Below are 115004 nucleotides of genomic sequence, written 5' to 3' on the forward strand. Positions count from 1 at the left end.
GCCGTAGACGGCCCAGGGCTGCCGGCCCGTCTCGGTGAAGATCCACCCCCACGAGTTGGCGATGAGCGGGAATCCGAGGGTGACGAAGGCCAGCGACCAGTACCACTTGCTCAGGCGGGCGCCGAGCTTCCTGTTCTTGGTCAGCGCGAGATGGGGAGTTTCCTCGTCCCCCGTACGCAGCTCCGGGGACAGCCAGAACTTCTTCCGGGTGAGCCAGAGCCCGGCCAGCCCGATGGCGAACGACGTCATGCCGAAGCCGATCATCCACCGGAAGCCCCAGTAGGCGACGGGGATGTTGGGCCGGTAGTCGCCGGGCCCGAACTTCTGCTGCTCGGACCTGTTGACGTCGTTGATGCCGGGGACCGGCGAGCTGAAGTCGTCGTGCGCGAGGAAGGAGAGCAGGCCCGGGATCTCGATGGCGACCGTGTTGTGGCCCTTCTCGACGTCTCCGTAGGCGAAGACCGAGAACGGGGCCGGCTGTTCCTTGTCCCACAGCGCCTCGGCCGCGGCCATCTTCATCGGCTGCTGCCGGAACATGACCTTGCCGAGCTGGTCACCGCTGATCGCGGTGAGGGCACCGGCGATGACCAGGGTGATCAGGCCGAGGCGCAGCGACGTCCGCATGACCTTGATGTGCTTCTTGCGCATCAGGTGGAAGGCGGAGATGCCGACCATGAACGCGGCGCCGGTCAGGAAGGCCGCGGTCAGCGTGTGGAAGACGACGACCAGGGTGGTGTCCTGGGTCAGCACCTTCCAGAAGTCGGTGAGTTCGGCGCGCCCGTTGGCGGCGTTGTACTTGAAGCCGACCGGGTGCTGCATCCAGGAGTTGGCCGCCAGGATGAAGTAGGCGGACAGGATCGTCCCGATCGAGACCATCCACATGCAGAAGCAGTGGATCTTCTTGGGCAGCTTGTCCCAGCCGAAGATCCACAGCCCGATGAAGGTGGACTCGAAGAAGAACGCGATGAGTGCCTCGAAGGCCAGCGGGGCACCGAAGACGTCGCCGACGAACCGCGAGTAGTCGGACCAGTTCATGCCGAACTGGAACTCCTGGACGATGCCGGTGACGACACCCATCGCGATGTTGATCAGAAACAGCTTGCCCCAGAACTTGGTGGCCTTGAGGTACTTCTGCTTGGCCGTTCGCACCCATGCGGTCTCAAGCCCTGCCACCAGAGCGGCGAGGGAGATCGTCAGGGGGACGAACAGGAAGTGGTAGACGGTCGTGATGCCGAATTGCCACCGCGCCAGAGTCTCTGGCGCCAACGCCAGTTCCACGTCGCTCTCTCCTTACGTCGCCGCTGCACTACGGCAGTTTGTCCCCTTTGCGCAGAACAAAGCACAACAAAGCGGGGACGCTTGTGAACGCGTTCACATTCACAAGCAATTATCGCGCATAGCCTCCCCACCTTTCCTATGGGGGGTACGTGACTGCCGTCACGCAGGAATCCATGGCGCGCGACCCCTTCCGCAAACCTTCAACATATTGTTGAATTCGGCGCCATGAAGATACGGATCTCATGGCCCGCAGGGCAGCTGACCGCCACACTCGACCACACGCCCACCAGCGAGGCGCTGATCGCCGCACTGCCGATCGGGGCCACCGCCCAGACCTGGGGCGAAGAGGTCTACTTCGACACCGGGATCACTCCCGCACTGGAGGCGGGCGCCCGCCAGGTCGTCGAGCCCGGCACCGTCGCCTTCTGGACGGAGGGCGACGCCCTCGCGCTGCCGTACGGCCCCACGCCCATCTCCCTGGGCGACGAGCCGCGCCTGGCCTCCCCCTGCAACGTGCTCGGCCGCGTCGACGGCGACCCCCGCGTGCTGGCCACCGTCCGCAACGGCGATCCGATCCACGTCAGCACGGCATGAGGCCGCGGGTCACCCGACCCGCGGCCTCATGCCCCTGCCCGTCGCCACCGCCCAGGCGCGCTACAACGCCTTGCGGAACTCCTCGGCGGCCTGCAGGAACAGGTCCATCGCCGGGCTCTCGCCGATCGTGATCCGCACGCCGTCGCCGGCGTACGGCCGCACGACCACCCCGGCACGCTCACACGCCGCGGCGAAGTCGGCGGTACGGTCCCCCAGCCGCAGCCACACGAAGTTGGCCTGCGACTCGGGGACCGTCCAGCCCTGCCCGACCAGCCCGTCGAACACCCGGGCCCGCTCGGCGACCAGCGCGTCGACCCGCTCCAGCAGCGCCGCTTCGCTGCGCAGCGAGGCCACCGCCGCCTCCTGCGCGACCTGGCTCACACCGAACGGCACCGCCGTCTTGCGCAGCGCGGCGGCCACCGGCTCGTGCGCCACCGCGAAGCCGACCCGCAGCCCCGCCAGCCCGTACGCCTTGGAGAAGGTGCGCAGCACGCACACATTCGGCCGGTCACGGTAGAGCTCGATGCCGTCCGGCACCTCGGCGTCGCTGACGAATTCGCAGTACGCCTCGTCGAGCACCACGAGCACATCGCTCGGGACCCGGTCCAGGAACGACTCCAGCTCGGCGCGGCGTACGACGGTGCCGGTGGGGTTGTTGGGGTTGCAGACGAAGATCAGCCGGGTCCGGTCGGTGATCGCGGCGAGCATCGCGTCCAGGTCGTGCACCTCACCCGAGGTCAGCGGCACCTGCACGGACGTGGCCCCGGAGATCTGCGCCACGATCGGGTACGCCTCGAATGACCGCCAGGCGTAGATCACTTCATCGCCGGGTCCGGCCGTCGCCTGCACCAGCTGCTGGGCCACGCCCACCGAGCCGGTGCCCGTCGCCAGATGCTCGACCGGCACCGAGAAGCGCTCCGCCAGCTCCGCCATCAGGCCCGTACAGGCCAGGTCGGGGTAGCGGTTCAGCGACCCGGCCGCGGCCACCGCGCTCTCCAGGACACCCGGCAGCGGCGGATAGGGGTTCTCGTTGGAGGACAGCTTGTACGCGGCGGGGCCGTCGGCCGCCGCGGGCCGGCCCGGCTTATAGGTGGGGATGCCGTCCAGCGCAGCACGCAGCTTCGGGGTCTTCTCGCTCACCGCAGGTCCTCCTCGACCGTCCCGCTCGACTCCAATACTGCACACCTTATGAGGATTACCCCGTTCGGCGTCAGCCCCTGCCGATATCGCCGCCCCGCGTGATCTCTGCGGGGCGCGCTTCACGGAACACTGCGCGCCGGTGGCTCACGCCGTGGCGCGCATCACCCGTGAAGGTGACTTGAGACCTCTTCGATATCTGAGCCGATCGACAGGCAAGGACCCGGAATCACGCCCATAATGATCTTCGTATGCCTCAACCACCTTCGCATTCATGCGATTTGACGTCTAATCACCTTGCAGAAACGTGCCTGCTCATGGCTGCCTGTCGACACCCGCGAATGGCCCTGTCGAGCCCTACTATCGGCTCGCCATGACAGCAGCAGGGAAGCACCAGGTGAGCCGGTCCACCGGTCGCCGGCTGGGGCGGGCGGGCATCCGGGATGTGGCCGCCGCAGCCGGTGTATCGATCACGACCGTCTCCGACGCGCTCAACGGCAAGGGGCGGCTTCCGGATGCCACCCGTAGCCACGTCCGCGAGGTGGCCGACCGGCTGGGCTACCGCCCGTCCGCAGCCGCCCGCACCCTCCGTACCGGCAAATCAGGGCTCATCGGCCTGACCGTGACCACGTACGGGGATGAACCTTTCACCTTCACGGAATTCGCGTACTTCGCCGAGATGGCCAGAGCCGCCACCTCGGCCGCGCTGGCCCGCGGCTACGCCCTGGTCATCCTCCCCGCGACGTCCCGCCACGACGTGTGGTCCAACGTCGCCCTGGACGGCACCGTCGTCATCGACCCCGCGGACGGCGACCCCGTCGTCACCGAACTCGTCCGGCACGGCATCCCCGTCGTCTCGGACGGGCGCCCCGGCGGCACCCTCCCCGTCACCGGCTGGGTCGACAACGACCACGAAGCGGCCGTTCTCGGGTTGCTCGACCACCTCGCCGACGCCGGCGCCCGCCGCATCGGCCTGCTCACGGGCAACACCACCGACACCTACACACGGCTGTCGACCACCGCCTACCTGCGCTGGTGCGAACGCGTCGGCCAGGACCCGGTCTACGAGTCCTACCCGGCACACGACCCGTGTGCGGGTGCCGTGGCCGCCGACCGGCTGCTGGCGCGCCCGGACCGCCCGGACGCCGTCTACGGACTCTTCGACCCCAACGGCACCGACCTGCTCGCGGCGGCCCGGCGCTACGGCCTGCGCGTACCCGAGGACCTGTTATTGGTCTGCTGCAGCGAGTCCACCGTTTACGCCACCACCGAGCCACCCATCACCACGCTCTCGCTCAAGCCCCGCCGCATCGGCACCGCGGTCGTCCAGATCCTGATCGACGCCATCGAAGGACTCGACAACGGCCGGCCCGTCGAGCAGGTGATACCGACCGATCTGATCGTCCGGACCTCGTCCCAGCGGCGCTCTCCACGGACGACCGTCAGCCCCCCGAGAGGACCGGCCGGCGACTGACAGCCTGCCGCGCGCGCTGCCACGAACGAAGGACCAGGCGCGTCGGCGGCTGCCGGGAGCCCACTTCGGTGAGGAAAAAACCGGGTGATCACGGGATAAATCATCCGTGAACGCCGGGCTCCGGCCGATTGACCACCCCCGGGTGCGTCACAACCCGCGAGCGGCATTCCTATGATGGGCGCACGACACCGCGGACCGCCGTCGACCAGGCAAAGGTCCCAGAGGTGCACGGCGGCGCGATGGTGGAGGGGTCGATGACTCAGGGGGCCGGTCAGGGACCCATGGTGTGGACCATGGCGGGACAGACATCGGCGTCAGCCATGCCACCCGAGCCACCCCCCGGCGCGCCCGCCGGGACACCCCACGTGCCACCTGCCGGACCGCCCCTCCATCTCCCCGCAGGCCCGCCGGTCGCGCCGCCCGCCGCACCCGTCGTGCCGTCTGCCGCCCCTCCGGTCGAGCTGCCGGCGGAGTACACCCCCACCGCACGCGACCTCCCGGTCATCGGCACGGGTGGGCAGCAGACCGACACCCTCATCGACCGCCCGGCGGTCGTCCCCGCGCAGGAGACGGCGCCCGCCGAGGACATCGAGGGGATGGGCCCGCTGTACGTCGTCGGCGACGTCCACGGCTACTACGACGAGCTGCGCGAGGCACTCGCCCGCGAGGGCCTGATCGACGCCGACGGGAACTGGGCGGCCGGCAACGCCCGGCTGTGGTTCCTGGGCGACTTCACCGACCGCGGCCCCGACGGCATCGGCGTCATCGACCTCGTCATGCAGCTCTCCGCCGAGGCCGCGGCGTCCGGCGGCTACTGCAAGGCCCTGATGGGCAATCACGAACTGCTGCTGCTCGGCGCGAAGCGGTTCGGTGACACCCCCGTGCAGTCCGGCGCGGGCACCGCCTCCTTCCAGGCCGCCTGGCTCCTCAACGGCGGCCAGAAGACCGACATGGACCGCCTGGAGGACCACCACCTCCAGTGGATGGCCCGGCTGGACGCCGTGATGGAGGAGGACGGGCATCTGCTCGTGCACTCCGACACCACCGCCTACCTCGAGTACGGCGACTCCATCGAGGCCGTCAACGACACCGTCCACGACGTGCTCACGCGCAGCGAGGCCGACGAAGTCTGGGACCTGTTCCGCAAGTTCACCAAGCGCTTCGCCTTCCGCGACGAATCGGGCTCGCAGGCCGTACGCCAACTCCTGGACGCCTACGGCGGCGAGCGTGTCGTACACGGCCACAGCCCGATCCCGTATCTGCTGGGCGAGGTCGGCACGGAGGAGGGCGAGAGCGACGGCATCGCCGTCGACGGTCCGCATGTCTACGCCGAAGGCCTCGCGATCGCGATGGACGGCGGCGTCACCATGGCCGGGAAGCTGCTCGTGGTGCAACTTCCCCTGACTGACTGAGCGTTATCCGGGCAGACGTACGCCAGGTCGGCAGGCGGTCGGCAGGTCGCTCACGGGCGATGGCGAAGCAGGGTCCAGCCGTGGAAGGACTCAATTTTCGCAAACTTACTGTCACCCCGTGCGGAAGGCGCTCTACCATCGGGCTTATCCGTAGCAGGCTCTCCTCCGTTTCCGCCCACCGCCCGGCCGGTTTGCCGGGCCGTACGGCCCTACGGAGCATCGGGGGATGCACATGAACAGCGCTCCGCACCTGCTGAACGAGGATCGCGAGGAGTTCGCGCGCATCCTCGATGAGGCGCTGCGTACCGCCGAAGACCGCCCGGACGACCCCATGCCCGGCGCGGGAAAACACCTCAACACCGAGCAGTTGCGCACCATGGCACTCGGCGCCTCCGCCGCCATCGCCGCCTGCGCGACGGCCGAATACCAACACTACGTACAGCTCCGCGCCGAACTCCGCGCGCCGGCCACCGCCCCGCCCGGCGGTCCGGCGGCCCACGGCGAGGAGCACGACGACCCACCCGGCGGCGACCTGGATCCGGCCACCGCCTCCACCACGGGCGGGGCCACCGAAACCACCGGCGCCGGACTCGCGGCGATGATCGCCGTCCTGGTCCCGCTCCTGGCCGGCATCGCCGCTCTCCTCTTTCTCCTCATCGGCTACGTCCTGCGCACCGTCAGCCCCGAAAAGACCGCCGCACAGCCGCTGATCAGCGTCGGCTGGATCTTCGCGGCCCTGACCGCTGCCGGCTCCCTCGTCGCGATGGGCGGCCTGGTCATCACGGCGCTGCGCAACGGCGCCTCGTCCCCGCATGCCACCGCGGCAGGTGAACTCGACGAGGCCCTCGCGCTCGCCCGCGACGCCTGGCGGCACGCCCTCCTGGAACGCGGCCTGCTGCCCTTCCTCAGCGAAGCGCTCGCCGGCCCCGCCCCCGGACCGGACCGCAGTCCGGAGCGCTACGTCCCCCGCCACACCTCCGACTCCGACAGCCGCATTCCCACCCTCGGCTACTCCCGCCCCGACTTCACCAGCCCCGACCACGGCTCCCACACCTCCCGCCCCCGCTACTCCAGCCCGGACTTCACCAGCCCGGACTACGGGGGCCCGGAGGCCGGACGGGAGTAGCGGGCTCAACACCGGCGGGGCCGGAGCCGAGGCCCGCGGAAGAGCAGAGCGGCCCGAAGTCGCACGCACACGGTGCGACTTCGGGCCGGCTCCTGCCGTAGTGCCGTTCCAGGTGGGTCAGTCCGCGATCGGCAGATAGACGCGGTTTCCGGCCTCCGCGAACTCCTTCGACTTCTCGGCCATCCCCGCTTCCGCGTCGATCGCCAGGTCCCCGCCGTGTTCGCGACGGATGTCCTGGGAGATCTTCATCGAGCAGAACTTCGGGCCGCACATGGAGCAGAAGTGGGCCGTCTTCGCCGGCTCGGCCGGCAGGGTCTGGTCGTGGAAGGAGCGGGCGGTGTCCGGGTCGAGGGCCAGGTTGAACTGGTCTTCCCAGCGGAACTCGAAGCGGGCGTCGGAGAGCGCGTCGTCCCAGTCCTGGGCGCCGGGGTGGCCCTTGGCGAGGTCCGCCGCATGCGCCGCGATCTTGTACGTGATGACGCCGGTCTTGACGTCGTCACGGTCCGGCAGGCCCAGGTGTTCCTTGGGCGTGACGTAGCAGAGCATCGCGGTGCCCCACCAAGCGATCATCGCGGCGCCGATACCGGAGGTGATGTGGTCGTAGGCGGGCGCGATGTCGGTGGTGAGCGGGCCGAGCGTGTAGAACGGGGCCTCTTCGCAGATCTCCTGCTGGAGGTCGATGTTCTCCTTGATCTTGTGCATCGGGACGTGCCCCGGGCCCTCGATCATGGTCTGGACGCCGTGCCGCTTGGCGATGGTGTTCAGCTCGCCCAGGGTCCGCAGCTCCGCGAACTGCGCCTCGTCGTTGGCGTCCGCGATGGAGCCGGGGCGAAGGCCGTCGCCGAGCGAGTACGTGACGTCGTGCGAGGCCAGGATCTCGCTGAGTTCTTCGAAGTGCGTGTAGAGGAAGGACTCTTGGTGGTGCGCGAGGCACCAGGCCGCCATGATCGAGCCACCGCGCGAGACGATGCCGGTCTTGCGGCGGGCGGTGAGCGGGACATAGCGGAGCAGCACCCCGGCATGCACCGTCATGTAGTCGACGCCCTGTTCGGCCTGCTCGATGACCGTGTCCTTGTAGATCTCCCAGGTCAGCTCCTCGGCCTTGCCGTCGACCTTCTCCAGAGCCTGGTAGAGGGGGACGGTGCCGATGGGGACGGGGGAGTTGCGCAGCACCCACTCGCGGGTGGTGTGGATGTTGCGGCCGGTGGACAGATCCATGACCGTGTCGGCGCCCCACTTGGTCGCCCAGGTCATCTTGTCCACCTCCTCCTCGATGGAGGAGGTGACGGCGGAGTTGCCGATGTTGGCGTTCACCTTCACCAGGAAGTTCTTGCCGATGATCATCGGCTCGATCTCCGGGTGGTTGATGTTGGCCGGCAGCACCGCGCGCCCGGCCGCGATCTCGTCGCGTACGAACGCGGGCGTGACGTTCTCGCGGACGGCGACGTACTCCATCTCCGCGGTGATCTCGCCGCGCTGCGCGTACGCGAGCTGGCTGACGGCCGCGCCGCTGCGGCCGCGGCGCGGCTGGCGGGGGCGGCCGGGGAAGACCGCGTCGAGGTTCTTGAGGCCGCCGCGCGGTGAGGTGTGCTTGAGCCCGTCGTCCTCCGGGCGCAGTGGACGGCCCGCGTACTCCTCGGTGTCGCCCCGGGCGATGATCCAGTTCTCCCGCAGCGGCGCCAGGCCGCGGCGGACGTCGGTGTCGATATGAGGATCGGTGTATGGCCCTGACGTGTCATAGAGCGTCACGTCCTTGCCGTTGGTGAGGTGCACTCGCCGGACCGGAACCCGCAGATCGGGGCGCGATCCGCCGATGTAGCCCTTGTGCCAGCCGATCTCCTTGGCGGAGGCGTCCTGGCCGGACTCGCCGTTTTCGGGCGTGCGTGCATCCTGCAGAGTCATGAAGACCCAACTCCCTACGCCGGCATTACCCGGTAACAGGTTCGGCGGTCGACGCAGCGGCTTCCGTCCGTGGCGTTTCACGTGAAACGCCGTGGGGACGAAGGTCAGCGCCCTCTCAGCCCGGTGCTCCGAGCTCCCGCGATTGCAAAGGTGGCACCACGGTAGCGGCCGATGTGGCGCGGTGAACAGGGGGCCCCTGGAGTTCTTGCGATGATCGTGCGGTGAGCAGCCCCGAGCCCCATACGCACTCCCATGGCCATTCGCACGGGCACGGCCATGCACCGGCCGCGCCCGTCTCCCGTCATTTGCGCAAGGTCATCGCGGCGGTCCTGATCCCGTTCGCGGCTGCCGTGGTGGTCGGCCTGGTCGTGCTGTGGCCGGGTGGCGCACCGTCGCACAAGCCGTCCGGGGTCGGCTTCGACCAGCCCACGGAGCGGGCCCGGGTGGTCAAGGTCGAGGAGGTGAACTGCGCGGACGTCAACGCCGAGCAGCAGCCGCAGCCGACCTCGCCGCAGGGGCAGCCGCCGCCCGGGGGAGCGGCGAAGGGCAAGGAGTGCGAGCAGGTCACGATCAAGGTGACGACCGGCGACAACGCGGGCCGGACCTTCCAGACGGTGGTGACGCCGGAGGCCACGCGGCACTACACGACCGGCCAGGAAGTGGTGGTCGCCTACTCCCCCAAGGCGCCGAAGGATCTGCAGTATTCGGTCAGCGATGTCGACCGGACCTTCCCGATGTGGGTGCTCGCCGCGATCTTCGCGTTCGCCGTCGTGCTCGTCGGCCGGCTGCGCGGGGTGCTGGCGCTGGTCGCGCTGGCGGCGAGCTTCGGGGTGCTGACGCTGTTCATCCTCCCGGCTATCCTGCAGGGCTCGAATCCGCTGGTGGTGGCGGTGGTCGGCGGCAGCGCGATCATGCTGATCGCGCTCTACATGTGCCACGGCCTGACGGCCAGAACCTCGGTTGCGGTGCTCGGCACGCTCGCCTCGCTGCTGCTGATCGGGCTGCTCGGCTCAGTGTTCATCGGCTGGGCGCTGCTGACCGGCAATACGGATGACACGACGGGGTTGGTGCACGGGCTGTTCCCGAACATCGAGATCCGCGGTCTGCTGCTGGCGGGGATCATCATCGGGTCGCTGGGTGTGCTCGACGATGTGACGGTGACCCAGACCGCGGCGGTGTGGGAGCTGAAGGAGGCCGATCCGTCGGCGAGTTGGCGCAAGCTCTACGGCGCGGCGATGCGGATCGGGCGCGATCACATCGCCTCCGTCGTGAACACCCTTGTGCTGGCGTACGCGGGCGCCGCACTGCCTTTGCTTTTGCTGTTCTCGATCGCACAGAGCAGCGTCGGCACCGTCGCCACGAGCGAAGTGGTCGCCGAGGAGATCGTGCGCACGCTCGTCGGCAGCATCGGCTTGGTCGCCTCGGTGCCGCTGACGACGCTGCTCGCGGCGCTGGTCGTCTCGGCGGACCGCAAGGAACAGGGCGCCTCCGGTGCGGCGGGCAGGGGGACCGCGCCGGGGCATGGCGGAGACGGTTCCGGCACCGGGACGGTACCGGGGCAGGCGGGCGCCACAGCCGGCGCCGGCGGCAGGTCCGGGCGCCGTGGAGCACGCGGCAAGCGCCGTAAGCGATGAGGTGAGTGCCGGGCGGTCAGCCGGCCGGTGCCTCCGCGAGGATCCGGTCCAACACGGCCTCCAGGGTGTCGCACACCTCTTCCTTGCCGAGCGGGACCAGCCGGTCCGTGCGGTCCAGGAAGGCGACCAGCGGCGGTGCGCTCACCCGGAACAGGGCACGCTCCGGGCCGACTTGGAGGCTGATGAAGACATCACTGAGGTGCTCGGGGGAGGACGGCTCGATACGCACATCACCCTCACCGGACGGCCGGCTCAGTCCGTCCAGCAGGAGTTCGCGGCTGAACGCCCAGGTCACCGGAACGTCGCCGGGAAGGTCGAAGGTGAGACGGACGGCGTATGGGTCGGCACTGTCGAAGTCCAGCTCCACGGGGATCCGGAACGCGAGCTCCTCCGAGACGAGGAAGCTCATGATCACTTCTGCCTGAACTGTGTCGGTCATCAACCACTGCCCCGCACTTGAGATCGGAGATGGCCGGGAATCGTCCCCCGAAGCCCTATTGACGCCATCGTCTGTCACGTGCAAGCAGATCACAAGGAGTGAGTTTTCAGATACTGATAGAGAAGGCGAGTGTCGTTAGCGTCGCCTCCGCCATTTTCCGTAGTCGATCCGTAACGGTACGCAATCGGCACAGCTCGCCTGCGGGGAGGGAAATCGCCAGAGTTGCGGCAGCCGCACCGACTTGGATGGGAATGGCGGAACATACCGTGCCCAAGGCATATTCCTGATGTTCGTAAGCGACATGACCGCGACGCACCGTATCCAAACGGTGCAGCAGATCGTCCTCTGATCGCACGGAAAATGGCGTTATCGACTGCACGGGATAACGCGACAGATGTTCCTTTCTGGATGCGTCATCGAGTTGAGCGAGCAGACACTTCCCGATCGCGTGGGCGTGTGCGGTCGTACGGAAGTCCACCCATTCCTCCACCGGCGGCCTGGCCGGATCGTCGGTCACGGCCACCACCTCCACCTCACCCTCGCGGTAGACGGCGAAGTAGACGGCGGCACCCAGCTCCCGGCCCGCGACGGCCAACGCCTCGGAGATATGGGCACGCTGCCGGCGCCGGGCGCCGGCCTGCCCGATGGACTCGGCCGCGGCGCCGAAGACGAACACACCGTTCTCGCGGCGCAGATAGCCCTCGTGGGTCAGCGTCCGCAAGAGGTGGTACGTCGTCGGGAGGGGCAGCCCGGTCTCTCTGGCAAGCTGCTTGGCCGGTGCGCCGTCCGCATGGGCGCCGACCGCCTCCAGCAGGCGGAGCGCGCGCTGCACCGACCCGATCAGGGTGGGATGAGATCCGGATTCACCGTTCACGATCGCCAACGCCAACCCCCAGGTCCGGTTCGCACTGGGGCGTCAGGCCCCGGTCGCGGGACCCGCTCCCGCGCCGCGCGCGTCTCCCGGGGCACCGGCGACGACGTCCGGCCCGACCCACCCGACTCGGTATTTTCCGGAACCCCGAACTCCGGAAGACGCCTGCGATCCGCACTCTAGCCGGGCGGGTCGAGGCGGCAGGGGGAAAGCCTGATGAGTTAACTCCCCTGGCGGACTTCTTGACCGTATTGCCCTGACATGCCTTCCGGGGAGTTCCCACCGCCGCCGGCGAGAGCTCGGCGGCCGCTCAGGACCTCCCCAACCCGTCCTATGAGGAGGGCGATCACGCGGTCACGGAAGTGCGATGCCCCGCTCCGGGGCGGAGCGGGGCATCGTCGGACGGCATGGGCCGTGCGGGACGGGATGAACCGCCGGTTCGGCGATTACCACTCGCCCTTCGACGAGGAGGACGAGGAGCCGGTGAACCGTCGGACGAGGTAGATGACTCCGGCGATCAGCGCTGCCGCGATCAGGACCTTGAACAGCACAGCGATCAGGAAGCCGACCGCGCTGGCGATCAGTCCGCCGAAAACAACGATCAGGATGACGGGCACCACGACCCAGGTGACCCACCACGGGAGCCCTGCGAATATCCCCTTACCAGCCACTGCTCTGCCCTGCTTTCATTTCGCTGTCGCGTCGATGGCACCGTCCGCGCCCTGCGCGTCTCCGCGTCGCGTCTCCGGTTCCCCCTTCACCCACGATGCTAGGACGCCGGGAGACGTTACGGGGGCCTCGGATCCCCGGCCCTCCCCTGACCCTTCCCCTACGGGTCGCGGGGCCGGCCCTCAGCTCTCAGGTGGAGAGAAGACCACCATCACCCGGAGGTCCTCGCTGATGTGATGGAACTTATGGGTCACCCCGGCCGGCACATAGACCACGCTGCCGCGCGCCACCGACTGCGTCTCCATCCCCACGGTGATCGCCGCCCGGCCGCTGACCACGAGATACACCTCGTCCTGGGCGTGCGGCTGCTGCGGATCGGTGGTCCCGGCGTCCAGCGCGTACAGCCCGACCGACATGTTGCGCTCCCGGAGGAACTGCAGATACGCCCCATCGTTCGCGGCGCGCTCCGCCTCCAGGTCATCCAGTCTGAAAGCCTTCATGCCGTTCGCACCCCTCAATGATTCAGACTCGTCTGCGACGATCTCACCATGAAGAATTTTGTGGTCAAGACGCTCGCCAACGCCGCGGCACTTGCCGTGGCCATCTGGCTGCTCAAGGACATAACACTGACCGGCGACAACACCGGTCGCCAGGTGCTGACCCTGGTCCTCGTCGCGCTGATCTTCGGGTTGGTCAACTTCGTCGTCAAGCCCGTCGTGAAGCTGCTGTCCTTCCCCCTGTTCATCCTCACGCTCGGTCTGATCACCCTCGTCGTCAACGCGCTCATGCTGCTGCTGACGTCCTGGCTCGCGGGCCAGGCCGACCTCGCCTTCCATGTGAACGGCTTCTGGACGGCGGTGCTCGGCGGCCTGATCGTCTCCGTCGTGTCCTGGGCGCTGCACGTGATCATGCCCGACGAGGACTGATCAGTGACCGCCCTCACAGAGCACCCGCCGACAGCGGACGACCCGGCTGCCCGGACACCCCTGCGCGTCTGCTTCGTCTGCACCGGCAACATCTGCCGCTCGCCGATGGCCGAGTCCGTCTTCCGCTCGCGTATCGCGGAGGACGGGCTCGACGGCCTCGTCGAGGTCGACAGCGCGGGCACCGACGGCTGGCACGAGGGCGACGGCGCCGACCCGCGCACGGTCGCCGTACTGGGCGCGGCCGGCTATCCGCACACGCACCGGGCACGCCGGTTCCAGGCCTCCTGGTTCGACCACCTCGACCTGGTCATCGCCCTCGACTCCGGCCATCTGCGCGCACTGCGCAGGCTGGCTCCCACCGCACACGACGCCGCCAAGGTCCGCCTGCTGCGCTCGTACGCGGCCGAGGCGGACACGGGCACGCGGGCGGCGGACGCCCTCGACGTCCCGGACCCCTACTACGGCGGGTTCGAGGGCTTCGAAGAGTGCCTGGACATGGTCGAGGCGGCGAGCGACGGCCTGCTGAAGGCAGTGCGCGCCGCCGTCACCACGGCCCCGCCCGCGGCTGCCGACCCTCACCCCCAGCACCCGTAGCCACGGGATCACCAGCACGAAGGAACGCGCATGACCGGCGAAGAGCAGGAGACCGCATGACCGGCGACGGCACCCGCGTCGTGAGGGCCGGGCTCCCCGAGCCCGCGGCCTACGAACCCACCCTCCCCGGGCCGGTCTTCGCGGCCCACTTCCACCTCCCCGGTGACGCCGTCGGCCCGTATACGTACGGCCGCGAGTCCAACCCCACCTGGACCCTGCTGGAGCAGGCCATCGGCGCGCTCGAGTCGCCCGACGAGCCCGTGCAGACGGTCGCCTTCGCCTCCGGGATGGCGGCGATCTCCGCCGTTCTCTTCTCCCAACTGCGTTCCGGAGACGCGGTCGTGCTCCCCAATGACGGCTACCAGCTGCTGCCGGCCGTCCGCACCCGCCTGGAGAGCTTCGGTATCGAGGTCCGTACCGCGCCGACCGCGCACGACGCACAACTCGATGTGCTGGACGGCGCCCGGCTGCTGTGGATCGAGACGCCCTCCAACCCCGGACTGGATGTCTGCGACATCCGGCGGCTGGCCGACGCCGCACACGAGCGCGGGGCGCTGGTCGCCGTCGACAACACCCTCGCCACCCCGCTCGGCCAGCGCCCCCTCGACCTGGGCGCCGATTTCTCGGTCGCCAGCGGCACCAAGGCACTGACCGGCCATGGCGACGTCCTGCTGGGCTATGCCAGCACCCGGGACAGCACGCTGGCCGACTCCGTACGCCTGTGGCGCAAGACGGTGGGCGCGATCCCGGGCCCCATGGAGAGCTGGCTCGCGCACCGCTCACTCGCCACCCTCTCGCTGCGCGTCCGGCAGCAGGCTGCCGGTGCGCTGGCGCTCGCCGAGGCGCTGGGCGAGCGGCCCGAGGTGACCGGCCTGCGCCACCCCGGCCTGCCCTCCGACCCGTCCCATGACCTCGCCGTGCGCCAGATGCGCCCCGGTCGCTTCGGCTGCGTGGTGTCCTTCACGCTGCCCGACAAGGCGCACGCGGAGCGGTTCCTGAGCGCGCTGACCTTGGTGGACGACGCGACGAGCTTCGGCAGTGTCCGGTCCACCGCCGAGCGGCGGGCCCGGTGGGGCGGCGACGCCGTTCCCGAGGGCTTCATCCGCTTCTCGGTCGGCGTCGAGGAGCCGGAGGACCTGATCGCGGACGTCCTGAAGGCACTGGACGCGGCGCAGCGGGCTGTCTGAGGCGGCTGACGGACGGACCGGCGGGGGCGTGGGTCGGCGGCCGACTGCTGCCCCTGCGCCCCCGTGATCGGCAGCGTTTCACGTGAAACAGGCTTTCGATCAGAGGGAGTTGACTCGGATTCCCTACCGCAGGACCGCCGACCGGTGACGGCAGGCCGCCCCGCGTCGTACAGGGGTGCAGGACAGGGTGCGGGTTTCGCGAGGCCGTGACTGCGGCATCTGTCCCCTATGAACGTACGGCCTGTCGTGAAACGCACCGCCCGCGCGATTCTGCTCGACGGCGCGGACCTCGTTCTGATCAAGCGCACCAAGCCGGGCCGGGCACCGTACTGGATCACTCCGGGCGGCGGCGTGGAGCCCGAGGACGCCACCGTCATCGACGCCCTCCACCGCGAGCTGGACGAAGAGCTGGGCGCGAAGATCACGGACGTGGTGCCGGTCTTCGTCGACACCGTCGAGCACTTCAGTGACGGGGGCATCGACGGTGTGAAGGTGCAGCACTTCTTCGTCTGCCACCTGGACTCGATGGACCCCACCCGCCGGCACGGCCCCGAGGTCGAGGAGCCGTGCGGGGAGTACGAGATCGTGCGGGTGCCGTTCACCCGCGTCGGGATCGCCTCCGTCGAGGTCGTGCCGCTGTCACTGCGGCACTACCTGGACGGCAACATCGAGGGCGTCCGGGCCATGCACGCCCCCGACCTGGGCTGATCGGGAAGGAACACCGGCACGGCCTCAGCCGAACCAGCCGCGGAACTCCGAGTCGTCCTCCGCCGAGCGGCGGGGCTGGGCACGCGCGAGCACCCGCTCGACCCGGTCGAGGAACTCCGCGTTCAGTTCGTCCACGAAGTCTGCCCTGACGGGTGTCTGCCGACCGGGCACCGGGGGCCGTGGAATCCGCGCTGCCGGGGGCGCCGATTCCGGGACCTGGAATCCGGGCCCGCCGGGCGTCAGCGCGTGCCGCCCGCCGCCGTACGCCGCGGCATCCCCCTGGCTCCCGGCGTCCCCGTCCGCGTCCTCGTGGAGCCCGCCTCGCAGATGCTCGTTCTTGCGCTCCGGACGGCGGAAGGCCGGCCGCTCGGCAGCCTCGGCCGCCGACCCGAAGAAGTCGCCGCCTTTGCGCTTCTGATCGTCCGTGCCCCAGGCCCGCGCACCGCGCGCCTGCACCGGCACCTTCTGCAGATGCGGGATGTGCTTGGCGCAGTGGATGTACGCCTCCTCGACCTCGACCATCACCCACAGCTGGGCCCGCCGTCCGGGGATGGGGTCGATCGGCAGACCGGCGTAGGCGGCCCGCATGTCCTCATCCATCACCACCCGCGCCCGGCCGTTGATGTGCAGCCCGATGCGGTCGCGGGTGAAGTCGATCAGCATCAGGCCGAGCCGCGGGTTCTCGGAGATATTGCCGATCGACGCCATGACGCCGTTGCCCCGGTATTCCGGGTAGGCCACCGTCCGCTCGTCCAGTACCTGGATGAACCCCGGCGGCCCGGCCCGGAAGGTCGAGTCGCAGTCACCGTGCCGGTCGGCCGTGGCCAGGAAGAACATCTCCTGACGGGTCACGAACTCCTGCATGCGGGCGTTGAGGTGGTCCAGAACCTGGTCCGCGTAGAACCGATCGGCGCGCTCGGTCGTACCGAGCCTCTGCTGCACCAGGTGCTCGCCATCGCTCCCGGGGCGTTCCTGTCGCCACATGCCCCGCCCCTCCCGTGCCCGACCGTGTTCACCCTGTGCTGCCAAGATCTCAATCTCCTGCCGAGACCAGCTCTTCAATGGAATCGTGACGTATGCGGTCAGAGGGGATCCCGACGCCCACCAACGCGTCCACCCCGCTCCGGATCAATCCGGGCGGCCCGGAGAGGTAGGCGTCGTACTCTCTCCACGGCCCGTATTGACGCACCGCGTCCGGAAGTTGACCGCTGACGCTGTTCGTCCCGCCGCGAGCGGAGCCTCCGGCGACGACGGGGCGGACCGAGAGCCAGGGGTGGGTCTGCTCCAGGCGGAGCATCGTGTCGATGTCGTAGAGGTCGTGGTCGCTGCGGGCGCCGTAGAAGACCTCGACGGGACGCCGGGTGCCGTGTTCCGCCACGTCTTCGACCAGCGCCTTGATCGGCGCGATACCGGTGCCGCCGCCGACGCACAGGAGGCCGTTGCGGGTGTTGTGGTCAACGGTCATCGAACCGGCCGGGGCACCGAGACGGATGACGTCGCCGGGACGGGCGCGGTGCACCATCGCGTTGGAGACCCAGCCGGCCGGGACGGCCTTCACGTGGAACGCGAGCAGCCCGTCCGAACGAGGCGCCGAGGCGAACGAGTAGTGCCGCCAGATCCGCGGCCACCAGGGTGTTTCCAGGCTCGTGTACTGGCCGGCGCGGAACGGGTACGGCTGGTCCGGTCGAACCGTCACCACGGCGATCTCCGGGGTCCGCAGCTCGTGCGAGACCACCTCGGCCTGCCACCAAGCCGGGGCGACCGCCTCGTTCTCGGCGGCCGCGTCGATCATGGTCTGCGAGATCGCGGTGTACGCCCGCACCCACGCGGCCTCGGCCTCCGGGCTCCAGGTGGACGTCGCATAGCGCGAGAGCGCGCCGAGCAGGCACTCGCCGACCGCGGGGTAGTGGTCGGGCTGCGTGCCGTACTTGCGGTGCCCGCGGCCGAGATGCGAGAGGTAGTCGGTGAGCACGGCGGTGTCATCGGCGTACTTGACGGCGGTCAGCAGGGCCTTGAACAACCGGTCACGCTGGGTGTCCATCGACGCGGGGAACAGCGCCCGCAGATCGGGGTGCTGGACGAAGAGCAGCGCGTAGAAGTACGAGGTCACCTTGTCGGCGACGGGCTCGATTTCCTCCATGGTGCGCCGGATGAGAATCGCGTCGGGAGAGGCGGGCGCGACGGAAGAGGCCGAGGCCTCCAGCGCGCCCAGGGAGGGCTCCCGCGCGCCGGGACGCCCCGCGGCGGCCGGGCGCTCCACCGGGGTGAACACGGAGGAGGCGGGCGCGGGCGGTGCGCTCTGCGGCGGTGCTGCTTGGGCAGGTGGTGTGGCTTGCGCGGGCGGTGCGGCCTGGGCGGGCGCGGGCTCGTGCACCGGCTCCGGTTCGTACGCGGGCGCGGCGTACGGGGACGCGGCGGGCGCGGCACCGGTGGGCCGGTCGGCATACGGGCGGGCGGACCGCGGAGCGGCTGCCTCCTGGGCGGCCTGACGTCCGGTCTCGCCCTGTGCGGGCACCTGCGGCTGGGGCTGGTGCTGCCGCGTCGGCTGGTACTGCTGCTGTTCCTGGTGCGGCTCGTTGGCCAGCGGCGGCCGCTGCTGCGCTTCCGGACGCGCCTGCTGCCAGGCCTCCTGTGGCCCCGGCTCCGGCTCGCGCTCCCGGTCGGCCGCGGTGCCTACGGGCCTGATGGGGTTGACCGGCCGGCTGGGTATGCGTTCCCGGCCGCCCCGCTCGCCGCGCTGCTGCGCGTCGCCGTGGTGGCCCCCGCTGTCAACGTTGTCGCGGTGATGGGGCGCCTTGCGGCCCTCGGGGTCGTGCCGGTCGTCGTGTTCACTCCGGCCGTCATGGTCCTGCCGGCCGTCCTGGCCGGCTTGTCGCTCCGACTGTTCTTCGGAGGACTTCTTCGACGGAGGAGTGAACCAACCCCAATCGCCACTGCTCCCGCCAGAAGAGCCGTTATCGGCCGACGTGGTGGTCGGAGCGTCCATGGTCTGCCTCGCCTCGAACGTCTTTCGGTTGTCTTCGCACTTCCGTGGATCGGAACTGCCCGGAATTCCCCCGCCCCGCTCCGGAATTCTTCATCGGCTCAAGCCATTCCGGCAACACCGCTCAAAGCGGACAAATCTCAATCATCTATATCAACAGGAGCGGGTCACGCCTCAGCAGCCTGCACCCCCAGGGCATCACAACGGACAAATAGTCGAAAGTCCGGGTGTCACGGGCTGCTTCGCCGCTAGGCTGGCGGGCTTTGCTTGCCCCTCGCGCGCCCACGGAAGCCCTCACCCCCGCCGAACCGGACTCGACCATACCGGCAGTAGTTGAAACCACAAGCCCTGATCTGGGAACACTCCGCGCGGCCTCGCCAATATCAGTGATCCTCCCCACAGAGTGCATTTTCCGTACAGAGAGCGGACGAATCCGCCGTAGAAAGATCCGAAATACCGGCCAGTAACTACCGGGATTAGCGGACCTCCCGCACCAGGTCGTATGCCTCGCGCAGATCGCGCCCCGCGTAGGCGAAAGTGGCCAGGTCACTGACGTGGTGATCCGCGTTGACGGCCACCGACGCCGGAACCGCCGCGAACAGATCGGTGTCCGACATCGAGTCGCCATAGGCCACGCAGTCGGCCCGCGTCAGCCCGTACTTCGCACAGAGTTCATCGGTGATCCGCACCTTCGCCGCCGACGAGAGGATCCCGGCCGGCCGCACCCGTTCCCGGATCGGGACGGCGGGCCAAAGGGACCCGCGCGCGGCGTCGGCGCCCCAGGCCAGCAGCCGTTCGACGAAGAAGCCGGGCGAGAGCGAGATCACCGCACAGCGTTCGCCGCGGGCCCGGATATCGGCCCAGACCTCCTGGATCCCCGTCAGCCAGGGCGCGCCCTCGAACGCCGCCGCGACCTGCCGTTCGGTCAGTTCGGCCGCCCACAGATCACATGCGAGCTGCGCGAACCGCGGCGGCGTCAGCTCACCCGCAGCGAACCCGCGCTCCAGCTCCGCGATCTCCCGGTCCAGGCCGAGCTGCCGGGAGATCTCCATGGCGGCCGCGGACCCGTAGAGCAGGGTCCCGTCCATATCGAACAGATGCAGCTTCCCCATATCCCGGAGCCTAGGGCTCACGGTCGCGGAACGTGCGGGCGGGCCCGCGTCGGACGGCAGCGGCTCAGCGGGACGGCGGCGTACTCGCCCCCGCGTACGCGCAGATACTCCCTCCGTCAGATGTGCCGCCGGGCGTCGCGCGCCACCGTGGACCGCATGAAGCAGCTCAGCCGCCCCGCCCGCCGGGCCACCCTCGTCGTCCATGTCGCCGTGTCCGTCGGCTGGCTCGGGCTCACGCTCGGGCTGCTCACCCTCGGCGTTGCGGGCTACACGACCGGCTCCCCCGAAACAGCGGCCGTCGCCTACCGCGCGATGAAGATCTTCGGGGACTGGCTGGTCCTTCCCGTGGCCCTGTTGACCCTGCTCAGCGGCCTGGTGCTGTCGCTCCGCACCTCGTGGGGGCTCGCCAGGTACCGCTGGGTCCTCACCAAGTTCTGGCTCACCCTCATCACCACCCTGCTCTCGGTCTTCTCGCTCCGACCGGGCATCAACCACCTGGCGGCCGAGGCGGCATCGGGCATCCCGACGCCCGACATCAACCTGGTCATCGCACCGTCGGTCGCCACCGCCACCTATCTCTTCATGACCGCGATCTCCGTCCTCAAGCCCTGGGGGCCAACCACACGCGGTAGCCGGCTGCGCGCGGCACAGGCGGCCGAGGCCCGCGAAAGCCGGGCCCGCGTGGGGAGGGCGACAGGGGGAGCCGGGGGTGCGGAGTGAATCGTGGGGTGGGGGTCACGCCGGGGGTGGGGGGTGCGTCGTGGGCGGGGGTCGAGCCGCTTAGGGGGCCCGGTTCGGCCGCCGTTCGGCGCCACGGCGTGGGCCCGTACGGCGTCATATGGGCGCGACATAGGGTCGCGCCATGAGCGATATCGAGATACGCCGCGCGACCGAAGCCGACCTGCCCGAGATCGTCGCGATGCTGGCCGACGACGCGCTGGGCGCCACCCGCGAGTCGCCGGACGATCTGACCCCGTACCGCGCGGCGTACGAGATGCTGGCCGCCGACCCTCAGCAGCACCTGATCGTCGCGGTCCGCGAGGGTCGTACGGTCGGCACCCTCCAGCTCACGGTCGTTCCCGGGCTCTCGCGGCGCGGCGCCACCCGCTCGATCATCGAGAGCGTCCGTATCCATGCCGACGAGCGCGGCAGCGGCCTCGGCACCCAGCTGATCGAATGGGCCGTCGCCACATCCCGCACGCTGGGCTGCCAGTTGGTGCAGCTCACCACGGACGCGACCCGCATCGACGCGCACCGTTTCTACGAGCGGCTGGGCTTCGAGGCCTCCCACCTGGGGTTCAAGCTGCAGCTCTGAGCGGGACGGCGCGTCCGGTCACGGGCCCGCCCTTTCTTATGCGCCCGGCACTCCGCACCTGCTGCGCGCGGGTTCGGGTCGCGCCCGGTCCAGGTGTCCCTGCCCGCCGCCGTGGCCTGCTTCATTCCCGTGCCGTGTCCGTGGGGCGTCGCCGCGCCTGTGTCCGTGCCCTGTGGGCCTTCTGCCGGCAGGCGCCGCCGCAGTACCGCGCGGGGCGGCCGGTTCGCGCGGCGGCGACCGGGCGTCCGCACACCGCGCACCCTGTTTCGTTACGGTTTTCGGCACCTCTGGGCGCCAGTTTCGTCACGGGTGCCGTGGGGGTGCGGCTCACCGCGCGGTCCGCCCGCAGCCCGTCGCACATCAGGGCCGTCATCCGGCCCGGAGCCGTCGCCGAGCTGCCCGAGCCCGAGCGCTGCCGCTCCATCGACATGCACCCGACCAGCAGCGCATGGACGTCCCCCAGCTCGACGTCTTCCCGTACGGCGCCTGCCTCTTGGGCCCGCACCAACAACACGTGCAGCGCCGCCAGGAAGTCCTCCTCCGGCCTCGGCGGCACGACAGCACGTGCCCGCCCCAGGGCCTCTTCGGTCCCCTTGCCCGACCTCTCGGCGCCCCTCTTCCCTCCGGATGGCGCACCGGTTGCGCCGACCCGGCCCGCCTCCGCCGCACGGGACTCGCCGGCCTCACCAGCTGCTGCCAATGCGTCGCACAACGCCTTGTTACGTGCGGACAGCCGCACCACCGACGTCAGGAAGCGAAAGAACACCCCGCCCGGGTCCTCGGCATCGGCCAAGTCCGTTGCCGTATCGGCGAAAAGCCGCATCCGGTCCGCGACCGATGCCCTGAACAGGGCTTCCTTGGACGGGAAATGGCGGTACACGGTCCCCGCACCCACTCCGGCGCGACGCGCGATCTCGCCGAGCGGAGCCGCCAACCCCCGCTCCTCGAAGGCGGATCGGGCCGCTTGCAGCACCAGCGCGCGATTGCGCCGGGCGTCCGCGCGCGAGGGCGCCAGCCCCCTGTCGACCATGGTGCACGCCTCCTGAAACCGATCGGCTCCACCGCGGAGCGCATCCAGAATTTAAGCGGGTCGGCCATTCCGATTCTATCGGAGGGCAAAAAGTGGCCGCCGACCCCACGCCGGACGAGGAACGAACGCGGACCGGCCGCCGCCGCCCTCGCCTCGCCGCCTTGCCTCACCGCTCGCAGCCCGCCGCGCACACGGGGGCTTCCACGCGGGCGCGCACAGACGGTCCGTCGCAACCGTCCCGTCGCAGCGGACCGCCGCACCGAAGCGCCGCACCCGGTCATCGGAGGAGGCGGTGATCGGAGGATGCTGTCGCTGCGGAGCAGCCCTGGCAGGACGTCACAGTTACCTCGCACCGGGTCGCGTTCCCCCGGCCCGCCATACTCACGATGCCACTCAACTCGCGTACGGGCCAGGGGAGTTGGGCTGTCCGTGAACGGCGGGAAATCGGGCCGGGAGCCACCGCCAAGCTCGCGGGGCGAGGACGAAGGAGAGCAGGAACCGCCCGTTCGTCGACCACGACACACGCAAAAGGGTGGGGTCGCGTTTCACGTGAAACGCGACCCCACCCGGGCCCTGCTGCGCCAGCGCCGCCAGGCGCGGCGGCTACCTCAGTGCGCGGCGATGACCTCATCCCACGCCCGGCCGGCCGCTCCGGCCGCCGCTTCCTCGTCCACGGCCGCACCCAACGCCCGCAGCCCCGCTGCCAGCGCCGCCAGCGAGGCCAGCACCACGCCCCGGTCCGCGGCACGGCCGTAGTGGTTCACCCGGATCATTTCCTTGGCCAGCGCGCCCCCGCCCGCCTGTACGGGCACGGACCCGTCGGCGGAGAGCGCGGCGGACACCACCTCACGGGCGTCCAGGCTCGCGGGTGCGCGAAGCGTCGTGGCGGCCGGCGCCGCGTCCTCGTCCCGGATCACGTACGGCACCGGCCCGCCGAGCACCTGCACACCGGCGCGGATCGCCGCCGCGGCCGCACGGTGCCGGGCGATGGCGGCGTCCAGTCCCTCGGCCTCGATACGGTCCACGGCCTGCTCCAGAGCGAGCATCTCCAGCTGTGCGGGAGCGTGCGGCAGCGCGGCACGGCCACCGTCGATCCAGCGCTCCTTCCAGTCCAGCAAGGAGAGGTACGAGCGTCGCGGCGCCTGCTCATTGGCGGCAATGCGCTCCCAGGCGCGGGCGCTGACCGAGGCGACGGAGACCCCGGCCGGGCCGGCCAGCGCCTTCTGTCCGCCGATCACGCAGAGGTCCACGCCCCACTCGTCGGTGAGCAACGGCTCCGCGCCCACCGAGGCGACCGCGTCGAGCATCAGCAGGGCTCCGCGTTCCCGCACCACCGCGCCGATCTCGGCGACCGGGTTGGTGTTGCCGGTGGCCGCCTCGGCATGCACCAGGCTCACAAAGTCGATCTCGGGGCGTGCGCGCAGCGCTTCGGCGACCTGCTGCGGCTCGACCGCGCCCGTGAAGGGTGCGCTGATCGTGACGACCTCGGCACCGCAGGACCGCAGCCAGCCGCCGAACGTCTCGCCGTACGGGCCGGTGATGATGTTGAGCGCGGTGCTCCCGGGCCGGACGGCCGAGCGGATGCAGGCCTCCAGCGGCAGCAGCGCCTCACCCTGCATCGCGACGACATCGCTGCGGGTGCGCATCAGCGCGGCGACCTTGTCCTCGATCCGTGCGAAGTGGGCTGCGTCGAGCGGCGGCAGGTCGAGCAGAACCGGTGCATCGGAGTTCGCAGTCACGGCAGTCACAATGGCCTTCCAGCGGTTGCGAGCCGCACGCTGAGGCGGCTCCTGACATCTGGCTCGACTGTACGTCCGCCCACAACGCCCCCGCCGTACGGGCCCGCCCCACCCGGAGCCGCACCCACGCTCCTGGTCGCGCCTGGCACACGGCACTCCGGCGCCCGCGCCTGCCCTGGACGGGACCGGTCCGTCCGTCACCCAGGCATGGGCCGCAGCCCGCTCAGACGCGCCAGCCGTCCACGTCCACTCCGCCCGGTACCGGCCCCGCGGGCTCGTACGGGCCGCGGGTGAAGATGAAGGTCCCGAGATCCAGGTGGCTGACCGCACCGTCGTCGGTGCGCACCACCCGCAGCGTCTCCCCCACGTAGTAGCCGTCGAGACCGGTCCAGGTGCCGTCCGGCTCCGCCCGGAAGCGCGAGGCCCGGCCGGTCCCGGTCAACGGCGCCAACTCCAGCGCGCGCTCGGCCTTCAGCCGCACGGCGAACGGATGCGCGCCCCAATACCAGGGCCCGGTCAGCGCCAGCAGCTCCTGGTCGAGCGGTCCGGACAACGGGCGCCACGGCTCCGGAATCCGTGGCTCATGGACGGCCACGATCTCCAGCAGGTCGGCGGCCACCGAGCTGATCGCCGGTCCCGAGGTGCAGTTAGCCAGCGCGATACCGGCGACGTCCTCCTTGGCATCGACCCACAGAGCCGCCAGGAACCCGGGCATCGACCCCGTGTGCCCGGCCAGCTGCCGCCCGCCCCCGGCCGCGCCGCCACCGCTCGTCCCCCCGCCGCTGCTGCGTGCGAGCTGCACGCCCAGGCCGTAGCCCGCATCCCAGGAATCGTGCTCCGGGGCCACCGCGGGGTTCCGCATCTCGGCCACGCTCGCCCCGCTCAGCACCCGGTCGTCGCCTCGCAGCAGGAACGCCGCCCAGCGGCACAGGTCATCCAACGTGGACCACAGCTGCCCCGCCGGGCCCATCAGCCCGGTGTCCTGCGCCGGTTCCGGCAACAGCGCGTCGGCCCACGGGTGTACCGCCCAGCCCCCCGCGTACGGCATCTCCGGCCGCAACGCCGTACGCCCCATGCCCAGTGGCTCCAGCACCTCGCGCCGCAGCACGTCGCCCCAGGCCTTGCCGTCCCGAAGCCGTTCGACGAGCGCGCCCAGCAGCGCGTAGCCGGGGTTGGAGTAGTGGTGCCGCCGACCGGCCGGGAGGCGCTGCGGCCGGTCCCCGAAGAGGTCGGCCCGCTCGGGACGCAGCTCACCCGCCGTCCGCTCCCACCAGGGGCCACGCGCCTCCGCCGCCAACCCCGAGCTGTGCGAGAGCAGTTGGGCGATCGTCGCGTCCGGTACCGGAGTCCCGTCCAGGTGCGTACCGACGGGATCCGACAGGCGCAGCAGCCCTTCGTCGCGCAGCCTCATCACCATCACCGCCACGAAGGTCTTGGTGAGCGAACCGATCCGGTACTGCACATCGCCGTGCGGCGCCTCCCCCGGCACCGACGTCCGGGCGCCGGTCCACACCGCGCGCCCGCCGCGGACGACCGCCCCCATCATCGAAGGTGCCCGCCCGTCGGCCTGCCCGACCGCCAGCCTGCGGAGCAGCTCCCGGCGGGTCTGCGGCAGCAGTTCTCCGTACGCGCCGGGGGCGCCGGGAGCATCGGGCGCAGATCCCACCGTGCGTTCCGGCCCGGCCTGCCCGGCCGGTTCGGGTTCCTGCGACTCCGCGGGCGGTGCGATGGTCATCGTGCTCCTCAGCGGCCGATCCAGCTCTACGGCAGGCGGCTGCCCACCGCGGCTCAGCCTCTCCCGGTCACCGCCCCGGACGCCAGAGCCATCCGGACGCAGCCGACCGTCTGCGCGCGTGATCACCCACTGGGCGCTGGTCGCCATCCTGCTGCGCATCAGCGACACCACCCGCCGGCCCGCTCCGGCGTCCGCCCCCGGCACCCGTGCGCCGGATGCTCACGCAGTCAGAGCAGCGCTGCGGAACGTCCTCCGGTACGCCAGCGGCGACACCCCCAGGACGCTGTGGAGGTGCTGGCGCAGGGATGTGCCGGTGCCGAACCCTGCATGGTGGGCGACGAGGTCGATGGACCAGTCAGTGGTCTCCAGCAGATGGCGGGCGCGTTCGATGCGCTGTCCGGCCAGCCACTGCCCCGGGCTCATCCCGACCTCGTCGCGGAAGCGCCGGCTGAGAGTGCGCACGCTGACGCTGGCGTGGTGGGCGAGCGAGGCCAGTGTCAACGGCTCGCCGAGACGCTCCAGGGCCCACGCCCGGGTGGCAGCGGTGCCGCCGGCCGCCGGCGCCGGAACCGGCTGCTGGATGAACTGCGCCTGGCCGCCGTCTCGCCACGGCGGCACCACACACGATCGGGCCACCTCGTTCGCGACGGCACTGCCGTGGTCACGGCGCACGATATGGACGCAGAGGTCCACTCCGGCGGCCGCGCCTGCCGAGGTCAGCACATCGCCGTCATCGACGAACAGGACGTTCGGGTCGACGCGGGCCGTGGTGAACAGCCGCTGCAGATGGTCGGCCTCCTGCCAGTGCGTGGTGACCGGGCGGCGATCGAGCAGGCCTGCGGCGGCCAGGACGAAGGCGCCGTTGCAAATGGCCACCATGCGTGTGCCGGGCCGGATACGGGACAGCGCCGCCCGCAGCTCGTCGGGGAGCCGCCCTTCCGTGCGGATCGCGCCCAGCGCATGCGAGGGCGGAATGACCACGGTGTCCATGCTCGCGAGGACCGAGGCATCCGCGGTGACGGCGATGTCGTAGTCGGCCTCGGCCCGTACCTGGCGGCCGTCCAGGCTGCAGGTGGTGACGGAGTAGAGCGGCTCTCCCGTGTCGCTGAACGCGGCGCCGAAGATCCGCGCCGGGATCCCCAACTCGAAAGGGATCACGCCGTCGAGGGCCAGCACGCCAACACGATGCATGCCTCGATTCTGCCCGACCGGGCACGACGCCGGGTTGCCCGCTCACCCCGCACGCCCGCCGGAAGGGCCCGGCCCTGCACCTGGCCACCCGCTCACGGGCTTCCCCACCTGTCCGAGCTGCCCGACCCGGCCCTTCTTCCTGGCCTGCCCCCCTTCCTGGCCTGATTCTTTCGAACGGTGGCCATCTGGACACGACTGTCCGGCCGCAGGAGGCGAAAACATGGCCATACGCCGGAACGCGCCGCGCATTTCCCCTGCGCACAGCCGTACCGCCGCATTCCACCGACGCACAGCCGTACCAAGGAGATGTCATGTCCGACGACGCCACCACCACCCCGGGCGCCCCCGCCGCCCCGGCCGTCCCGCAGATGCGCGCCATCAGCCAGGACGCCGCCGGTGGCCCGGAAGTCCTCAAGGTGATCACGACCGACCGGCCGGTGCCGGGACCGACGGAGATCCTGGTCCGGGTGCATGCCGCAGGCGTCAACCCGACCGACTGGAAGACCCGCACCAACGGCGCGTTCATGACCGGAGCCGAGCCGCCGTTCACCCTGGGCTTCGACGTTTCCGGCGTGGTCGAGGCGACCGGCCTCGGCGTCACCCTCTTCGCGCCCGGTGACCGGGTCTTCGGCATGCCCCGTTTCCCCCACCCCGCCGGTGCCTACGCCGAATACGTCACCGGCCCGGCCCGCCACTTCGCCCACCTGCCCGCGAGCCTGGACCACATCCAGGGCGCAGCCGTCCCGCTCGCGGCACTGACCGCCCGGCAGGCGCTCGTCGACACCGCCGACGTACAGCCGGGCCAGCGGGTGCTGATCCACGCGGCGGCCGGCGGCGTCGGACATCTGGCCGTACAGATCGCCAAATCCCTTGGCGCGTACGTCATCGGCACCGCCAGCGAGCCCAAGCACGCGTTCCTGCGCGACCTGGGCGCCGACGAGCTCGTCGACTACACGCAGCAGGACTTCGCGGAAACGGTGCAGGACGTCGATGTCGTCCTCAACACCATCGGGGGCGACTACTGGGCACGGTCACTGCGCACGCTGCGCCCCGGCGGCACCCTCGTCTCCATCCTGCCGCCGGACGACTCCGTCCCCACCCCGCGGGCCGAGGCGGCCGGGGTGCGCGCGCAGTTCCTGCTCGTCGAGCCCGACCGGGCCGGTCTGCGTGCCATCGCCGACCTGATGGACAGCGGCCGGCTCCGGGCTGCCGTCGATGCGGTGATCCCGCTGGAGGAGGCCGCCAAGGCCCACACGCTGGGCGAAACCGGCCGCACCACAGGCAAGATCGTCCTGACGGCGGCCCCGTAGACGCGTGAGGGGGGCGCCCGCCGCCCCCCTTCCGCAGACCGCCGAACCTCGTCACCGGCCCTCGTCACCGGCGTCGGTAGGGTCCAACTCATGACCAAAGAAAGCCAGTCGGTGACCGCCTCGGACTCGTCCGTCACCTTCATCAACGTCTTCGAGATCGCCGCCGACCGCGTCGAGGCGTTCATGGCCCAGTGGCAGGAACGCGCCGCCCTCATGAGCACCAAGCCCGGCTTCATCGACACCCGGCTGCACCGCGCACGGTCCTCGGACGACCGGTTCCAGCTCGTCAATGTGGCCCACTGGGAGAGCCAGGAGGCATGGGAAGCGGCCACGGCGGACCCCGAATTCACCGCACGCACCCGCGCCGCACGCGAGGGCCATGAGGCACCGATCACGGTGAATCCGTCGCTCTACGACGTGGCCGTCGAGTTCACCGCTCCGACGTCCTGACGGCCTCCGCCGCACAGCATCCGCGGCCCGATCCGGGCCGCACAAGGGCCGGCCGCTATGGCCCGCCGGTGTGGGTCTCAGCTTCGCTGTCAGATGGCAGCGCCGTGACCTGCGGTTCTTCTGGTTGTCTCAGGTCGTGTCGCTGAGGTGCTGTCTCAGGGACGTGTCTGTTCCTCAGTGGGGGGCGGGGTCGTGCCAGTGGGAGGGGTCGGGCAAAGCAAGGGCTCCAGCCAGCTTGTGATAGCCCCGTAACAAAGGATCTTGAGCCCTTGAAGCGTCTTTCGAACGTGTGGTGGGGTTCAGGTGTCCGAAAAGATCTTGGAGCGCGACGCGGCGCTTCGCCGCGGCCGGACACGACTCCGGCCGACCGCGGGGCGGGTTCACCAGCCGCGCTCCGCGAGGAGCGGGCCTGTGCGCCGCAGAGGCGCACGCACCACTTCACGTAGGCACGTAAAGGAGAGAAACATGCGCAAGTTCAAGCGCGCAGCAGTCGCCGCCGCCAGCATCCTGGCCTTCTCCGGCATCGGCATCGGAGCCGCCCAGGCCGCCGACCTCCCCTATGTTGAAACGCAGGGCGACCCCGCGACGGACTGCTTCACGAAGGCGACCCAGCGGGAGATGGACATGGGAGCGGGCCACCACGTCACCATCGTCCACTGCGAACGCGACCCCCAGGACCCGGGCACCATGTTTGTCTTCTACCGGGGCTGAGTCACGGGGCGGGTCACCTCCGGCCCTCTCCACCGAGGCCACGGTCTCCTCGGCCGCGCGCACGTCGGAGACCGGACGCCGCACCCGCACCGGAGTTCCGTCGACGTGACGGACGAAGGCGGCCCCTCCCCCCTTGAACGGGGGTGGAGGGGCCGCCTTCGTGCTGCTCGGTGACAGCGATGGTCGGATGGTGGGCGACGGCCACGGCACCTACGCCGAGAGCCTGAACACCGCGCTCCCGTGGAAAGGTCACCCCTCACACCAACCGGAAGAGTGAACGCTCCGAGCTGTGAGTCTCCATGCCGTGGCGTATCGGACTCTGACCCGACATCAGCCCTGAGATTCCGACATGAAATCTGAGACCCCACACCCGCCCACTCAGGTCTGCGCCATGTCCACGAAGCGTGAGTAGTGGCCCTGGAACGCCACGGTGATCGTCGCCGTCGGGCCGTTACGGTGCTTCGCCACGATCAGGTCCGCCTCGCCCGCGCGCGGGGACTCCTTCTCGTAGGCGTCCTCGCGGTGCAGCAGGATCACCATGTCGGCGTCCTGCTCGATCGAACCGGATTCACGCAGGTCGGAGACCATCGGCTTCTTGTCCGTACGCTGCTCGGGGCCACGGTTCAGCTGGGACAGCGCGATGACCGGGAGCTCCAGCTCCTTCGCCAGCAGCTTGAGGTTTCGGGACATGTCCGAGACCTCCTGCTGGCGGCTCTCGGCGCGCTTCGAACCGCCGGACTGCATCAGCTGGAGGTAGTCGATGACCACCAGCTTCAACTCGTTGCGCTGCTTGAGGCGGCGGCACTTCGCGCGGATCTCCATCATCGAGAGGTTCGGCGAATCGTCGATGAAGAGGGGGGCGGCGGAGACGTCCGGCATCCGGCGGGCCAGCCTGGTCCAGTCCTCGTCCGTCATGCTCCCGGAACGCATGTGGTGCAGGGCGACCCGGGCCTCGGCGGACAGCAGACGCATGGCGATCTCGTTGCGTCCCATTTCGAGGGAGAAGATCACGCTGGGGAGGTTGCTCTTGATCGAACAGGCGCGGGCGAAGTCCAGTGCGAGGGTGGACTTACCCATGGCGGGACGTGCCGCGATGACGATCATCTGGCCCGGGTGCAGGCCGTTCGTCAGGGAGTCGAGGTCGGTGAAGCCGGTGGGCACGCCGGTCATCTGGCCCTGGCGTGAGCCGATGGCCTCGATCTCGTCGAGGGCGCCTTCCATGATGTCGCCGAGCGGCAGATAGTCCTCGCTGGTCCGCTGCTCGGTGACGGCGTAGATCTCCGCCTGGGCGCTGTTGACGATCTCGTCGACATCGCCGTCGGCGGCGTATCCCATCTGCGTGATCCGGGTGCCGGCCTCGACGAGGCGGCGCAGCACGGCGCGTTCGTGGACGATCTCGGCGTAGTACTCGGCGTTCGCAGCCGTGGGGACGGACTGGACGAGGGTGTGCAGATACGACGCGCCGCCGACCCGCGCGATCTCGCCCCGCTTGGTCAGCTCCGCCGCGATGGTGATCGGGTCGGCCGGCTCGCCCTTGGCGTAGAGGTCGAGGATCGCCTGATAGACCAGCTCATGGGCGGGCCGGTAGAAATCGTCGCCCTTGAGCACCTCGACGACGTCCGCGATGGCGTCCTTGGACAGCAGCATGCCGCCGAGCACCGATTGCTCGGCATCCAGGTCCTGCGGGGGCACGCGCTCGAAGGCGCCGCCCCAGGAGCCGCCCGATCCGTCGTCCTCGCCGCGGTCCTGGCGGTCGCCGCCGCGGCCCCGGCCCTTTCCGTCGCCCCGGCGGGGGGAGCGGGCGGCCGGCAGCCGGTCGCTCGGACCGGAGTCCACCCAGGGGTCCTCCATGGGCTCGGGCATGCTCACCCCGGCACCTCCTCCCGTCCGCGACGCGGACCTTGCTGTGCTCTTCTTTCTTACGGCACAGCTCTGACAATCGATACGCCCGACTCCGGTTACGGCGCGTCGAGTTCGGACGTTTTCTCAGGTCGGAACAGGCGGCGGGTGCCGGACCACGTTAGGCCCGCCGGGACCGTCCGCCAATCTGGTTATCCACAGGCCGTGTGGATGACGGGCCTCCAGCTGTGGAGAACCCCCCGGATCCTGTGCACGGGCCGGGGGAAACTTCTGTGGACAAGCACACAATCAGCCCGACACCACCTCTCTGACCTGGGGTTTTCTCATCCATAGGCTGTGGGGGAGAAAAACTTCGCCAACCTGTTCAAGATCGCGACAAACGGCGCGGAGAAGGCAACTCCGCACAGCGGAAAGTAAGGACTGCAAGGCAGTTGCGTCTGTTACCTGTGGAAGATTAGATTGAGCGCATGACCCAGGCTCCCGCGACGCCACGGCGCACCGACCGCCGCCACGACCGCGAGATCATCGCACTCGCCCTGCCGGCCTTCGGCGCGCTCGTCGCGGAACCGCTCTTCGTCATGGTCGACAGCGCCGTCATCGGCCACCTCGGCACACCCCAGCTCGCCGGCCTGGGCGTCGCCGCGGCACTGCTGACCACCGCCGTCTCCGTCTTCGTCTTCCTCGCCTACGCCACCACCGCGGCAGTCGCCCGCAGGGTCGGCGCAGGCGACCTCTCCGCCGCCATCCGCCAGGGCATGGACGGCATCTGGCTCGCCCTGCTCCTCGGCGCGGCCGTCATAGCCGTCGTGCTCCCCACCGCACCCTGGCTCGTCGACATCTTCGGCGCATCGGGCACCGCCGCACCGTACGCCACCACCTACCTTCGCATCAGCGCGCTCGGCATCCCCGCGATGCTGGTCGTGCTGGCCGCCACCGGCGTGCTCCGCGGGCTCCAGGACACCAGGACCCCGCTGTACGTCGCCATCGGAGGATTCTCCGCCAACGCCGTACTCAACGTCGCCCTGGTCTACGGCGCCGGCCTCGGCATCGCCGGCTCGGCCTGGGGCACCGTCCTCGCCCAGTGCGCCATGGCCGCCGTCTACCTCGTCGTCGTGATCCGCGGAGCCCGACGGCACGGCGCCTCACTACGGCCCGACGCCGCGGGAATCCGCGCCTCCGCCCAGGCGGGCGTTCCGCTCCTGGTCCGCACCCTGTCGCTGCGGGCCGTGCTGATGATCGCCACCGCGGTGGCCGCCCGGCTCGGTGACGCCGACGTCGCCGCCCACCAGATCGTGCTGACCCTCTGGTCCCTGCTGGCCTTCGCCCTCGACGCCATAGCCATCGCCGGCCAGGCAATCATCGGACGCTACCTCGGCGCGGGGGACCGGGACGGCGCCAGGGCCGCCTGCCGCCGCATGGTGCAGTGGGGCATCGCCTCCGGCCTGGTCCTCGGCGTGCTCGTCGCACTCGCCCGCCCGCTGTTCATCCCCCTGTTCACCTCCGACCCCGCCGTGAAGGGCCCGCTGATGACCACGCTGCTGGTCGTGGCCCTCACCCAACCGGTCTCCGGCATCGTCTTCATCCTCGACGGGGTCCTGATGGGGGCGGGCGACGGCCCGTATCTCGCCTGGGCCATGGTGATCACGCTGGCCCTGTTCGCGCCCGTCGCGCTGGCCGTCCCCGCTCTGGGCGGCGGGCTCACCGCCCTGTGGTGGGCGATGGCCCTGATGATGACCGTCCGCATGCTGACGCTGTGGCTGCGCACCCGCTCCGGCGCATGGATTGTGATCGGGGCCTCGCGCTGAGCCTTCCCGTAACGCCGCGCGCCCGCAGATAATGACCGGGTGCGCGCGCTTGCCAGGAATTCGGTACTGCCCCTGACCCTGGTGGTCATCGGGGCAGCAGCAGTGGTGGGCTACGGCACGGAGGAAACCGACACCAACGACGCCGGGCACAGCAGTTACGGCAAGTCGGGCGAGGCCGGACAGCCGCCCCAGGACCAGGACCCCGCCGCGACGGCCCCCGCCGATGACGGCAGCGCCTACACCCCCCGTCACACCGAGCAGAACGCCCGGATCGGCGCGGTCTTCGAGAAGAGCGATCCCAGCGAGCACTTCTGCACGGCGAGCGTGGTGCAGAGCCAGGGCCGCAACATGCTCATCACCGCCGCACACTGCGCCTACGACAGCGATGCCGGAGCCCCCGTGGACGATCTCGTCTTCGCCCCCGACTACCGCGACGGCGACGGACCCACCGGCCGGTGGAAGGTCAAGAAGGTCGTCGTCGACGACCGCTGGGCCAAGTCGAACGACGAGAACTTCGATGTCGCCTTCCTCGTGCTCGACAAGAAGGACGGCAAGCAGATCCAGGACGAGCTGGGCGGCAACACCCTCGGCATCGACCGCGGCTTCGACGACGAGGTCAAGATCACCGGCTATCCCAGCAGCCGCGACACCCCCATCTCCTGCCGGAACCGCACGACGAAGTTCAGCGACACCCAGCTGCGGATACAGTGCACCGATTTTGAAGGCGGCACGAGCGGCAGCCCCTGGCTCGCCGACTACGACCCCAAGAGCCAGACGGGCACGGTCATCGGCGTCCTCGGCGGCCATGAGGGCGGCGGCGACGAGGACGACATCTCCTACGCGGCGTACTTCAACGACGACATCGCCACGCTCTACCGGCGCGCCCAGGAGAAGGACTGAGGCCGCCGGAGCCGATGGGAACGCGCCGCCTTCAGTGTGCGGAGCACGGCGAAGGGCCGCACCCCGTTCCCGGGGTACGGCCCTTCGGCGTGTACAGCGAAGCTGCGATTACGCGGCGATGACCTCGATGCCGAGCTTCGCAACGACCTCGGCGTGCAGACGCACGGAGACCTGGTGCGCGCCCAGCGTCTTGATCGGCGTACCGAGCTCGACACGGCGCTTGTCGACGTCCGGACCACCGGCAGCCTTGATCGCCGAGGCGACGTCGGCCGGGGTGACGGAGCCGAACAGACGACCCGCTTCGCCGGCACGAACGGCCAGCTTCACGTCGACGCCCTCGAGCTTGCCCTTGATCTCAGTGGCCTGCTCGATCGTGGCGATCTCGCGGATCTTGCGACCCCGACGGATCTGCTCGACGTCCTTCTCGCCACCCTTGGTCCAACGGATCGCGAAACCACGCGGGACCAGGTAGTTACGGGCGTAACCGTCCTTGACGTCAACGACGTCGCCGGCGGTGCCGAGGCCGGAGACCTCGTGGGTGAGGATGATCTTCATTTGTCGGTCACCCTTCCCTTATCGCGCGGTGGACGTGTAGGGCAGCAGCGCCATCTCACGGCTGTTCTTCACGGCCGTGGCGACGTCACGCTGGTGCTGAGTGCAGTTGCCGGTGACTCGGCGGGCACGGATCTTGCCGCGGTCGGAAATGAACTTCCGCAGCAGGTTCGTGTCCTTGTAGTCAACGTAGGAGATCTTCTCCTTGCAGAACACGCAAACCTTCTTCTTAGGCTTGCGAGCAGGCGGCTTCGCCATTATCTCTCTCCAGTGAGTTCAAGAAGTTCATGCTGACGCCCTCAAGGCCCCGGCCGTTGCTCGCGCGGTTTCACGTGAAACCGCGCGGACACGAGCCGCTGTGGGACCTAGAAAGGCGGCTCGTCCGAGTAACCGCCGCCGGAGTTTCCGCCACCCCAGCCACCGCCACCGCCGCCACCCTGCTGGCCACCGCCGGCAGGAGCGTTGGTCGCCCACGGGTCGTCGGCGGGAGCACCGCCGCCGCCCTGCTGGCCGCCGCCACCGGGGCCGCCGCCCCAGCCGCCGCCACCCTGGCCGCCACCGCCCTGCTGACCGCCGCCGAAGCCGCCGCCCTGACCACCGCGACCAGTGGTCTTGGTGATCTTGGCCGTGGCGTTCTTCAAGCTCGCGCCCACTTCCTCGACGTCGAGCTCGTAGACCGTGCGCTTCACGCCCTCGCGGTCCTCGTACGACCGCTGCTTGAGGCGGCCCTGCACGACCACGCGGGTACCCCGCGTGAGGGACTCGGCGACGTTCTCCGCCGCCTGACGCCACACCGAGCAGGTCAGGAACAGGCTCTCGCCGTCCTTCCACTCATTGGTCTGACGGTCGAAGGTGCGGGGAGTCGACGCGACGCGGAACTTCGCGACCGCCGCACCGGACGGGGTGAAGCGCAGCTCGGGGTCGTCGACAAGATTGCCGACGACCGTGATGACGGTCTCGCCTGCCATTAGGGGAACCTCTCGGCGGGTGTGCTGCTGGCTGCTGGTGTTGCTGCTACTCGGACCCGGTTACCGCTGAACGCTTGACGCGGTCAGTGGGTCTCGGGACGGAGGACCTTGGTCCGGAGGACCGACTCATTCAGGTTCATCTGACGGTCGAGCTCCTTGACGACCGCAGGCTCGGCCTGCAGGTCGATGACCGAGTAGATGCCCTCGGGCTTCTTGTTGATCTCGTACGAGAGACGACGACGGCCCCAAGTGTCGACCTTCTCGACCTTTCCGTTGCCCTCACGGACGACGGAGAGGAAGTTCTCGATCAGCGGGGAGACAGCGCGCTCCTCGAGATCGGGGTCGAGGATGACCATCACCTCGTAGTGACGCATGTAGAACCCACCTCCTTTGGACTCAGCGGCCACGGTCGTTCCGTGGCAGGAGGGTCTTGATGCGTTCCGCACCGAGCCCGGCCGGATCATCCGGACAGACATGGGCGCAGACCGTACAGAGTACCTGCCTCAGGGCTTCCGGTTGAAATCCGACCGCTGCACCCCCCAATCTGGAACACAACGGGTGTGAGCGGCGTTACAGTGCGCCGCCCTGTCATCGGAGGTGCCGCATGGCACAGGCAGTACGGACCCAGCGCAGTCTGCTCTCGCTTCTCAACAGCGACGGCAAGGCCCATCCCGTCGAGAACACCATCGTCGCCGTGACGGTCGTACTCGGCGCGATCGCCATCTTCACGACGTTCTCCCCGAGCCTGCACCTGATCAGTTCCTGGGCGGGACTGGTCGGAATCTGCACCGGCGCCTGGGGCCAGTTCATCTCCTCGACGACAGGTGAACGCTTCCTGTTGATCATCGGGCTCGGGGCTTCGGCCGTGGGCTTCTTCCTCGGTATGGCGCACGGCGGACTGTTCGGAGGCCTGATCGGTTAGCGGCCGTACGCGCACGGGCCCGGCGCCCGTACGCCCTCATGGGGCGCTCCCCAGTAGGCTTCGGCGCGAGAGCCGGAGCCCCGACCCTGGGGACACACCTGCCGAGGAGCGCCCCGCATGAGCCTGACCCTGAGGACCATCAGCCGAGAGCAGCATCTGGCATACATCCAGAGCCTGCCCGCGGCTAGCCACATGCAGGTCCCGGCCTGGGCTGACGTCAAGTCCGAATGGCGCGCGGAAAGCCTGGGCTGGTTCGACAAGACCGGCGAGCTGGTCGGCGCCGGCCTGGTCCTCTACCGCCAGGTCCCCAAGGTGAAGCGCTATCTCGCTTACCTTCCCGAGGGCCCGGTCATCAACTGGTTCGCGCCGAATCTGGAGGACTGGCTGCAGCCGATGCTCAGCCACCTCAAGCAGCAGGGCGCGTTCACCGTGAAGATGGGCCCGCCGGTCATCATTCGCCGCTGGGACTCCCCGGCGATCAAAGCCGGCATCCAGGACCCCGACGTCAAGCGCCTGCGCGACGTCGAGGCCACCCACATCGAGCCGCGCGCCTTCGAGGTGGCCGACCAGCTGCGCCGAATGGGCTGGCAGCAGGGCGAGGACGGCGGCGCGGGCTTCGCCGACGTGCAGCCGCGCTACGTCTTCCAGGTGCCGCTGGCCAACCGCTCGCTGGAGGACGTCCACAAGGGCTTCAACCAGCTGTGGCGCCGCAACATCAAGAAGGCCGAGAAGGCCGGCGTCGAGGTCGTCCAGGGCAGCTACGAAGAGCTGGCCGAATGGCAGCGGCTCTACGAGATCACCGCGGAGCGCGACCACTTCCGGCCGCGTCCGCTCAGCTACTTCCAGCGCATGTGGACGTCCCTCAACTCCGAGGACCCCAACCGCATGCGGCTCTACTTCGCGCGCCACGAGGGCGAGAACGTCGCGGCCGCCACGATGCTGATCGTCGGTGGGCACGTCTGGTACTCCTACGGCGCTTCCGCCAACCACAAGCGCGAGGTCCGGCCCTCCAACGCCATGCAGTGGCGGATGCTGCGGGATGCCTACGCGCTCGGCGCCTCGGTCTACGACCTCCGCGGCATCAGCGACTCGCTCGACGAGAACGACCATCTCTTCGGCCTGATCCAGTTCAAGGTCGGCACGGGTGGGCAGGCAGCGGAGTACCTCGGGGAGTGGGACTTCCCGCTCAACAAGCTTCTGCAGAAGGCGTTCGACATGTATATGGCGCGCCGCTGACCGCTTCACCGCACAGTTCGTCCTCTGACACACCCCAGCCACGAGAAAGGTTCCGGGCCCGGCCATGGCGCTCACCCTCTACGTCGACACCGCGCGCTGGCGGGCGCATCACCAGAGCGTTCTCCAGCAGTTCCCCGGGCTGGTCCCGGTCTGCAAGGGCAACGGCTACGGCTTCGGCCACGAGCGTCTCGCCGATGAGGCCACCCGCCTCGGTTCCGACATCCTCGCGGTCGGTACCACCTATGAAGCAGCCAGCATCAAGGACTACTTCAGCGGCGATCTGCTCGTCCTGACGCCGTTCCGACACGGCGAGGAGCCGGTGCCGCTGCCCGACCGCGCGATCCGTTCGGTCTCCTCGGTCGAGGGCGTGGGCGGCCTGGTCGGCGCCCGGGTCGTCATCGAGGTCATGAGCAGCATGAAGCGGCACGGCGTCAAGCCGGAGGACCTGCCGAAGCTGGCCACCGCCATCGAGGATGTGCGCCTCGAAGGCTTCGCCATCCACCTGCCGCTGGACCGCACCGATGGCTCCGACGCGGTCGAGGAAGTCATCGGCTGGATGGACCAACTCCGCGCCGCCCGCCTTCCGTTGCACACGATGTTCGTCAGCCATCTCAAGGCCAATGAACTCGCCCGCCTCCAGCAGCAGTTCCCGCAGACCCGCTTCCGCGCGCGGATCGGTACGCGGCTGTGGCTGGGCGATCACGACGCCACCGAGTACCGCGGCTCGGTGCTCGACGTCACGCGTGTCGCCAAGGGCGACCGCTTCGGCTACCGCCAGCAAAAGGTGGCCTCCGACGGCTACTTGGTCGTGGTGGCCGGCGGTACCTCGCACGGCGTCGGCCTGGAGTCACCCAAGGCCCTGCACGGCGTGATGCCGCGCGCCAAGGGTGTGGCCCGCGCCGGTCTGGCAACGGTCAACCGCAACCTCGCCCCCTATGTGTGGGCCGGCAAGCAGCGCTGGTTCGCGGAGCCCCCGCACATGCAGGTGTCGATCCTGTTCGTTCCCGCGGACGCACCGGAACCGCAGGTGGGCGAGGAGTTGGTGGCCCATCTGCGGCACACCACCACACAGTTCGACCGCATCGTGGACCGCTGAGCGAACGCTCGGGTTCCGCAAGCAAGCGAAAGGGCCCGGGGCCGCAGACATGTTCTGCGGCCCCGGGCCCTTGCCCATGCGGTGGTTCAGTCCCGGGCCACTCCCCAACGCACCTGTGGCTCGGCCTGAAAGTGCATCGCGTGCCGGGGTTCGTGGTGTCCGCGGCCGAGCACGAATACATCCGGTGCCCGGTCCAGGACGCCGCCCGACGGATCGTCGTCACCGTCCCTGCGGACCACATCCCGCTCCGGCATCAAGATGTCCCGTACGACCACCGCGCACAGGTAGAGCGTGCCCAACAGGTGCAGGACGATGGCCAGTTGATAGCCCTCCAGGGGGAGGCCCTGATGCTTGTCCTCGTTGCCCGTATAGGCCAAGTACAGCCAGATCCCCAGGAAGTACATGACCTCGCAGGCCTGCCAGATCAGGAAGTCCCGCCAGCGTGGCCTTGCCAGCGCCGCGAGCGGCACCAACCACAGCACGTACTGCGGCGAGTAGACCTTGTTGGTGAGGATGAACAGCGCTACGACCAGGAAAGCCAGCTGCGCGAAGCGCGGCCGACGCGGCGCGTACAGAGTCAGCATCGCCAGAGCCCCGCAGCCCACGATCATCAGCAGCGTGGCCCAGGTGTTGGCGGTGTCCTTGTCGAGGGGAACATCGAAGCGCTGGGAGATCAGCAGCCAGATCGACCCGAAGTCGATCGGTCGCTCCTGGCTGAAGGTGTAGAACTTCGCCCAGCCCTCACGGATGTGCAGCCCCGCCCGGTCGTCGTACGCGATCATCACCGGCAGGTTGACCACGAGCCAGGACCCCACCGCACCGGCCAGGGACTTCAGGAACGGGCGCCACGTTCCCGCACGCCAGCACAGCAGCAGCAGCGGGCCCAGAAGCAGCGCCGGATAGAGCTTGGCCGCGGTCGCCAGCCCGATCAGGATGCCGGCAGCCACCGGGCGGCTGCGGGACCACATCAGCATCCCGGCGGCCGTCAGAGCGATCGCCAGCAGATCCCAGTTGATGGTGGCGGTGAGGGCGGCGGCGGGCGCCAGCGCGACGAGGAGACCGTCCCAGGGCCGCCGCCGGTGCGTACGCGCCACACACACCGCGACGATGACGGCGCAGACCATCAGCATGCCGGAGTTGACCAGCCAGTAGACCTGTTCAGGGGCGTGGTCCTGGGACCCTCCCCGGTGAGGCGTCAGCCAGGAGGCGGCCTCCATGAAGAGGCCGGTCAGCACGGGGTATTCGAGATACTCCATGTCGCCCGGCAGCCGGTCGAAGTACGGGATCAGCCCGTCGGCGAAGCCTCGGCCGCCATACAGATGGGGGATATCGGAGTAGCAGGCATGGGTGTATTGGCTCGTGGCGCCGAAGAACCAGCCGCCGTTGTAGCAAGGCAGCTTCTGCACCATGCCGAGCGCGAACATCCCGATGGCGACGAGCGCGATCAGCCGCACCGGCGTCAGCCAGCTCGTCCCGAGCAGCGCACGCCTGCCGATCGGCCCTCCGATGAGCTCGCTGCCGGCCGCCGCCACCTCATCCCGCCGCGTCGGCCGTACGCGCTCGTCCTGTCCCACGCTCTTCATGAGCCCATCCTGCCGTACTGCACCTGACCGAACGCGGCGAAGCCCCCGCCCGGTCAAGCCGGGCGGGGGCTTCGCCTCTCTACGTTTCACGTGAAACGACGTACGTGTTTCACGTGAAACGGTCGGCGATCTTTGGCGTCAGCCGCTGGGGCCGCCGAACAGGCCTCCGCCGGAATCTCCACCGCTGGTACCCGGGTCAGGCGGAGGAGTCGTGTTCCCTCCGGTATCGCCACCCGGTCCGCCGGTGCCACCAGTGGTCGTCCCACCGTTGTTCTGGCAGTTGATGTCCCAGTCGGCGCACGTCTCGGTCGGAGTGGGACTCGGACTGTTCGACGGGGAAGAGGAACCGCTGGGCTTCCCGGACGGCGTCTCACTCGGCTTCTGCGTCGGCGAGGGAGTCGGCTTGGGCGTCGGCATGCCGGCCTCGTTCGCCACCTGGCCGAGGGGCAGGGCAGGCTCGAACTGTGCGTACGGAACGTTCGCCTTCAGCATGTACTCGGTCCACACCTCCGTCGGAAGTGCTCCACCGTGGATGGAGTCGAAGCCACCGACGCCGTTCATCGAGAGCTGGCGGGGATTCTTCGGGTCCTCACGGAACATCGTGACGGACGTCGAGAGCTTCGGGGTGTAGCCCACAAACCAGGCCGACTTGTTCTCGTCGGTGGTTCCGGTCTTGCCCGCAGCCGGCTTCCCCAGCCGCTTCGCGTCCTTCGCCGTGCCGTTCTGAATGACGTTCTGCAGCACCTTGGTCACGTTGTTGGCGATGTTGCGGTCCATCGCCGTTTCCTGCTTCGGCGGATCAAACCCCTGCTCGACCTCGCCCCCGCGCTTGACCTCGGTCACCGAATACGGTTCGACCTTCGTCCCCGAATCGGCGAACGTCGCGTAGGCGTTGGCCATCCGGATCGCACTCGGGGTGGACGTGCCCAGGGCGAAGGACGGGTTGAGGTTCTTGTCGAAGCTCTCTTCCGAGATCCCCGCGGCGTGCGCCATGTCCCGCACCTTGTCCATCCCGACATCCATGCCGAGCTGCACGAACGGGGTGTTGACGGACTGCTCCATCGCCTTGGTCAACGAGATGTAGCCCCAGGGATGGTTACTCTCGTTCTCCTGGTAGAAGGGCGAGTTGTCTCGCTTCCGGACGTAGTCGCCGTCCGCGCTCTTCACCTTGAGATGGTCGTTGCCGTTGTACTTGCTGTCCACGGAGAGCGGCTGATGCTGGCTCGCCGGCGTTCCGTCCTTCATCGCCGCAGCGAGGACGAACGGCTTCCAGGTCGAGCCGACAGGCACACCGAACGTATCGGCGTTGTTGCTGAAGTGGCCCTTGTCATAGCCCTCACCGCCGTACAGGGCGACGATCTTCCCGTCCCCCGGCACCACGGAAGCCGCGCCGAACTGCACATACTTGTCCTTCGCGCGCTCGTCAGGATCGATGTAGCGCTTGTTGACCTTCTTCACCGAATCTTCGAGCTTGCTGACCTTCGACTCGTCGAAGGTCGTCCGGATCTGGAAGCCGCCCCTGTCGAACTCCGGCTCAGTGATGCTGGAGTTCTTCAGGACGTACTTCTTGGCGGTGTCCATCAGATAGCCGATCTGACCGCTCTTGCTGGCCACCGGCTTCGGCTCATCCGGCGTCGGGAACTTCCCCCGGTAGGAGTCCCGCTTCGCCTTCGACAGAAGACCGTTCTCCACCTCACGGTCGAGGATCCAGGACCAACGCGCCTTGGCGCGCTTGGTGTTCGCCGCCTTGGAGGAGTTCGGCCCGGTACCACCGGACGGGTCGTAGAGGTCCGCGCCCTTGAGGACGGTCGCCAGCATGGCGCTCTCGTCCGGCTTCAGGTCGAAGGCGTCCTTGCCGTAGTACGCCTGCGCAGCCGCCTGGAGCCCGTAGGCGCCGCGACCGTAGTAGCTGGTGTTGAGGTAACCCTGGAGGATTTTCTCCTTCGGCTCGTCCGCGCCCACCTTTATCGAGATGAACAGTTCCTTGAACTTGCGGTCGAGCGTCTGGTTCTGGTTCAGCATCGCGTTCTTGACGTACTGCTGCGTGATGGTCGAACCGCCCTGGGTGTCTCCGCCCTTGGCCATGTTGAACAGCGCACGCGCGATGCCCATGGGGTCAACACCCGAGTCGTCCCAGAACGTGGCGTTCTCTGCCGCGATCGCCGCGTTCTGCATCGAAACGGGAATCTGGGCGAAGTCGAGGTTCTGCCGGTTCGCCTTGCCGTCCCGCGCCATGACCTTGCCGTTGGACCAGAGGTAGACGTTGTTCTGCTGCTTGGCTGCCAAGCTCTCGTCGGGCACGTGCACGAGCGCCAACGCCACGCCGGACGCCCCGACGATCAGCCCGACGAACCCGATGGCCAGGCTCGTGACCTGCTTCCAGGACGGCACAAAGCGACGCCACCCGGAGCGATTGGCCCTCGGGTAGTCGATGAGGCGCTTCTTGGCCGGCTTCCCGCTGCCGCGCCCACGCCCCCGGCCTCCTTCGGAACCGCTTCCGCCACCACCGGTGCGCCGGCCCCCACCACCGTGGCCGCCTGCGCCGCCTCCGGATGACATCTCAGCGGCGTCGGGCGCCCGTCGGCGGCTGCCACGCTGTGCCGCCCGGCGGGCCTCGGCCCGCCCTCCTGACGGCCGCTCCTGCCCATAAGGCTCGGAGTTGGGCGGAGGGCCGGCAGCGGAGCCGCGGGAAGGCGCCGCGCGGCGCCCTTGTGGCTGCTGCGCGGCGCGTCGGGCCGCGGCGCGTCCGCCACCCTGCGGTGGTGGCGGTTTGCGACGGTGCTCGCTCATGGAACGGATACTCCTCGGGCAGGCGCGCTATCTCGTCGCCTGAAGGCGGCAGTTGTCTTCAGGTCCCCCCGATGCACGACCCGCTCCTGACGCGCGAGCCGCACTACACCGAGGACAGGGACGCCACATATTGGCCCACGGTTCCCGGCAGTCTGCATGCGGCACAGACTACGCACGGCCAAAACCTCCCCAGTGTTGAAATTCACTCCAAATCAGTCAGGTTGGGTAGGACGAATCAGTGATGTGACGCCGTTCACCGTCCGACTGCTTGTCCCACCCGGTCCGCCGTTCTATCGTCTGGATGTATCGAGTCGATACATCAGCACGAGATAAAGAACGCACGAGGCCAAGGAGGCAGAGGATGAGCCGACGCTCAGGCATCCTCGAATTCGCCGTCCTCGGCCTGCTGCGCGAGTCCCCGATGCACGGCTATGAGCTGCGAAAACGGCTCAACACCTCACTCGGGGTATTCCGTGCGTTCAGCTACGGCACCCTCTACCCCTGCCTCAAGGCGCTGGTCGCAAGCGGCTGGCTCATCGAGGAGACGGGTGGTCCCCCGGAGGGCGCACCCGCTGCTGCGCTGACAGGGCGCCGAGCGAAGATCGTCTACCGATTGACCACTGCGGGCAAAGAACACTTCGAGGAGCTGCTCGCCCACTCCGGGCCGGATGCGTGGGAGGACGAGCACTTCGGCGTCCGCTTCGCATTCTTCGGCCAGACGTCGCGAGACGTACGGATGCGCGTGCTGGAAGGCCGCCGCACCCGGCTGGAGGAACGCCTCGAAAAGATGCGTACCTCTCTGGCCCGGAGCCGTGAGCGGCTCGACGACTACACCCTCGAACTGCAGCGCCACGGCATGGAATCCGTGGAGCGCGAAGTCCGTTGGTTGAACGAGCTCATCGAGAGTGAACGCGCCGGGCGCGATCAGCGCGCTCCGGAACCCGCAGAGCAGGACACGAAGGACCAGTCAGGAGATACGGGCGGCCTGCCCCGGCACCGGGGTGGTACCCGGCCGGATCCGTCCGATGACACCACCACATGAGGTTCTGCTGTGCAGATCCTCATCGAGAACACAGGGAGCAACCGGAATGGGTTCGGTTCGCGTAGCCATCGTAGGCGTGGGCAACTGCGCCGCCTCGCTGGTACAGGGCGTCGAGTTTTACAAGGATGCCGACCCGGACAGTCGTGTGCCCGGCCTCATGCATGTGCAGTTCGGCGACTACCACGTGCGTGACGTCGAGTTCGTGGCTGCCTTCGATGTCGACGCCAAGAAGGTCGGCCTCGACCTCTCGGACGCCATCGGCGCCAGCGAGAACAACACCATCAAGATCTGCGACGTGCCGAACGCCGGCGTGACGGTCCAGCGCGGCCACACCCTCGACGGTCTGGGCAAGTACTACCGGATGACGATCGAGGAGTCCGAGGAGACCCCGGTCGACATCGTCCAGGTCCTCAAGGACAGGGAGGTGGACGTTCTCGTCTGCTACCTGCCCGTCGGCTCCGAGGACGCCGCGAAGTACTACGCGCAGTGCGCCATCGACGCCAAGGTCGCGTTCGTCAACGCCCTCCCGGTCTTCATCGCCGGCACCAAGGAGTGGGCGGACAAGTTCACCGAGGCCGGCGTCCCGATCGTCGGTGACGACATCAAGTCCCAGGTCGGCGCCACGATCACGCACCGCGTGATGGCCAAGCTCTTCGAGGACCGGGGCGTCATCCTGGACCGCACGATGCAGCTGAACGTCGGCGGCAACATGGACTTCAAGAACATGCTCGAACGCGAGCGCCTGGAGTCCAAGAAGATCTCCAAGACGCAGGCCGTCACCTCCCAGATCCGCGACCGCGAAATGGGCGAGGACAACGTCCACATCGGCCCGTCGGACTTCGTGGCCTGGCTCGACGACCGCAAGTGGGCCTACGTCCGCCTTGAGGGCCGCGCCTTCGGCGACGTCCCGCTGAACCTCGAGTACAAGCTGGAGGTCTGGGACTCCCCGAACTCGGCAGGCGTCATCATCGACGCACTGCGCGCCGCGAAGATCGCCAAGGACCGGGGCATCGGCGGCCCGATCCTCTCCGCCTCCTCGTACTTCATGAAGTCGCCGCCGGTGCAGTACTTCGACGACGAGGCGCACGAGAACGTCGAGAAGTTCATCCGGGGCGACGTCGAGCGCTGAGGCACCCGACGCACCTCCCTTCGCAGGCCTCCGGGTATCTCGCCCGGAGGCCTGCGGGCTGTGTGAGGCTGGGCCCATGCATGCTGTGAGCGATCTCCGCGTATTACTTCACCTACGCGACTTCCGTTCACTGCTGGCCGCGCGGCTGCTCTCCCAAGCGGCCGACGGTGTCTTCCAGGTCGCGCTCGCCACCTTCGTCGTCTTCTCACCGGAGAAGCAGTCCTCACCTGCGGCCATCGCCTCCGCCATGGCGATCCTGCTGCTCCCGTACTCCCTTCTCGGCCCCTTCACCGGTGTGCTGCTCGACCGCTGGCGCCGTCGCCAGGTCCTCCTGCACGGCAATCTGCTGCGCACCGTGCTGGCCATGGTCACCGCGGCGCTGATCGTCGCCGACGTTCCTGAGGGGCTCTTCTACGCGTCGGCGCTCTCCGTGACAGCCGTCAACCGCTTTGTGCTGGCCGGGCTTTCGGCCGCGCTCCCCCGAGTCGTCGACAATGACCAGCAGCTCGTCATGGCCAACTCCGTTGCGCCGACGGCCGGAACGCTCGCCGCGACGGCCGGCGGCGGCCTCGCCTTCGCTGTCCGGCTCGTCGGCTCGGACGTCGACGCGGTCGTCGTGCTGCTCGCCGCTGCCCTCTACCTCTGCTCCGCCCTCACCGCCCTACGGATGACACCCGGCCTGCTCGGACCGGACCCCGCACGACTCCAACCGCGCCTGAAAGAAGCACTGTTGAGCACAGTGCGGGGGCTCGTCGCCGGGCTTCGCCACCTCGCGGAACGCCGTACCCCGGCCCGCGCCCTGGCGGCCATGACCGTGATCCGCTTCTGCTACGGAGCTCTGACGGTCATGGTGCTGATGCTGTGCCGGTACGCCTGGGCCGACGACGAATCCGACGGACTGGCCCTGCTCGGCATCACGGTCGCGGTGTCGGGCGCCGGGTTCCTCGTGGCTGCCCTGGTCACCCCCTGGGCCGTCGAGCGGCTCAGCGCATTCGGCTGGATCGCCTGCTGCGCCGCCCTGGGCGCGGTGTTGGCGCCGGCGCTGGGCCTGTTCTTCCAGCCGGGACCGATGCTGACAGCGGCGTTCGTGCTCGGCCTCAGCACCCAGGGCACCAAGATCTCCACGGACACCGTGGTGCAGTCGTCGGTCGACGATTCCTTCCGCGGCCGGATCTTCGCCATCTACGACGTGCTGTTCAATGTCGCCTTCGTCGGCGCCGCCGCAGTCGCGGCCCTCATGCTGCCGCCGGACGGAAGGTCCGCCGCACTCCTGGCAGTTGTGGCCGGCCTTTACGCGGTGGTCGCCGCGGCAATGGTCCGCTTTTGGCGCCGTTAGGCGTCGTTGCTCCGCGCCGGCAGGGGACCCAGCCGCTGCAACGCCACCACCGGACCAGATACCTTACGGGCGTCATACACGCGCCGAAAAACATCAAAAAAACAGGGGGACTCCCATGACCATGCCGCCACCGCCACAGGGGCAAAACCCGTATGGCCAGCAGCCGTACGGACAGAACCCGTACCCGCAGGCTCCGCAAGCGCCCTACGGTCAGCCTCGGGGTGGTTATGGGTACCCGCAGCAGCAGGCGCCGTACGGGCAGCAGCCGCCGCCGGGATACCCCCAGGCTCCGCAGCAGCCCTACATGCAGGGCGGAGCGCCGGTTCCCCCGCAGCGCTCGGGTGGCGGCCGTTCCCCCAAGACGATCCTCAAGGGCATCGGCGTGGGCATCTGCGTGATCATCGCGGCGGTCTTCTGGGTGAGCAGCTGGAACGACGCGGACACCGCCGAGGCCGGCGACTGCATGAAGAACAACGGCAACCAGATCGACCCGGATCTCGAGGTGGTCGACTGCGGCACCTCGGAGGCCAAGTACAAGGTGAAGGAAGTCCACACGGACACCACCGACGCCACGCTGTGCCCCGCGGGCACGATCCCTTACACCGAGAGCCAGCACCGCCGGCGGGGTTCCGACACCCGCTTCGTGCTCTGCCTGACGAACGAGAAGTAGGGCCCGACGAAGGCCCTGCCTCCGAGGGAAGCGGTGTTTCACGTGAAACACGGCGATGCAGCAGCCGCCGGTTTCACGTGAAACAACCGCACGGGTCCGCCCGGGGCCGGATCAGCCCTGCGCGGCCCACCACTCCTTGAGAACCGCCACCGCGGCCTCCCGCCCCATCGGGCCATGCTCGAGACGCATTTCCAGCAGGTGTTTGTACGCCTTGCCGACCTCCGGCCCCGGGGCGATGTCGAGAATCTGCATGATGTCGTTGCCGTCCAGGTCCGGACGGATCGCATCCAGCTCTTCCTGCTCCTGAAGCTGCGCGATCCGGTCCTCCAGCCCGTCATAGGCCCGCGACAGCGCATTGGCCTTGCGCTTGTTGCGGGTGGTGCAGTCCGAGCGGGTCAGCTTGTGCAGCCGTCCGAGCTGCGGACCGGCATCCCGCACATAGCGACGGACCGCCGAGTCGGTCCACTCCCCGGTCCCATAGCCGTGGAAGCGCAGATGCAGCTCCACCAGCAGCGTGACGTCCTTGACCATGTCGTTGGAGTACTTCAGCGCGGTCATCCGCTTCTTGGTCATCTTCGCGCCCACCACCTCGTGGTGATGGAAGGAGACCCGACCGTCCTTCTCGAAGCGACGCGTCTTGGGCTTGCCGATGTCATGCAGGAGGGCCGCCAGCCGCAGCACAAGGTCGGGGCCGTCCTCCTCCAGGTCGATCGCCTGCTCCAGAACCGTCAGCGAGTGCTCGTAGACATCCTTGTGACGGTGATGCTCGTCACGTTCCAGGCGCAGCGCCGGCAGCTCAGGCAGCACCCGCTCGGCGAGCCCGGAATCGACGAGAAGGCTCAGCCCCTTGCGTGGATGGGGCGCCAGGACCAACTTGTTCAGCTCATCCCGCACCCGCTCGGCAGAGACGATGTCGATGCGCTCGGCCATCTCCTTCATCGCGGCGACGACCTCGGGGGCGACCTCGAAGTCCAGCTGAGCGGCGAAACGGGCGGCCCGCATCATCCGCAGCGGATCGTCGGAGAAGGACTCCTCCGGCGTCCCAGGGGTCCGCAGCACCTGGGCTGCCAGATCCTCGAGACCCCCGTGCGGGTCCACGAACTCCTTCTGCGGCAGCAGTACGGCCATCGCGTTCACCGTGAAGTCACGACGGACCAGGTCATCCTCGATCGAGTCGCCGTAGGAGACCTCCGGCTTCCGCGAGGTGCGGTCGTACGCCTCCGAGCGGTAGGTCGTGACCTCGATGTCGAACGAGCTCTTCTTGCAGCCGACGGTGCCGAAGGCGATACCGACCTCCCACACGGCGTCCGCCCAGGGCCGGACGATCTTCAGGACGTCCTCGGGACGGGCATCGGTGGTGAAATCCAGGTCATTGCCGAGCCGGCCGAGCAGCGCGTCACGCACCGAACCGCCGACCAGGGCAAGCGTGAACCCGGCCTCCTGGAAGCGGCTGGCCAGGTCGTCCGCGACGGGAGACACCCGCAGCAGCTCACTCACGGCGCGGCGCTGTGCGTGGCTCAGCGTGTTCGTGGACTGCGGAGTCCACTCGGGCTGCGGGGCGGCGATGTCATTGTTGGCGTTCGGCACAACAGAACAGGGTACGTGGCCCAGCCGTTCGAAGCGTCACGTTAAACAGGGGGCAGCTGTCCGGCCGCCGTTCCCACGATCATGTGGAGCAGTCCCCGGCACCACGCCACAGCGGGCCTCGTTACCATGCGTGGACGCACATTCCGACGACCACACACGACGACGAGGGACGGGCGAGCGCGTGGCCGAGGCGGCAGGGTTCCAGGGGACTGAACGGCCGCGTGGTCGATGGCTGCGAAGGACCGTGGCGCTGCTCACAGGAGTGCCCCTCCTCGTGGTGCTGATGCAGGTCCCGCACACCTCCTCCGCGCAGGCGGCCCCCACGGGCTCGCGCACCGTCGACGTGAGCATCGAGTCGATGTCCCCGTCCGCCCCCGCGAAAGCCGACACCGTCAAGCTCTCCGGCACGCTGACCAACGACGGCAGCAGCACGGTCACCGGCGCGCATGTCGGGATGAACCTCGGCCCGTCGCTCAGCGGCCGCAGCTCCATCGACACCGTGTCCCGGCGCACCGGGTATCTGCCCGGTACGGACGGTGAAGAGGTCGACGGGCACAGGGAGAAGATCGCCCCCCTGAAGCCGGGCGCCAGCCGCTCCTTCAGCATCAGCGTGCCGGTCAAGGACCTCGACCTCGATGACGACGGGGTGTACCAGCTCGGCGTCTCCCTCTCCGGGCGCACCCAGTCCGCCCCCTACAACCAGGTCCTCGGCTTCGACCGGACCTTCCTGCCCTGGCAGGAAGCGGACGCGGACAAGAAGACGCAGCTCACCTACATGTGGCCGCTGATCTCCGCCACCCATCTCACCGCCGAGACCGCCGCCGACACCGACGCCGAGCAGACCCCGGTCTTCCGCAACGACGACCTCGCCGCGGAACTCGCCCCGGGAGGCCGGCTGCATCAGATGGTCGCGCTGGGCAAGGACCTGCCGGTGACTTTCGTCATCGATCCCGACCTGCTGGCCACCGTCGACGCGATGACCAGGACCTACAAGGTCGGCAGCCCGGACGGCCCCGCGGGCAAGAACCAGGCAGTCGCCAAGCAGTGGCTGAACGACCTCGAAGAAGCGGTGAAGACGCACGAGGTGGTCGCGCTGCCGTTCGCCGACCCCGACCTGGCCTCGCTCGCTCACCACGGCAAGACGGTCCCGGGCTCGCTCAGCCACCTCGGCCCCGCCACAGAACTGGCCTCGAAGACCGTGGACACGATCCTTGGGGTCAAACCGCGTACGGACTTCGCCTGGCCCGTCGACGGAGCCATCGACTCCTCGATCGTTGATGTCGCCACGTCGGCCGGTGCACACAACGTCATCACCCGCAGTGACAGCCTGCGGGAGGCCGGCGGCCTGCCGTACACCCCGACGGCCGCCCGGCCCATCGGCGGCGGCAACAGGGCGATCGTCGCCGACGAGCGGCTCTCCCAGGCCTTCGACGGGGATATGTCGAAGAGCGGGCAGGCCACCCACGCGGTCCAGAAGTTCCTCGCCCAGACCCACATGCTCAGTCTCCAGGACCCGGAGAAGCAGCGCAGCATCGTCGTGGCGCCGCAGCGCATGCCGTCCGCGAGCCAGGCGCGCGCCATGGCGACCGCCCTGCGGAGCCTGGAGGGCGGTCGCTGGACACAGCCGCTGAACCTCAGCGGCGCCGCCAAGGCCGAGCCGGACTCCGCAGCCACCCGCCGTGTGCCGAGTGCCGCGTCCTACCCGGCCTCGCTGCGCAGGCAGGAACTCCCCGTCGAAGCCTTCCGGCAGATCCAGGACACCCAGTCCGCGCTGGACGAATTCCGGGTCATCCTGGCTCAGCCGGAGCGCGTGGTGACCCCCTTCGGCAACGCCATAATGCGTGAGATGTCGACGGAATGGCGTGGTGACGCCGCCGGCGCGGCCTCGTTCCGGAAGTCCGTACGCAACTACCTCGACAGCCTCACCAAGAAGGTCCGCCTGATCCAGAAGTCGGACGCGACGCTCTCCGGTCGTAGCGCGACGATTCCGGTGACGGTCCAGAACAACCTCCTCCAAGGCGTCGAGGGCATGACGCTGAGGCTGACCTCCTCGCAGCCCAACCGTCTGGACGCGGGGAAGCCTCAGCAGATCAAGGTGGAAGGCGGCCACAGCCAGTCGTTCAAGTTCGACACCACGGCGAACGCCAACGGCCGGGCATATGTGACCGCCCAGCTCTACACAGCGGACGGCAAGCCCTACGGTGGCCCGATGACGTTCAAGGTGAACGTCACCGAGATCACCGTGACCGTCATGCTCGTCATCGCGGGCGGTGTCCTGCTGCTGGTTCTCGCCGGACTGCGGATCTACCTCAAGCGCAAGCGGGGGACCGACGAGGGCGGCGAGGACGGTACCGACGGCGACGACGGCGACGGTTCCGATGGCGAGGAAGGCTCGGACGGCGACAACGGCGGCACGGACGGCGACGCACCCGAGCAGCCGAGTGACCCCCCGCCGGACACCGGTTCGGAAAGCTCGGACCCCTCCGGCTCAGGTGAGAAAGTGGACCGTTGATACATGGTGGGGCCGGATGGCCGGCGACGGATGAGGTGGGGCAGCGATGAATGCGCCGTACGACGGTGACCGCGGCCGGGACGCCGGTGGCGAACCGGCAGGGCCGGTCCCTCCCACGCCCCAGGCGCCCGCGCACGAGGCCCCCTACCCCCCGGAACCGCACGGTCAGGACCCTTACGTCCAGGATCCGTATCTCCAGGACGCGTACCGAAACGACCCGCACCGCGCCCAGGACCCGGCGGCCCAGGACCCGGTGACCGAGGCGCTCTACGACCGGGCCGCACACCCCCCGCCGCCTCCCGGACAGGTCGCGCACCCGCTCTACCACCAGCCTCCCGCAGCGCAGCACACCCCCGACCCGCAGTTGTGGGCCGCTCCGCCGGCACCCGAGCCGCAGGGCCCGACGCGCAATCTCCCGTACGGCGATGCCGCCGCCACGACCCAGTTCGTGGGCGTCGACGACCTGATCACTCAGGCCGCGGAGGAGCGTCCTGAGCCCGACGCGTTCGCGCATCTCTTCCGGGATCAGCAGCCGTACGAGCCACAGCGCCCCGCGACGCCTCCCGTCGGCCCGCCCGTGCCCGCCGACGGGGGCACTGAGGCCGTACCCACGCAGCCGGCCGGGACGCCGGAGCCCTCCCCTGTGGCGGCCGCCGGCAAGCCGTCCGGTGGCCGGGCCTCCAGCCTGCTCAAGTCCAGCGCGGTGATGGCCGCGGGCACGATGGTCTCCCGTCTCACCGGCTTCATCCGCTCGGCGCTGATCGTCGCGGCGCTGGGCGGCGCGGTGCTCGGCGACTCCTGGCAGGTCGCCTACCAGCTTCCGACGATGATCTTCATTCTGACCATCGGCGGCGGCCTGAACTCCGTGTTCGTCCCGCAGCTCGTGCGCGCGATGAAGGAGGACGACGACGGCGGCGAGGCCTACGCCAACCGGCTGCTCACGCTGGTCATCGTGATCCTCGGTGCGCTCACGGTCCTGGCGGTGTTTGCCGCACCGCTCCTGGTGAAGCTGGTCTCCTTCGACATCTCCCGTGACCCGGCGGCCAACGAAGTCGCGGTCGCCTTCACTCGCTACTGCGTGCCCACGATCTTCTTCATGGGCCTGCATGTCGTGATGGGCCAGATCCTCAACGCCCGCGGCCGCTTCGGCGCGATGATGTGGACCCCGGTCCTCAACAACATCGTCATGATCGCCACCTTCGGCCTGTTCATCGTGGTCTACGGCACCGCGAAGACCTCGGACATCGGCGTCACCACCATCCCCGCCGACGGCATCCGGCTCCTCGGGCTCGGCACCCTCCTCGGTCTCGTCGTCCAGGCCCTGGCGATGATCCCGTACCTGCGGGACGCCGACTTCAAGCTCCGGCTGCGCTTCGACTGGCGCGGCCACGGCCTGGGCAAGGCGGCCAGGCTCGCCAAGTGGACCGTTCTGTTCGTCCTCGCCAACCAGGCGGGCGTCCTCGTCGTCACCCAGCTCTCCACCTGGGCGGGCAACACCGCCGCCCAGCAGGGCCACCCGGGCACCGGTTTCATCTCCTACGCCAGTGCACAGCTGATCTGGAACATGCCGCAGGCGATCATCACCGTCTCCGTGATGGCGGCGCTGCTACCACGCCTGGCGCGATCCGCCCACGACGGTGACACCGGAGCGGTCCGGGACGACATGTCCCAGGGGCTACGTACCTCCGCGGTCGCCATCGTCCCGATCTCGTTCGGCTTCCTCGCCCTCGGTATCCCGCTCTGCACCCTGGTCTACGGCTCGTCCGGCGCCGGCGTCGTGATGGGCTACATGCTGATGGCCTTCGGGATCGGCCTGATCCCGTTCTCGGTGCAGTACGTCGTCCTGCGCGCCTTCTACGCGTACGAGGACACCCGCACCCCCTTCTACAACACGGTGATCGTTGCCGCCGTCAACGCCGTCGCCTCGGCACTGTGCTTCCTGGTCCTGCCCGCGCGCTGGGCCGTGGTCGGCATGGCGGCCTCCTACGGCCTCGCTTACATCATCGGCGTCGGTGTGGCCTGGCGCAGGCTGAGCAAGCGGATGGGCGGCGATCTCGACACCGCGCACATCGTCCGGACGTACGCACGGCTGGCCGGCGCCAGCATCCCGGCCACGATCATTGCCGGGGCCGCGGTGTTCGGCATCATGCACGGCCTCGGCAGCGGATTCCTCGGGTCGCTCGCGGCCCTCATCGGCGGCAGTGCCGCACTTCTGGCGGTCTTCTACATTGCCGCTCGGAAGATGCGCATTCAGGAGCTCAACGCCCTGGTGGGCATGGTTCGCGCCAAGCTTGGGCGCTGACCGAGCACAACCATCGGCCTCCACCGTGTGTCGTGCATAGTGGCGGTCTGTGGGCACAATTGTCTTGGCTCATTGAGCCTGCAACGGATGGGGAGGCAGGAACGACGGTGGCGGAACGGAGCACGGCTGCCGTCGACGTGGCCGACACGAGCGGTGAGGAACCGCTGACCGCCAAGGCGGGTAAGGCCACGGACGACGGTGCGAAGGCCGAAGAGGAATCCGGCGGTGAACAGGACGCGGCACGCGCCGACGAGCAGCGTGCCGAGACATCCGACACCCGGCCGCCGGAGCTGCACAGCGGCCACAAACTCGCCAGACGCTACCGCCTCGAGGAGTGCGTCACTCGACTGGACGGATTCAGCAGCTGGCGCGCGGTCGACGAAAAGTTGCGCCGGGCCGTCGGCGTGCACATCCTGCCCGCCGATCACCCGCGGGCCCGCCCCGTGCTCTCTGCCGCCCGTTCCTCGGCGCTCCTCGGCGATCCCCGGTTCGTCCAGGTCCTCGACGCGGTCGAGGAAAACGATCTCGTCTACGTCGTCCACGAATGGCTGCCGGACGCCACCGAGCTCTCCACCGTGCTCGCGAGCGGCCCCCTCGAACCGCACGACGCCTACCAGCTCGTGAGCCAGGTGTCCCAGGCCATGGCTGCGGCCCACCGCGAAGGCCTGGCCCATCTGCGGATCACCCCGGGATCGGTGCTGCGCACGGAGTCCGGGCAGTACCGCATCCGCGGGCTGGCCGTCATGGCCGCGCTGCGCGGCATCACCTGCGAGCACCCCCAGCGCACGGACACCGAGGCGATCGGCGCACTGCTGTACGCCGCCCTCACCCAGCGCTGGCCGTACGAGAACGACGCATACGGCCTCACCGGCCTGCCCAAGGGCGTCGGCCTGATCGCGCCCGACCAGGTCCGCGCGGGGATCCACCGCGGGCTCTCGGAACTCGCGATGCGCGCCGTGATCAACGACGGCGCCACGGCATCCCGCCAGGAGCAGCCGTGCACCACTCCCGAGGAGCTGGCCAAGGCCGTCGCGGCGATGCCACGCATCCGGCCTCCGGAGACCGCCTTCTCCTCCCCGCCGCCCTACCAGCGCACCGGCTTCCAGCAGGGCACGCTGGGGCAGCCGGCGCCCCGTAACGGCGGTCCGGCGACGCGGGCCGCACGGCCCGTCCCCCCGCCGCCGCCCCCGCTGCAGAGCCGCACCGGGCGCGCCCTCAAGTGGTGCGTCTCCGGGCTGCTGATCGCCGCTCTGGGCCTGGGAAGCTGGCAGCTCGCGGACGCCCTCCTGAAGAACGAGAACGATCAGGGCGATCCCCGCCCTCCGCAGTCGCAGAACGGCACGAATCAGAAGTCCTCGAAGCCGCTCGCGGTCCAGAGCGCCACGGAGTTCTCGCCGCTCGCCGCCCCGTTCTCCGGGGAAAAGGCCTCCTTCTCCACCGACGGCAACCCGAAAACCGCCTGGGTGACCGGAGGTTTCCTGGGGTGGGCGAACTTCGGCAATCTGCCGAGCCGCAAGGAGGGCAGCGGGATCATCGTAGACCTCGGGAGCGTGAAACAGCTCTCCGGCGTCAAGGTCACCATGTACCGGCGGGGCCAGACCGCGGAAGTTCTTGCCGCGCCGTCGTCCACGTCGAATCCGTCGTCGCTCAGCGACTTCTCGCAGCGTCTCTCCAAACTGGAGAAATCCGGCAACAACCTGACGGTGAAGCTCGATAAGCCGGTGAAGGCGCGGTACGTACTGGTCCATGTCACCGAGCTCCCGAGCGACGGGACGGGGCGGTATCGCGGCGGAATTTCCGACATCACGGTGACCGGCTGACGGCTGAGGGCCGGCCGGTCCTGCGACCGGCCGACGGGGCGGCGTGGCAGCGTGTGCCGCGCACCGCCCCCGCCTGGGCAAGGCGGCCGCCAAGCCTGGATCCAAGCCGACCGAGCGTTGAATTCGGACAGCTGTCCTCAGCGATGCAGGACCGAGGCAGACGAAATGCCCCGCGCACACCGTTTCCTCGCCTTTCCGTGGTCGGTGAACATTACGGAATTGCCCCGAAACGCCGCCTGGCGCCCGAAAAGGAGTCGCAAAACGAGGGGGTCCCTAATTGCCGGTCGTGTCATAGGGTGGTCCACCACACAGGCGGAATGACCGATCTTGGTGCCACGAAGGCAGCATGAAGGGGAGGGGGCCCATACGTGAGCTCGCTGGACGGCTGCAGCGACCAAGACCTTCTCGACCGTCATGTCGCAGGCGACCCCGATGCGTTCGGGGAGATTGTCCGCCGCCATCGCGACCGGCTCTGGGCCGTGGCCCTGCGCACCCTCGGTGACCGCGAGGAAGCCGCCGACGCCGTGCAGGACGCTCTGGTATCCGCCTACCGCGCGGCCCACACCTTCCGAGGCCAGTCCGCCGTCACGACCTGGCTGCACCGCATCACGGTCAATGCCTGCCTGGACCGGGCCCGCAAAACCGCTTCCCGGCGCACCTCACCCATCGCCGAGACCGAGCGCCTGGAACAGCTTCTCGAGCCGCATGAGTCCGCTGCTGTCCCGGCCGAGCGTCAGGATCTGCACCGCGAGCTCCTCAGCGCCCTGCGCACACTCCCCGAGGAACAGCGCGCCGCTCTCGTCCTCGTGGACATGCAGGGCTACCCGGTCGCCGAGGCCGCCGAGATCCTCGAAGTCCCCACCGGAACGGTGAAAAGCCGCTGCTCGCGAGGGCGAGCCCGGCTCCTCCCCTTGGTCACCCATCTGCGCGCGGACGGCGGGGATAGCAGACCGGCGAGCCGGGAAAGGAACCGGGCGCAGGGGACATCCGTCCCACCGACGGCAGAGCCGAAGGACACAGGTGCCGTGAAGGGCGGAGGTGGGCGAGCGTGACGTCGGCAACCAGCACGGACGGACACCCGGAGGTCTCGGAGATCTCCGATCTCACAGAGGGACTGCTTTCGCCGTCCCGCTCCGCGGAAGTGCGCGGCCATCTTGCCGCCTGCGCACTCTGCGAAGACGTCTATGCGTCCTTGGAGGAGATCCGAGGGTTGCTCGGCACACTTCCGGGCCCCTCGCGGATGCCGGCTGATGTCGCCGGTCGTATCGATGCGGCTCTCGCCGCCGAGGCGCTGCTCGACGCCACGACTCCAAGCGGGGCAACGCTGGTTTCACGTGAAACCAGAACCACTCCCACTCCCGCTTCCGTTTCACGTGAAACGGAAGGAACCGTGGCCACCCGTGGTGCCACCGCGACCCGGCCGGCCGGTCGGCCGCACGGTACGTCCGGGCCTGGCAGGCAGTCGCCGGGCAGCCGGACCGTCCGGTCGCGGCGCTGGCCCCGCATTCTGCTGGGCACCGCAGCGGCCGCAGCGGTGTTCAGCTTCGGCGGCTTCCTCATCCAGAACTCCGCCACCGACGGAAATCAGGGAAGCAGCCAGGACCAGCACACCGCGTCCGCCCCGGGGAGCCCGAGCGGCTCGACCGATCTCACCGCCTCGAACCTCGGGGCGCATGTCCAGGAGCTGCTCGCGTCCAAGGGGACGCACAAGTCCCCGGAGATCGGCACCCGCAGTTCCCCCGAGACGCCCCTGCGCGGTGGGGCCGACACCGTCCCGTCGTGCGTGCGACAGGGCATCGGCCGTACCGAGACGCCACTCGCCGCCAGCCAGCGCACCTACGAAGGCAAGGCCGCCTATCTCGTCGTGCTGCCGGCGCCCTCCGACCCGTCGCGCGTCTCGGCGTATGTCGTAGCCTCCTCGTGCGTCTCCGCCACTCCGCCCGCTGCGGGAGAGGTTCTGCTGACCCACTCGTACAGGCGAGACTGAGCGACGAGCTGTGCGCTGTGGCACTCCGGGAATGCTCGACCCGTAGGATCCGTTGGGTGGGGTGAGAGTTCCGAGAGAGCCCCAGCAAGCAGTCGGCAGAGACAAGGAAGACACCCGTGAGCGACGTCCGCAACGTGATCATCATCGGCTCCGGGCCCGCGGGCTACACCGCAGCGCTCTACACCGCCCGCGCGTCCCTGAAGCCGCTGGTCTTCGAAGGTGCCGTCACCGCCGGCGGCGCGCTGATGAACACCACCGACGTGGAGAACTTCCCCGGGTTCCGCGACGGCATCATGGGTCCGGACCTGATGGACAACATGCGCGCCCAGGCCGAGCGCTTCGGTGCCGAGCTCGTGCCGGACGACATCGTCTCGGTCGACCTCTCCGAAGAGATCAAGACCGTCACCGACACCGCGGGCACGGTGCACCGCGCGAAGGCCGTCATCGTCAGCACCGGCTCCCAGCACCGCAAGCTCGGACTGCCGCGTGAGGACGAGCTGTCCGGGCGCGGCGTGTCCTGGTGCGCCACCTGCGACGGCTTCTTCTTCAAGGACCAGGACATCGCCGTCATCGGTGGTGGTGACACCGCGATGGAGGAGGCCACCTTCCTCTCCCGCTTCGCCAAGTCCGTGACGGTCGTCCACCGCCGCGACGCCCTGCGGGCGAGCAAGGCCATGCAGGATCGTGCCTTCGCCGACCCGAAGATCAAGTTCGTGTGGGACAGCGAGATCGCCGAGATCCAGGGTGAGAACAAGCTCTCCGGTCTGACGCTGCGCAACCTCAAGACCGACGAGACCTCCGAACTCCCGGTGACCGGCCTGTTCATCGCGATCGGCCACGACCCGCGGACCGAGCTGTTCAAGGGTCAGCTGAATCTGGACGACGAGGGCTACCTCAAGGTCGAGGCGCCCAGCACGCGTACGAACCTGGCGGGCGTGTTCGCCGCCGGTGACGTCGTCGACCACACCTACCGCCAGGCGATCACCGCGGCCGGCACGGGCTGCTCCGCCGCCCTCGACTCCGAGCGGTTCCTGGCGGCACTGACGGACGGCGAGGCTGCCGAGCCCGAGAAGACCGCCTCCGTCTGACCCTCGTACCCCAGCTTTCCCACCACCCACCCAGTAAGGAGAGTGCCATGGCCGGCGCCACGGTAACCGTGACGGACGACAACTTCGAAGAGGTCGTCCTCAAGAGCGACAAGCCTGTTCTGGTCGACTTCTGGGCCACCTGGTGCGGCCCCTGCCGCCAGGTCGCCCCGTCCTTGGAGGCCATCGCCTCGGAGCACGACGAGATCGTCATCGCCAAGCTGAACACCGACGAGAACCCGGCGATCACCGCCAAGTACGGCGTCATGTCGATCCCGACCATGAACGTCTACCAGGGCGGCGAGGTCGTGAAGACCATCGTCGGTGCCAAGCCGAAGGCCGCGATCGAGCGGGACCTGGCCGACTACCTCGCCTGAGTCACGCCGCAGCGTTTCACGGGAAACGGGCCCACCCCATCGAGGGGCGGGCCCGTTTCTGCTGCCGTGAGCAGATGGCCAAGGGCCTACAGGGGGCGGAGGGCCGGCTCCTTCTGGACTGCCCCCAACAAGCGGTCGAGGGCCAGCTCCACGTCTTCCTTCCACGAGAGAGTGGTCCGCAGTTCGAGGCGCAGCCGAGGGAACCGGGGATGAGGACGCACGGTCTTGAAGCCCACCGCGAGGAGATGGTCGGCTGGCAGAACACAGGCCGGTTCGGTCCAGCGGGCATCGCCGAAGGCCTCGATGGCTTTGAAGCCTCGCTGAATCAGATCCTTGGCGACCGTCTGGACCATCACCCTGCCCAGCCCCTGCCCTTGATAGCCGGGGATCAGCCGGGCTGTGAGCAGCTGTACCGCGTCCGGCGACACCGGGCTGGTGGGAAAGGCGGTGGAGCGCGGCACGTAGGCCGGCGGGGCGTACATCACGAAGCCGACCGGCACATCGTCGACATGAACAACCCGCCCGCAGGACCCCCATTCCAGCAGCACCGCCGAAATCCAGGCTTCCTTCTCCAGCTCGGGCCGGCCCGCCTTTACCGCGGCTTCACCGCTGACGGGGTCGAGCTCCCAGAAGACACAGGAGCGGCAACGCTTGGGGAGATCCGGAAGGTTGTCCAGTGTGAGCGGTACGAGCCGACGGCCCATGAAGCCAGGTCCTCACTTCCCTCGCTCGCCGCACCACGAAGTGCCGTCAGTGCCGCCTGCTCTTTGAGCAGACCACCGACGAACCCTCCTACGGCCGCGAGGCCGAACCCCGCTGCCAACAGTCCGGTGCGGTTCACCGATCGCATGGCCCTCTCCTCGATCTGAGGTGGTTTCCGTGTGGATGCGTGCCATACCCGATCGCATCGTATCCACCCTTTACGGGCACGGGTACCGTGCAAGAGCAAAGGGTGGGCCGTGTTCCGGTATGGACTCCGGAACACGGCCCACCCTGGAGCCGGTGCGTCAGCTCACTGCTCTTCGTCGTTCTCGTCGGAGAGCGACTTTCCCAGGACGCGACCCTCGCCGGGAGCGAGCGTGCCGAGAATGCGCTCCAGATCGTCCATTGAGGCGAACTCAACGACGATCTTCCCCTTCTTCTGACCGAGGTCGACCTTCACCCGGGTCTCGAAGCGGTCGGACAGCCGGGAGGCAAGACCGGTGAGCGCGGGGGACACCCGGGCGCCCGCACGGGGCCCCTTGGCCTTGCCCGCGTTCTTGGTCTCCGAGCCCATCAGCTTCACGATCTCCTCGACCGTGCGCACCGACAGCCCCTCCGCCACGATGCGGTGAGCGAGGTGGTCCTGCTCCTCCGCGTCGTCCACGGAAAGCAGGGCACGGGCGTGTCCCGCAGAAAGCACTCCCGCGGCGAGCCGGTTCTGCACGGACGGCGGGAGGTTCAGCAGACGCAGGGTGTTGGAGACCTGCGACCGCGACCGGCCGATCCGGTCAGCCAGCTCGTCGTGGGTGCACGCGAAGTCCTTGAGCAACTGGTCGTAGGCGGCAGCCTCTTCCAGCGGATTGAGCTGTGCCCGGTGCAGGTTCTCCAGAAGCGCGTCGAGCAGGAGCTTCTCGTCGTCCGTGGCCCGGACGATGGCAGGAATCTTCTCCAGCCCGGCCTCACGGCACGCCCGCCAGCGGCGCTCGCCCATGATGAGCTCGAACTTCTCCGGTGCGGTCTGACGGACCACCACCGGCTGCAGCAGGCCCACCTCCCGGATGGAGGCGACCAGCTCGGCGAGGGCATCCTCGTCGAAGACCTCACGTGGCTGGCGCGGGTTCGGCTTGATCGCGTCCAGCGGCACCTCGGCGAAATGCGCGCCGGCTACCTCCGCCGCGACCGGCGCTTCCGGTTCGACCGGCGCCTCTGTTTCACGGGAAACGCCATGCGCCGGCAGCGAAGCGACCTTCGCCGCCGCCACTCCTCGTTCCGGGTCCATGACCGGTACGGACGACGGTGACGTCGCTCCTCGTCCCACTGCGGGCCCGGCATTGTCCGTGCTCTGCGGTGCGGCAGGGATCAGCGCACCGAGCCCACGGCCCAGCCCTCTACGTCGTTCACTCACTGAGTCCCCTCCGGCGTGCTGTGCTGTGCTTCATAGTTGACGCTGAGGCCCTGGCCCCCGGTCTGCGGAGCCCCACGCAACGCGATCTCCCGAGCCGCTTCGAGATACGAGAGCGAGCCGCTGGATCCCGGGTCGTAGGTGAGCACCGTCTGCCCGTAGCTGGGCGCCTCGGAGATGCGCACCGAGCGAGGGATGCTCGTACGGAGCACCTCCTTGCCGAAGTGGCTGCGCACTTCATCGGCGACCTGGGAGGCCAGCCGGGTGCGCCCGTCGTACATGGTGAGAAGGATCGTCGACACATGGAGCTTGGGGTTGAGATGCCCTCGCACCAGTTCGACGTTCCGCAGCAGCTGTCCCAGGCCTTCGAGCGCGTAGTACTCGCACTGGATCGGGATCAGCACCTCGGCGCCGGCGACCAGCGCGTTGACGGTCAGCAGGCCGAGGGAGGGCGGGCAGTCGATGAGGATGTAATCCAGCGGCTGTTCGTACGCCTGGATGGCCCGGTCGAGCCGGCTCTCGCGTGCCACCAGTGAGACCAGCTCGATCTCGGCGCCGGCCAGGTCGATCGTGGCAGGCGCACAGAACAGCCCCTCCACGTCCGCCACCGGCTGCACCACGTCGGAGAGCGGTCTGCTGTCGACCAGCACGTCATAGATCGACGGCACTTCGGCATGATGATCGATGCCCAGCGCCGTCGAGGCGTTGCCCTGAGGGTCGAGGTCGATCACCAGAACACGCGCCCCGTGCAGTGCCAACGAGGCCGCCAGGTTCACCGTGGTCGTGGTCTTACCGACCCCGCCCTTCTGGTTGGCAACCACCATGACCCGGGTCTGTTCGGGACGAGGCAGCCCCTCGCCTGCCCGGCCGAGTGCCTCTACCGCCAACTGGGCAGCGCGGCCGATCGGGGTGTCGTCCATCGGGGGCGGCGTTTCACGTGAAACGTCGTCCCCGAACGACTCGGTACGGGGACCGGGGACCGGATCGGTCATCGGTCCCGCGATATTGGCGTCGGACCGCACGGATTCACTCTCCTCGACATCAGGCTCGCAATGTTCAGAGCCTGCCATGCTTTCGGTGCCGTGAACCAGTGAGGTCCCCTCTCCTGTGGACGAATCCACTTCTGTGGATACTTCCGTCACCCTTGCGGGCTTCCGGGTCTGGGGCGCGGCGGCCGCACGACCACGGCCGATGATCCCTTGCAGCAGAGAACGACGTTTCACGTGAAACACGATGCCAGCGTCACGCCCGATTAAGCCGCGACACTCCGCTTTGCACCGATTTGATAGCGGATAGGGAACGCACTCTTTCCTTCATCGCGTCGACGACACGCCCGCGCGATCACTGCCGGCCTGCGCCTCTTCGGCATCAGGGCATCACCGTCGACGGCTCCTCGACGCGCGGCTGACCCGCGCCGCCTTCGCCCGCTTGGTCGCAAAGCGCACACCGCCGGGGCTCTCGCCCACCTCGACCCGCACCACGGTGGAGGGCGGATCCACGATCCCCTCGCCCACATGCACCACCGACGTCTCCACCACACCGAGCTTGCTCAACGCCGCTCGCGCACCCTTGAGCTCTTCCTCCGCCGCATCGCCCTTGAGCGCCAGCATCTCGCCGTAGGGCCGCAGCAGGGGGACGCCCCAGCCGGCCAGGCGATCGAGCGGCGCCACCGCTCGCGCGGTCACCACATGCACCTGCGGAAGCTGGCCCATGACCTCCTCGGCCCGCCCTCGCACGACCGTCACATGGTCGAGGCCGAGCAGCTCGACGACCTCCTGGAGGAAATTCGTACGCCGCAGCAGCGGCTCCAGGAGCGTGATCTTGAGATCAGGGCGCACCAGCGCCAGCGGAATGCCGGGAAGCCCTGCCCCGGAGCCCACATCGCAGACCGAGACACCCTGCGGCACCACCTCGGAGAGCACCGCGCAATTCAGCAGATGCCGCTCCCACAGACGAGGCACCTCGCGCGGGCCGATGAGCCCACGCCGCACCCCCGCATCGGCAAGCAGTTCGCCGTAGCGCACAGCCTCCGGAAGGCGCTCACCGAATACCTCCTGCGCCGCCTTCGGCGCGGGAGGGAGCTCCGCCGCTGCTTCCTCGGTCACGGGAACCGCCCCTTCCTCTGACTGCTTTTCCTGCCGGGAACCCGGGAGTACGCCCCGGGATAACACAGAACGCTGACAAGATTTGGCCCCGCCTGCGAGCAGACGGGGCCAAAGAACAACTGAGCGCTGAGAAATCAGGCCGGGAGGACAACCACGCGGCGCTGCGGCTCCTCGCCCTCGGACTCGCTGCGCAGACCCGCCGCGGCCACCGCGTCGTGGACGACCTTGCGCTCGAAGGGCGTCATCGGGTCCAGCTTCACCGGCTCACCGGTTCCCTTGACCTCCTCCGCCGCCTTCGCGCCGATCTTCGCCAGCTCCTCACGCTTGCGCGCACGGAAGCCGTCGATGTCCAGCATCAGACGGCTGCGGTCGCCGGTCTCACGGTGCACGGCGAGGCGGGTCAGCTCCTGCAGCGCCTCCATGACCTCACCGTCGCGACCCACCAGCTTCTGCAGGTCGCGGCTGGACGAGTCGCTGATGATCGAGACAGCGGCGCGGTCGGCCTCGACGTCCATGTCGATATCGCCGTCGAGGTCCGCGATGTCGAGCAGACCCTCGAGGTAGTCGGCCGCGATCTCGCCTTCCTGCTCCAGGCGCGTCAGGGTGTCGGTGCCCTTGGTGGCAGGGGTCGTGTCCGTCACGAAAGGACTCCTTGTTACTTCTTGGACGGGTGCTTGGGGCGCTGCTGGCCCTTGCGCTGTCCGGACTTGGTGTTACGGGACCCGGAGGCGGAGCTGCCCTTCGCGGGGGTGCCGCCCTTCTTGCTGTCCTGCGCCTTGCTGTCCTGCGGGGCCTTCTTCTCCAGCGACTGCTTCTTCGCACCGTCCGCATCGGAGCCCGACGAACCGGCACGCGTGCGGCTCTGCGTCCCGGCGCTCGCGGCGCCATGGCCGGAGGCACCGCCGGCGGCCGTCGTGTGGCGCTTGGACTTCGACTGCCGCTTGGGCTGCTGGCGGTTCTGGCGCGCCTCCTCGACGGCCTTCTTCGCCTCGACCTCGGCCGGGTCCTCGACAAGCTTGCCCTGGGCACGCAGCCGCTCCTGGCGCTCCGTGAAGGCCTTGCTGCCCGGGGTGGGGTTACGACGGATGACGAACATCTGCTGGCCCATGGTCCACACGTTGGTGGTCAGCCAGTAGACGAGAACACCGACGGGGAAGTTGATACCGAAGACGGCGAACATGATGGGGAAGACGTACATCAGCATCTTCTGCTGCTGCATGAACGGTGTCTTCACCGTGAGGTCGACGTTCTTGGTCATCAGCTGGCGCTGCGTGTAGAACTGCGACGCCGACATCAGGACGATCATGATGATCGTGACGACGCGGACGTCCACCAGCGAAGCGCCGAGGCTCTGGATCTTCTCCGCGCTGTCCAGGAACTTCGCCGCCAGCGGAGCACCGAAGATGTGCGCCTTCTGGGCGCTCTCCAGCAGCGGCTGGTCGATGACGCCGACCGTCTTGTTCTGCGCGATGTGGTTGAGGACCTGGTACAGCGAGATGAAGAACGGCGACTGGGCCAGAATCGGGAGACAGCTCGAGAGCGGGTTGGTGCCCGTCTCCTTGTAGAGCTTCATCATCTCTTCGGACTGGCGCTGCTTGTCGCTCTTATAGCGCTCCTGGATCGCCTTCATCTTCGGCTGGAGCGCCTGCATGTTCCGCGTCGACTTGATCTGCTTCACGAAGAGCGGGATCAGGCAGATACGGATCAGCACCACCAGCGAGACGATGGACAGACCCCACGCCGCGCCACTGTTCCGGTCAAAAATGAGGCTGTAGAACGAGTGGAACTGGACGATGATCCAGGAAACAGCGATATAGAGGGGACCGAGGATCGTGTCCACGAATCAGGCTCCTTGGGCGTTGGGCTGAGTCTCGGGCTGGGCGACAGGCTCAGGGACGGTGGGCCCGCCCAGGCGGCTCCTCAGCCGCTGATGCCAAACCGGACGCTTCCGGGGAGGGACGTGGTCGACGCCACCGAGCGACCACGGATTGCATCGCAGGATGCGCCAGGCTGTGAGCGCGGTCCCTTTCACCGCGCCGTGCCGGTCGATGGCGGTGTAGCCATAGTGCGAGCACGACGGGTAGTACTTGCAGACCGGGCCCAGCAGGGGGCTGATGGTCCACTGGTAGAGCTTGATCAAAAGCAGCAGCGGGTACTTCACTGTGCGCTCCCTCCCGGGTCCCGTCCGGGGTTCCGGGGGCCCGCGGCGGTGCCGCTGTGGGTCGCCGCCCCCGGGGGATTGCAGCCTTTCGGCACCCCTCCCAGCAGCCGCGACAGCGCGGCGTCCAGGTCGCGGGCCAGCTGGTCATGATCCGCCTCACCCGCGCCGGGCAGGGCCCGTACGACAACCAGGCTACCGGCGGGCAGCCGGTCCAGCCGGTCGCGCATGAGGTGGCGAAGGCGGCGCTTGACCTTGTTGCGTATGACAGCGACGCCAACGGCCTTGCTCACGACGAAACCCGCACGCGTCGGGGAAACACGTTCCCCCGACGCGTGCGGGTCCGTTGCACCGCTACGAAAATGGACGACAAGGAGCGGGCGCCCGGCCCTGCGTCCCCGGCGTACCGCGGTCGCAAAGTCCTCGCGCCGCCTCAGCCGATACTCGGTAGGCAGCACGTCATGGACCTAGGTCTGGCTGTCAGGCCGACAGGCGGGCGCGACCCTTGCCACGGCGGGTCGCCAGGATGGCGCGACCGGCACGCGTCCGCATGCGCAGACGGAAGCCGTGGGTCTTCGCGCGGCGGCGGTTGTTCGGCTGGAAGGTGCGCTTGCTCACTCGGGGGCTCCAGGAATGCTTGTTGTCTCGGGAGAGACAGATGTGGGGCGTCGACTGGCTGTCACCGTGCGCCCACGAGTAGCTCGCAACGCCTAAGTGCACCGCTACACGATCACTAAGAGCGCGATCTTTGCCCATCGGAGGCAGGCGGCAGCAGCCATCGACAACTCGACCTGGTCACGGTACGCGCGGCTGCGCCATCCGGTCAAACCCGCTACTTCGCGGCCCACACGGGGCCTTGTCAGGACACACTATGCACAGCCTGTGGACAACAACTTGAATCCCCAGGCCCGGCCTGACTACCGTGGCCGAACTCCGATTCCTTCCCGCCCGTCCTGAGAATCACACATTCGTGGGACTGTGAGAGAGCGTGCCCTGTGGCTGATGTTCCTGCCGATCTTGCCGCAGTCTGGCCCCGCGTACTCGATCACCTCCTGCGCGCGGACGCCGACGGCCTCAAGCCGAAGGATCAGGACTGGCTCAAGCGCACCCAGCCGCTGGCGCTGGTGGCGGACACCGCGCTGCTCGCCGTCCCCAACGAATTCGCCAAGGGCGTGCTCGAAGGCCGGCTGGCGCCGCTGATCGGGGAAGCGCTCAGCCATGAGTGCGGGCGGCCGATCCGGATCGCGATCACCGTGGACGACTCCGCGGAGGAACCGCCGGCGCCGTCCGGGTCCCCCGCAGCTCAGCAACATCAGCAGCCTCAGCACCAGCAGTCGCAGCACCAGTCGCCGCAGCAGCAGCAGCACTCACAGCAGCAACACCCGCAGTCTCAGCAGCACGACGCGTACGACGGCTACGACAGTCGGCACGACTCCCGGCACGACAACCGGCAGGGCTACGGGCGGCAGAACGACGACCTGCCCAGCGTCCGGCCCGCCTATCCCGATTACCAGCAGCAGCACCAGCAGCCCCGGCACGAGCCCGGCGCCTGGCCGCAGCACTCCTCCGGGATGGGCGGCGGCCCCGGCCACCGTGACGACTACGGATGGCAGCAGCAGCGCCTCGGCGGTTTTCCCGACCGCGATCCGTACGCCTCCCCGCCGCCCCCGCACACACAGCAGCACCAGCAACACCAGCAGCCGCAGAACGACTACCGCTCGCAGGCTCCCGACCGCTCCGGCCCTCCGCAGCATGCGGACGGGCCGCGCTCTCCTTATGACCAGCAGCACCAGCCGCCGCACCGCCGCGATCTCTCCGAGCACCAGCCGCCCGGCCGTTCCGGACTGCCCGCACCCAGCGGTGCGCCCAGCCCGCTCGCCGCGCAGCCCGCGCCGGCGACCGGTCCCGGCGAGCCCACCGCGCGGCTGAATCCGAAGTACCTCTTCGACACCTTCGTCATCGGCGCCTCCAACCGCTTCGCGCACGCCGCCGCGGTCGCCGTCGCCGAGGCGCCGGCGAAGGCGTACAACCCGCTGTTCATCTACGGGGAGTCGGGTCTCGGCAAGACCCACCTGCTGCACGCCATCGGGCACTACGCGCGCAGCCTCTACCCCGGCACCCGGGTGCGGTACGTGAGCTCGGAGGAGTTCACCAACGAATTCATCAACTCCATCCGCGACGGCAAGGCGGACGCGTTCCGCAAGCGCTACCGCGACATGGACATCCTGCTCGTCGACGACATCCAGTTCCTGGCGAGCAAGGAGTCGACGCAGGAGGAGTTCTTCCACACCTTCAATACGCTGCACAACGCGAACAAGCAGATCGTGCTGTCCAGCGACCGGCCGCCCAAGCAGCTGGTCACCCTGGAGGACCGGCTGCGCAACCGCTTCGAGTGGGGCCTGATCACCGACGTCCAGCCGCCCGAGCTGGAGACCCGGATCGCGATCCTCCGGAAGAAGGCGGTCCAGGAGCAGCTGAACGCACCGCCCGAGGTGCTGGAGTTCATCGCGTCGCGGATCTCGCGCAACATCCGCGAGCTGGAGGGCGCGCTGATCCGCGTCACGGCGTTCGCCTCGCTCAACCGGCAGCCGGTCGACCTCGGGCTGACCGAGATCGTGCTGAAGGACCTGATCCCCGGGGGTGAGGACGCCGCTCCGGAGATCACCGCTACCGCGATCATGGCCGCGACCGCCGACTACTTCGGGCTGACCATCGACGACCTGTGCGGATCCTCGCGCAGCCGGGTGCTGGTGACGGCCCGCCAGATCGCGATGTACCTGTGCCGCGAGCTGACGGATCTCTCGCTGCCGAAGATCGGTGCGCAGTTCGGCGGCCGTGACCATACGACCGTGATGCACGCCGACCGCAAGATCCGCGCGCTGATGGCCGAGCGGCGCTCCATCTACAACCAGGTCACCGAGCTGACGAACCGCATCAAGAACGGCTGACGGAGCCGGCGAGCGGCTGACGGGCGGGGGCGCGGCCGGCTTTCACAGGCGCGCCCAGGGCGCTCCGGGACCCACTCCCGGGGTGCCCTTCTTCCGTGTACGGGCTCCTGCGGCACTCGCTCAAGACGCCTGAGGACGGGCGCCGGCACTCCGATCCGCCCCTTCGAACCGCCCCCGGGCACCTCTCGCGGCCGTCCCAAACCTGTGGAACGGGCCGCCTGTGTTCGATTCCGGGCCTGGTCACGGCCTCTCTCCACAGATTGGGCAAAAATCTTCCGTCCACACCCTGGGGACTGAAAAGTTATCCCTGTGGGATCCACAGGCCGGTGTCCTGACGGGCCATCGGACGAGGTCAGCCGGGTGTGGATTTGTGGTCAACCGTGATCCACAGGCTGTGGATGAAGATTTCGTCCACAGGGGGGTGTTCGGGTTGTCCACCGGCTGCCCACAGGCGAGCCGGTGTTGTCCCCAGCTTCTCCACACCCCTGTCCACTGTTCGGCAACGCAACACCCGCTCTCACCGGAGCGAGTGAAAGCCGTCACACCAAGGTGGTCGGTTGGGCTGTGGGGAACGTGGGTAAAGCTGGGGACGACGCTGGGGAGAAGTACCCCTCTCCTGTGCATCGGGTGTGCAGAACTTTGGGCGGTCCACAGAACCCCCGAGTTATCCACGGCCTCCGCCCACAGGGCCGGTGGACAAAAAATCCGCGTTGACCTGCGAAAAAGCAGTTGTCCACGGTTTCCACAGCCCCTACTACTACGACCACGGATATCTACCGGGGAACTCGCTTCGAAACGGGTCCTGTGCACAACTTGGCCGACGAGTGCCCGACACCGGTCGAGTCGACTTGACCCCGAGCCGCACCGACTGTCGGTGGCGTACGTCAGACTGGTCTCCGGCAACTCAGCCGACGACGAAGGCCAGCAGGGCGAGAGCCAGCAACAGCAGGAGGCGGTTTCCGGTGAAGATCCGGGTGGAGCGCGATGTACTCGCGGAGGCAGTGGCCTGGGCGGCCAAGAGCCTCCCGGCCCGTCCGCCGGTGCCCGTCCTCGCGGGCCTGCTGCTGAAGGCGGAGGAGGGCACCCTGAGCCTCTCCGGCTTCGACTACGAGGTCTCGGCGCGGGTCTCCGTGGAAGCCGATGTCGAGGAGGACGGCACCGTCCTCGTCTCCGGCCGGCTGCTCGCCGACATCTGCCGAGCCCTCCCCAACCGCCCGGTGGAGATTTCCACCGACGGTGTACGGGTGACCGTCGTCTGCGGCTCTTCTCGCTTCACGCTCCACACACTGCCTGTGGAGGAGTACCCGTCCCTGCCGACGATGCCCACCGCCACCGGCACCGTCCCCGGTGAGGTCTTCGCCGCTGCCGCCGCCCAGGTGGCCATCGCCGCCGGCCGTGACGACACCCTGCCGGTGCTCACCGGCGTGCGGATCGAGATCGAGGGCGACACCGTCACCCTGGCCTCCACCGACCGCTACCGCTTCGCGGTCCGCGAGTTCCTGTGGAAGCCGGAGAGCCCGGACGCCTCCGCCGTCGCGCTGGTCCCCGCCAAGACGCTCCTGGACACCGCCAAGTCGCTGAGCAGCGGCGACACCGTGACGCTGGCGCTGTCCGGCTCCGGTGCCGGTGAGGGGCTGATCGGTTTCGAGGGTGCCGGGCGCCGTACGACGACGCGGCTGCTCGAAGGCGATCTGCCGAAGTACCGCACGCTGTTCCCGACCGAGTTCAACTCCGTCGCCGTGATCGAGACCGCCCCGTTCGTCGAGGCCGTCAAGCGTGTCGCCCTGGTGGCCGAGCGGAACACCCCGGTCCGGCTGAGCTTCGAGCAGGGTGTGCTGATCCTGGAGGCCGGCTCCAGCGACGACGCACAGGCTGTGGAGCGGGTGGACGCCGATCTGGACGGCGACGACATCTCGATCGCCTTCAACCCCGGCTTCCTGCTGGAGGGCCTGTCGGCCATCGACTCCCCGGTGGCACAGCTGTCCTTCACGACCTCGACCAAGCCCGCGCTGCTCAGCGGCCGGCCGGCCAAGGACGCCGAGGCGGACGACGCGTACAAGTACCTGATCATGCCGGTGCGGCTGTCCGGCTGACGGCGGTCCGAAGCCGGGCGGTCCGGGCTCCCGGCCCCTGGTCGGAGCCCTTGCGGCGTCCGGCTGACGGGGCCCTGATGAGCGGCTGAGCCCACAGGTGTGCACGCACCTGCGGGCGTAGGCTCGGACCCGGGTACGAACAGCAACGACTACGTGCAAAGAGGGTCTCTGATGGAGCTCGGTCTCGTCGGTCTCGGCAAGATGGGCGGCAACATGCGCGAGCGCATTCGCCGCGCCGGCCACACCGTCGTCGGATACGACCGCAACCCGGACCTGGCGGATGTCCACAGCCTCGAAGAGCTTGTGGGCAAGCTCAAGGGTCCGCGGGTGGTCTGGGTCATGGTGCCCGCCGGTGCCGCCACCCAGTCGACGGTGGATGAGCTGGCCGAGCTGCTCTCGCCGGGCGATGTCCTGGTGGACGGCGGCAACTCGCGCTGGACCGACGACGAGAAGCACGCCGAGGAGCTGAAGGCCAAGGGCATCGGCTTCGTCGACTGCGGCGTCTCCGGTGGCGTCTGGGGCCTGGAGAACGGCTACGCGCTGATGTACGGCGGTGCCACGGACGACGTCGCCAAGGTGCAGCCGATCTTCGACGCGCTCAAGCCCGAGGGCGAATTCGGTTCGGTGCACGCCGGCAAGGTCGGCGCCGGCCACTTCGCGAAGATGGTTCACAACGGCATCGAGTACGCGATGATGCAGGCCTACGCCGAGGGCTGGGAGCTGCTGGAGAAGGTCGACTCCGTCACGGACGTGCGCGAGGTCTTCCGCTCCTGGCAGGAGGGCACAGTCATCCGTTCCTGGCTGCTCGACCTGGCCGTCAACGCGCTGGACGACGACGAGCACCTGGAGAAGCTGCGCGGCTTCGCCGCCGACTCCGGTGAGGGCCGCTGGACCGTCGAGGCCGCGATCGACAACTCCGTGCCGCTGCCCGCGATCACGGCGTCGCTGTTCGCCCGCTTCGCGTCCCGCCAGGACGACTCCCCGCAGATGAAGATGATCGCCGCGCTGCGCAACCAGTTCGGCGGCCACGCGGTCGAGAACAAGAAGTAGCAGCGGCCGGCAGCACTGGGAAACCGGAGGGCCGGAAGCGCAGGAACACCGGGAACACCAGGTAGCAGAGCCGGGGAGGTCGGCAGGAGCCATGCACGTATCGCATCTGTCACTTGCCGACTTCCGCTCCTACGCCCGGGTCGAGGTCCCGCTCGACCCGGGCGTCACGGCTTTCGTGGGCCCCAACGGCCAGGGCAAGACCAATCTGGTCGAGGCCGTCGGCTATCTGGCCACGCTCGGCAGCCACCGCGTCTCCTCGGACGCCCCGCTGGTGCGGATGGGCGCCGAGCGGGCGATCGTCCGGGCCGCGGTCGTGCAGGGCGAGCGGCAGCAGCTGGTGGAGCTGGAGCTCAATCCGGGCAAGGCCAACCGCGCCAGGATCAACCGTTCCTCGCAGGTCAGGCCGCGTGACGTACTGGGGATCGTCCGGACGGTGCTGTTCGCGCCGGAGGATCTGGCGCTGGTCAAGGGTGATCCGGGCGAGCGCCGGCGGTTCCTGGACGAGCTGATCACCGCGCGGTCGCCGCGGATGGCCGCGGTGCGCTCGGACTACGACCGCGTCCTCAAGCAGCGCAACACCCTGCTCAAGACCGCCGCGCTGGCCCGCAGACACGGCGGGCGGCAGATGGATCTCTCGACGCTGGACGTGTGGGATCAGCATCTGGCGCGCGCGGGCGCCGAGTTGCTGGCACAGCGGCTCGATCTGATCGCCGCGCTGCAGCCGCTGGCGGACAAGGCGTACGAGCAGCTGGCGCCCGGCGGCGGGCCGCTGGCGCTGGAGTACCGCGGGTCGGCCGGCGAGGCCATGGGCGCGGCCGCGACCCGCGAGGAGCTGTACGGCGTGCTGCTGGAGGCGCTCGGTGCGGCCCGCAAGAACGAGATCGAGCGCGGGGTGACCCTGGTGGGTCCGCATCGCGACGATCTGGTGCTGAAGCTGGGGCAGCTGCCGGCGAAGGGGTATGCGAGCCACGGCGAGTCCTGGTCGTATGCGCTGGCGCTGCGGCTGGCGTCGTACGACCTGCTGCGCGGCGAGGGCAATGAGCCGGTGCTGGTCCTCGACGACGTCTTCGCCGAGCTGGACGCGCGGCGCCGGGAGCGGCTGGCGGAGCTGGTGGCGCCGGGCGAGCAGGTGCTGGTGACGGCCGCTGTGGACGACGACGTGCCGGGGGTGCTGGCCGGTGCGCGGTTCGCGGTCGCGGACGGCGCCGCGACGAAGGTCGCGGCGTGATGAGGGTGCGGCAGTGACGTCGGTGACATCGTGAGCGGTGAGCAGCCTTCGGAGCGTCCCGAAGGGGGCGCCGAGGGGTCCGTGCCGCCCGACCCGCCCAAGCCGCCGGAGCTGTCCGGTATCGATCTGGCGCGGCAGGCGCTGGTGGCGGCCAAGGAGCAGGCGCGCGCCCGGGGTGCGGCGGCGCAGCAGAAGAAGCAGGCCAAGCGGGGCGGGCTGCGTTCGGGCGCGCGGGCGGACGGCCGTGATCCGCTGCCGCTCGGTGCGGCGATCAACCGCCTGATCACCGAGCGCGGCTGGGAGACCCCGGCGGCGGTCGGCGGGGTGATGGGGCGCTGGCCGCAGATGGTGGGTCCCGAGGTGGCGCAGCACTGCGAGCCGCAGAAGTACGACGAGGACGCCCGGGTGCTGACGGTGCAGTGCGACTCGACGGCGTGGGCGACGCAGCTGCGGCTGCTGGCGCCGCAGCTGGTGGCGCGGCTCAACGCGGACCTGGGGCAGGGCACCGTAAAACTGATCAAGGTGCTGGGTCCGGGTGGGCCGGCGCGGCGCTACGGGCCCTTGCGGGCGCCGGGCAGCAAGGGCCCGGGGGACACGTACGGCTGAGCCGTGCGGCACGGCGGATGACGTCAGTTCACGGGTGGGGCGGGTGAGACTCCGCTCACGGTTGCGGCCGGTTGACAGCCCGAAGCGCTGAGTGCCCGTGTGAGCGTCCTGAGGCCCCTTCTCGGATATGGGGAGTCGGCGGACGTGAGTTCAGGGCGGCACATGACGACTCAGGTGCCTGCAAACCCCCATGAGTGTCAGCGCTACCGGTAGACTGGTGGCAATCCCGCCCACTCGCGGAACATGTCGAACGACGCAGCCGCTCCCGCCTGTCTTATCCGGGGTGACCCCCGCAGGCGCGGAAGGGCTCGTGCTGTGCCAGAAAGGGCGCTTCGTGGCCGACTCCGGCGACCTCAACGAGAACAACACGGCTTCCACAGAAGAGGGGGTTCCTGCCGGCGTCATGGGCGACTCCTCGGTGGAGAAGTCGTACGACGCCAGTGCGATCACCGTCCTCGAAGGCCTGGACGCGGTCCGCAAGCGCCCTGGCATGTACATCGGCTCGACGGGTGAGCGCGGTCTGCACCACCTCGTGCAAGAGGTGGTCGACAACTCCGTCGACGAGGCGATGGCCGGCCATGCGGACACCATCGACGTCACGATCCTGGCCGACGGCGGCGTACGCGTCATCGACAACGGCCGCGGCATCCCGGTCGGCATCGTGCCGTCGGAGAACAAGCCGGCCGTCGAGGTCGTGATGACGGTGCTGCACGCCGGCGGCAAGTTCGGCGGCGGCGGCTACGCGGTCTCCGGTGGTCTGCACGGCGTGGGTGTCTCGGTCGTGAACGCCCTGTCGCAGCGGGTGGCGGTCGAGGTCCGCACGGACGGCCACCGCTGGACGCAGGAGTACAAGCTCGGTGTGCCGACGGCGCCGCTGGCCCAGCAGGAGGCCACGCAGGAGACCGGCACCTCGGTGACGTTCTGGGCCGACGGCGACATCTTCGAGACCACCGAGTACAGCTTCGAGACGCTGTCCAGGCGCTTCCAGGAGATGGCGTTCCTCAACAAGGGTCTGACGATCGCGCTGACGGACGAGCGCGCGGACCATGTGGACGAAGAGGGCAAGCCCCTCTCGGTGCGCTACCACTACGAGGGCGGCATCGTCGACTTCGTGCAGTACCTGAACTCCCGCAAGGGAGAGCTGGTGCACCCCACGGTCATCGACGTGGAGGCCGAGGACAAGGAGCGCCTGCTCTCGGTCGAGATCGCGATGCAGTGGAACACCCAGTACAGCGAGGGTGTCTACAGCTTCGCGAACACCATCCACACCCACGAGGGCGGTACGCACGAAGAGGGCTTCCGCGCCGCGTTGACGGGTCTGATCAACCGCTACGCGCGCGACAAGAAGCTGCTGCGCGAGAAGGACGACAACCTCACGGGTGAGGACATCCGCGAGGGTCTGACGGCGATCATCTCGATCAAGCTCGGCGAGCCGCAGTTCGAGGGCCAGACGAAGACGAAGCTCGGCAACACCGAGGCGAAGACCTTCGTGCAGAAGGTCGTCCACGAGCACCTCACGGACTGGCTCGACCGCAATCCCAACGAGGCCGCGGACATCATCCGCAAGGGCATCCAGGCGGCGACGGCCCGGGTCGCGGCCCGTAAGGCGCGCGATCTGACCCGCCGCAAGGGCCTGCTGGAGACGGCGTCGCTGCCGGGCAAGCTGAGCGACTGCCAGTCCAACGACCCGACGCAGTGCGAGATCTTCATCGTCGAGGGTGACTCCGCCGGCGGCAGCGCGAAGTCCGGCCGTAATCCGCAGTACCAGGCGATCCTTCCGATCCGGGGCAAGATCCTCAACGTCGAGAAGGCACGGGTCGACAAGATCCTGCAGAACAACGAGGTGCAGGCGCTGATCTCGGCGTTCGGCACCGGGGTCCATGAGGACTTCGACATCGCGAAGCTCCGCTATCACAAGATCATTCTGATGGCGGACGCCGACGTCGACGGTCAGCACATCAACACCCTGCTGCTCACCTTCCTCTTCCGCTTCATGCGGCCGCTGGTCGAGGCCGGGCACGTCTACCTCTCCCGCCCGCCGCTCTACAAGATCAAGTGGGGCCGGGACGACTTCGAGTACGCCTACTCCGACCCGGAGCGGGACGCGCTGATCGAGCTCGGCAAGCGGAGCGGCAAGCGCATCAAGGACGACTCGGTCCAGCGCTTCAAGGGTCTCGGTGAGATGAACGCCGAGGAGCTGCGCATCACGACCATGGACACCGACCACCGTGTCCTCGGTCAGGTCTCGCTGGACGACGCGGCCCGCGCGGACGACCTGTTCTCGGTGCTGATGGGTGAGGACGTCGAGGCACGGCGTTCGTTCATCCAGCGCAACGCCAAGGACGTCCGCTTCCTCGACATCTGAGCACTGTCGGCCCGTACAACAGCCGCAGCTCGAAAGGACTTTGAACCAGCATGGCCGACGAGAACACCCCTGTGACCCCGGACGGCGTGACCGCCGAGGGCGCGCCCGCAGCCATCGAAGGCGTGGGCATGCGCGTCGAGCCCGTCGGGCTCGAAACGGAGATGCAGCGCTCCTACCTCGACTACGCGATGTCCGTCATCGTCTCGCGTGCGCTGCCCGATGTGCGGGACGGCCTCAAGCCCGTGCACCGCCGCGTGCTGTACGCGATGTACGACGGCGGCTACCGCCCCGAGAAGGGCTTCTACAAGTGCGCCCGCGTCGTCGGTGACGTCATGGGTACGTACCACCCGCACGGCGACTCCTCGATCTACGACGCCCTGGTGCGGCTCGCCCAGCCGTGGTCGATGCGGATGCCGCTGGTGGACTCCAACGGCAACTTCGGCTCCCCGGGCAACGACCCGGCCGCGGCCATGCGGTACACCGAGTGCAAGATGAAGCAGCTCTCCATGGAGATGCTGCGGGACATCGACGAGGAGACCGTCGATTTCCAGGACAACTACGACGGCCGTAACCAGGAGCCGACGGTCCTGCCGGCGCGCTTCCCGAACCTGCTGATCAACGGCTCCGCCGGTATCGCGGTCGGTATGGCCACGAACATCCCGCCGCACAACCTCCGCGAGGTCGCGGCCGGTGCCCAGTGGGCGCTGGAGAACCCCGAGGCCTCCAACGAGGAGCTGCTGGACGCGCTGATCGAGCGCATCAAGGGCCCCGACTTCCCCACCGGCGCGCTGGTCGTGGGCCGCAAGGGCATCGAGGAGGCGTACCGCACCGGCCGGGGCTCCATCACGATGCGGGCCGTGGTCGCCGTCGAGGAGATCCAGAACCGCCAGTGCCTGGTGGTCACGGAGCTGCCGTACCAGACCAACCCGGACAACCTCGCGCAGAAGATCGCCGACCTGGTCAAGGACGGCAAGATCGGCGGCATCGCGGACGTCCGCGACGAGACCTCCTCGCGTACGGGCCAGCGCCTGGTCATCGTCCTCAAGCGGGACGCGGTCGCCAAGGTCGTCCTCAACAACCTCTACAAGCACACCGACCTCCAGACGAACTTCGGCGCGAACATGCTCGCCCTGGTGGACGGCGTGCCGCGCACGCTGTCGCTGGACGCGTTCATCCGCAACTGGGTCACCCACCAGGTCGAGGTCATCGTCCGGCGGACGAAGTTCCGGCTGCGCAAGGCCGAGGAGCGGGCGCACATCCTGCGCGGTCTGCTCAAGGCGCTGGACGCCATCGACGAGGTCATCGCGCTGATCCGGCGCAGCCAGACCGTCGACGAGGCGCGCGAGGGCCTGATGGGCCTGCTGACGATCGACGAGATCCAGGCGAACGCGATCCTGGAGATGCAGCTGCGCCGGCTGGCCGCCCTGGAGCGCCAGAAGATCACCGCCGAGCACGACGAGCTGCAGCGGAAGATCAACGAGTACAACGCGATCCTGGCCTCGCCGGAGCGGCAGCGCCAGATCATCAGCGAGGAACTCGCCGCGATCGTCGAGAAGTTCGGCGACGACCGGCGCAGCAAGCTGGTGCCCTTCGAGGGCGACATGTCCATCGAGGACCTGATCGCCGAGGAGGACATCGTCGTCACGATCTCCCGTGGCGGCTATGTGAAGCGGACGAAGACCGACGACTACCGTTCGCAGAAGCGCGGTGGCAAGGGCGTTCGCGGCACGAAGCTCAAGGAAGACGACATCGTCGACCACTTCTTCGTCTCCACCACCCACCACTGGCTGCTGTTCTTCACGAACAAGGGCCGGGTCTACCGCGCGAAGGCCTACGAGCTGCCCGACGCTGGCCGGGACGCGCGCGGCCAGCACGTCGCCAACCTCCTGGCCTTCCAGCCGGACGAGCAGATCGCGCAGATCCTGGCGATCCGTGACTACGACGCCATGCCGTATCTGGTGCTCGCCACCAAGGCCGGCCTGGTGAAGAAGACGCCGCTCAAGGACTACGACTCGCCGCGCTCGGGTGGTGTCATCGCGATCAACCTGCGCGAGCAGGAAGGCGGCTCGGACGACGAGCTGATCGGTGCGGAGCTGGTGTCGGAAACCGACGATCTGCTGTTGATCAGCAAGAAGGCGCAGTCGATCCGGTTCACCGCCACGGATGAAGCCCTGCGGCCGATGGGGCGAGCCACGTCCGGTGTGAAGGGCATGAGCTTCCGCGAGGGCGATGAACTGCTGTCGATGAACGTGGTGCGCGCCGATACGTTCGTGTTCACCGCGACCGATGGCGGGTACGCCAAGCGCACACCGGTCGACGAGTACCGCGTCCAGGGCCGCGGCGGTCTGGGAATCAAGGCCGCCAAGATCGTGGAGGACCGTGGCACGCTGGTCGGCGCGCTGGTGGTCGAGGGGACCGACGAGATCCTCGCGATCACCTTGAGCGGTGGCGTCATTCGTACGCGGGTCAACGGTGTCCGGGAGACCGGCCGTGACACGATGGGCGTCCAACTGATCAACCTGGGCAAGCGCGATGCCGTCGTCGGCATCGCACGGAACGCCGAGGCCGGTCGTGAGGCCGAAGAGGTCGACGGGGTCGATGAGACCGACGAGACCGAAGCGGCCGAGGGGACCGAGCCCACGGCGGCCGAGGGCGAGCAGCCCACGGCGGAGTAGCACGAGGAGTAGGTCGTGAGTGGAGCCACGGGCGCTACGGCGGGTGGATCAGGAGACAGGAAGAGCTCCTCGTCCGGACCCGCGACCGTGACGGAGAACAGCGCCCGTGGCTCTGCCGCGCCCGGCGGCCCCCGCAAGGAGGGCTCCGATCAGGGGGGAACCGTGACCGATACGCGCCAACCGCAGCCTCAGCCGCAGGGCCAGGGCCAGACGCAGGCCGGGCAGCCGTACCAGCCGCCGCAGGCCTACAGCACGGACGGCGGCAAGGGCGGCGGGAAGTCGGTGCGCCGGCCGCGTACGGGCGCCCGTACGACGCCCCGGACGCGCAAGGCCCGGCTTCGGGTGGCGCGCGCCGATCCGTGGTCGGTGATGAAGGTCAGCTTCCTGCTGTCCATCGCGCTGGGGATCTGCACGGTCGTGGCCGTGGCCGTGCTGTGGATGGTGATGAACGCGATGGGCGTCTTCTCCACCGTCGGCGGGACGATCAGCGAGGCGACCGGCTCCAGTGACGGCAGTGGCTTCGATCTGCAGTCGTTCCTGTCGCTGCCGCGGGTGCTGCTGTTCACCTCGATCATCGCGGTGATCGATGTGGTGCTGGCGACGGCGCTGGCGACGCTCGGCGCGTTCATCTACAACCTGTCCGCCGGCTTCGTCGGCGGTGTGGAGCTCACCCTCGCCGAGGACGAGTGAGCCCCTGGTGGGAGGGCGTTCCCGGGGGTCTCCGGAGGGCTTCGGGAACCGATTTTGGGAACGCCTCAGAAGTGCGCTAATCTTTCGGTGCAGCGAACGCGCGGCTATAGCTCAGACGGTTAGAGCGCTTCCCTGATAAGGAAGAGGCCCCAGGTTCAAGTCCTGGTAGCCGCACTGCACCATCGGCCCGGCCGGAGATTACTCCGGCCGGGCCGATGCGTTTGTCCGGGCCGGATCAGCGGTGCGGCGGCGGAAGTTGGTGCCGGACGCGGGGCCGCGGGATCGGGCGTTGCCGACTGCGGGCTAGGTAACCGATCGGTATCGGCCGGTGTGTATCATCGGCCGACATAGGTCCCCTACGTCAACGAAAGACGAGGTCGCGCGGTGAAGAAGCTTCTCCTGGTCGCACTGGCCGCCATCGGCGGGCTCCTCGTGTACCGCCAGATCCAGGCGGATCGCGCCGAGCAGGATCTGTGGACGGAGGCGACCGACTCCGTGCCCGCAGGTTCGGGTGTGTGAGACCCCTACGCACAGCACATTTCGTACGGACCCCGGTTGCCCCTGGCGGCCGGGGTTTCGTGCGTCCGGGGCAGGGCCGGCCGGCTGGCCGGATGTCGTTGTGGGACCGTGACGCCGACCCTCTTGAGTTTGCTAACGCACACGATTAGGTTGCAGTGGCAAAGTTGATGTGTGTGATGTGACCTTCGGGACGCAAGGGGGACGAGGGACATGGTCCGACGACCACGCAGAGGGGTGGTGGCGCTGCTCGGGGGGCTGCTCCTCGCGCTCGCTGCCGCGCCGCTCCAGGCGGCAGCCGTACCGGCGCCGGCGGCCGCCACGACGGGCAGGCCCGCCGACGGCTCCGGCATGGTGATGGTGCTCGACTCGTCCGGCTCGATGGCCGAGGACGACGGCTCGGGGAGCACCCGGATCGCCGCCGCCCGCAAGGCCGTTGGCACCGTCGTCGACGCGCTGCCCGCCGGCTATCCCACCGGGCTGCGGGTCTACGGCGCGGACAAACCCAAGGGCTGCGACGACACCCGGCTCGCCCAGCCCGTCGCCGCACTGGACCGCGGGGGCATCAAGCGGGCCGTCGCGGCGGTCGAGCCCAAGGGCGACACCCCCATCGGACTCTCCCTGCGCAAGGCCGCGGCCGATCTGCCCAGGGCGGCCCCCGGCGCGATCGGCACGCGCACGATCCTGCTGATCTCCGATGGTGAGGACAACTGCGCGGCCCCGCCGCCATGTAAGGCCGCCGCTCAACTCGCTGCTTCCGGCGTCGATCTGCATATCGACGCCGTCGGCTTCCAGGTCGCCGGCAAGGCCCGGGAACAACTGGAGTGCGTGGCGAAGGCCGGCAACGGTCAGTACTACGACGCCCCGGACGCCAAGGCGCTCGCCCGCCAGCTCCAGCGGGCCGGCCAACTCTCCGCGGACGGTTACCTCTTCAAGGGCGAGAAGGTCCGCGGCACGGCCAGCCGTGGGAACGCGCCCCGCATCGCTCCGGGGCAGTACCTGGACAGCATCGGCCCCAACGAAACGCGTTACTACGCCACGGATCTCGACGCCGCCTCCGCCGCCGAATACTCGGCGACCGTGGTGCCGCAGCCCGGCGCGGCCGTCGACCCCACCGACGCGCTGCAGACTCACGTCGCCTACGACAGCGAAAGCTTCTGTGAGTCGGCCACCGAGATGTTCGGGCAGCAGGAGGGCGCGACGCCGCTGGCCTCGGGCGTCAGCCGGATCCCCTCGGAGGCCGGCGACGGTCTGTGTGACAAAGCCGGACGGTACTGGCTGGTCGTCGAGCGGCGGGCGGCCAAGGGATCGGACGCCGCGCGCTGGCGGATGGAGCTCACGTTTCACGTGAAACCACCGCTGAAGAAGGGCGTCACGCCTGCACAGTCGGAACCGGAGTACGGGGCGGGCGGCAAGGACGCCCCAGTGCCCGTGACGGCCCCCAAGGACGTCGCCGGTGGCACGGGCTTCAACGATGCCCGCGCCCTGCGGACGGGCGTCTGGCGGGACACGCTCCTTCCGGCCCAGACCCTTTGGTACAAGGTCCCGGTCGGCTGGGGTCAGCAGCTGCGCTACGACGTCGAGTTCGCCAACGAACCGACGGTCAGGACCTCCAGCGCGACCACGTCCTTCGGGCGCACCGAGGTCTACACACCGTCCCGGACCCCGGCCGGTGGCGGCACCGCCGAGTTCAGCCCCCAGGTGTCGTACAACGGGAGCCCGGCATCGGTGGAGATGGGCACGGTTCCGGTCGCCTGGACCAATCGCTACGAGTCGAACCCCAACGTGGTGCCCGTGCACGACAAGGGCGACTTCTACATCGCGGTGACGCTGGGGGCCAAGGCCGCCGAGATCGCGCGGAATCCGCAGATCGGTGTGGTGCTGCGGGTCGCGGTGCTGGGCACCGAGAAGTCCGGTCCGCAGAACGGCGCGGCGCCGGTCAAGGCCGGTGCCACCGCCCGTGATTCGGGGAAGGGCGCGGACAACGTGCCCGGCGGCAGTGGAGGATGGTCGCCGGGCCGGGTGACGGCGGTGGCCGTCGGCGGTGTCGGCGTCCTGCTGCTGGCAGGTCTGGCCGTGGCGTACGCACGGGCCCGCCGCAAGCAGCGGCCGAGCGACGGAAATTCAGATCCTATGAGGGGTGGGTCGTGGTGACGGGGCGCACGACGAACAGCGGGCCGGGGCGTCTTCGGCAGACTTTCGCCGCGCTGGCGGCGCTTGCCGCCGTGGCGGTCCTGCCGCAGACGGCGGGTGTGGCAGCCGCCGCCGACCTGCCCGGCTACCGGCCGGCCGCCGATGCCACGAAGACCACGGGCGCCGCCCGCACCAGCCAGGCGCCGCAGATCAAGCCCGGGATGTACACCGACAGCATCAAGCGCGGTGAGGAGAAGTACTACGCGGTCGCCCTGGACGCCAAGAGCAGCGCCTACTTCTCGGCGGTGGCCGCGCCCAAGCCCGGCAGCAAGGTCGCGGACTACGGCGACGGCCTGTCCATCGCCGTGAAGGACGGCAACAACTCCGTCTGCGGATCACAGGCACGGCAGTCCTTCCGCGGCGACGGCACGGCGTACCCGATCGCCGACTACGCCACCCGCACGATCGGCCCCGACATCTCCTCCTGCCAGGAGGCCGGGCTGTATTACGTGGTGGTCAGCCGCGAGGGCTCGGCGACCTCCGACCCCACGCCCTGGCCGATCGAATTGGGCTATCTCAAGGAGCCCGCCGTCAAGGGCGCGGCCCCGCAGCAGCCGCGCGAAGGCAGCTGGAGCACTGTCACACCGCCCCCGCCCACCGACGCCGTCAAGCACGCGGCCCGGGGCGGCACCGGCTTCAACGACGCGGGATCCGTCGGCGACGGCGTCTGGACGGACCGGATCAAGCCGGGCGAGAGCCGCTTCTACCGGGTTCCGGCCGACTGGGGGCAGCGGCTCAACCTCAGCGCCGAGCTGCCGAATGCGACGGCCGGTTCGCAGGATTTCGTCAGCGGCGCGCTGGGGCTCAACGTCTACAACCCCGCCCGCGGGATGGTCGAGGGCGGCAGATTCGTCTCGTACGCGGGGGACCCGGCCGAGGTGAAGCAGTTCACCGCGCCGGTCGCGTACGGCAACCGCTTCGACTCCTCCGACGCGATCAGCGTGATGCGGTTCGCGGGCTGGTACTACCTGGAAGTCACCCTGCATCCCGACACCGCCGCGTACTTCCCCAAGGGCGCGGACCTGACGCTCCGGGTGGACGTCCGCGGCACGGCCACGGCCGGGCCGGCCTACGCCGGACCGGCCGGCGACTTCTCCGTCACGCCCGAGGACCGGGACATGGCATCCAAGGGCCAGACCGAGCAGGAGGCCGAGAAGAGCGGCACGCTGCAGCTGGTCGGCTACGCAGGGATCGGCGCGGGCGTGGTGCTGCTGCTGGCGCTGGCCGTGTGGACGGTGGTGGCGCGCCGCAGGGTGGCCCAGGCCACCGTGCCGGCCGCTTCCGGTATCGCTAGGGGCGCGGGCCACTTCCCCCAGCAGGGACCGCCCGCCCCGCAGGACCAGCGGTCCCAGCAGTTCGGTCCTCCACAGGGCTGGTAACGCCCCTGCGGGCCTCGGGGCCGCTGAGCTGCCCCGAGGCCGCAGTGCGGCGTGCGCGGACCGTCAGGCAGCCGTCAGCGCCCAGACGCCCACGGCGATGCACAGCAGCGCGACGATCAGCACCGGGACCGCCACCTTCGGGGGCGGTCCCGGCCGCTTGAGCGGGGCGGTGGCGATGCCGCTGCCGGCGGCAGGACCGGCCGGTGCGGCGAGAGAGGCCGCGGGATGCACCGCCGGTGTCACCGGACCTCCGGCGCCGGGCCCGCCGGCCCGGGGGTCGGCGGGAACCGGATACGGGGCGGCCGTGTACGGGCGGGTCCCCGCCGAGTGGTCCCGTGGGACGCCCGCCGTCGGCTCGTACGCCGGGGCCGGCGGCGGGGTGCCCTGTGCGGGCGGCATGCCGCCGGGCAGCGGGGTCGGAGTCGGGGTCGGCGGGGTGCTCGGCTGCTGCGGCGCCGGGAAACCGAGCGCGGGCGGCGCGAGCGGGAAGCTCCCCGTCTCGGACGCCGACGCGTGCCCGGCGACCGCGGTGGATCCCGTGGACCCGGCGTCCCCGCCCCCGCTGCGCCCGGAGTTCCCTGCTGCGCCTGCCCCGCCCGGCGCCGCCCGCAGGGGGCCGCTCGGGCCGAACCCCGCGGGCAGGGGCCCGATGTGGTCGAAGACCTCGACGATCTCTTCCTCGATCGTCGGGTCCGGCAGCAGCTCGGCCGCCGACAGGATCGCCTTGCGTGCCCCCGTGGCCGTCCTGAACCGGGAATCCGGGTCCGGGTGCAGCAGGGTGGCCAGCACCTGCCACAGCGGTTCGGGAACATCCTCGGGCGCGTTCGGCACACCGTGCTCGGTGAAGTGGCGGACCAGCGCCTCCGCGTCCGGTTTGGTGCCGGTGATCAGATACAGCGCGACCAGGCCGACCGCGAACAGGTCGGCGGGGAAGTCCGGTTCGGAGCCCAGCATCTGCTCGGGGGCGAAGTAACCGGGCGTGCCCATCACGTAGTTGGTTTCGGTGAGCCGGGGTTCGCCCTTGCGCATCGAGATGCCGAAGTCGGACAGTCGCAGATGCGGCCGCCCGGTGCCGGTGGCCTCCAGCAGGATGTTCGCCGGCTTGATGTCGCGGTGCACCACACCCTCCGCGTGCACCGCGGTCAGCCCGGCCAGCAACTGGTCCAGGAGCGTGCACACGAACCGAGGCGGCAGCGGGCCGTAGTCGCCCGTGAGATGCGCCAGCGAGCCGCCGTTCACCAGATCCATGGTGAACAGCACCTTGTCGTCGTCGGCCGCCCAGCTCGCCGGGGCCAGCACATGCGGATGGTCGATCCGCAGGGCCTGTTCGCGTACGAAGCGCAGCAGGGTGTGCGCATCGCTCTGCTGGAGCACCTTGGCCGCGACATAGCGTCGGCGGCGCTGGTCCCAGGCGCGCCAGACCGCGCCCACACCGCCTCTTCCGATCGGGTCGATCAGCTCGTACCGACCGGCGAAGATCTCACCCATTGCGCCCCGTCCGCATTCTGAACTCCGCAAGCTCCGCTGTGCCCGGATACCGCCGCGGCGGATGATGCCGGGCCGATACCGCCGTACCGCCGTCGTACGGGACGGTCAGTTCTGGTGCGCCTCGTAGTGGGCGACCGCGTCCGCGGTGCGGCCGGCGCCGTACGCCCGCAGGAACTCTGCCAGTTCGGGATGACTGGGGGCGAGGGTGTTCGCCGCGTCGATGATGTCTCCCGCGTCCGAAACCGACCGGAGCAGCGACTGGATCTCCCGCACCACGCGCCGCACGGTCGTGGCACCCGTGGACGAGGTGGCCTGCGCGGTGTTGTTGAGCACCGAACCGCCGGCCGTCTTCTTGATCTCGTCCATGCGGTCGGTCGCCTCGGCGGCGCTGACGCTGCCGTCGGCGACCTGTCCGGCCAGCTCCTGCAGTGCCTGGACGCGCTGCACGACGGCCGGGTTGCCTATCTTCGCGCGCTGTCCGCTCATCAGCTGGGACAGCATCGGCGCCGACAGGCCCAATACGGAGGCGAGCCGCGCCTGGTTGAGACCGAGATCGTCGATGAGACGGCGGAACAGCGCACCAAGAGGTTCCCCGTACCAACTGCGCTGCAGCTCACGGGCCCGCGCGGTGGCTTCCTGCTGTGCTGCGTCCATACCGTCTCCCCTGTTCTCCCCGGTCGCGCTTCGCTGCCGCGAATCTCGCGAAGCATCCTACGGAGAGCGACCAGGCGCGGCGATACCCGGTCGGGAAAGCATCCGGACACCGGGTACCCTTGTGCGCGAAGGGGCCTTAGCTCAGTTGGTAGAGCGCTGTCTTTGCATGGCAGATGTCAGGGGTTCGACTCCCCTAGGCTCCACAACACACCCTCTCTGATCTGCGGAAACGCGGTCGGCGGGGGTGTTTTTTGCAGGGCGCGCTGCTCTGTTCGCGGCCACCAACGCGTCGCGCCCGCCCCCCTGTTGCGGGGGACGGGCACGACGCGGATACGTGGGTGCAGGCGGCCTTGGGTCAGGCAGTGCTGCCGCCACGGCGCTCGTCGGCCTCCGCCTCGGCCTGCTTGGCCTGGACGTCGGGGTCGAGGGAGGCGCCCTCGCTGCCGTCGACGGCGTTGAGCCGGCCGCGGTCGCTGACCTCGGTGGGGGCCGGCGGCTCGACCAGCCAGTCCGGGTTGGCCTGCTTGTCCCACCACTTCCAGGCGGCGACCGCGCCACCCGCCAGGATGCCCAGCACCGCCAGCCGCTTGGCGAACTTGCCGCACTTGGCCCGGCGCTTGTGCTTCTTGGCGAGCTTCTCGATCTCGGCTGCCGTCACCTGGCCGCGCAGCGCGGCGAGCGCGGCACTTCCGCGTGCGAACGCCTCCTCGCGCACCGGCTCGGCGGCGGCGCGGGCGGTCACCACGGCGTTCTCCAGCCGCGGCGCGGTGTATTCGGCGGCCTGCTTGGCGGCTTCGCGCGTCCGGCGGGCGGCGCGGTTGGCGGCGGCGTCCACCTTGGGCGGCAGGGCGCCACGGGCGTGCTCGATACGGGGCTGCAGATGGGCGTCGTACTGCGAACGGGCCTGCTGCGCCGCTTCGCTCACCTTGGGTGCCATACGGATGCGCGTCTCGTGTGCGTAATGCACGGCGGTCTCCTTGGCCGTACCGGCATACGGGGCCACCGCCGCCGCTGCGTGCCGCACGCTCTCCTTGGCCGTACCGGTCGCGGCGCGCACGCTGTCCTTGCGGGTCACGGGATCCTCCTCCTCGGTGGCGTGTCCGGGGCTTTGGGGGTTGGTCCCCCATGTCCTGCTGTGTCGCCTGTCCACCCGATTGAAGATCATGCCTGCTCACCTGTCGTACGGCATGTGCGAGCGGGCATCCGGGTCATTGGGGACCTTCCGGAGCCTTGTGACGACAATGCCACGATTTGCCGTGCCGCGCGCTTGTTCCGCGGGTCCCGGCGCGCGGAAAGCCGCACGTACGGATCAGGAACGGGCACGCAGGGATCTCTCCCGCCCGGAATGAGGGTGGGGGAAGACCCCGGAAAGAAATCAGTGCGAAGGGCGCCCGGGGGTGGCGGCCGGGCTATGGGCGGGGCCGTTCATGCGAGGATCGGGAACCGTCAGCGAAGACTTATGGAAGGTAGATCGTGGCTGAACAGCTCTACGCCACCCTGAAGACCAACCAGGGCGACATCGAGATCCGGCTCCTGCCGAACCATGCACCCAAGACGGTCAAGAACTTCGTCGAGCTCGCCAAGGGCGAGCGGGAGTGGGTCCACCCGGCGACCGGCAAGAAGTCGACCGACAAGCTGTACGACGGCACGGTCTTCCACCGTGTGATCAGCGGCTTCATGCTCCAGGGCGGCGACCCGCTGGGCAACGGCACCGGCGGTCCGGGCTACGAGTTCGCCGACGAGTTCCACCCCGACCTGGCGTTCAACAAGCCCTACCTGCTGGCCATGGCCAACGCCGGTCCGGGCACCAACGGCTCGCAGTTCTTCATCACCGTCGCGCCGACCACGTGGCTGACCGGCAAGCACACCATCTTCGGCGAGGTCACCACCGACGCCGGCAAGAAGGTCGTGGACGCCATCGGCGCCACCCAGACCAACCCGCGCACCGACCGTCCCGTCAACGACGTCGTCATCGAGTCGGTCGTCATCGAGACCCGCGAGGGCTGATCCCGCTCGGTCCGCCCCGGTTTGCCCGGCGCGCGGACCGACCGCGTCCCGCCCGAGGGAACCATTGCGCCCCGCCCGGTCGTACACCGGGCGGGGCGGTGCGTTGACGCGTCGGAACGGACGCGTCGGACCGGACGCGCCGAGACGGAGAAAAGGACGAGGGACCGATGGACCAGGTGCCAGGCAGCCCACAGGAACCACAGCATCCGCACGACGAGCAGGGCGGCGACGGCCTGCCGGGCTGCTATGCCCACCCGGACCGCACGACCGGCATCCGCTGCACCCGCTGTGAGAAGCCGATCTGCCCGGACTGCATGGTCAGCGCCTCGGTCGGCTTCCAGTGCCGGGACTGCGTACGCGGTGGCAGCGGTACCGGGCACACGGCGCAGGCGACGGTTCCGCGCACGATAGCCGGGGGAACGATCACCGCCGATCCGCGGCTGGTCACCAAGATCCTGCTGGGGCTCAACCTCGCGGTCTTCCTCGCGGTGCTGGCGTCCGGCGACGATCTCGTCGTCCAGCTCGAACTGATCGGCCGGGCCGACGCCGGCCCGGCCGGGAACGTCGGCGTCGCGCTGGGCGAGTGGTACCGCCTGGTGACGGCGATGTTCCTGCACCAGCAGATCCCGCACATCGCCTTCAACATGCTGTCGCTGTGGTGGCTGGGGCCGCCCCTGGAGGCGGCGCTCGGCCGGATCCGGTTCATCGCGCTCTATATGCTCGCCGGCCTCGGTGGCAGCGCCCTGACGTATCTGATCGCCGCGGAGAATCAGCCCTCGCTCGGCGCCTCCGGCGCGATCTTCGGGCTGCTGGGCGCGACCGCGGTCCTGCTGCGCCGGATGAACGCCGATATGAAGCCGGTGCTGATCCTGCTCGGGCTCAACCTGGTCTTCACGTTCCTGTGGCCGAATATCGCCTGGCAAGCCCATGTCGGCGGCCTGGTGGTGGGCGCCGCGGTGGCGTTCGGAATGGTGCACGCGCCCCGCGATCGCCGGACGCTGATACAGGGCGTGACCTGTGCGGTGGCCCTGCTGGCGGTCGTCGCCGTGGTGTGGGTACGGACCCTGCAGCTGGGCGGCTGAGGGTCCGTGCGGCTGCCGGGGGCCGGCGGCGGCTGGGGGTAATCAGCCCGCCGGGGCCCGTCCGGTCAAGTTGTCCACAGTGCGTGGCGGATCTTGTGCAAGCTGTGCGGAACATCCGTTCCGGATCGCACTGACCTGCGTTTCCCCAGGAAGGACTGGGGGAGACGTGGACCGGGAGCGGGTGCCGCCGGTCACACAGGCGTCAACCTCCGGAGGGTTATCCACAGATCTTCTGAAGTTTTCCCCGGCTGTGGATAACCGTGTGGATGGCCTTGGGCAGGGCTTGCGCTACTTCCACTGTGTGGAGACGCCGAAGCCCACGGCGATGAAGCCGAAGCCGCACACGATGTTCCAGTTGCCCATGGCCTTGATCGGCAGATCGCCTTCGGACACGTAGAAGAGAACGATCCAGGCAAGGCCGATCAGGAACATCGCCAGCATCAGCGGAGCGACCCAGCTACGGCCTGAATTCATCTTCAGACTGGTGGTCTGCTTCGCCGGCGGCGGCGTGAAGTCGTCCTTCTTGCGGATCCGTGACTTCGGCACGAGGAACTCTCCTGTCGATGCGCTGCTCCCCCACTCTCGACTTCGCTCGAGCGGGAGGTGCCCCCTTCCGCGCGGGGGACGAACGGGATGGGAGCCGGATGGAAGCGGCGGGGAGCGGATCCTCGCCCAGGGCGTCCGTTAGCGTAGTGCTTCCGAGGCGCCGTAAGGAGTAAGGGTACGTTGAGCAATTCCGCTGACTCCCCCGACCGCCCCGCGCGGTCCCACCTGCGGCCGGTACGGATCCTCACCCTCACCGTCTTCGCCCTCGCCGGACTGCTGTTCTGGCTGAGCTTCGACACCGCGCGTGGCACGAACCTCCGCTCCGACGACTCGATGCTGCGGCTCTCCGACCTCATCCAGCAGCGCAGCCACAAGAACGGCGCCCACGACGAACGCAACGCCACCCTGCGCGAGGACGTCGAGGGCCTGGCGCAGCGCGAACACGGCAGCTCCAAGGCCGAGAGCGACAAGCTCAAGGCGCTGGAGAAGAACGCCGGCACCAAGCAGCTCAAGGGTCAGGGCGTGTCCGTCACGCTCACCGATGCCCCGCCGAACGCCACCGCCAAGGTCCCCGGCATCCCCGAGCCGCAGCCCAACGACCTGGTCATCCACCAGCAGGACCTGCAGGCCGTCGTGAACGCCCTGTGGCAGGGCGGCGCCAAGGGGATCAAGGTCATGGACCAGCGGCTGATCTCCACCAGCGCGGTGCGCTGCGTCGGCAACACCCTGATCCTGCAGGGCCGGGTCTACTCGCCGCCCTACAAGGTCACCGCGGTCGGCGACCGCGGGGCGCTGAACAAGGCGCTGACCGCCTCCCCGGCCATCCAGAACTACCTGCAGTACGTGAACGCCTACGGACTGGGCTGGAAAGTCGACCAGCACGAAGCGGTGACTCTTCCCGGCTACTCCGGCACAGTGGATCTCCACTACGCACAGCCTGTGAAGCCGTAACCCGCGCGCCGCGGGGCGGCGGGGAGGGGCGGGGCCGGATGACGGTGCGGTGGATCGTCAGGACGTTCAGCGAAGTGTGCGTCACCGTCGGCAGCCTGATCATCCTCTTCGTCGCCTACGTGCTCTTCTGGACCGGCGTACGGGCCGACAGCGCGATGGACGGCGAGATCGGCAGACTGCGGCACCAATGGGCGGCCGCCCCCGACGACGGGGCGAAGGACACCGCGCACCCGCCCGCCCCGGCGAAGCCGCCCCAGCGCTACGACGACGGCACGTCCTTCGCCGTCATGTACATCCCGCGCCTGGGGGCGAACTGGGCCAAGCCCGTCCTGGAAGGCACCGGAACCGATGTCCTCAAGCGTGGTCTCGGTCACTACGACCGCACCGCACGGCTCGGTGAGGTCGGCAATTTCTCGGTCGCGGGCCACCGCCGGACCTACGGCGACCCCTTCAAGGACTTCCCGCGGCTGCGGCCCGGGGACGCCGTGGTGCTGACCGACGGCACCACCTGGTTCACGTACCGCATCGACAAAAGCCCCTATACGACGCTCCCCGGCGACATCGGGGTGATCGATCCCGTGCCGCAGAAATCCGGCTTCAACGGACCTGGGCGATATCTCACCCTGACAACCTGCGAGCCCGAGTGGGGCCACAGCCACCGCCTGATCACCTGGGCCCACCTCGATTCCACCCAACCCGTGGGACGCGGACGCCCATCGGCTTTGCCCGGCTGACCCACCAGGCGCCACCCCCGCCCCTTAGTCTGGTGGGGCAATCGACATCGTCATCGGCATCGGCAAGGGGACAGCGAGCGCATGTACGGCTGGATCTGGCGGCATCTGCCGGGCAACACATGGGTGAAGGCGCTGATTTCACTGGTGCTGGCGCTGGCGGTCGTCTTCGTGCTTTTCCAGTACGTCTTTCCGTGGGCGGAGCCGCTGCTCCCCTTCAATGACGTCACGGTCGATCAAGGGATGGCAGCCGTCCGATGAGCGCACGCATTCTGGTCGTCGACAACTACGACAGCTTCGTCTTCAACCTCGTCCAGTACCTCTACCAACTGGGTGCCGAATGCGAGGTGCTGCGCAATGACGAGGTGGCGCTGAGCCACGCCCAGGACGGCTTCGACGGCGTCCTGCTGTCACCCGGCCCCGGCACACCCGAGCAGGCCGGTGTCTGCGTCGACATGGTCCGGCACTGCGCGGGAACCGGCGTGCCGGTGTTCGGTGTCTGCCTGGGCATGCAGTCGATGGCGGTCGCCTACGGCGGCGTGGTGGACCGTGCGCCCGAGCTGCTGCACGGCAAGACCTCGCGCGTCACCCACCAAGGGGCAGGTGTCTTCGCCGGCCTGCCGTCGCCGTTCACCGCCACCCGTTACCACTCCCTGGCCGTCGAGCGGGACACCGTCCCCGACGAACTCGTCGTCACCGCCTGGACGGACACGGGCATCGCGATGGGTCTGCGGCACCGCGAACTCGCGGTCGAGGGCGTGCAGTTCCACCCCGAGTCCGTGCTGACGGAGTGGGGCCACAAGATGCTCGCCAACTGGCTGGTGGAGTGCGGCGACAAGGGAGCCGTGGAGCGCTCGACGGGGCTTGCCCCGGTGGTCGGCAAGGCCGGCGCGTGACCGACCTGCGCCCCGAGCGTGAAGGGAGATCCCCTGAGCCGTACGTGCCGTCACCGGCGTACGAGCCCGGGGATCACTATGGGCAGACCCCTGCGCACCCTGACGCGTTCGAGGCGGCCGTGGGACAGCTCCACGACCCGCTGAACGATCCGCTCCCGGGCCAGCGGACGCAGTCCCCCATCCCGGCGCCCGCGTCGTACGAACAGGCGGCCCAGGCGGCCCAGCACGCCGGACGGAGGGGCTCGCCCTGGTTCCGGCCGCATCAGCAACCGGAGCAGCAGACCGGCCATCAGGACCGGCCCTACGAACCGGCACCGGCGGCGTACGAGCCCGACCCCGCCGCCTACGACGCGATCTACGGGGCGGGCCAGGGGCAGGGCCGGGGGCGGGATTACGACGCCGGATACGGCACGTATACCGACCCGGCCTCGACGGAGCCCATATTCGAGCCCCGCAGAGCCCCGGTGACCCCGCCACCGGTCGCCCCGGCGCCCGCCACCGCCGAACTGCGCCTGGACGAAGAGACCATGGCCCTGCGTCAGGCCGAGGAGCCAGGCGCGAGGCATGGCGCCGGCGGCAACGACGACCGCAGTGACGCCGACGATGACGCTGTTTCACGTGAAACCGACGCGGCACCGGCGCAGGGCGGCCGTGCTGCCCGGCGTAAGGCCGCTCAGGAGGCCGCCAAACGAGGCGGCAGGCGCGGTCGGCACGGCGGCTCGGCGACCGCGGCCGGAGCGTCCACAGCCGCCGCCTCCGGCTCCACAGCCGGCCCCGCTCCCGCGCCGCTGACCCGGCTGGAGGCCCGGCGTGCCGAGCGCGCCGCCAAGGACAGTCCGAGCCTGATCGCCAGCCGCGCGGTGGGCGAGGTGTTCATCACCCTCGGCGTGCTGATGCTGCTCTTCGTCACCTACCAGCTGTGGTGGACGAATGTGCTGGCCGAGCAGGAGGCAGGCGGCGCCGCCAATACCCTTCAGCACGAATGGGACGAGGGCGGCGGCGAGATCAAGAATCTCTCCGCCGGTGAGCGCTTCGCGATCATGTATATCCCGAAGCTGGATGTGAAGGCGCCGATCGCCGAGGGCATCGACAAGCACGGGGTGCTGGACCGCGGCATGGTCGGTCACTACGACAAGAGCAGCGGGATCAAGACCGCGATGCCCTGGGACAAGAAGGGCAACTTCTCGGTGGCCGGGCACCGCAACACTCATGGCGAGCCGTTTCGTTACGTCAACAAGCTCGTCAAGGGCGACAAAATCATCGTCGAGACCAAGAAGTCGTACTACACGTACGAGATGGAGAGCATCCTCCCGCAGACCTCTCCCAGCAATACGAGCGTGATCGGCCCCGTACCGCCCGGCTCGGGCTTCAAGGGGCCGGGCCGTTACATCACGCTGACGACCTGCACCCCGGAATTCACCAGTACCTACCGGATGATCGTCTGGGGCAAGATGGTTGAGGAGCGGCCGCGGAGCAAGGGTAAGCCGGACGCGCTCGTCAGCTGAGCGAACTTAAGAGGGGTACACGCGGTGACTGCCACCGGAAACGACCAGGACACCCGCCGGTCCGCGCCGTCACCCAACCCGCGCCGCGTACGGAGGGGCATCGCCTCCGTCGTCAGCGTCATCGGCGAGCTGCTGATCACGGCAGGCCTGGTCCTGGGACTGTTCGTCGTCTATTCGCTGTGGTGGACCAACGTCCTTGCCGACCGTGCGTCGCACCGGCAGGGTGACCAGGTCCGTGAGCACTGGGCGAGCCACCGTCCCAAGGGGCCGGGCGATCTGGACACCAAGGACGGCATCGGCTTTCTGCACGTGCCCGCGATGAGCAGCGGTGAGGTGCTGGTCAAGAAGGGCACCGACGAGGAGGTGCTCAACGAGGGCGTGGCCGGCTATTACACGAAGCCGGTCAAGTCGGAGCTGCCGACGGACAAGAAGGGCAACTTCACGCTCGCCGCCCACCGCGACGGTCACGGCGCGATGTTCCACAACATCGACAAGCTCAAGGACGGCGATCCGATCGTCTTCGAGTCCGAGGACACCTGGTACATCTACAAGGTCTTCTCGACGCTGAGCCAGACCTCCAAGTACAACGTCGACGTGCTCGACGACGTCCCGAAGGAGTCCGGCAAGCACACAGCGGGCCGCTACATCACGCTCACGACCTGCACCCCGGTCTACACCTCGACCTACCGCTACATCGTCTGGGGCGAGCTGGAGCGTACGGAGAAGGTCGACGCGGACCGCACGCCCCCCAAGGAACTCCGCTGAGCCCGAGGTCCCTTGACCGCACGCACGACTGAGCCCCGGCCGCCCTCCCAGGGCGCCGGGGCTCAGTCCTACGCGGTGCTGCGGGTCATGGCCCGTGCAGGCCGGTCACCCGAAGGGGCCGCCGAAGATGCCGCCGTCATCGCCGCCGCCGTTGCCCCCAGGGGCTCCGATGGTGGTCAGCGTGACGGTGGTGGTGGCCGGGTCGGACGGGGTGTCCCCCGCCGGGTCCTGGCTGATCACCCGGGCGTTGTCGTCGTCCGAGCTGCCGGCGGCGAACTGGACGTTCTTGAAGCCGGCCTGTTCCAGCGTCTTCTTCGCGTCCTTGACCGACTGGTTGGCGACGTTCGGGACGGGTGTCTGGGTGCCTGCCTTACCGACCGTCAGCGTGACCGTCGAGCCGTTCTTGACCTCGCTCTGCGCGGTCGGGCTCATGGCGGTGACCTTCCCGACCTGGTTGGGGTCGGTCGTTTCCTGGTCCTGCCGGTTCACCTGCAGACCGAGATCCTTCAGCTGCTTCTCCGCTGCGGCGAAGTCCTTCCCGACGACGTCCGGGAGAGGCGTCTTCTCGGGCGCCTTGGCAACGAACAGCGTGATCTCGGTGTCCTTGGCCTTCCTGGAGCCGGCCGGCGGGTCCTGGCGGACGACCGTGCCCTCCTCCTGGTCGGAGACCACCTGCCGGGGCGTGACGTCGGTGAAGCCCTTGCTCCTGAGCTTCTTCACCGCTTCGTCCTCGTTCAGGTCCCGTACGTCGGGGACGGAGACCTCCACCGGACCGGTGCACATCGTGACAGTGACCGTGTCCTTCTTGGCGATCTTTGTGCCCTCTTCCGGGAACTGCTCGGTGACCTGGTTCTTCTTGACGTTGGTGCAGGCCTTGCTGCCGCCCTTGGAGACCTGGAAGTCGCTGTTCTTGCCGTAGCCCTTGGCCTCTTGGAGGGTCTTCCCGACGAGGTTGGGCGCGGCGAACTTGTCGCCGGCGTTGTTGTTGCCGCTGAACATCGCCTTGCCGATGAAGATCGCACCGACCAGGACGAGGACGGCCGCGAGCACCAGCAGGATCGTCGAGGTGTTGCTCTTCTTCTGACCGCCGCCCCGGCGCCGCTCGTTGCGCTCGTCGTAGCCGTAGCCCCCGTCGTCCGGGTTCATCGGCGGCAGCATCGAGGTCGAGCCGGCCGGGTCCTGCGGACGCAGCATCGTGGTCGGCTGGTCCTGGTCGTGGCCGCCCATGCCCATCGCCGAGGTGGCGGAGACCGGCTGGCCGTCGAGTGCCGCCTCGATGTCGGCGCGCATCTCGTCGGCCGACTGGTAGCGGTAGTCGCGGTCCTTGGTCAGCGCCTTGAGGACGATGGCGTCCATCGCGGGCGTGATCTCGGGGTCGAAGTTGCTCGGCTTCTGCGGCTCCTCCCGCACGTGCTGGTAGGCCACGGCGACCGGCGAGTCACCGATGAACGGCGGCCGCACGGTGAGGAGTTCGTAGAGCAGGCAGCCGGTGGAGTACAGGTCGGAACGCGCGTCGACCTGCTCGCCCTTGGCCTGCTCGGGGGAGAGGTACTGCGCCGTGCCGATGACCGCCGCGGTCTGCGTCATCGTCATGCCGGCGTCGCCCATGGCACGGGCGATGCCGAAGTCCATGACCTTGACCTGGCCGGTGCGCGTCAGCATGACGTTGGCCGGCTTGATGTCGCGGTGCACGATGCCGGCCCGGTGCGAGTACTCCAGCGCCTGGAGGACACCGGTGGTCATCTCCAGCGACCGCTCCGGCAGCAGCTTTCTGCCGGAGTGCAACAGCTCACGCAGCGTGGAACCGTCCACGTACTCCATGACGATGTACGGGATCGAGACCCCGTCGACATAGTCCTCGCCGGTGTCGTAGACCGCGACGATCGACGGATGGTTCAGCGAGGCGGCCGACTGGGCCTCACGGCGGAACCGGGCCTGGAAGGACGGGTCACGGGCGAGGTCCACCCGGAGCGTCTTCACAGCTACGGTGCGGCCCAGGCGGGAGTCATGGGCGAGGTACACCTCGGCCATGCCACCGCGGCCGAGCACCGAGCCCAGCTCGTACCGGCCGCCGAGGCGACGCGGCTCTTCCATAAGCTTCTCCAGCCCTCTCCGTCAGTCCCGACCGCACCGGTGTGTGGTCCGGCGGTGTGCTGTTCGGGCATACCGTACCCGGCACGCCGCACCGGTCCCGGTCGTAGTCGCAACCTGATATCCGACCGGTATTGGCTTGACCTGAGCCCCTACTTGCCCTGGAGTACCGCCTCCATGACGCTCTTCGCGATGGGAGCGGAGAGCTTGCCACCGGCGATATCGTCGCGAAGGGTGTCGGAACTCTCAATCACGACAGCGACCGCGACCGGGGTGCCCTTGTCGGTCTTCGCGTAGGAGATGAACCAGGCGTAGGGGTTGTCCTTGTTGTCCTCGCCGTGCTGAGCGGTGCCCGTCTTGCCGCCGACCGTGACGTCGGGGATCTTGGCGGACTGGCCGGTGCCCTCCTGGACCACGGTCTCCATCATGCTCTGGACCTTCTGGGCGTTCTCCGGTGACAGCGGCTCGCTCAGCTCCTGCGGAGTGTGCTGCTGGACGACGTTCAGGTTCGGGGCCCGCAGCTGCTCGACCATGTACGGCTTCATCAGCTTGCCGCCGTTGGCGACCGCCGAGGCGACCATGGCCATCTGGAGCGGAGTGGCACGGTTGGACGCCTGGCCGATACCGTCCATGGCGTTCTGCGGCCGGTTGTCCTTGGGGTAGACGCTCTCGGCGGCCCGCACCGGGGTGTCGATCTTGTCGTTGTTGAAGCCGAACTTCGCCGCCTCGGCCATCATCTTCTTGTTGCCGAGGTCGGCGCTCATCTTGCCGAAGACGGTGTTGCAGGACACCCGCAGCGCTTCCCGCATGGTGGCGTTCTCGCAGGGGATGTTGCCCTCGTTGTTCAGCGGCTGCTGGGTGTCGGGAAGCGTGTACGGCAGCGGCGACTTCGTCTTGCTGTCGACGTCGTCGTACAGCCCGTTCTCCAGCGCCGCGGAAGCCGTGACGACCTTGAAGGTCGAGCCGGGCGGGTAGGTCTGGCGCAGCGCCCGGTTGAGCATCGGCTCGTCGGGGTCGTTCTTCTTCTGCAGCGCGGTGAACGCCTCGGAGTCCTTCTGGCTGTTGCCGGCGAAGGTCGACGGGTCGTACGACGGGGTGCTGGCCAGCGCCAGGATCGCGCCGGTCTCCGGGTTGATCGCGGCGACCGCGCCCTTCTTGTCGCCGAGGCCCTCGAAGGCGGCCTTCTGGGCCTTCGAATTGAGGGTCGTCACGACGTTGCCGCCCTCCTGCTTCTCGCCGGTCAGCATGTCGACCGTGCGGCTGAAGAAGAGCTTGTCGTCGGTGCCGGAGAGGATGCCGTCGTTGAGCTTCTCCAGCTGGTTGGCGTCGAAGGCCTGCGAGGCGTAGCCGGTGACCGGCGCCCACATCTTGCCGTTCTTGTACGTGCGCTTGTACTTGAAGTCGCCGCTGTCCGTGACCGTCGAGCCGGTGACGGGCTTGCCGTCGACGATGATGTTGCCGCGCGGCATGCTGTAGCGCTCGATGGCGACCCGGCGGTTGTGGGTGTCGTTCTTGAGCGAGTCGGCCTGGACGAACTGGACCCAGTTGACGCGCACGAGCAGAGCGAGGACGAGCAGGCCGCAGAAGATCGCGACCCGGCGCAGGGGCTTGTTCACGGGCGGACCACCTGGGTCATCTCGGCGTCGGTGGACGGTGCGGGTGCCGGAGCGGGCCGGCGGGCGGTGTCGCTGATGCGCAGCAGGATGGCGACCAGCGCCCAGTTGGCGATCACGGACGAACCGCCCTGGGCGAGGAACGGCATGGTCATACCGGTCAGCGGGATGAGGCCCGTCACACCGCCGGCGACGACGAAGACCTGCAGCGCGAACGCGCCGGACAGGCCGACCGCCAGCAGCTTGCCGAACGGGTCACGGGCGGCGAGGGCCGTCCGGATGCCGCGCTCGATCAGCAGGCCGTACATCAGCAGGATGCCCATCAGTCCGGCGAGGCCGATTTCCTCGCCGACGGTGGCCAGAATGTAGTCACTCTTGGGCGCGATACCGAGGATGAGGCGGGAGTAGCCCTGGCCGAGGCCGGAGCCGAGGATGCCGCCGGAGCCGAAGGAGTACATCGCCTGGGCGGTCTCCGTGACGCCGCCGTTGAGCAGCTCCAGCGGGTTGAGCCAGTTGTGCACACGCGTCTGGACGTGCGACTCGAAGGTGGCCACGGCGACCGCGCCGCCCGCGCTGAGAAGCAGGCCGAAGACGATCCAGCTGGTCCGCTCGGTCGCGACGTACAGCATGATCACGAAGAGGCCGAAGAAGAGCAGCGAGGTGCCCAGGTCGGTCTCGAAGACCAGGATCATCAGGCTCAGCGCCCAGATGACGAGGATCGGTCCGAGGTCGCGGCCGCGGGGGAGGTAGAGCCCCATGAAGCGGCGGCTGGCCAGCGCCAGCGCGTCCCGCTTCACCATCAGGTAGCCGGCGAAGAAGATCGCGATGATGATCTTCGCGAACTCGCCGGGCTGCAGCGAACCGAGCCCGGGGATCGTGATCCAGATCTTGGCGCCGTTGACGCCGGGGAAGAACACCGGAGCCACCAGCAGCACCAGCGCGACCACCATGGAGATGTAGGTGTAGCGCTGCAGGACGCGGTGGTCCTTGAGGAAGATCAGGATGGCGAGGAAGAGTGCGACGCCGAAGGTCGACCACATCAGCTGGTTGGGGGCCATCGCCTTGCCGAGCGAGGGCTCCTGGTCGAGCCGCCAGATGAAGACCAGCCCCATGCCGTTGAGCAGGGTGGCGATGGGCAGCATCAGCGGGTCGGCGTACGGCGCCCACTTGCGGACGACGAGGTGGGCGACGCCTGCCAGCAGTCCGAGGCCGAGCGCGTAGCCGAAGACACCGGCGGGGACCGTGTGGTCCTTCGCCAGGCCGACGTTGATGTACGCGAACACCGGGATCAGCACGGCGAAGATGAGCATCGCCAGCTCGGTGTTGCGCCGGCTCGGCGCACCGATGGTGCCGATGGTGGTGGTGTTGGTGGTACTGCTCATGAGATGTACGGCCCCCTACGCCCTCACTGCTGGGTGCTGCAATTCTTTTCCAGCTTCTGCTGCTCCTCGGAGGGGGCCTGGCTGGTGGTGGGAGTGGGAGTCGCCGACGGGCTCGCGGCGAGCGTGCCGGGCATGGCGTTGCCGTCGGGCTTGCCCGCCTTGTTGGTCGGCGTGCCGGGCTTGCCGCTGGGGCTGCCGGGCTTGGTGCTCGGGCTGCCGGGCTTGCCGGCCGTCCCGCCTGCCTTGCCTTCGGCCTTCTTGCGGGCGGCGGCCGCGCGCTCGTCGGCCTCGCGCTGGGCGAGGGTGCGGCAGGCACCGGCCTGGGCGTCCAGATCGGCGACCTTTTCGCTCGCCTCGGTGCGGCTGTCGGCCGGGATGGTCTCCTCGACCTGCTTGCGCTGGTACGGCGGGAGGTACTTGAGTTCGACCTTGGTGTAGTCCTGGTCGACGTCGTTGAGCGAGATCCACGCCAGATCCTGGCTGATGCCGCGGTAGAGGGCTACGTGGTCGTCCTTGGCGCCGACGAAGTACTGGGTCTGCGTCCAGCGGTAGCCCGCGTAGAGCCCGCCGCCGACGACGGCCAGTGCGAGTGCGAGGAAAAGCGACCGCTTGAGCCACTTCCCGCGCCGCTCGGGCTTGAGGTAGTCCTCGTCCATGAAGGCACCGAAGGAGCCCTGCGGGGGCCCGCCGACCTCCTGATGGCCGCTTCCGGGCGGCCCGAAGGCGCCCCCGGGGGGTGCGGGCGGCGCGTCTCTGCCGAGTTCCGCGGCGCGGGCGGCCGGAGTCTGCAGGGTGCTGGGGTCGCTGAGCTGGTTCTGGTTCTCGGCGACCGCGCCCACGATGACCGGGGTGTCGTTGAGCTGCCCGGCCAGCGTGTCATTGCCGTCGACGTCCAGGACGTCGGCGACGATGCAGGTGATGTTGTCGGGGCCACCGCCGCGCAGGGCGAGCTGGATCAGCTCCTGGATGGTCTCGTGCGGCCCGTGGTAGCTGGCCAGCGTCTCTTCCAGCGTCTGGTGGCTGACCACCCCGGACAGTCCGTCCGAGCAGATCAGATACCGGTCGCCGGCCCGCACCTCACGGATGGACAGGTCGGGCTCGACGTGATCGCCGCTGCCCAGCGCCCGCATCAGCAGCGAACGCTGCGGGTGGGTGGTGGCTTCTTCCTCGGTGATCCGGCCCTCGTCGACCAGCCGCTGCACCCAGGTGTGGTCCTGGGTGATCTGGGTCAGGACGCCGTCCCGCAGCAGGTAGGCGCGGGAGTCGCCGACGTGGACGAGGCCGAGCCGCTGCCCGGTCCACAGCAGGGCGGTCAGGGTCGTGCCCATGCCCTCCAGCTGCGGATCTTCCTCGACCATGACGCGCAGCTGGTCGTTGGCCCGCTGCACGGCCGTCCCCAGGGAGGTGAGGATGTCCGATCCCGGGACGTCGTCGTCGAGCTGGACGAGGGTGGAGATCACCTCGGAGGAGGCGACCTCGCCGGCCGCCTGCCCGCCCATGCCGTCGGCGATGGCGAGCAGCCGCGGCCCGGCGTAGCCGGAGTCCTCGTTGCCCTCCCGGATCATGCCCTTGTGCGATCCGGCGGCGAAGCGCAGAGACAGACTCATGCGCACCTCACCCGTCGGTTCGGGGTACATCCGCACGGTGCCCACCCTCCGGTCGGGAGCACGCGCGGGTCCGCCGAGTGGACCGCCGCGGCTCGCTCGCTCCGCTCGCTCATTGTCGTACTACTTCCGCAGCTCGATGACGGTCTTGCCGATGCGGATCGGGGCTCCCAGCGGAATCGGTGTCGGAGTCGTCAGCCGGGTCCGGTCCAGATACGTGCCGTTGGTGGAACCGAGGTCCTCCACGATCCACTGGCCGTCACGGTCCGGGTAGATCCTGGCATGCCTGCTGGACGCGTAGTCGTCGTCCAGCACGATCGTTGAATCGTGCGCACGACCCAGGGAGATGGTCTGACCCTGAAGGGCGACGGTCGTGCCCGTCAAGGTGCCTTCGGAGACGACCAGTTTCGTGGGAGCGCCTCGGCGCTGCCGGTTGTTGTTGCGGCCGCTCTCCTGGCGGCGCTGCTGCTGCTGTTGCGGCGGCGCGGCGGGCTGACGCTGCGTACGCGCCTCCTGCCCGCCGCGTCGTGCGGCGCCGCGCTGTGTGACGCGCGTGCCGAACAGATCGCTGCGGATGACCTGAACGGCCACGATGACGAACAGCCACAGTACGGCGAGGAAACCCAACCGCATGACCGTGAGGGTCAGCTCTGACATTGCCCCCGCTTCACCCTTCGGCTTGCCGGTAAACGATGGTGGTACTGCCCACGACGATTCGTGAGCCGTCGCGGAGATTAGCGCGAGTGGTGTGCTGCCCGTCCACCACGATGCCGTTCGTGGAGCCCAGATCCTGGATCGTGGGGGGCGTTCCGACCCGGATCTCACAGTGACGCCGGGAGACACCCGGGTCGTCGATCCGTACGTCAGCGTCGGTGCTGCGGCCCAGAACGAGCGTCGGGCGCGAGATCTGGTGGCGGTTGCCGTTGATCTCGATCCAGCGCCTGGTCTGAGCGTAGGGCTGCGGTCCTGCACCGGGCGGTGCCGTACGGGGTACGGGCTGCGCGCTACCGGGAGGCGGGGACGAGGGCATCGGGGGCGGGCCCACGTGACCTCCGCCGGGCTGGCCGCCCCGCGGCCCCGAGGGGGCGCGCTGAGCGGCTGCTGCCTGACCCTGCTGTTCCTGTGACGAGCTGGAGGCGAGGGTGCGGCTGCGCACGCGGTAGAGGCCGGTGTCGAGATCGTCGGCCTTTTCCAGGTGCACCTTGATCGAGCCCATGAAGGTGTACCGCTGCTGCTTGGCGTAGTCGCGGACCATGCCGGAGAGCTCGTCGCCGAGCTGCCCGCTGTAGGGGCTCAGTCGCTCGTAGTCAGGGGTGCTCAGTTCGACGATGAAGTCGTTGGGGACGACTGTGCGGTCGCGGTTCCAGATGGTGGCGTTGTTGTCGCACTCACGCTGCAGCGCGCCGGCGATCTCAACGGGCTGCACCTCGGACTTGAACACCTTGGCGAAGGTGCCGTTGACGAGACCTTCGAGACGCGACTCGAAACGCTTCAGTACTCCCACGGGGCACCTCCTTCCTCAGTCTTCGTCGGGGTCGTCCTGATCCTGCTTACTGATCGTATCCACGCGTCGGGAAATCGGCTGGTTCCCCTTTCCCGCCTGGAGGACGAGTGTCGCCCCTCACAGGGTTGCCCGGTGCTTCCTTCTCCTTGCTCACTGCTCGTGCACTGCGATCGTAGATGTGCCCCGAAGACAGTGTCCCGCAACCGCCGAGGTCTCCTGCCGGGCGGGTGGCCCGAGCCCTTCCGGCCAAGGGCGGGGGAGAGGCCCGGGAAGGGCCGCTGCCCCCGGTGGCGGACACCGCGAGTGTGAACCCTGGAGAGGGTGCCCGGCGAATGGCCGTCGAACGCCGGCCGGCCGCCCCGGTCGTCACCGCGGGGCGGGGACCGGCGGAAAGGCGTTTCAAACCACCCGCGACACCGTGCTAATCTTCTGGATGTCGGCAGGCGCTCGCACAAGACCCGGACGGAACAGCCCGGATCACGTGAGAGAATCCATCGGCAGCACCCATGCGCGGGTGGCGGAATAGGCAGACGCGCTGGATTCAGGTTCCAGTGCCCGAAAGGGCGTGGGGGTTCAACTCCCCCCTCGCGCACAGATGAGACCCCCGGTCTCCGGAGAAATCCGGCGACCGGGGGTCTTTCGTTGTGCCCGGGGCCCGACGTCACCCCTCCTTCGGGGGCGGCGGGTTCGGACGGTGAGTCCTGGATCACACCGCTGCCGGGCGCGCGGCTCCCGCCGTGTGCAGCACCTCACGCACCACCGCCCCGAAGGCGCGGGTGCGAGCCGTCGCGCGGGCGGTGTGATGCACGAGACCCAGCACCGAGTCCACAAGGCCGGTCACCGGCACGAAGGCGAGGTCGCGCCGGCCGTGGTACTCCGCGGTGGGCCGGCACAGCAGCATGCCGCCCCGGCCGGCGGCGGCAAGGGTGAGTCCCTCCTGCAGCGTGCTGACGCCGGGGCCGCCCGGTATCGGCAGTCCGCCGGGCGTCGTGGCGGGGGCGTGCGCGTCGCGCCAGTAGGCGGGCGCCGGTCCGTCCGCGGAGATCAGCGGGACGCCGGCGAGGTCCTCGGCGGTGACGGTGGCGCGGGACGCCAGCGGGTGGCGTACGGACAGGGCCAGGGTCTGCGGCTGCGCGGCGAAGACCGGGCCGAGTGTGAGATCGGGCTCGGCCACGGGAAGCAGGACGACGGCGACGTCGACCGCGCCGCTGCGCAGGGCGCCGAAGGGGTCGCAGAGCGGGATCTCGGTGAGGTGGGTGTCACAGCCCGGATGACGGGCCTGGAAGGTGTCGATGGCCGCCATGGTGCGGTCGTCCGCGGTGCCCTGGAAGCCGATGGTCAGCCGGCCCTCGATGCCGCGGGCGGCGGAGCGGGCGGTGTCGACGGTCGCGCGCAGCGCCTCGTAGGCGGGGCGCAGGGAGGCCCGGAACTCCTCGCCGAGGGGCGTGAGGCGGACGCGCCGGCTGGTGCGGTCCACCAGGCGGGCGCCGATCCGCGACTCCAGGGCGCGCAGCAGTTGGCTGACGCGGCTCTGCGAGACGTACAGCCGCTCGCCGGCACGGCCGAAATGCAGCTCCTCGGCGAGGACGAGGAAGCATTCCAGCTCGCGGAGGTCCAGGGAGCGGGTGCCGCCGGTGCCGTGCGGGGCGGGTGCGCCGGTGGTGGCCATGGGGTTCGGGTCCTCTCGCCGGCCGGGTGGATCGATGAGTCCTGCTCATTGAAGGGTGAGGGGTTCGCCGTTGTTCCCCGGCGGGCGCGGGCGTTGGGTTGCGGCATGACGGAGATCGATGAGGTGGGGCGGGCGGCCGAACCCTGTGGACGGCCGGGCGGGTTGGCGCGGAAGAGGGGCGGTGGCCTGCCGGCGGTGGGGGCGCTGGCGGCGGCGACGTTCACGGTGGTGACGTCGGAGATGCTGCCGGTGGGGCTGCTGACACCGATGGGCGGGGAGCTGGGGATCTCGGACGGTACGGCCGGGCTGACGCTGACCGCCACCGGACTGGTCGCCGCGGTGGCGGCGCCGTTGCTGACGTTGCTGATCGGACGGCGGGACCGGCGGCTGGTGCTGGTTGCCCTGATGGGGCTGCTGGCGGTGGCGAACCTGCTCGCTGCGTACGCGACGGATGTCGTGGTGCTGCTGGCGGCGCGGGTGTTGGTGGGGCTGGGGATGGGCGGGGTGTGGGCGATCGCCGCGGGTCTGGTGGTGCGGTTGGTGCCCGAGCGGCGGGTGGCGTCGGCGACGGCGCTGGTCTTCAGCGGGGTCGCGGCGGCGTCGGTGCTGGGTGTGCCGGCCGGCACGTTCATCGGTGAACTGGGCGGCTGGCGGGCGGCGTTCGTGGCGATGGCGGCGGTGTGCGGGGTGGTGGCCGTCGCGCTGGGGGTGCTGCTGCCGCCGCTGCCGGCGGCCGGTGCGGTGCGGCTGGGCGGCGTCCTGGGGCTGTTCCGCGGCGCCGCGGTGCGGACCGGGCTGCTCCTGGTGGTGCTGCTGGTGACGGGGCATTTCGCCGCGTACACGTATGTGCGCCCGGTGCTTGAGGACGTGTCAGGGGCGGGCGCCGGCCAGATCGGTGCGCTGCTGCTGGCGTTCGGCGTCGCGGGCATGGCCGGGAACTTCGCCGCGGGCGCCGGGGCCGCGCGGACGCCGCGGGGGACGTTGCTGCTGATCTGCGGGGTGCTGGCGGGGGCGGTGTTGCTGGTGCCGCTGCTGGGGCGTGGTGCCGGGACCCTCGGAGCCGCGGCCCTGGTGGCCGTGTGGGGGCTGGCTTACGGGGGCGTGTCGGTCGGTACGCAGACCTGGCTGATGGCGGCGGCGCCGGGCGCGCGGGAGGCGGCGTCCGCGCTCTTCGTGGCGGTGTTCAACGGGGCCATCGCCCTGGGCGCGCTGGCCGGCGGCCGCGCCGCGGACGGCTGGGGCGCGTCCGGGGTGATGTGGCTGGGCGGCGCACTGGCGCTGGCGGCCCTGGTGACGGCGTCGGTGGGGCGCGGGCCGGGGGAATGAGGCCGGCGGCTTCCCGTCCCGGGGCGACGTACGGGCGCGGGCCCGGGGGCGCCGGCCACGGGCCGTGACCGGCGGCGTGCGCGGTGCCCCCTGGGCGGGCGCGTGGTGGTGCGGGTGCCGGCAGTACGTGCTCGGTCTGCCGGCTCCGGTCCCTCGGTCAGGCGGCGACGCGGGCGACGAGGGCCTTGGCCTTGGCGGTCGCGTCCTCGTGGGCCTTGTCGCGGGAGGCCTCGAACTTGGGGATGAGCTCGGCCATCGCCGGGTTGGAGGGGGCCATGGTGAGCTCGGGGACGATGAACTCGACGTCCAGGCCGAACGCGCCGCTCAGGACGGCCTCGAGGTAGTTCTGCACGTACTCGAAGCTCTCGCGGGGGGTGCCCGGCGCATACGAACCGCCGCGGCTGGCCACGACGGTGACCGGGGTGCCCTTCGCGCTCGGGGTCTCGCCCGCCGTGCGGCCCATGATGATCGTCTGGTCGAGCCAGGCCTTCAGGGTCGAGGGGATCGTGAAGTTGTACATCGGGGCGCCGATGACGATCGCGTCGGCCTGCTCCAGCTCCTCGGCGAGCCGGACGCGCAGCGCGAAGGCGGCCTGCTGCTCGGGGGTGTGCGTGGCGGGGTCGGAGAAGCCGGCGGAGGCGCCGATGCCGTCGAGGTGCGGCAGCGGGTCGGCGGCCAGGTCGCGGTAGATGACGGTGCCGTCGGGGTGCTGCTCCTCCCAGGCCGCGCGGAACGCCGCGGTCACCGAGCGGGAGGCGGAGCCGGCCTCGGGGAAGACGGAGGAGTCGATGTGCAGAAGCGTGGCCATGGGGATCGGTCCTTCGGTTCGCTGCCGTACGAGGTGCGGCACGTTGGTTGAATTCCGTACGTGACTATTAATAACACAGGTACTTACTTTTTTGCAGTTCCCAACGGGAGGGCGGTACGCTGACTGCATGGCGGACCATGGCGAGACGGCGTGCAGGCAGGTCGACGGCGGCATGACCCGCGTATTCGAGCTGTTCGGGAAGCGCTGGACGGGTCTGATCGTCGCCACCCTGATGCCGGGACCGGTGCACTTCGCCGATCTGCGGCGCGCGATCCCCGGGATCAGCGAGCGCATGCTGTCCGACCGCCTGATGGAGCTCGCCGGCACGGGCCTGGTCGTCCGCGAGGTGGATGCCGGTCCGCCGCTGCGGGTGGCCTACCGGCTGACGGAAGCCGGGCGGGCGATGGAGCCCTCGCTCAAGGAGCTGGCGCGCTGGGCCGAGACCTATCTCGCCGAAGGCGGGCAGTGCCCGGACCGGTTCCGGCAGTAGCGGTTCCGGAAGTGGCAGTTCGGGAAGTACCGGAAATACGGGGCATCGGGGCGCCCTCAGGTTGTCCCCTGCGTGGTGGCCGTCAGCCGAGCCGTTCCTGGGCGGCGTTGTAGCGCAGCAGGTAGGAGGCGAAGCGGTTGAGGTCGTCCTCCTCCCAGTCGGCCAGCCGCTCGCGGAATGCCTGGCGGCGGCTCGCGGTGACGTTGGCCAGCACCTGAGCGCCCTTCTCTGTGGGGTGCAGCACCTGTACGCGGTGGTCGTCCGGGTCGACCCGGCGCTCGACGAAGCCGAGTTTCTCCAGTGCGGCGATCTGCCTGCTGACCGTCGACTTGTCCAGGAGGTAGTGCGCCGCGAGATCCGTTGCCCGGCATCCGTGCTGGTCATCGAGGTGCGCGAGCAGCGTGTACGAGACCAGCGAGAGCTCGGGGTGCATGCGTGCCGCGGTCGCGCGGGCCCTTCGGGCGAACGCGGTCATCTCCTGCTGGATGGTCTCGACTGAGTCGTCCCGGTGGGCCACGGAGTTGCCTTTCGTTGAAGTAGTTGTATAGTACAACGTGGATTGAGAGTTGTAATAGCCAACAATGAGGTGGGCCGAGCGGATCGCGCGGATCGATGGGCCTCCGCATGGGGCCCGGCGGCGCCATGCGGACCCCCTGTGAACCCTGTGCATCCGCGGGCCCTTGTGGGCTCCTGTGGGTCCCGGCGCGGCCGTCTCCGACGGTGAGCCGCCCCCTCCGCGCCCGCCCCCCCGTTGGCGACAGCTGAGCCGTACACGATCTGAGAAGGCCTGCCCTATGAGTCCGGTCCGACGTCCCGACCACCGAAGCGACCACCGAAGCGACCCCCGGCCTTCCGGCCGTGCCCCCGCGCACGCCGCCGGGCTGCGGCACGTCCTGACGCACCTGGTCACCCCGCTGCTGATGTGCATCGGGATGGGCCTGGCGTACTTGGGCGCGTTCGCCAACCCCGCACCGCACGACCTGCCGGTCGCGGTCGTCGGCTCGGGGCAGAGCGCGCAGTTGCTCGCCCAGTCGATCAACGACAAGTCGGCCGGTGAGCTGCAGGTACGGACGGTCGGCGACCGGGCGGCGGCGATCGACCAGCTCAAGCACCAGGACATCTTCGGCGCGTACGTGATGAACGCGAAGGACGCCGGAGCGAAGGACGCGGGCGCGGGCGGAGCCGGTGCGGCGGGCGCGGCGAAGGCCGGGGGCGGCTCCGGCGCCAAGGCGGGGCCCGAACTGCTGGTGGCGACCGCGGGGTCCGACACCAGCGCGTCCGTGGTGCAGAAGATCTTCACGCCGATCGCGTCCCAGCAGGGCGCACCGCTCAAGGTCACGGATGTCGCCCCGACCGCCGAGGACGACCCGACGGGACAAGGCATCTTCTTCCTGCTGGTCGCGATCAGCATCGGCTCGTACGCCTCGGTCGCGGTGATCGGCGGGGCCGGAGCGGTGCTGCCGATGCGGCTGCGGGCGCTCCTGGCAGTCGGCACGTCCTTCGTGGTCAGCCTCATCGGGACGCTCTTCGCCGGGCCGGTCTTCCACCTCGTCGACCACGGCCTGTGGGGCCTGTGGGGCATGGCCTGGCTGTACTCCGCCGGCATCCTGCTGATCGGCACGGGCCTGCACACGTTCCTCAAGCGGTGGACCACCTTCGGGGTCATGGCGCTCTTCGTGATGCTCAACTTCACTTCTTCCGGCGGCATTTTCCGGCCGGAGATGCAGAACGGGTTCTTCGCCGCGCTGCACTCCTTCTGGAACGGCGCGGGCTTTGTGGAAGGCACCCGTAGCCACGTCTACTTCGACGGCCACGGCCTCGCCGGACACGTCTGGACACTGGCGTTGTGGCTGGTCGTGGGCCTGCTGGTGGTCGGCGTGGCTGCCATGGCCGAGAACCGGCGGCAGGCGGCCGAGGAGAAGGCGGCGGCCAACGCCGCGGCGGTGGCGGCTGCTGCCGTGGCGGCGACCGTGCCGGAGCGGGCGCCGGAGAGGGTGCCGGAGCGGGCATGGGAGCGGGTGTCGGACCCGGAGGCGGCTCCGGCGGTGTCGGTGGGGCGTCGGGGAGAAGCGGCTGATGAGCAGACCGAAGCGGGGGGCGAGGAGCTGGAGGAGGAGCTGGAGGAGGCCGTGGGGGTGTAGACGCGGCCGGGCGACTGGCTGCCCCTTCTCCCCCTTCTTCCTCCTTCTTCCTTCTCCTCGCCCGAGAGCTCTCCCATCCGGGGGCTCTCGGGCGGGGTGCTTTATGGCGGGTGGCTTCGTGACGTCGAGACCGTGTGACCTCGTGGCTTCGTGGCTTCGAGGCCCTGTGACCTCGTGGCTTCGTGGCCTCGTGACCTTGTGACCTTGTGACTTCGAGTCCGCGCTTTGCTTGGTTCCCTTGCTTCCGTTGGGTTCCTTGACTCGCTTGAGGACTTGAGGAATTGAGGAATTGAGGACTTGAGGTACGAGCACGTGAGGCACGACTCCTTGAATCTGCGAGACCTCAACTCCTCAAGTCGAAATTCCTCGAATCGTTGAGTTATCCACAGGCCCTGACGCTCGGTGACGGTGGTCGGTAACGTCTTGGGCAGGCGGGACGGAATCGGCCAAGAGGCCGGACAAGTGCAGGTCGTGAAGGGGGAGGTGGCCCGCGATGTCGCGTGTGCCGTACGTACCGGGGTTCGCGAAGGCCGTGTCGGAGGGGCCGTCACCCAAGGCCGTGGGCAAGGGGTTGCGGGCGCGGATTCCGCGATCCGGGCAGGCAGAGCTGGCGATCGCCCCCGGACGGCCGGATGCTGTCGCGGCGGTCGAGGAGGCCAACGCCGGGAGGCTGCCGGAGCTGACACCGATACGGGTCGGGCGCATGGCCGCCGGCCCCTTCGCCTTCCTCCGCGGATCGGCGGGCCTGATGGCGTACGACTTGATGGATACCCCCGTGACGGGCATCGGCGCCCAGATATGCGGCGATGCGCACGCCGCCAACTTCGGTCTCTATGGTGACGCCCGCGGTGGTCTGGTCATCGACCTCAACGACTTCGACGAGACGCTGTACGGGCCGTGGGAATGGGACGTCAAGCGGCTCGTGGCCTCCCTGGTGCTGGCGGGCCGGGAGGCGGGCGCCAGTGAGGACGAGTGCCGGGTGGCGGCGCGGGACGCCGCGGGTGCGTATCGCCGCACGATGCGGCTGCTGGCGAAGCTGCCGGTGACCGAGGCGTGGAACGCCATCGCCGACGAGGCACTGGTCTCGCACACCGACGCCCGGGATCTGCTCGGGACGCTGGAGCGGGTCGCCGCCAAGGCGCGCAAGAACACCAGCGCCCGGTTCGCCGCGAAGTCGACGGAGCAGGCGCCGGACGGCGGCCGCCGGTTCGTGGACGCCTTGCCGGTGCTGCGGCAGGTGCCGGACGACGAGGCGGCGGCGGTGGCCTCGTCGCTGGCCGGCTATCTGGAAACGCTCCCCGAGGATCGGCTGCCGCTGCTGGCCCGGTATGAGCTTCAGGACGTGGCCTTCCGGGTGGTGGGAACGGGAAGCGTGGGCCTGCGCTCGTACGTCGTGCTGCTGCTCGACCACCGTGGTGAGCCGATGGTGCTCCAGGTGAAGGAGGCGCGTGGTTCGGCGCTGGCGCCGTTCGTGGCCAAGGCCGGTTTCCCGGTGCCTTCGGTGGCCCACGAGGGGCGCCGGGTGGTGCTCGGCCAGCGGCGGATGCAGGTCGTCAGCGACATGCTGCTGGGCTGGACGACGGTGCAGGGCGTGGAGGCCCAGGGCGCGGGGAGCGGGAGTGGGCGAGGCGAGGGGCTGCCGTTCCAGGTCAGGCAGTTCAGGAACCGCAAGGGCAGCGTGGATCCCGCACAACTGTCGGGCGACCAGCTCGACGATTACGCACGCATGACCGGCGCACTCCTGGCGCGGGCCCATGCGCACAGCGCCGATCCGCGGGTGGTGGCCGGCTATTGCGGCAAGGGGGAGGCGCTGGATGAGGCGATGACGGAGTTCGCAGTGGCGTACGCGGACCGTACGGAGGCGGATCACGCTGATCTGGTCGCGGCGGTGAAGAGCGGTCGGATCGCGGCCGAGATGGGGGTGTGAGGGCGGAGAGGGCCTGGAGGGCTGAGAGGACGGCGAGCGCCTGGACGGTCGAGAGGACCGCCGGCTCGGGAGAGGCCGAGAGGGGCGCTGGTCAGGGAGAGGTTGAGAGCGACGTTCGGGAGGGCGGAGACGGGGCGACGGTCTGGGGTGGACTCCTGCCAGGACCGGGCGGGGAGCCCGAGGGGCAGCGTGTGCACGCTCTCGGTCGTGAGGTGGTGCGGGCGGGGGTCGGAGTGCTCTCCTTCCGGTCGGCGGGGATGGCGGGAGGTGTGGAGCCTTGTCCTTCGGCTGGAGCGGGTCGCTGGCGGGGTCGGAGCGTCGTCAACCGGCCGGACTGGGTGGCTGACGGGAGCGACGTTGCCTCCAGGCCGGAGTGAGTGGCCGAGGCGTGAGCGAGTTGCCGAGAGGGTGAATTGCCGACCGGGTGCGGGGACCGAACGGGTGTGGTGGTCGAGGGGGCACTGGGCTGGGGCCGGATGCCACGGGTCGGGGCGGCCTGAGGGTGGATGCCACGGGTTGGGGGCGGCCTGTGGCTGGATGCCACGGGTTGGGCCGGCCTGGGGCTGGAGGGGCACTGGCTGTGCTGGGGCCAGGGCCTTGGGGGGCTGGAGGCTGGCGGTCCTGGACGGTCCTGGATTGACCTGGGCGGTCCTGGGCGGACCTGGATGGTCCTGCGCGGACCTGGGCGGTCCTGGGCGGCCCTGGGCCGGAATGGGGAGGGTGGGGGGAGGGAGGGGAGGGGGCCCCACCAGGTCGGGAGCGGCCAGGGAGAGCGGGGCCGGGCATGGGCCGTACGCTGACCGGGTGACGAACTCGCACGCGGAGAACGCGCAGGACGGCCAGGACCGACCGGACGTACCGAGCACGCCGGACAGTCCGGCCGACCCGCAGGCACCGGACGCCCACGGCGGAGGCCCGGACGACGGTCCGGGCGTCGGCCCGGACCGCGATCGGGTCACGGCGCACGATCAGGCGGCCGACGACGCGGCGACGCAGCGGCTGGCGAAGGCCGTGCTCGCCGCTGAGCAGGCGCTGATCGAGTTCGAGATCGCCGTGGAGACCTTCCGGGTGGAGGTGGAGAACTTCTCCCGGCTGCACCACCAGCGGCTGGGCCCCATGTACGCGCGGCTGGACGAGCTCGATGCGCAGATCGCCGAGGCCATCGCGGCGCGTACGGGCGCACCCGAGGACGTGGCCAAGGCCAAGGAGGCGAGGGCGGCGGTGCTGCCCATGCCCGACGTGGAGGAGCTTTTCCACGGCTGGATCGGTTCGGACGGGCTGTTCCCGGAGGCGCAGGCGATGCTCACCGAGCAGCCGGTGCGGCCGCCGCAGAAGGTGCGGCCCAGCGAGGACGCCCGCAAGGTCTACCGCGACCTGGTGCGCAAGGCGCACCCCGACCTGGCCCGCGACGAGAAGGAACGAGCCCGGCGCGACGAGTTCATCGCCCGGGTCAACACGGCGTACGGCCAGGGCGACGAGGCCGCGCTGCGCGAGCTGGCGCGCGAGTGGGAGGCCGGTCCGGCGCCCGTCGAGCAGCGGCTCAGCGAGAGCGAGGAGCTCTACGCGCGGCTGGAGTGGCTGGCCGAGCGCAAGGAGCTGCTGGCGGCCGTCGCCGCAGAGCTGGAGGACAGCGCGATCGGCGCGATGATCAAGATGGCGCCGCAGGACCCCGACGCCCTGCTCGACGAGATCGCCGAGAAGCTGCTCGCGGATGTCGCGGAACGCGAGGCGTACCTCAACCAGCTGGTCGGGTAGCGTCGGGGACATGCAATCTGGTTCTTTGCCCACGGTTGGTGTCGGTGCTCTCACGTCGGAGGACTTCCTCCTGGATGTGCGGGAGAACGACGAGTGGGAAGCGGGGCACGCCGAGGGCGCCCTGCACATTCCGATGAGTGAATTCGTCGCCCGCTACGGCGAGTTGACCGAGGCGGCGCCCCAGGACGGCAAGGTCTATGTCCTGTGCCGGGTCGGCGGACGTTCGGCGCAGGTGGCGAATTACCTGATTCAGCAGGGCATCGACGCGGTGAACGTCTCCGGCGGCATGCAGGCCTGGGAGGCCACCGGCCGCCCCGTGACGGACGGCAAGGGCGGTTCGGGCACGGTCGTCTGACCGCGATCGGCAAGCGACGAGCGGTGATCGGCAGGCGGCGGGCAGTGGCGCGCCCGCCCGCCCGGTCGGCCGGTCAACGGGGTGGTCGCCTGCCGGGCCGGCCAGATGGGCGGCAGTTGTCGGAGGCCTTCGGACGTCACCGCCCCGCCTTCCTCCCCCGATCCCCCGCCCTGCCCTTCGCTCCCCGGCTGTCTCTCCCCGGTTGTTTCTCCCCGGCCTGACCTGGTCAGCTCAGCGGATGTGCCGCGAGCAGGTTGCCGAGGGCTTCCTCATGGGCTGCGGCGGGGCCCAGGGACAGTTCGAGCTGCTTGGCCCAGGCGTGGTAGCGGTGCAGCGGATAGTCGGTGTCCGCGCCGAAGCCCCCGTGCAGATGCTGGGCGGTCTGTACGACGCGGCGTACGCCCTCGGCCGCCCAGATCTTGGCGACCGCGACATCCCCGGCGGGCGGCAGTGCGCCGGGGGCCCCGGTGGTGATGCGCCAGGCGGCCTGCCAGAGGGTGGCTTCCATCGCGCGCAGGTCGATGAACCGGTCGGCGGTCTGGACGGCGACCGCCTGGAAGGTGGCCACGGGAAACCCGAACTGCTCGCGTGTGCCCGTGTAGTCGCTGGTCATAGCGAGGACTCGCTCACCCAGCCCCAGGGCGAGCGCGCAGGTACCGGTGGTGAGGACGTGGCGCAGCGATTCCCACGCGGCGGGGTCGGTGATCATTTCCCGGGCTCCGATGCGTACGGAATCCAGGCGGACCTCGGCCAGGCGTTCCCCGCTGGTGGAGACCTGATCGTCGAGCGCGATGCCGGGATGGGTGCGGGGGACGAGGGCGAGAACGGCGTGGCCGTCGGGGGCATGGGCGGGGAGCAGGATCCGGTCGGCGATGCCGGCCCAGGGGACGGCGGTCTGGGTGCCGTCGAGGATCCAGTCGGCGCCCTCCTGGCGGGCCTCCACGGAGAGTTCGGCCGGTTCGTGGCCCGTACGGCCGCTGGCGGCAACGGTGACGACCAGGTCGCCGCGGGCCATCTGCGGCAGCACCTCGGCCCGTAGCTCTTCGGTGGCGTACCGCTGGACGGTGAACGCGGCGGAGCTGTTCTCCAGCAGCGGGATCCGCGCGAGGACCTTTGCCGATTCGCGCAGTACGAGGAGGAGCGCGATCGGGTCCAGGCCGGCCCCGCCGTGTTCGGGCGCGATCAGCAGGCTGAGCAGGTCACCCTCGGCGAGCTGGTGCCACAGCGTGCGGTCGAAGTCGTCGGCGACGGCGCCGGGGGTGAGCGCCGGGCTGGGCACGCTATCGGGGGCTACTCCCGAGAAGACGGCCTTCGCCGCCTCTACGGCGGCCTGCTGCTCCTCGGTGAAGGTGAAGTCCACTGGTCTGTCCTCCCACGCGGCCCATCGAGCTGACGAAGCGTCAAGGTAGAACAGGTTGCAGGAATTGGGAATGGCGCCGACGGGGGAATGGTCGCAGAGGGGTGCCGTAGCGGAGGCAGGGCCGGGCGGGGCCGGGCGGGGTGGGACGAGGCGGGGCTAAGGGGGGACGGGGCGGCATTCCGGGCCCGGCTCGGCTGGTGCTACGGCTAGCAGGGGGAGTGGGCCCGGCATCGTACGGGGCCCGGCCTGCCCGCCCCGGGCGGATACAGCCTCGCCACGGATGCCAGAGAGGGGCCCCGTGCCCCGTGGCCCCGCCGGGACCGGTGGTCGGCCGCGGCTCGGTGGCCCACCGCCATCCCGCTGCGGTGATTGACGGTCTCCCACGTCGGCCGACCGGTCCGCTGTGAGGTGGCCGACGTTCTTCGGGCCCGGACGGCCCGGCCCGCCGCGTCGATTGCCGACGACCCGACCGCCCAACGGGCCCGACCGCAGCAGGCCCCACCACCTACCGACTGGGTCTGGCGGCGGCCCTGGCCCAGCTAAGAACCCGGCCGCACCCCGGCCCGCCTACGCCCTGCCCGGACCGCACCCAGGCAGGGGCCTCAGCTAGACCTAAGCCGTAGCCGTAGCCGTAGCCGTAGCCGTAGCCGTAGCCGTAGCCGTAGCCGTAGCCGTAGACAGAGACAGAGACCAAGACCAAGACGGCGACCAAGACGGCGACCAAGACGGCGGCCAAGACGGCGGCCAAGACCGCCCCCCATTGCTCAGCGGTCGAAGTCCACCTCGACCTTTTCGGTGACCGGGTGTGACTGGCAGGCCAGCACGTACCCGGCGTCTACCTCTTCCGCCTCCAGGGCGAAGTTGCGGTCCATCCGTATCTCGCCCGAGACCAGGAAGGCGCGGCAGGTGCCGCACACCCCGCCCTTGCAGGCGTATGGCGCGTCCGCGCGGTTGCGCAGCACCGCCTCCAGCACCGATTCGCCGTCCTGCACCGGCCAGCTGCCGGACCGGCCGTCGAGGGTCGCGGTGACCGTGCTGTGTGCGGGAGTGACGGCCGGGAACGCCGGTGCGGACGTGCCGCCGTTGTCGACGTGGAAGATCTCTTCGTGGATCCGGTCGCGGGGCACCTTCAGGGCCCGCAGCGCCCGCTCGGCTCCC

Annotated in this window: 100 protein-coding genes, 3 tRNA genes, 1 pseudogene and 1 riboswitch (2 of these 105 only partly in view); of the genes and pseudogenes, 58 read left to right on the top strand and 46 right to left on the bottom strand. The window is 69.3% G+C overall.

Annotated features, from left to right (window positions below; all coding sequences use genetic code 11):
• A protein-coding gene (locus ACIRQ7_RS18170; protein WP_401464531.1) for a cytochrome ubiquinol oxidase subunit I crosses the window boundary here: on the bottom strand, window positions 1-1278 show its 5' portion. Its footprint begins 231 nt before the window's first position; only the first 1278 of its 1509 coding nucleotides appear in the window; the start codon lies at window positions 1276-1278; its stop codon lies beyond the left edge, outside the window.
• Window positions 1279-1503: 225 nt separating this feature from the next.
• On the opposite strand from ACIRQ7_RS18170, the gene ACIRQ7_RS18175 reads away from it, so the two are divergent.
• Window positions 1504-1872 (top strand): cyclophilin-like fold protein, encoded by a 369-nt coding sequence (locus ACIRQ7_RS18175; protein ID WP_404263506.1) that lies wholly within the window; start codon window positions 1504-1506, stop codon window positions 1870-1872.
• Between the two features lie 60 nt (window positions 1873-1932).
• Here the strand turns inward: ACIRQ7_RS18175 and hisC are convergent, their stop codons facing one another.
• Entirely contained in the window at window positions 1933-3012 is a 1080-nt protein-coding gene (gene hisC, locus ACIRQ7_RS18180) for a histidinol-phosphate transaminase (RefSeq protein ID WP_404263508.1), read from the bottom strand.
• 370 nt (window positions 3013-3382) lie between these two features.
• Between hisC and ACIRQ7_RS18185 the strand changes: the two genes are divergently transcribed.
• The 3 genes from ACIRQ7_RS18185 to ACIRQ7_RS18195 all read left to right on the top strand — a co-directional run bounded on the left by ACIRQ7_RS18185 (window position 3383) and on the right by ACIRQ7_RS18195 (window position 7021).
• On the top strand, window positions 3383-4483 hold the full coding sequence (locus tag ACIRQ7_RS18185; RefSeq protein ID WP_404263510.1) for a LacI family DNA-binding transcriptional regulator: 1101 nt from the start codon (window positions 3383-3385) through the stop codon (window positions 4481-4483).
• 239 nt (window positions 4484-4722) lie between these two features.
• Window positions 4723-5895, top strand: coding sequence for a metallophosphoesterase (locus ACIRQ7_RS18190; RefSeq protein ID WP_404263915.1), 1173 nt, complete (start codon window positions 4723-4725; stop codon window positions 5893-5895).
• A gap of 226 nt (window positions 5896-6121) precedes the next feature.
• Window positions 6122-7021, top strand: coding sequence for a hypothetical protein (locus ACIRQ7_RS18195; protein ID WP_404263511.1), 900 nt, complete (start codon window positions 6122-6124; stop codon window positions 7019-7021).
• A gap of 117 nt (window positions 7022-7138) precedes the next feature.
• Here ACIRQ7_RS18195 and thiC read toward each other — a convergent pair whose 3' ends face one another.
• Window positions 7139-8923 (bottom strand): phosphomethylpyrimidine synthase ThiC, encoded by a 1785-nt coding sequence (gene thiC, locus ACIRQ7_RS18200; RefSeq protein ID WP_404263512.1) that lies wholly within the window; start codon window positions 8921-8923, stop codon window positions 7139-7141.
• A riboswitch (TPP riboswitch) is annotated at window positions 8918-9073 on the bottom strand. Its footprint overlaps the gene before it by 6 nt.
• Window positions 9074-9144: 71 nt before the next feature.
• Between thiC and ACIRQ7_RS18205 the strand changes: the two genes are divergently transcribed.
• Window positions 9145-10557 carry a YibE/F family protein gene (locus ACIRQ7_RS18205; protein WP_404263513.1) on the top strand — a complete coding sequence of 471 codons (1413 nt, stop codon included), beginning with the start codon at window positions 9145-9147 and terminating at the stop codon, window positions 10555-10557.
• Window positions 10558-10573: 16 nt separating this feature from the next.
• Here ACIRQ7_RS18205 and ACIRQ7_RS18210 read toward each other — a convergent pair whose 3' ends face one another.
• The 4 genes from ACIRQ7_RS18210 to ACIRQ7_RS18225 all read right to left on the bottom strand — a co-directional run bounded on the left by ACIRQ7_RS18210 (window position 10574) and on the right by ACIRQ7_RS18225 (window position 13036).
• Window positions 10574-10996: an SsgA family sporulation/cell division regulator gene (locus ACIRQ7_RS18210; RefSeq protein ID WP_401464478.1), complete on the bottom strand. Its 423-nt coding sequence runs from the start codon at window positions 10994-10996 to the stop codon at window positions 10574-10576.
• Between the two features lie 106 nt (window positions 10997-11102).
• Window positions 11103-11879, bottom strand: coding sequence for an IclR family transcriptional regulator (locus tag ACIRQ7_RS18215; protein WP_404263515.1), 777 nt, complete (start codon window positions 11877-11879; stop codon window positions 11103-11105).
• Between the two features lie 434 nt (window positions 11880-12313).
• The gene (locus ACIRQ7_RS18220; protein ID WP_404263517.1) at window positions 12314-12538 is read right to left on the bottom strand and encodes a DUF5326 family protein; all 225 of its coding nucleotides are present in this window, start codon (window positions 12536-12538) and stop codon (window positions 12314-12316) included.
• Window positions 12539-12718: 180 nt separating this feature from the next.
• Window positions 12719-13036, bottom strand: a complete 318-nt coding sequence (locus ACIRQ7_RS18225; RefSeq protein WP_401464469.1) for a cupin domain-containing protein — start codon at window positions 13034-13036, stop codon at window positions 12719-12721.
• A gap of 48 nt (window positions 13037-13084) precedes the next feature.
• Here ACIRQ7_RS18225 and ACIRQ7_RS18230 point away from each other — a divergent pair, with 48 nt between their 5' ends.
• The 4 genes from ACIRQ7_RS18230 (at window position 13085) to ACIRQ7_RS18245 (ending at window position 15951) form a co-directional block, all read left to right on the top strand.
• Complete coding sequence (locus tag ACIRQ7_RS18230; RefSeq protein ID WP_404263519.1) at window positions 13085-13462, top strand: phage holin family protein; 378 nt, start codon at window positions 13085-13087, stop codon at window positions 13460-13462.
• Window positions 13463-13567: 105 nt separating this feature from the next.
• Window positions 13568-14056, top strand: coding sequence for a low molecular weight protein-tyrosine-phosphatase (locus tag ACIRQ7_RS18235; RefSeq protein WP_404263917.1), 489 nt, complete (start codon window positions 13568-13570; stop codon window positions 14054-14056).
• A 56-nt stretch (window positions 14057-14112) separates the two neighbouring features.
• Window positions 14113-15243, top strand: coding sequence for a cystathionine gamma-lyase (locus ACIRQ7_RS18240; protein ID WP_404263521.1), 1131 nt, complete (start codon window positions 14113-14115; stop codon window positions 15241-15243).
• Window positions 15244-15471: 228 nt separating this feature from the next.
• Complete coding sequence (locus ACIRQ7_RS18245; protein WP_404263522.1) at window positions 15472-15951, top strand: NUDIX domain-containing protein; 480 nt, start codon at window positions 15472-15474, stop codon at window positions 15949-15951.
• A gap of 24 nt (window positions 15952-15975) precedes the next feature.
• Here ACIRQ7_RS18245 and ACIRQ7_RS18250 read toward each other — a convergent pair whose 3' ends face one another.
• The 3 genes from ACIRQ7_RS18250 to ACIRQ7_RS18260 all read right to left on the bottom strand — a co-directional run bounded on the left by ACIRQ7_RS18250 (window position 15976) and on the right by ACIRQ7_RS18260 (window position 20046).
• Window positions 15976-16935, bottom strand: coding sequence for a pyridoxamine 5'-phosphate oxidase family protein (locus ACIRQ7_RS18250; protein ID WP_404263523.1), 960 nt, complete (start codon window positions 16933-16935; stop codon window positions 15976-15978).
• 49 nt (window positions 16936-16984) lie between these two features.
• Window positions 16985-18937 carry a globin domain-containing protein gene (locus ACIRQ7_RS18255; RefSeq protein ID WP_404263524.1) on the bottom strand — a complete coding sequence of 651 codons (1953 nt, stop codon included), beginning with the start codon at window positions 18935-18937 and terminating at the stop codon, window positions 16985-16987.
• A gap of 473 nt (window positions 18938-19410) precedes the next feature.
• Window positions 19411-20046: an HAD family hydrolase gene (locus tag ACIRQ7_RS18260; protein ID WP_404263525.1), complete on the bottom strand. Its 636-nt coding sequence runs from the start codon at window positions 20044-20046 to the stop codon at window positions 19411-19413.
• 156 nt (window positions 20047-20202) lie between these two features.
• On the opposite strand from ACIRQ7_RS18260, the gene ACIRQ7_RS18265 reads away from it, so the two are divergent.
• Both ACIRQ7_RS18265 and ACIRQ7_RS18270 read left to right on the top strand, forming a co-directional pair.
• A complete protein-coding gene (locus tag ACIRQ7_RS18265) occupies window positions 20203-20766 on the top strand; it encodes a DUF2269 domain-containing protein (protein ID WP_404263527.1) in 564 nt (187 codons plus the stop codon).
• A 142-nt stretch (window positions 20767-20908) separates the two neighbouring features.
• On the top strand, window positions 20909-21361 hold the full coding sequence (locus tag ACIRQ7_RS18270) for a GNAT family N-acetyltransferase (protein ID WP_404263528.1): 453 nt from the start codon (window positions 20909-20911) through the stop codon (window positions 21359-21361).
• A gap of 121 nt (window positions 21362-21482) precedes the next feature.
• Here ACIRQ7_RS18270 and ACIRQ7_RS18275 read toward each other — a convergent pair whose 3' ends face one another.
• The 4 genes from ACIRQ7_RS18275 to ACIRQ7_RS18290 all read right to left on the bottom strand — a co-directional run bounded on the left by ACIRQ7_RS18275 (window position 21483) and on the right by ACIRQ7_RS18290 (window position 27056).
• Window positions 21483-22391: a TetR/AcrR family transcriptional regulator gene (locus tag ACIRQ7_RS18275; protein ID WP_404263529.1), complete on the bottom strand. Its 909-nt coding sequence runs from the start codon at window positions 22389-22391 to the stop codon at window positions 21483-21485.
• A gap of 608 nt (window positions 22392-22999) precedes the next feature.
• Entirely contained in the window at window positions 23000-24139 is a 1140-nt protein-coding gene (locus ACIRQ7_RS18280; RefSeq protein WP_404263530.1) for a pyridoxal-phosphate-dependent aminotransferase family protein, read from the bottom strand.
• A gap of 214 nt (window positions 24140-24353) precedes the next feature.
• The gene (locus ACIRQ7_RS18285) at window positions 24354-25865 is read right to left on the bottom strand and encodes a serine hydrolase domain-containing protein (protein WP_404263532.1); all 1512 of its coding nucleotides are present in this window, start codon (window positions 25863-25865) and stop codon (window positions 24354-24356) included.
• Window positions 25866-26084: 219 nt separating this feature from the next.
• Window positions 26085-27056, bottom strand: coding sequence for a GlxA family transcriptional regulator (locus tag ACIRQ7_RS18290; RefSeq protein WP_401464433.1), 972 nt, complete (start codon window positions 27054-27056; stop codon window positions 26085-26087).
• Between the two features lie 311 nt (window positions 27057-27367).
• Between ACIRQ7_RS18290 and ACIRQ7_RS18295 the strand changes: the two genes are divergently transcribed.
• The 3 genes from ACIRQ7_RS18295 to ACIRQ7_RS18305 all read left to right on the top strand — a co-directional run bounded on the left by ACIRQ7_RS18295 (window position 27368) and on the right by ACIRQ7_RS18305 (window position 29527).
• Window positions 27368-28366, top strand: a complete 999-nt coding sequence (locus ACIRQ7_RS18295) for an NADP-dependent oxidoreductase (RefSeq protein ID WP_404263533.1) — start codon at window positions 27368-27370, stop codon at window positions 28364-28366.
• A 90-nt stretch (window positions 28367-28456) separates the two neighbouring features.
• Window positions 28457-28816: an antibiotic biosynthesis monooxygenase family protein gene (locus ACIRQ7_RS18300; protein ID WP_404263534.1), complete on the top strand. Its 360-nt coding sequence runs from the start codon at window positions 28457-28459 to the stop codon at window positions 28814-28816.
• A gap of 465 nt (window positions 28817-29281) precedes the next feature.
• Entirely contained in the window at window positions 29282-29527 is a 246-nt protein-coding gene (locus tag ACIRQ7_RS18305; protein ID WP_404263536.1) for a hypothetical protein, read from the top strand.
• Window positions 29528-29905: 378 nt separating this feature from the next.
• Here the strand turns inward: ACIRQ7_RS18305 and dnaB are convergent, their stop codons facing one another.
• Window positions 29906-31390: a replicative DNA helicase gene (dnaB, locus tag ACIRQ7_RS18310; protein WP_404263537.1), complete on the bottom strand. Its 1485-nt coding sequence runs from the start codon at window positions 31388-31390 to the stop codon at window positions 29906-29908.
• Window positions 31391-31854: 464 nt separating this feature from the next.
• Between dnaB and ACIRQ7_RS18315 the strand changes: the two genes are divergently transcribed.
• Complete coding sequence (locus ACIRQ7_RS18315) at window positions 31855-33192, top strand: MATE family efflux transporter (RefSeq protein WP_404263539.1); 1338 nt, start codon at window positions 31855-31857, stop codon at window positions 33190-33192.
• Window positions 33193-33231: 39 nt separating this feature from the next.
• Window positions 33232-34092 carry a trypsin-like serine peptidase gene (locus ACIRQ7_RS18320; protein ID WP_404263541.1) on the top strand — a complete coding sequence of 287 codons (861 nt, stop codon included), beginning with the start codon at window positions 33232-33234 and terminating at the stop codon, window positions 34090-34092.
• 108 nt (window positions 34093-34200) lie between these two features.
• Here ACIRQ7_RS18320 and rplI read toward each other — a convergent pair whose 3' ends face one another.
• The 4 genes from rplI to rpsF all read right to left on the bottom strand — a co-directional run bounded on the left by rplI (window position 34201) and on the right by rpsF (window position 35986).
• The gene (rplI, locus tag ACIRQ7_RS18325; protein ID WP_404263543.1) at window positions 34201-34647 is read right to left on the bottom strand and encodes a 50S ribosomal protein L9; all 447 of its coding nucleotides are present in this window, start codon (window positions 34645-34647) and stop codon (window positions 34201-34203) included.
• A gap of 18 nt (window positions 34648-34665) precedes the next feature.
• Window positions 34666-34902, bottom strand: coding sequence for a 30S ribosomal protein S18 (gene rpsR / locus ACIRQ7_RS18330; RefSeq protein WP_003978893.1), 237 nt, complete (start codon window positions 34900-34902; stop codon window positions 34666-34668).
• 107 nt (window positions 34903-35009) lie between these two features.
• Window positions 35010-35612: a single-stranded DNA-binding protein gene (locus ACIRQ7_RS18335; RefSeq protein ID WP_401464414.1), complete on the bottom strand. Its 603-nt coding sequence runs from the start codon at window positions 35610-35612 to the stop codon at window positions 35010-35012.
• 83 nt (window positions 35613-35695) lie between these two features.
• Window positions 35696-35986, bottom strand: coding sequence for a 30S ribosomal protein S6 (gene rpsF, locus ACIRQ7_RS18340; protein ID WP_003978891.1), 291 nt, complete (start codon window positions 35984-35986; stop codon window positions 35696-35698).
• 230 nt (window positions 35987-36216) lie between these two features.
• Here rpsF and ACIRQ7_RS18345 point away from each other — a divergent pair, with 230 nt between their 5' ends.
• The 3 genes from ACIRQ7_RS18345 to ACIRQ7_RS18355 all read left to right on the top strand — a co-directional run bounded on the left by ACIRQ7_RS18345 (window position 36217) and on the right by ACIRQ7_RS18355 (window position 38866).
• Entirely contained in the window at window positions 36217-36534 is a 318-nt protein-coding gene (locus ACIRQ7_RS18345) for a hypothetical protein (RefSeq protein WP_401464408.1), read from the top strand.
• Between the two features lie 117 nt (window positions 36535-36651).
• Entirely contained in the window at window positions 36652-37770 is a 1119-nt protein-coding gene (locus ACIRQ7_RS18350; protein WP_401464406.1) for a lipid II:glycine glycyltransferase FemX, read from the top strand.
• A gap of 64 nt (window positions 37771-37834) precedes the next feature.
• The gene (locus tag ACIRQ7_RS18355; RefSeq protein ID WP_401464403.1) at window positions 37835-38866 is read left to right on the top strand and encodes an alanine racemase; all 1032 of its coding nucleotides are present in this window, start codon (window positions 37835-37837) and stop codon (window positions 38864-38866) included.
• A gap of 86 nt (window positions 38867-38952) precedes the next feature.
• On the opposite strand, the gene ACIRQ7_RS18360 is transcribed toward ACIRQ7_RS18355, so the two are convergent.
• Complete coding sequence (locus ACIRQ7_RS18360; protein WP_404263545.1) at window positions 38953-40449, bottom strand: glycosyltransferase family 87 protein; 1497 nt, start codon at window positions 40447-40449, stop codon at window positions 38953-38955.
• A gap of 138 nt (window positions 40450-40587) precedes the next feature.
• Window positions 40588-43239, bottom strand: a complete 2652-nt coding sequence (locus ACIRQ7_RS18365; protein ID WP_404263547.1) for a transglycosylase domain-containing protein — start codon at window positions 43237-43239, stop codon at window positions 40588-40590.
• A 361-nt stretch (window positions 43240-43600) separates the two neighbouring features.
• Between ACIRQ7_RS18365 and ACIRQ7_RS18370 the strand changes: the two genes are divergently transcribed.
• The 4 genes from ACIRQ7_RS18370 (at window position 43601) to ACIRQ7_RS18385 (ending at window position 47416) form a co-directional block, all read left to right on the top strand.
• Entirely contained in the window at window positions 43601-44281 is a 681-nt protein-coding gene (locus tag ACIRQ7_RS18370) for a PadR family transcriptional regulator (protein WP_401464394.1), read from the top strand.
• Window positions 44282-44327: 46 nt separating this feature from the next.
• Complete coding sequence (locus ACIRQ7_RS18375) at window positions 44328-45410, top strand: inositol-3-phosphate synthase (RefSeq protein WP_404263549.1); 1083 nt, start codon at window positions 44328-44330, stop codon at window positions 45408-45410.
• Between the two features lie 76 nt (window positions 45411-45486).
• Window positions 45487-46746: an MFS transporter gene (locus tag ACIRQ7_RS18380; RefSeq protein WP_404263551.1), complete on the top strand. Its 1260-nt coding sequence runs from the start codon at window positions 45487-45489 to the stop codon at window positions 46744-46746.
• 115 nt (window positions 46747-46861) lie between these two features.
• Window positions 46862-47416: a hypothetical protein gene (locus tag ACIRQ7_RS18385; RefSeq protein ID WP_404263553.1), complete on the top strand. Its 555-nt coding sequence runs from the start codon at window positions 46862-46864 to the stop codon at window positions 47414-47416.
• A gap of 111 nt (window positions 47417-47527) precedes the next feature.
• On the opposite strand, the gene ACIRQ7_RS18390 is transcribed toward ACIRQ7_RS18385, so the two are convergent.
• The gene (locus ACIRQ7_RS18390; RefSeq protein WP_403674368.1) at window positions 47528-49003 is read right to left on the bottom strand and encodes a CCA tRNA nucleotidyltransferase; all 1476 of its coding nucleotides are present in this window, start codon (window positions 49001-49003) and stop codon (window positions 47528-47530) included.
• 181 nt (window positions 49004-49184) lie between these two features.
• On the opposite strand from ACIRQ7_RS18390, the gene ACIRQ7_RS18395 reads away from it, so the two are divergent.
• The 7 genes from ACIRQ7_RS18395 to trxA all read left to right on the top strand — a co-directional run bounded on the left by ACIRQ7_RS18395 (window position 49185) and on the right by trxA (window position 59086).
• On the top strand, window positions 49185-51515 hold the full coding sequence (locus tag ACIRQ7_RS18395; protein WP_404263919.1) for a DUF6049 family protein: 2331 nt from the start codon (window positions 49185-49187) through the stop codon (window positions 51513-51515).
• A 46-nt stretch (window positions 51516-51561) separates the two neighbouring features.
• Entirely contained in the window at window positions 51562-53817 is a 2256-nt protein-coding gene (murJ, locus tag ACIRQ7_RS18400; protein WP_404263555.1) for a murein biosynthesis integral membrane protein MurJ, read from the top strand.
• Window positions 53818-53924: 107 nt separating this feature from the next.
• Entirely contained in the window at window positions 53925-55637 is a 1713-nt protein-coding gene (locus ACIRQ7_RS18405) for a protein kinase family protein (RefSeq protein ID WP_401464373.1), read from the top strand.
• 368 nt (window positions 55638-56005) lie between these two features.
• Window positions 56006-56689 (top strand): RNA polymerase sigma factor SigM, encoded by a 684-nt coding sequence (sigM, locus tag ACIRQ7_RS18410; protein WP_404263557.1) that lies wholly within the window; start codon window positions 56006-56008, stop codon window positions 56687-56689.
• Window positions 56690-57027: 338 nt separating this feature from the next.
• Window positions 57028-57624, top strand: a complete 597-nt coding sequence (locus ACIRQ7_RS18415) for a hypothetical protein (protein WP_404263559.1) — start codon at window positions 57028-57030, stop codon at window positions 57622-57624.
• A 116-nt stretch (window positions 57625-57740) separates the two neighbouring features.
• Window positions 57741-58712, top strand: a complete 972-nt coding sequence (trxB, locus tag ACIRQ7_RS18420) for a thioredoxin-disulfide reductase (protein ID WP_401464365.1) — start codon at window positions 57741-57743, stop codon at window positions 58710-58712.
• A 47-nt stretch (window positions 58713-58759) separates the two neighbouring features.
• Window positions 58760-59086 (top strand): thioredoxin, encoded by a 327-nt coding sequence (trxA, locus tag ACIRQ7_RS18425; RefSeq protein ID WP_401464362.1) that lies wholly within the window; start codon window positions 58760-58762, stop codon window positions 59084-59086.
• An 86-nt stretch (window positions 59087-59172) separates the two neighbouring features.
• Here trxA and ACIRQ7_RS18430 read toward each other — a convergent pair whose 3' ends face one another.
• The 9 genes and pseudogenes from ACIRQ7_RS18430 to rpmH all read right to left on the bottom strand — a co-directional run bounded on the left by ACIRQ7_RS18430 (window position 59173) and on the right by rpmH (window position 66071).
• Entirely contained in the window at window positions 59173-59790 is a 618-nt protein-coding gene (locus ACIRQ7_RS18430) for a GNAT family N-acetyltransferase (RefSeq protein WP_401464359.1), read from the bottom strand.
• A 308-nt stretch (window positions 59791-60098) separates the two neighbouring features.
• Window positions 60099-61193 (bottom strand): ParB/RepB/Spo0J family partition protein, encoded by a 1095-nt coding sequence (locus ACIRQ7_RS18435; RefSeq protein WP_404263561.1) that lies wholly within the window; start codon window positions 61191-61193, stop codon window positions 60099-60101.
• A complete protein-coding gene (locus ACIRQ7_RS18440) occupies window positions 61190-62260 on the bottom strand; it encodes an AAA family ATPase (protein ID WP_401464354.1) in 1071 nt (356 codons plus the stop codon). The genes ACIRQ7_RS18435 and ACIRQ7_RS18440 overlap by 4 nt, the downstream gene beginning before the upstream one ends.
• A gap of 306 nt (window positions 62261-62566) precedes the next feature.
• Window positions 62567-63295, bottom strand: coding sequence for a 16S rRNA (guanine(527)-N(7))-methyltransferase RsmG (rsmG, locus tag ACIRQ7_RS18445; RefSeq protein ID WP_401464351.1), 729 nt, complete (start codon window positions 63293-63295; stop codon window positions 62567-62569).
• Window positions 63296-63429: 134 nt separating this feature from the next.
• Window positions 63430-63936, bottom strand: coding sequence for a protein jag (locus ACIRQ7_RS18450; protein ID WP_401464348.1), 507 nt, complete (start codon window positions 63934-63936; stop codon window positions 63430-63432).
• Window positions 63937-63950: 14 nt separating this feature from the next.
• Window positions 63951-65135 (bottom strand): membrane protein insertase YidC, encoded by a 1185-nt coding sequence (yidC, locus tag ACIRQ7_RS18455; protein WP_404263563.1) that lies wholly within the window; start codon window positions 65133-65135, stop codon window positions 63951-63953.
• Window positions 65136-65138: 3 nt separating this feature from the next.
• A complete protein-coding gene (gene yidD / locus ACIRQ7_RS18460; protein ID WP_393893043.1) occupies window positions 65139-65456 on the bottom strand; it encodes a membrane protein insertion efficiency factor YidD in 318 nt (105 codons plus the stop codon).
• Window positions 65457-65551: 95 nt separating this feature from the next.
• Window positions 65552-65911, bottom strand: a pseudogene (gene rnpA / locus ACIRQ7_RS18465) (ribonuclease P protein component); the annotation flags it as partial.
• A 22-nt stretch (window positions 65912-65933) separates the two neighbouring features.
• Entirely contained in the window at window positions 65934-66071 is a 138-nt protein-coding gene (gene rpmH / locus ACIRQ7_RS18470) for a 50S ribosomal protein L34 (protein ID WP_030354375.1), read from the bottom strand.
• Window positions 66072-66448: 377 nt separating this feature from the next.
• Here rpmH and dnaA point away from each other — a divergent pair, with 377 nt between their 5' ends.
• From dnaA to ACIRQ7_RS18530, 12 genes are all read left to right on the top strand, one after another.
• Window positions 66449-68401, top strand: coding sequence for a chromosomal replication initiator protein DnaA (dnaA, locus tag ACIRQ7_RS18475; protein ID WP_404263564.1), 1953 nt, complete (start codon window positions 66449-66451; stop codon window positions 68399-68401).
• 962 nt (window positions 68402-69363) lie between these two features.
• Window positions 69364-70494 carry a DNA polymerase III subunit beta gene (dnaN, locus tag ACIRQ7_RS18480; RefSeq protein ID WP_401464339.1) on the top strand — a complete coding sequence of 377 codons (1131 nt, stop codon included), beginning with the start codon at window positions 69364-69366 and terminating at the stop codon, window positions 70492-70494.
• Window positions 70495-70665: 171 nt separating this feature from the next.
• Window positions 70666-71544 (top strand): phosphogluconate dehydrogenase (NAD(+)-dependent, decarboxylating), encoded by an 879-nt coding sequence (gene gnd, locus ACIRQ7_RS18485; protein WP_401464336.1) that lies wholly within the window; start codon window positions 70666-70668, stop codon window positions 71542-71544.
• A 91-nt stretch (window positions 71545-71635) separates the two neighbouring features.
• Entirely contained in the window at window positions 71636-72772 is a 1137-nt protein-coding gene (gene recF / locus ACIRQ7_RS18490) for a DNA replication/repair protein RecF (protein ID WP_404263566.1), read from the top strand.
• 81 nt (window positions 72773-72853) lie between these two features.
• Window positions 72854-73378, top strand: a complete 525-nt coding sequence (locus tag ACIRQ7_RS18495) for a DUF721 domain-containing protein (RefSeq protein ID WP_404263921.1) — start codon at window positions 72854-72856, stop codon at window positions 73376-73378.
• Between the two features lie 334 nt (window positions 73379-73712).
• Window positions 73713-75743: a DNA topoisomerase (ATP-hydrolyzing) subunit B gene (gene gyrB, locus ACIRQ7_RS18500; protein WP_404263567.1), complete on the top strand. Its 2031-nt coding sequence runs from the start codon at window positions 73713-73715 to the stop codon at window positions 75741-75743.
• Window positions 75744-75793: 50 nt separating this feature from the next.
• Window positions 75794-78418 carry a DNA gyrase subunit A gene (gene gyrA, locus ACIRQ7_RS18505; protein ID WP_404263569.1) on the top strand — a complete coding sequence of 875 codons (2625 nt, stop codon included), beginning with the start codon at window positions 75794-75796 and terminating at the stop codon, window positions 78416-78418.
• 15 nt (window positions 78419-78433) lie between these two features.
• Window positions 78434-79108, top strand: a complete 675-nt coding sequence (locus tag ACIRQ7_RS18510) for a DUF3566 domain-containing protein (RefSeq protein WP_404263570.1) — start codon at window positions 78434-78436, stop codon at window positions 79106-79108.
• Window positions 79109-79208: 100 nt separating this feature from the next.
• Window positions 79209-79282 (top strand) — tRNA-Ile (locus tag ACIRQ7_RS18515).
• 210 nt (window positions 79283-79492) lie between these two features.
• Window positions 79493-79627, top strand: coding sequence for a DLW-39 family protein (locus ACIRQ7_RS18520; RefSeq protein WP_003958712.1), 135 nt, complete (start codon window positions 79493-79495; stop codon window positions 79625-79627).
• A gap of 210 nt (window positions 79628-79837) precedes the next feature.
• Window positions 79838-81778 (top strand): VWA domain-containing protein, encoded by a 1941-nt coding sequence (locus ACIRQ7_RS18525; protein ID WP_404263572.1) that lies wholly within the window; start codon window positions 79838-79840, stop codon window positions 81776-81778.
• Entirely contained in the window at window positions 81772-83196 is a 1425-nt protein-coding gene (locus ACIRQ7_RS18530; protein WP_404263573.1) for a hypothetical protein, read from the top strand. The genes ACIRQ7_RS18525 and ACIRQ7_RS18530 overlap by 7 nt, the downstream gene beginning before the upstream one ends.
• A 63-nt stretch (window positions 83197-83259) precedes the next feature.
• Here ACIRQ7_RS18530 and ACIRQ7_RS18535 read toward each other — a convergent pair whose 3' ends face one another.
• Both ACIRQ7_RS18535 and ACIRQ7_RS18540 read right to left on the bottom strand, forming a co-directional pair.
• Complete coding sequence (locus ACIRQ7_RS18535; protein ID WP_404263575.1) at window positions 83260-84684, bottom strand: serine/threonine-protein kinase; 1425 nt, start codon at window positions 84682-84684, stop codon at window positions 83260-83262.
• 105 nt (window positions 84685-84789) lie between these two features.
• Window positions 84790-85338, bottom strand: coding sequence for a helix-turn-helix domain-containing protein (locus ACIRQ7_RS18540; protein ID WP_401464319.1), 549 nt, complete (start codon window positions 85336-85338; stop codon window positions 84790-84792).
• A gap of 130 nt (window positions 85339-85468) precedes the next feature.
• On the opposite strand from ACIRQ7_RS18540, the gene ACIRQ7_RS18545 reads away from it, so the two are divergent.
• Window positions 85469-85541 (top strand) — tRNA-Ala (locus ACIRQ7_RS18545).
• 152 nt (window positions 85542-85693) lie between these two features.
• Here ACIRQ7_RS18545 and ACIRQ7_RS18550 read toward each other — a convergent pair.
• Window positions 85694-86413, bottom strand: a complete 720-nt coding sequence (locus ACIRQ7_RS18550; RefSeq protein ID WP_403674420.1) for a DUF5324 family protein — start codon at window positions 86411-86413, stop codon at window positions 85694-85696.
• A gap of 398 nt (window positions 86414-86811) precedes the next feature.
• Here ACIRQ7_RS18550 and ACIRQ7_RS18555 point away from each other — a divergent pair, with 398 nt between their 5' ends.
• Both ACIRQ7_RS18555 and ACIRQ7_RS18560 read left to right on the top strand, forming a co-directional pair.
• Window positions 86812-87345, top strand: coding sequence for a peptidylprolyl isomerase (locus ACIRQ7_RS18555; RefSeq protein WP_404263578.1), 534 nt, complete (start codon window positions 86812-86814; stop codon window positions 87343-87345).
• A gap of 167 nt (window positions 87346-87512) precedes the next feature.
• Window positions 87513-88427 (top strand): rhomboid family intramembrane serine protease, encoded by a 915-nt coding sequence (locus tag ACIRQ7_RS18560; RefSeq protein WP_404263579.1) that lies wholly within the window; start codon window positions 87513-87515, stop codon window positions 88425-88427.
• Between the two features lie 288 nt (window positions 88428-88715).
• Here ACIRQ7_RS18560 and crgA read toward each other — a convergent pair whose 3' ends face one another.
• Window positions 88716-88973 carry a cell division protein CrgA gene (gene crgA / locus ACIRQ7_RS18565; protein ID WP_401464273.1) on the bottom strand — a complete coding sequence of 86 codons (258 nt, stop codon included), beginning with the start codon at window positions 88971-88973 and terminating at the stop codon, window positions 88716-88718.
• Between the two features lie 180 nt (window positions 88974-89153).
• Here crgA and ACIRQ7_RS18570 point away from each other — a divergent pair, with 180 nt between their 5' ends.
• From ACIRQ7_RS18570 to ACIRQ7_RS18595, 6 genes are all read left to right on the top strand, one after another.
• Window positions 89154-89924, top strand: coding sequence for a DUF881 domain-containing protein (locus ACIRQ7_RS18570; protein WP_404263580.1), 771 nt, complete (start codon window positions 89154-89156; stop codon window positions 89922-89924).
• Between the two features lie 38 nt (window positions 89925-89962).
• The gene (locus tag ACIRQ7_RS18575) at window positions 89963-90658 is read left to right on the top strand and encodes a class E sortase (RefSeq protein ID WP_404263581.1); all 696 of its coding nucleotides are present in this window, start codon (window positions 89963-89965) and stop codon (window positions 90656-90658) included.
• An 81-nt stretch (window positions 90659-90739) separates the two neighbouring features.
• Window positions 90740-90916 (top strand): hypothetical protein, encoded by a 177-nt coding sequence (locus ACIRQ7_RS18580; protein WP_006604449.1) that lies wholly within the window; start codon window positions 90740-90742, stop codon window positions 90914-90916.
• A complete protein-coding gene (locus ACIRQ7_RS18585) occupies window positions 90913-91551 on the top strand; it encodes an aminodeoxychorismate/anthranilate synthase component II (protein WP_401464267.1) in 639 nt (212 codons plus the stop codon). The genes ACIRQ7_RS18580 and ACIRQ7_RS18585 overlap by 4 nt, the downstream gene beginning before the upstream one ends.
• Window positions 91548-93056 (top strand): class E sortase, encoded by a 1509-nt coding sequence (locus tag ACIRQ7_RS18590; protein WP_404263583.1) that lies wholly within the window; start codon window positions 91548-91550, stop codon window positions 93054-93056. Before ACIRQ7_RS18585 ends, ACIRQ7_RS18590 begins: the two co-directional genes overlap by 4 nt.
• Before the next feature lie 24 nt (window positions 93057-93080).
• Window positions 93081-93821 (top strand): class E sortase, encoded by a 741-nt coding sequence (locus ACIRQ7_RS18595; protein WP_404263585.1) that lies wholly within the window; start codon window positions 93081-93083, stop codon window positions 93819-93821.
• Between the two features lie 105 nt (window positions 93822-93926).
• Here the strand turns inward: ACIRQ7_RS18595 and pknB are convergent, their stop codons facing one another.
• The 6 genes from pknB to ACIRQ7_RS18625 form a co-directional block, all read right to left on the bottom strand.
• Window positions 93927-95915 (bottom strand): Stk1 family PASTA domain-containing Ser/Thr kinase, encoded by a 1989-nt coding sequence (gene pknB, locus ACIRQ7_RS18600; RefSeq protein WP_404263587.1) that lies wholly within the window; start codon window positions 95913-95915, stop codon window positions 93927-93929.
• Window positions 95916-96064: 149 nt separating this feature from the next.
• Window positions 96065-97528: a peptidoglycan D,D-transpeptidase FtsI family protein gene (locus ACIRQ7_RS18605; protein ID WP_404263589.1), complete on the bottom strand. Its 1464-nt coding sequence runs from the start codon at window positions 97526-97528 to the stop codon at window positions 96065-96067.
• Window positions 97525-98907, bottom strand: a complete 1383-nt coding sequence (locus ACIRQ7_RS18610) for an FtsW/RodA/SpoVE family cell cycle protein (RefSeq protein ID WP_401464258.1) — start codon at window positions 98905-98907, stop codon at window positions 97525-97527. Before ACIRQ7_RS18610 ends, ACIRQ7_RS18605 begins: the two co-directional genes overlap by 4 nt.
• 23 nt (window positions 98908-98930) lie before the next feature.
• Window positions 98931-100514: a PP2C family protein-serine/threonine phosphatase gene (locus ACIRQ7_RS18615; RefSeq protein WP_404263591.1), complete on the bottom strand. Its 1584-nt coding sequence runs from the start codon at window positions 100512-100514 to the stop codon at window positions 98931-98933.
• Between the two features lie 120 nt (window positions 100515-100634).
• A complete protein-coding gene (locus tag ACIRQ7_RS18620) occupies window positions 100635-101168 on the bottom strand; it encodes an FHA domain-containing protein (RefSeq protein WP_401464254.1) in 534 nt (177 codons plus the stop codon).
• Between the two features lie 10 nt (window positions 101169-101178).
• Window positions 101179-102015, bottom strand: coding sequence for an FhaA domain-containing protein (locus tag ACIRQ7_RS18625; protein ID WP_401464252.1), 837 nt, complete (start codon window positions 102013-102015; stop codon window positions 101179-101181).
• Between the two features lie 508 nt (window positions 102016-102523).
• On the opposite strand from ACIRQ7_RS18625, the gene ACIRQ7_RS18630 reads away from it, so the two are divergent.
• Window positions 102524-102607 (top strand) — tRNA-Leu (locus ACIRQ7_RS18630).
• A 114-nt stretch (window positions 102608-102721) separates the two neighbouring features.
• On the opposite strand, the gene ACIRQ7_RS18635 is transcribed toward ACIRQ7_RS18630, so the two are convergent.
• On the bottom strand, window positions 102722-103684 hold the full coding sequence (locus tag ACIRQ7_RS18635) for a LysR family transcriptional regulator (protein ID WP_404263593.1): 963 nt from the start codon (window positions 103682-103684) through the stop codon (window positions 102722-102724).
• A gap of 105 nt (window positions 103685-103789) precedes the next feature.
• On the opposite strand from ACIRQ7_RS18635, the gene ACIRQ7_RS18640 reads away from it, so the two are divergent.
• Window positions 103790-105010 carry an MFS transporter gene (locus ACIRQ7_RS18640; protein WP_404263595.1) on the top strand — a complete coding sequence of 407 codons (1221 nt, stop codon included), beginning with the start codon at window positions 103790-103792 and terminating at the stop codon, window positions 105008-105010.
• A gap of 157 nt (window positions 105011-105167) precedes the next feature.
• On the opposite strand, the gene ACIRQ7_RS18645 is transcribed toward ACIRQ7_RS18640, so the two are convergent.
• Window positions 105168-105818, bottom strand: coding sequence for an FMN-dependent NADH-azoreductase (locus ACIRQ7_RS18645; protein ID WP_404263597.1), 651 nt, complete (start codon window positions 105816-105818; stop codon window positions 105168-105170).
• 127 nt (window positions 105819-105945) lie between these two features.
• Between ACIRQ7_RS18645 and ACIRQ7_RS18650 the strand changes: the two genes are divergently transcribed.
• The gene (locus ACIRQ7_RS18650) at window positions 105946-106308 is read left to right on the top strand and encodes a winged helix-turn-helix transcriptional regulator (protein ID WP_401464248.1); all 363 of its coding nucleotides are present in this window, start codon (window positions 105946-105948) and stop codon (window positions 106306-106308) included.
• Window positions 106309-106390: 82 nt separating this feature from the next.
• Here the strand turns inward: ACIRQ7_RS18650 and ACIRQ7_RS18655 are convergent, their stop codons facing one another.
• Window positions 106391-106825, bottom strand: coding sequence for a MarR family winged helix-turn-helix transcriptional regulator (locus ACIRQ7_RS18655; RefSeq protein WP_401464246.1), 435 nt, complete (start codon window positions 106823-106825; stop codon window positions 106391-106393).
• 277 nt (window positions 106826-107102) lie between these two features.
• Here ACIRQ7_RS18655 and ACIRQ7_RS18660 point away from each other — a divergent pair, with 277 nt between their 5' ends.
• The 4 genes from ACIRQ7_RS18660 (at window position 107103) to ACIRQ7_RS18675 (ending at window position 112486) form a co-directional block, all read left to right on the top strand.
• The gene (locus ACIRQ7_RS18660) at window positions 107103-108449 is read left to right on the top strand and encodes an ABC transporter permease (RefSeq protein WP_404263598.1); all 1347 of its coding nucleotides are present in this window, start codon (window positions 107103-107105) and stop codon (window positions 108447-108449) included.
• 493 nt (window positions 108450-108942) lie between these two features.
• Complete coding sequence (locus ACIRQ7_RS18665) at window positions 108943-110376, top strand: DUF2252 domain-containing protein (RefSeq protein WP_404263600.1); 1434 nt, start codon at window positions 108943-108945, stop codon at window positions 110374-110376.
• Between the two features lie 804 nt (window positions 110377-111180).
• Entirely contained in the window at window positions 111181-112131 is a 951-nt protein-coding gene (locus tag ACIRQ7_RS18670; protein WP_404263601.1) for a hypothetical protein, read from the top strand.
• Window positions 112132-112156: 25 nt separating this feature from the next.
• Window positions 112157-112486, top strand: a complete 330-nt coding sequence (locus ACIRQ7_RS18675) for a rhodanese-like domain-containing protein (RefSeq protein ID WP_401464238.1) — start codon at window positions 112157-112159, stop codon at window positions 112484-112486.
• Between the two features lie 226 nt (window positions 112487-112712).
• On the opposite strand, the gene ACIRQ7_RS18680 is transcribed toward ACIRQ7_RS18675, so the two are convergent.
• Both ACIRQ7_RS18680 and paaE read right to left on the bottom strand, forming a co-directional pair.
• A complete protein-coding gene (locus ACIRQ7_RS18680) occupies window positions 112713-113846 on the bottom strand; it encodes an acyl-CoA dehydrogenase family protein (protein ID WP_404263603.1) in 1134 nt (377 codons plus the stop codon).
• A gap of 764 nt (window positions 113847-114610) precedes the next feature.
• Window positions 114611-115004 carry the end of a 1,2-phenylacetyl-CoA epoxidase subunit PaaE gene (gene paaE, locus ACIRQ7_RS18685; RefSeq protein WP_404263605.1) on the bottom strand. The gene runs 656 nt beyond the window's last position, so the window shows 394 of its 1050 coding nt (coding positions 657-1050); the start codon falls outside the window, past its right edge; its stop codon occupies window positions 114611-114613.

Source organism: Streptomyces sp. NPDC101393 (assembly GCF_044767385.1).
Classification (GTDB): domain Bacteria; phylum Actinomycetota; class Actinomycetes; order Streptomycetales; family Streptomycetaceae; genus Streptomyces.

What these genes read in the sequence shown, in the direction of transcription:
- ACIRQ7_RS18210 (WP_401464478.1), bottom strand. Translation starts at nt 10,996, where the DNA reads ATGACCGACACAGTTCAGGCAGAAGTGATCATGAGCTTCCTCGTCTCG.
- ACIRQ7_RS18665 (WP_404263600.1), top strand. Translation starts at nt 108,943, where the DNA reads ATGTCGCGTGTGCCGTACGTACCGGGGTTCGCGAAGGCCGTGTCGGAG.
- murJ (WP_404263555.1), top strand. Translation starts at nt 51,562, where the DNA reads ATGAATGCGCCGTACGACGGTGACCGCGGCCGGGACGCCGGTGGCGAA.
- recF (WP_404263566.1), top strand. Translation starts at nt 71,636, where the DNA reads ATGCACGTATCGCATCTGTCACTTGCCGACTTCCGCTCCTACGCCCGG.
- ACIRQ7_RS18225 (WP_401464469.1), bottom strand. Translation starts at nt 13,036, where the DNA reads ATGAAGGCTTTCAGACTGGATGACCTGGAGGCGGAGCGCGCCGCGAAC.
- ACIRQ7_RS18185 (WP_404263510.1), top strand. Translation starts at nt 3,383, where the DNA reads ATGACAGCAGCAGGGAAGCACCAGGTGAGCCGGTCCACCGGTCGCCGG.
- ACIRQ7_RS18295 (WP_404263533.1), top strand. Translation starts at nt 27,368, where the DNA reads ATGTCCGACGACGCCACCACCACCCCGGGCGCCCCCGCCGCCCCGGCC.
- dnaB (WP_404263537.1), bottom strand. Translation starts at nt 31,390, where the DNA reads ATGCCCGAGCCCATGGAGGACCCCTGGGTGGACTCCGGTCCGAGCGAC.
- ACIRQ7_RS18335 (WP_401464414.1), bottom strand. Translation starts at nt 35,612, where the DNA reads ATGGCAGGCGAGACCGTCATCACGGTCGTCGGCAATCTTGTCGACGAC.
- ACIRQ7_RS18560 (WP_404263579.1), top strand. Translation starts at nt 87,513, where the DNA reads ATGGACCAGGTGCCAGGCAGCCCACAGGAACCACAGCATCCGCACGAC.
- ACIRQ7_RS18175 (WP_404263506.1), top strand. Translation starts at nt 1,504, where the DNA reads ATGAAGATACGGATCTCATGGCCCGCAGGGCAGCTGACCGCCACACTC.
- ACIRQ7_RS18650 (WP_401464248.1), top strand. Translation starts at nt 105,946, where the DNA reads ATGGCGGACCATGGCGAGACGGCGTGCAGGCAGGTCGACGGCGGCATG.
- rplI (WP_404263543.1), bottom strand. Translation starts at nt 34,647, where the DNA reads ATGAAGATCATCCTCACCCACGAGGTCTCCGGCCTCGGCACCGCCGGC.
- ACIRQ7_RS18245 (WP_404263522.1), top strand. Translation starts at nt 15,472, where the DNA reads ATGAACGTACGGCCTGTCGTGAAACGCACCGCCCGCGCGATTCTGCTC.
- ACIRQ7_RS18250 (WP_404263523.1), bottom strand. Translation starts at nt 16,935, where the DNA reads ATGTGGCGACAGGAACGCCCCGGGAGCGATGGCGAGCACCTGGTGCAG.
- ACIRQ7_RS18540 (WP_401464319.1), bottom strand. Translation starts at nt 85,338, where the DNA reads ATGGACGCAGCACAGCAGGAAGCCACCGCGCGGGCCCGTGAGCTGCAG.
- ACIRQ7_RS18230 (WP_404263519.1), top strand. Translation starts at nt 13,085, where the DNA reads ATGAAGAATTTTGTGGTCAAGACGCTCGCCAACGCCGCGGCACTTGCC.
- ACIRQ7_RS18315 (WP_404263539.1), top strand. Translation starts at nt 31,855, where the DNA reads ATGACCCAGGCTCCCGCGACGCCACGGCGCACCGACCGCCGCCACGAC.
- ACIRQ7_RS18360 (WP_404263545.1), bottom strand. Translation starts at nt 40,449, where the DNA reads ATGAAGAGCGTGGGACAGGACGAGCGCGTACGGCCGACGCGGCGGGAT.
- ACIRQ7_RS18365 (WP_404263547.1), bottom strand. Translation starts at nt 43,239, where the DNA reads ATGAGCGAGCACCGTCGCAAACCGCCACCACCGCAGGGTGGCGGACGC.
- ACIRQ7_RS18305 (WP_404263536.1), top strand. Translation starts at nt 29,282, where the DNA reads ATGCGCAAGTTCAAGCGCGCAGCAGTCGCCGCCGCCAGCATCCTGGCC.
- ACIRQ7_RS18265 (WP_404263527.1), top strand. Translation starts at nt 20,203, where the DNA reads ATGAAGCAGCTCAGCCGCCCCGCCCGCCGGGCCACCCTCGTCGTCCAT.
- ACIRQ7_RS18375 (WP_404263549.1), top strand. Translation starts at nt 44,328, where the DNA reads ATGGGTTCGGTTCGCGTAGCCATCGTAGGCGTGGGCAACTGCGCCGCC.
- ACIRQ7_RS18525 (WP_404263572.1), top strand. Translation starts at nt 79,838, where the DNA reads ATGGTCCGACGACCACGCAGAGGGGTGGTGGCGCTGCTCGGGGGGCTG.
- ACIRQ7_RS18585 (WP_401464267.1), top strand. Translation starts at nt 90,913, where the DNA reads ATGAGCGCACGCATTCTGGTCGTCGACAACTACGACAGCTTCGTCTTC.
- ACIRQ7_RS18370 (WP_401464394.1), top strand. Translation starts at nt 43,601, where the DNA reads ATGAGCCGACGCTCAGGCATCCTCGAATTCGCCGTCCTCGGCCTGCTG.
- ACIRQ7_RS18285 (WP_404263532.1), bottom strand. Translation starts at nt 25,865, where the DNA reads ATGACCATCGCACCGCCCGCGGAGTCGCAGGAACCCGAACCGGCCGGG.
- ACIRQ7_RS18610 (WP_401464258.1), bottom strand. Translation starts at nt 98,907, where the DNA reads ATGAGCAGTACCACCAACACCACCACCATCGGCACCATCGGTGCGCCG.
- ACIRQ7_RS18620 (WP_401464254.1), bottom strand. Translation starts at nt 101,168, where the DNA reads ATGTCAGAGCTGACCCTCACGGTCATGCGGTTGGGTTTCCTCGCCGTA.
- ACIRQ7_RS18260 (WP_404263525.1), bottom strand. Translation starts at nt 20,046, where the DNA reads ATGGGGAAGCTGCATCTGTTCGATATGGACGGGACCCTGCTCTACGGG.
- ACIRQ7_RS18290 (WP_401464433.1), bottom strand. Translation starts at nt 27,056, where the DNA reads ATGCATCGTGTTGGCGTGCTGGCCCTCGACGGCGTGATCCCTTTCGAG.
- trxA (WP_401464362.1), top strand. Translation starts at nt 58,760, where the DNA reads ATGGCCGGCGCCACGGTAACCGTGACGGACGACAACTTCGAAGAGGTC.
- ACIRQ7_RS18580 (WP_006604449.1), top strand. Translation starts at nt 90,740, where the DNA reads ATGTACGGCTGGATCTGGCGGCATCTGCCGGGCAACACATGGGTGAAG.
- gnd (WP_401464336.1), top strand. Translation starts at nt 70,666, where the DNA reads ATGGAGCTCGGTCTCGTCGGTCTCGGCAAGATGGGCGGCAACATGCGC.
- ACIRQ7_RS18345 (WP_401464408.1), top strand. Translation starts at nt 36,217, where the DNA reads ATGGCACAGGCAGTACGGACCCAGCGCAGTCTGCTCTCGCTTCTCAAC.
- ACIRQ7_RS18645 (WP_404263597.1), bottom strand. Translation starts at nt 105,818, where the DNA reads ATGGCCACGCTTCTGCACATCGACTCCTCCGTCTTCCCCGAGGCCGGC.
- pknB (WP_404263587.1), bottom strand. Translation starts at nt 95,915, where the DNA reads ATGGAAGAGCCGCGTCGCCTCGGCGGCCGGTACGAGCTGGGCTCGGTG.
- ACIRQ7_RS18635 (WP_404263593.1), bottom strand. Translation starts at nt 103,684, where the DNA reads ATGGCCACCACCGGCGCACCCGCCCCGCACGGCACCGGCGGCACCCGC.
- ACIRQ7_RS18575 (WP_404263581.1), top strand. Translation starts at nt 89,963, where the DNA reads ATGACGGTGCGGTGGATCGTCAGGACGTTCAGCGAAGTGTGCGTCACC.
- ACIRQ7_RS18640 (WP_404263595.1), top strand. Translation starts at nt 103,790, where the DNA reads ATGACGGAGATCGATGAGGTGGGGCGGGCGGCCGAACCCTGTGGACGG.
- rpsR (WP_003978893.1), bottom strand. Translation starts at nt 34,902, where the DNA reads ATGGCGAAGCCGCCTGCTCGCAAGCCTAAGAAGAAGGTTTGCGTGTTC.
- ACIRQ7_RS18385 (WP_404263553.1), top strand. Translation starts at nt 46,862, where the DNA reads ATGACCATGCCGCCACCGCCACAGGGGCAAAACCCGTATGGCCAGCAG.
- ACIRQ7_RS18440 (WP_401464354.1), bottom strand. Translation starts at nt 62,260, where the DNA reads ATGGCAGGCTCTGAACATTGCGAGCCTGATGTCGAGGAGAGTGAATCC.
- ACIRQ7_RS18255 (WP_404263524.1), bottom strand. Translation starts at nt 18,937, where the DNA reads ATGGACGCTCCGACCACCACGTCGGCCGATAACGGCTCTTCTGGCGGG.
- thiC (WP_404263512.1), bottom strand. Translation starts at nt 8,923, where the DNA reads ATGACTCTGCAGGATGCACGCACGCCCGAAAACGGCGAGTCCGGCCAG.
- rpsF (WP_003978891.1), bottom strand. Translation starts at nt 35,986, where the DNA reads ATGCGTCACTACGAGGTGATGGTCATCCTCGACCCCGATCTCGAGGAG.
- ACIRQ7_RS18270 (WP_404263528.1), top strand. Translation starts at nt 20,909, where the DNA reads ATGAGCGATATCGAGATACGCCGCGCGACCGAAGCCGACCTGCCCGAG.
- ACIRQ7_RS18350 (WP_401464406.1), top strand. Translation starts at nt 36,652, where the DNA reads ATGAGCCTGACCCTGAGGACCATCAGCCGAGAGCAGCATCTGGCATAC.
- ACIRQ7_RS18380 (WP_404263551.1), top strand. Translation starts at nt 45,487, where the DNA reads ATGCATGCTGTGAGCGATCTCCGCGTATTACTTCACCTACGCGACTTC.
- ACIRQ7_RS18190 (WP_404263915.1), top strand. Translation starts at nt 4,723, where the DNA reads ATGGTGGAGGGGTCGATGACTCAGGGGGCCGGTCAGGGACCCATGGTG.
- ACIRQ7_RS18275 (WP_404263529.1), bottom strand. Translation starts at nt 22,391, where the DNA reads ATGGTCGACAGGGGGCTGGCGCCCTCGCGCGCGGACGCCCGGCGCAAT.
- ACIRQ7_RS18355 (WP_401464403.1), top strand. Translation starts at nt 37,835, where the DNA reads ATGGCGCTCACCCTCTACGTCGACACCGCGCGCTGGCGGGCGCATCAC.
- ACIRQ7_RS18615 (WP_404263591.1), bottom strand. Translation starts at nt 100,514, where the DNA reads ATGAGTCTGTCTCTGCGCTTCGCCGCCGGATCGCACAAGGGCATGATC.
- ACIRQ7_RS18240 (WP_404263521.1), top strand. Translation starts at nt 14,113, where the DNA reads ATGACCGGCGACGGCACCCGCGTCGTGAGGGCCGGGCTCCCCGAGCCC.
- ACIRQ7_RS18535 (WP_404263575.1), bottom strand. Translation starts at nt 84,684, where the DNA reads ATGGGTGAGATCTTCGCCGGTCGGTACGAGCTGATCGACCCGATCGGA.
- ACIRQ7_RS18430 (WP_401464359.1), bottom strand. Translation starts at nt 59,790, where the DNA reads ATGGGCCGTCGGCTCGTACCGCTCACACTGGACAACCTTCCGGATCTC.
- ACIRQ7_RS18660 (WP_404263598.1), top strand. Translation starts at nt 107,103, where the DNA reads ATGAGTCCGGTCCGACGTCCCGACCACCGAAGCGACCACCGAAGCGAC.
- ACIRQ7_RS18300 (WP_404263534.1), top strand. Translation starts at nt 28,457, where the DNA reads ATGACCAAAGAAAGCCAGTCGGTGACCGCCTCGGACTCGTCCGTCACC.
- ACIRQ7_RS18195 (WP_404263511.1), top strand. Translation starts at nt 6,122, where the DNA reads ATGCACATGAACAGCGCTCCGCACCTGCTGAACGAGGATCGCGAGGAG.
- ACIRQ7_RS18235 (WP_404263917.1), top strand. Translation starts at nt 13,568, where the DNA reads ATGGCCGAGTCCGTCTTCCGCTCGCGTATCGCGGAGGACGGGCTCGAC.
- gyrA (WP_404263569.1), top strand. Translation starts at nt 75,794, where the DNA reads ATGGCCGACGAGAACACCCCTGTGACCCCGGACGGCGTGACCGCCGAG.